Origin of the sequence: Micromonospora sp. NPDC047465, assembly GCF_040643125.1 — a bacterium.
Taxonomy (GTDB): domain Bacteria; phylum Actinomycetota; class Actinomycetes; order Mycobacteriales; family Micromonosporaceae; genus Micromonospora.
In genome coordinates this window covers 135,589-239,776 of record NZ_JBEYTP010000002.1, presented here as the reverse complement: position 1 = coordinate 239,776, position 104,188 = coordinate 135,589, and the positions used below count along the sequence as shown (strand labels likewise).

Below are 104,188 nucleotides of genomic sequence, written 5' to 3'. Positions count from 1 at the left end.
ACCGGTCAGGGGTGACGCGCTATCGCCAGCAGGTTCGGTTGCCGGCCGCCCGGTGCCGCCGACAGCCCCGATGTCGCCGGCAGGCCCGATGTCGCCGGCAGGCCCGGTTACCAGCCGACCGGTGTCGCCCGCCGGTTCGTTCCGGGGTGACGCGGTTACGCCAGCAGGCCCGGCCGCCGGCCACCCGGTGTCACCCGCAGCTCCGGTCACCAGCCGGCCGGTGTCACCCGAAGGCCCGACCACCAGCCGGCCGGTGTCACCCGAAGGCCCGACCACCAGCCGACCGATCTCCCCGGCAGGCCCGCCCGCCAGCCGACCGATCTCCCCGGCAGGCCCGCCCGCCAGCCGGCCGGTGTCGCCGGGGGGTCCGATCGGCGAGCCACCGGCTGCTGGTTCTCGGCCCCCGCTGCCCGCCGTCGAGGAGCAGTTCCAGGCGACCGGCCATGTGCCGCGACCTGCTCCCGAGGACGACGTCACGCCGGTCCCGACGCCGCCCGCCGCCCGACTGCGGCTGGAGTTCCTGCCGGCCCCGGGGGAGGCCACGTCCAGCACCGGGTCCTCCGGGCCGGCCCCGGCGCGCCCCGAGTCGGTCCCGCCGACCCACCCGTACGCGCCCACACCGCAGCAGGGCCTCGGTACCGAACTTCGCGGCGCCGAACCCGTGCTCGGACCCCCGGCCACCACGCCGCCGGCCGACCGTCCGGCGAGTGCCCACCCGGCCGGTCCGCGCCCCGCTCCCGAGGACAGGGGTGCGCCGACCACGCCAGCGGTTCCGTCGGCGACGCCAGCGGCCGCGATGCCGCTCGCAGCGGGCATGCCCAGGGCGTACGTTCCGCCGCCACCGAGCGATCCGCCGCCACCGAGCGATCCGCCGGCACCGGCGGCCCCGCCCCGACCCCAGCCGGCCGCGCCGAGCGGCGCGGACGCCTGGTTCCGGCCCTCCAAGCCCGTGATGCCTGCCGCAGAGACGGACGACGGCCGTCCCGCGGAGGCGGACCCCCGCCCCGCTGCCCCGGCCGACGCGTCCCCGAGCGCCATGTCGACACCTCCGGTCGACGCGGCGCTCCCGAAGCCCGTCCAGGACGACCTCCTATCGCCCGAGCCCACCCACGACCACCTCGACGGGGCGGCTGGGACCGATCCGGTGACACCCGCACCGGCCTCGCCGGGGACCTCGTCGACGGCCGCCCTGTCGGTCACCTCGCCCGTGTCCTCGCCGCCTGCCTCCGGTCCGCCTGCCGGACCGGTATCCGTGCCGCCCACGACACCCGCCCCGACGACCCCTGCGGCGGGCGACCCGGCTCCCCCGAGTCACCCGGCCGCCACACGATCGGAGCCGGCGAAGCCCCACCTCGCCTCCGCACCGGCACGCCCTGTCTCCGGACCACCTGTCCCCCGCCCTGTCTCCATGCCCCCTGCCCCGCACGTGTCGGCATCACCCGCCGGGCCGGAGTCGGCACCCCCGGTCCCGTCGGAGTCGGCACCGCCCGCCCGGTCGGAGGCGACGCCCGCAGCGCCGCCGGAGTCGACACCATCAACCCGGGCGGAGCTCGTGTCCCCGGCCTCGCCGGAGTCGGCACCGCCTGCCGCGTCGGATCCGGTGCCAAGGGAGCACGTCGCTCCTGCCCCAGTCGCGCTTGACGGTCTTCAGACCGGCCAGTCCAGGCCCGAGAACCTGGCACAGACCGTGTCGGCGCCTGCCCCAGGCGCTTCTGCCCCACCGCCCGCAACGGGCGTTGCGCCTTTGCGCACCCCCGACACCGACGCCGCGACCACGGCTGGGCCCACCGGTGGAACACCATGGCTGTCACCGAAGGGTTTTGACACCCATGGCGTTCCACTCGACGCGACCGATCCACGCTCAGCGTCCGCACCGCCGCCAGACACGGCAATGCGGGCAACCGCACCGCTGAGCGGGGCAACCGGAACGGTTCCTCCCGCGCGACCGGTCGACGGGTCCCCGAACGACTTCGGCCCTGGAACGGCGGCTGTGAGCAGCGCGCCTGACGCCGTTCCATCGGCGGCGGTGCCGGCCTCGGCCACGCTGATTCCCGGGCCACCCGCCCGGCCCGTGTCCGCGCCCCCGGCGGGGCCCGCCGCCTCGCCCACGGCGCGGCCCGTGTCCACGCCGCCCGCTGCGACCCCGGTACAGGCTGCTTCCGTGCCGCCCCTCGCGACCCCGACACAGGCCGCACCCGTGCCGCCCCTCGCGGCCCCGGCACAGGCCCCACCCGTGCCGCCCGTCACGGGTGCGGCGGCCAGGGGTGTCTTGCCGGCTCCGGCGACCTTCCCCGCCTTGCCGGTGGACGGGCCCTTGCCCGCGCCACCCGAAGGGCACACCCCGGTGCCCGAAGACCACCCGGAGGACAGTTCCGCGTCCGTTGCTGCGCCGGCCGACGCACCAGTCGCCGCGCCTTTGGCGCAGGCCCTGCCCACTCCGCCCGTCGCGCCCGTGTCGGCCCCGCCGACCCGACCCGCCGCCACAACCACCGGCAGCACGCCGCCGACGCCGGCTCAGCCGGTCACCGCGCCACCCTCCGAAGCACCGGCAGTGCCACCAGGCGTCCCCGATGTCGCGCCGCCGGGACAGGGGGTACCCGCGCCGCCAGCACCGCCTGCCGACGCGCCGCCGGCATCGCCCCTCCCCATGTCACCGGCGCAACCGGCATCCGCGCTGCCCGTCTCCGAGTCAGCCGCGCCGCCTGTCTCCGCGCCGCCGGCGCAACCGATGCCAGCGCCCACACCGCCGGCGCAACCGGTGCCAGCGTCACCCGCGCCGACCGTTGCCGAACCGCTGGCTCCTTCCGCCACCGAGCCGGTACCGCCCGTTTCGGTAGCGCCAGCACAAGCCGGACCGCTGACGCCGGCCCTCACCGAGCCCGAATCACCCGTCTCGGTGCCGCCAGCTGCACAAGCCGAACCGCTGGCACCGGCTGTCGCCTCCCCAGCGCCGCCCGTCCCGACACCGCCCATCTCGGCAGCGCCCGTCTCGGCAGCGCCCGGACAGCCGGTGTCAGCGCCGCCCATCTCGGCAGCGCCCGTCTCGGCAGCGCCCGGACAGCCGGTGTCGGCGGCGCCCGTCTCAGCGGCGCCCGGACAGCCGGTGTCAGCGCCGCCCGTCTCGGCGCCGTCGGCACAGCCGGCGTCCGCAGCGTCCGCGCCGGCCGCATCGACGCCGGTCGGGCAGGGTCCGTCGACTGCCGGTGAACGGCACGAACGCGCCCAGGAGCAGCGCGGCCCAGAGCAGCGCGGCCCAGAACAACGCGGCCCCGAACAACGTGGCCCCGAACAACGTGGCCCAGAACAACGCAGCCCCGAGCAACGTGGCCCCGAACAACGCAGCCCCGAGCAACGCGGCCCCGAACAACGCGGCCCCGAGCAACGTGGCCCAGGGCAGCGCGGCCCGGGATCGCGGGACGTCGACCGGACGAGTGCCGCGCAGGGCGACCCGGAGCAGGTGCTGGCGGCCTACCGCTGGCGGCTCGACCCGGAGACCCTGCGCGAGGTGGTGGAGGCGCCGGAGGAGTTCCGGACGATCCGCCGACGGCTCACCGAGAAGCTGGGCGCCGCCGTGGACAACCGGTCGCGCGCCCGGCTGCTGAGTTTGCGGGCGGTGGTCTCGCGGCTGCTCGGCGAGCTGGACGACGCGCTCGCCGACGGTCGGCTAGCACTCACGTACGCGGAGGCGACCGGGGAGTTGCGGCGTACGGCGGTCGCGCAGGCACGGCTGGCGCACGTGCTGCGCTGGCGGGGCGAGTTCGTGGAGGCCGACCGGCTCTTCGCCGAGGCCAACTCGACGGAGCTGCCCGACCGGCTGCGCGCGGCGCTGCACGAGCACGCGGGGCGGTCGTGCTACGACCAGGGCCGGTTGATGGAGGCGTGCCACCACTTCGAGCGGGCCCTCGACCTGCGCGGCGACGGGGACCCCGAACTCCAGGCACGGATCCGGCTCAGCCTGGACTCGGTGGCGGAGCGGGTGGCGGAGACGGGCTTCGGGCCGTACCCCCGGAGTCGGGACGAGGTGCTGGAGCGTGACCGGCCCCCGGTGCCGGCGCGCGACGGCGACCTGTGGGGTTTCGCCGACCCGGACGGCGACATGGCCATCGCGGCCGAGTACGCCGAGGCGCAGGCGTTCCGCGAGGGGCTGGCCTGGGTACGGCGGCCGGAGACGGAGCGGTGGTCGCTGGTCGACCTCGCCGGCGCCACCGTGCTCGGGCCGACCTACCCGGTGGTCCGGCCGTTCAGCGACGGGCTGGCCTGGGTGTCGGACGGCGCCTCCGGGTGGGTGGCGATCGACGCCGTCGGCGAGGTGGTCGTGCCGCACGGCTTCGCGGACGTACGCCCGTTCCACCACGGCGTGGCGGTGGTCCGCCGGGAGGGTTGGGGGGCGGTCGACCGCAACGGCCGCATCGTGGTGCCCACCCGGTACCACGAATTCGCCACGGTGCTGGCCGACGGCCGGTACGTCGACGGTTTCACCGACGAGGGGCTGGCCGTGGTGGACGTGGCCGGCCGGCGGGGCGTGGTGGACCGTACCGGGAAGGTGCTGGTCCCGCCCGCCCATCCGGCGCTGGTCATCCACCCCGTCGCGTTCCTGGTCGACGACGGCACCGGGCACTGGGGTGCGCTCGACCGGCGGGGCGAGCCGCTGATCGAGCCGGTGCACCGCGACCGCGACGAGGTCGTCGCCGAGATCGAGCGGCTGCTCGTCGACACCCACCCGGTGCTCTGAGCCGCGTCCCCGGCCGGTCATGATCGGCAGGAGTAGGGTCGTGAGCATGGAATTCCGTCACCTGGGCCGTTCCGGCCTGATGGTCAGCGAGATCTCGTACGGCAACTGGATCACCCACGGCTCGCAGGTCGAGGAGGACGCGGCGTTCGCCTGCGTCCGGGCCGCCCTGGACGCCGGCATCACCACCTTCGACACGGCCGACGTGTACGCGGGCACCCGCGCCGAGGACGTGCTGGGACGCGCGCTGGAGAACGAGCGGCGCGAGGGGCTGGAGATCTTCACCAAGGTGTTCTGGCCCACGGGGCCGGGCCGCAACGACCGGGGCCTGTCCCGCAAGCACATCATGGAGTCGATCGACGGCTCGCTGCGCCGGCTCCGCACCGACTACGTGGACCTCTACCAGGCCCACCGGTACGACTACAGCACCCCGCTGGAGGAGACGATGGAGGCGTTCGCCGACGTCGTGCACTCCGGCAAGGCGCTCTACATCGGCGTCTCCGAGTGGAAGGCGTCGCAGATCCGCGAGGCCCACCAGCTCGCCCGGGAGCTGCGCATCCCGCTGGTCTCCAACCAGCCGCAGTACTCGATGCTCTGGCGGGTCATCGAGTCCGAGGTCGTCCCCACCAGCGAGGAGCTGGGCGTCGGGCAGATCGTGTGGTCGCCGATCGCGCAGGGCGTGCTCTCCGGCAAGTACCTGCCGGGTCAGCCGCCGCCGGCCGGCTCCCGCGCCACCGACGAGAAGTCGGGCGCGGGCTTCATCGCCAAGTTCATGACCGACGACGTGCTGACGCGGGTGCAGCGGCTCAAGCCGCTGGCCGAGCAGGCGGGCCTGAGCATGGCGCAGCTCGCCATCGCCTGGGTGCTGCAGAACCCGAACGTCTCCTCGGCGATCGTCGGCGCGTCCCGCCCCGAGCAGGTGCACGACAACGTCAAGGCCGCCGGTGTGAAGCTCGACGCCGGCCTGCTCAAGGCGATCGACGAGATCATCGACCCGATCGTCGAGCGCGACCCGTCCCGGACCGAGTCCCCCGCCCAGCGTCCGTGACACCCCGCCCCGGCCGGCCCCCACGAAGGGGACCGGCCGGGGTCGGGCAGCGCCGGTCGACGGCGGGTCGGGCAGCGCTGGGCCGGGTGCGACGCGCCGGCCAACGCCGGGCGACGGCCGCCGGGTGCGACGCGCCGGTCAGCTCTGCCAGAAGCGGATCAGGTCCAGGCCGAGTGCGTAGAGCCACTGCGGCAGGCCGAGGACGTCCCCCACGGCGAAGACCGCCCCGAAGAACCAGCCGCTGATCCGCGGGTTCCACAGCAGCGCGAACAGCAGGATGAAGCCGAACGGGGCGAACAGGTCGTACATCTTGCGCCACTGCGCGTTCAGCCACGGCTGGATCATGTTGCCGCCGTCGAGGCCGGGCACCGGGAGCAGGTTGAGCACGCTCGCGGTGAGCTGGAGGAACGCCAGCAACGCCACGCCCGCCCAGAACTCGACCGGGCCGCCGCCGGCCGCGCCGAGGCGTACGGCGGCCACCAGGACCAGCGTGAACAGCACGTTGGTGGCCGGGCCCGCGAGGCTGACCAGCGTGTGCCGCAGCCGCCCCGGGATGGCGTGCCGGTCCACCCAGACCGCCCCGCCGGGCAGGCCGATGCCGCCGAGCAGCACCACCAGCACCGGCAGCCCGATCGACAGCAGCGGGTGGCTGTACTTCAGCGGGTTCAGCGTCAGGTAGCCCCGGTGGGCCACGCTGCGGTCGCCGGCCCGGAACGCGACGATCGCGTGGGCGTACTCGTGCAGGCAGAGCGACACCAACCAGCCGGACACGACGAAGAGGAACACGTCGAGCCGCACGTTGCCGAACCCGTGCCAGGTCAGCACGCCACTCGTGGCGAAGAGCGCGACCAGGGCCAGGAAGACCGGGCTGGGCCGGAACGCCGCCCGGGGCACGCCGAGCACCAGCGGCTCGCCCCCCGGGCGGTCGCCGGCCATCACTCCGCCGGGGGCAGCAGGCTCATCCGGTATTCCACCCGGTCGTCCTCGACGAGCGCGACCGAGGTGACGCCGGACGCCGCGAGCTCGCGCCAGGTCTGGCCGATCCAGGACTCGGCGTCCGCCTGACTGCCGAACGACTCCGCCGGCCCCTCGACCGACTCGCCGTTCGTGCCCTCGTACCGCCAGCTCCACGCCATGCCGCGTCTCCCCTCGCCGCTGATGTCCCGTGGGACGAACCCCCGCCAGCGTAGTCGGCCGCGCCCGTACGGGCGCGACGCTCGGCGGCCGGGGCTCCGACGGGCTGATCATCCGGCGGCGACGTGCCGGTACCGTGGCCCGGTGCTGACTCAAGGAGTGGTGCTCAGCGAGCGGTACCGGCTGGGCGAACGGGTGGCGACCGGCGGCATGGGCGCGGTCTGGCGGTGCACCGACATCATGCTGGAGCGCGAGGTCGCGGTGAAGGTGCTGCTGCCGGCGCTGACCGCCGATCCCGAGTTCACCGCCCGGTTCCGGGCCGAGGCCCGGATGCTGGCGGCGCTGCGTCACCCGGGCGTGGTCGCCGTGCACGACGTCGGCCGGTCCACCCTCGCCGACGGCAGCCAGGCCGACTACCTGGTGATGGAGTACGTCGACGGCCAGCCGCTGAGTTCCTGGCTACGGCGGGCGGGGCGGCTCGACCCGGCGTCCACCATGTCCGTGGTGGCGCAGGCCGCCGACGCGCTGCACACGGCCCATCTCGCCGGCATCGTGCACCGGGACGTGAAGCCGGGCAACCTGCTGGTGAAGTCCGACGGCCGGGTGGTGCTGGTGGACTTCGGCATCGCCCGCTCGGGCACCACGGCGGGCATCACCGCCGCCAACGTGATGCTCGGCACCGCCTCGTACATGTCCCCCGAGCAGGCCGCGAACCAGCCGGTCTCCCCGGCGACGGACATCTACGCGCTCGGCGCGGTGGCGTACGTCTGCCTGGCGGGGCAGCCGCCGTTCGACGGCGACAACCCGCTCCAGGTGGCGCTGCGGCACGTCCAGGAGGAGCCGCCGCCGCTGCCGCCCGGCACCCCGCCGCCGGTGGTCGCGCTGGTGGAGCGGGCGATGGCCAAGCGCCCCGGCGACCGGTACCCGGACGCGGCGGCGCTCGCCGACGCCGCGGCCGAGGCGCGGGACGCGACGCTGGCCGTCGTCCCGGCCTCCGCCCGCCCGCCGTGGGCCGTCGCCGGGCCGGCTCCCGCCGCGCTCGCGTCCCTGGCCGGCGGGGGCACCGACCCGGGCGGCAGCTCTCTCCCCAGCGCGGGAACCGACCCGGGCGGCGCGTCCCTCCCCGGCACGGGAACCGGCCCGGGCGGCAACTCCTGGCGTGACGCCGGGCCGGGCGCCCCCGCCGCGCCCGCGTCGCCCACCGCCGGGCCCCGCCCGGGCACCCCCGCCGTCGATCCGTTCGCGGCCCCGGGCACCGGTCTCGGCGCGCCGCCAGCCGCTCCCGCCGGGCATCGGCCGCTCGCGCCGCCTGCGGAGACCGGCTCCGGCACGCCGGTGGCGCCCGCCTTCGGGCCCCCGCCGGCGCCGCCCGTGCCGGTGTCCGGCACCCCCGGCGGTACGCCAACCGCGCCGTCCGGGTCGGCCGGCTACCCACCGTTCCCGCCCGCCGGCCCGCTGCCGTTCGGGGCCGGACCGTTCGGCCAGGCCAGTGCCCCGCCGGCCGGAGCCGCCCCGCTCGGGCACGCGAGCGCTCCGCCGGCCGGGGCGGCCCCGTTCGGGCACGCGAGCGGCCCGCCGGCCGGGGCGGCCCCGTTCGGGCGCCCGGGTCATCCGGCGGCCGGAGGCGACACGTGGGGCGGGCTGCCGCCGACCCGGGAGGACCCGGTCGAGGCGCGGCCGTCGCCGCGGCGCAGGGCCGCGCTGATCGGCGCGGCGGCCACCGTGTTCGTGGTGCTGGCCGGCGTGGTGGGGGCGACGGCCCTCTTCTCCGGCGGGGACCCGGCCGGCGGAAACACGCCAACGACGCTGACCGGCAAGTCCGTGGCGGCGGGGACTTCGGAGCCGGAGGGCGGCGACGGCACGGGGCAGTTCCAGGTCGAGCCGTCGCCGGGCGTCACCCGGTCGACGGCCCCGTCGCCCGGGGCGCCCTCGTCGACGCCCGGCCGCTCCTCGGCCCCCACCACCGGCGGCGAGCCGACCGTCACCTCGTCGGGGCGGCCCAGCTCCGCCCCGACGACCAGCCAGCCGGCGAAGCCGAACCCGTACACGCCGGTCGAGGCGTGCGGCAGCGGGTACAAGGTGATCGACTCGGCCTCGCTGACCGCCTCGGGCGTCCGCAAGGGCCGGGTCTACCTGCTCTACCACGCGGGCACCGGCACCAACTGCGTGGTGACGATGAAGGAGTCGGCGGTGGGCACGCCCACGTCCGCCTCGGCGTGGCTGGAGGTGCAGGGGCGGGCACGCAGCACCGACAGCGGGTCGTTCTCCTACTACGCCGGGCCGGTGCGGGCGAAGGCCGCCGGGGTCTGCGTGAAGTGGGGCGGGTCGACCGGCGGGGCCAGCTACGGCAGCGGCTTCGAGCACTGCGGCTGAGCGGGGCCCGCGGCGCCTCACCCGCCGTGGGCGGGCCCGCGTCGGCTGACCGCACCCGCCGGCCGCTGGCCGGCCGCCCGCCCGCCGGGGCCGCCGGCTCCTCGCACCTCCGGGGGCCACGCCCCGGGGGCTGGCTCTAAAGTACGGGCATGTCGGTTGACGGGTGGAACACGGTCCTGGTGCTCGGCGGCATCCGGTCCGGGAAGTCGGAGTTCGCCGAGTCCCTGGTCGCCGAGGCGCCGACGGTCCGCTACGTGGCCACCGCCGCCGACGCGCCCGCCGACGACGCGGAGTGGGCGGCCCGGCTGGCGGCGCACCGCGCCCGCCGACCGGAGACCTGGACCACCGAGGAGACCGCCGACGACCCGCGCCGCCTGGCGGACGTGATCGCCGCCGCCGGCCCGAACGAGACGCTGCTCGTCGACGACCTTGGCGGCTGGGTGACGGTGCTGCTCGACCCGGCCCACCAACCGGCCGACGACACCGCCACCGTCGCCGAACTGGCGGCGGCGGTGCGCGGCTGCGCGGCCCGGCTGGTGCTGGTCAGCCCCGAGGTCGGGCTCTCGCTGGTGCCGACCACCCCGCTCGGCCGGGCGTTCACCGACGCGCTCGGCGCGGCCAACCGGGCGGTCGCCGACGCCTGCGACGCGGTCGTGCTGGTGGTCGCCGGGCAGGCGGCCTGGCTGAAGCCCGGCGCCCCGCAGCCGGGCGTCGTGCCGGCCCAGCCCGGCCCGGCCCCGCTCACCGCGACGGGTGCGCCGGCCGCCGCCACGACCGCCACCGGCGCGGCCGGCGGCCCGTTGGGCGCCGCGGAGCCCGCCGCAGGCGTGCCCGCCCCCGCGTCGGCCAAGCCCGACGGCACCGCCTGGGCCGCACCGACCATGGCGCTGCCGGTGGTCGCCACCGGCCTGGTCATCCAGCCCGGGATGGAACTGCCCATGCCCGACGAGTACGCCGGCCCGCAGGCGATCGAGCGGCTCGCCACGCTGGACGTGCCCGGGGCGGGGCTGGGCGCCCTGGAGCGGGTGGTCGGGTTCGCCGCCGCCACCCAGGGCACCGCCACGCCGGCCCCGTGGGGCTCCGTACGGGTGCTGCTGCTGCACGGCGACCACCTCGGCGGCGCCGCCGCCGGCAGCGTGGACGGCGAGTCGGCGCGCCGGGCCCGGCAGGCCCGCGCCGGCAGGGGGGTGCTGGCCCGGCTGGCCGCCGAGAGCGGCGCCGACCTCCAGGTCGTGGAGACCCCCGCCTCGGCACCGATGGAGGACGAGCCGGCGCTGACCGGCGAGCAGGTCGAGGCGGCCCTGCGGGAGGGCTGGCGGCTCGCCGAGGAGGCCGCCGACGCGGGCGTACACCTGCTGGTGCTGGGGGCGTGCGGCGCCGGCACCGAGGCTGCCGCGGCGGCGGTGCTGGCCGCGACGGCCGGCGCCGAGACGCCCGCGGTGCTCGGCCGCGTGGTCACCGACTCGGGCGAGATCGACGACGCGGCCTGGATGCGGCGGTGCGCCGCCGTGCGGGACGCGCTGCACCGGACCCGGCGCTCGCCGCGCGGCGCCAAGGACGTGCTGGCCGAGCTGGGCGGCGGGGACGTCGCCGTGGCCACCGGCGTCCTGCTCGGCGCGACCGCCCGCCGGCTGCCGGTCATGCTCGACGGGCCGGTCGGCGTGGCCGCCGCCATGGTCAGCCGTGACCTGGCCGGGCAGGCCCGGCACTGGTGCCTGCTGGCCGACCACCGCGGGGATCCCGCCGTCCGGCTCGCCGCCGACGTGCTGGGCCTGACCCCGCTGCTCGACGTGCACCTCGACCTCGGCGAGGGCGCCAACGCCCTGGCCGCGCTGCCGCTGCTGCGATCGGTGCTGGCGCTGGCCGCCGCGCTGCCGGCCCGCCCGTCGCCCGGCGGCGACGGGGAGGACGGCGACGACGACGGGGACGGGGAGCCGGAGCCCGGTGTCGACACCGACGAGCCCGACTTCCGCGAGCCGGAGCCGGCCGGCCCCGGGCCGACCAGCACGGAGCCGGAGACGGAGACGGAGCCGGTGGACCCGTCCGGCCGGCGTGCCGGCTGAGTCGCGGCTCGCCGACGGGGCGCGGCTGGCGCTGACCACCTTCACCACCCTGCCGGTGCGCGCCGGGCGCATCGACCGGCCGGTGGCGGGGACGGCGATGGCGCTCGCCCCGGCGGTCGGCGCGCTGCTCGGCGCCGTCCTGGCCGCGATCCTGCTGCTCCCGGGCGCGCTCGCGCCGCCGCTGGTCGCGGCGGCCGTGACCGTCGGCGCCGGCGCGCTGCTCACCCGCGGGCTGCATCTGGACGGGCTGGCCGACACCGTGGACGCCCTGGGGTCGTACCGGCGGGGGGCGGCCGCGCTGGAGATCATGAAGAAGCCGGACGTGGGCCCGTTCGGGGTGGTCGCGCTGGTGGTCGTACTCCTGGTGCAGACGGCGGCCCTCGCGGAGCTGGCCGGCCGGTCGTGGCCGGCGGCGCTCGCGGCGGTGGTGGCGGCGACCGCGGCGGGCCGGCTCGGGGTGGCGGTGGCCTGCCGACGCGGGGTGCCGGCGGCCCGCCCGGAGGGGCTCGGCGCGCTGGTCGCCGGCACCGTCGGGCCCGTCGCGCTGGTAGGCGGGACGGTCGCCGTCGCGCTGCCGGCCCTCGCGGCCGTGCCGGGCCGCCCGTGGCAGGGGCCGCTCGCCGTCGCCGCCGCCCTCGCCGTCGCGGTGGGGCTGCTGCGGCACGTGGTACGCCGACTCGGCGGCGTCACGGGCGACGTGCTCGGCGCGACCGTGGAGGTGGTCACCACGCTGGTCTACCTAGGACTGGTGCTGTCCGGCTGAACGGGGCACGCTGCGGCGGGTAGCGTTCTCCCACGACAGCACCGGCGCGGCCATCCGGGGGACGACATGCTCATCACGGACGACTTCCTGCCCGTACCGGTCCCGGAGTCGCTGAGCGCGACCTATCTGGTGCCCATGACGGGGCTGCCGAAGGTGAGCACGAAGACGGCCGTGCAGCGGCTCAGCGGCCGGCTGGCCGAGCCGGTGCACGGGCTGGCCCGGCAGATGCTGGACAGCCCGCTGATGACCGTGGACACCCGCCCGATCGGCGAGTTCCCCGCGCTGCCGCCGGACCTGCTCACCGCGTTCGGCGCCACGGAGGCGCAGCTGGCCCGGCTGGCCGCCGCGAGCCACCTGGTGGTGGTGCAGGCCGAGTACCGCCCCGGCTGGCCGCCGGCCCACGAGTGGGCGGCGCGGGCGGTGGCCGCGGCCGTCGCCGAAACCGTTGACGGCGACGTGGTGGACGTCTTCGGCCTGCAGTTCCTCGACCCGGCGACGGCGCTGCGCTCGCTGCCCGACGAGCAGGGACGTATCCGGCTGGTCGACTGGGTGCTGGTGCCCTACTCCTCGGACGCCGAGGGCCTCTGGTTCACTACGAAGGGGCTGCGCCGCTTCGGGCTGCTGGAGCTGCAGACCCAGGGCGTGCCGGACCACCTGACCCGGGCGTGGGGCGCGGTGATGACCGGCGCGGCGCGGCGGCTGCTGCGGGACTGGACCGACGGGCTCTCCGGCGAGGAGGTGCCCGCGTTCGTGCAGCTGCCGGTGCTGGCCACGGTGACCGGGCACGACATCGCGGTGGCGTACGGCAATCCGGAGCAGCACGGGGCGACGGCGCCGGTGCTGCTGCGGCTGGAGCTGGACCCGGCCACCGACCCGGACGCCGACTCGTTCCTCAGCCTGCGCCCGCCGGCCGGGCACCCGGGGCCGGACGGCCGCTACTACGCCGCCGCCTGCGCGACCCTCTTCGCCGGCATCCAGCCGGACGTGCGCTACGCCCGCCCGGGCGACGCGATGAGCAGGGCGATCGCCACCGCGCGCGCCGGGCTGGGCGCCGTCCGGGCCCGGTTCCTCGCCGGCCAGCTCCCGCCAGAGACGCAGCTCGTGGTGAAGTACGGGCTGCCGGGCGACGACGGCCCGGAGTACGTCTGGGCCGGGGTGACGTCGTGGGACGCGGCGGAACGGATCGTCGGCGCGAGCGCCAGCGACGCCAACACCGACCCCACCGTGCGCATCGGCTCCCCCGTCGTGGTGGAGGCGGCGGACGTGGTCGACTGGGCGGTGCTCGACGGCACCGGCGTCATCGAGGGCGGCTGGACCCAGGCCGTCCTGGACGCCGGCGAACGCCCCCCGCCCCCGGTCTGACCACGCCAGCCACCCCGTTGATCATGAAGTTGCCGCCGGGACACGCCGATCCGGCGGTTGCGAACTTCATGATCAACGGGTCGCGGGTTACTTCACCGAAGGGGTGACGAACGGGGGGCGGGTGACGCGCATCTGGGCGCGGCGACCGCGGATGTCGACCTCGACCAGGTCGCCGTCGGCGAGGCTCGCGGCGGTGTCCAGCAGCGCCAGGGCGATGCCCTGCTTCTTCGTCGGGGAGAACGTGCCGCTGGTGATCGTGCCGACCTGCCCGTCGCCGACGAACACGGCCATGCCGGGGCGCGGGATCGCCCGGTCGACGGCCGCGAGGCCGCGCAGCGTACGCCTCGGGCCGGCGGCCTTCTCGGCCAGCAGCGCGTCGCGGCCCCAGAAGGCCGCCTTGTCCCAGCCGACCGCCCATCCGGAGCGGGCCTGCACCGGGGTGATCTCCAGCGACAGGTCCTGCCCGTGCAGCGGGTACCCCATCTCGGTGCGCAGGGTGTCCCGGGCGGCCAGCCCGCAGGCGCGCAGCTCGAAGGGCTCCCCGGCGGCGAAGAGCGCGTCCCAGACCGCGACGGCGTGCTCCGCCGGCACCACCAGCTCGAAGCCCAGCTCGCCGGTGTAGCCGGTGCGGCACACGGTCAGCTCGACCGGCCCGGACGCCACGTCCAGGGTCGCGGTGGAGAAGCTCATGTAGCCGTGGTCGGTCGGCAGGCCCAGCGCGCCGAGCAGCTCCGCCGAGCGCGGCCCCTGCACGGCGAGGACGGCGTACGCCTCGTGCTCGTCGGTGACCGTGACCGAGGCGGGCGCGGCGGCGCGGAGCCGGCGCACCACCTCGGCGGTGTTCGCCGCGTTCGGGATGAGGAAGACGTGGTCGTCGGCGTGCAGGTAGGCGATGATGTCGTCCACCACGCCGCCGGTGGCGTCGTCGCAGCACAGCGTGTACTGCGCCTGGCCCGGCCCGATACGGCGGAGGTCGTTGCTGAGGCAGGCGTTGACGAACTCCGCCGCGCCCGGCCCGGTCACCCGCGCCTTGCCCAGGTGGGAGACGTCGAAGACGCCGACCCCGGTCCGCACCGCGGTGTGCTCCTTGAGCACGCCGCCTCCGGCGTACTCCAGCGGCATCTCCCAGCCGCCGAACGGGGCGAACTTGGCGCCCGCAGCGGTGTGCCGCTCGTGCAGGGGGGAACGGCGCAGCCGGGTCGCGGCGGCGTCGGAGGTCACGTCGGTCATGGGTGGGAACTTACCGGGGTCTGAACGGCTGGTTAGCATCGGCGGGACCCGCCGGAGCCGTCGGCGGGACAGCCCCGACCTCCGACGGGTACGTTCCGCCGGAGACCTTCATCGCCGGTACGCCACGACGCGACCGGCCCGGCCCGCCCGGAGTAGCTTCAGTGACATCGCCCAGCACCACCCTGAGCCTGGTCGACACCGACCCCGCCGAACTCGCCGTCGACGCGATCGTGATCGGCGTGCACAGCCAGACCGGAGAGCAGGACGCCACCAGCGGCCCCGCCGGGACCCTGCTGCTGGCCAGCGGCGCGGAGAGCATCGCCGCCGCCTTCGACGGCAAGCTGACCGAGACGCTGGCCCTGTTGGGCGCGACCGGCGGCCCCGGCGAGGTGATCAAGCTGGCCACGCTGGGCACCGTGACGGCCCCGGTGGTCGCCGCGGTCGGGCTCGGCCCGGAGCCGACCGGCGCCGCCCCGGCCCCGGAGACCCTGCGTCGGGCGGCCGGCGCGGCCGTCCGGGCGCTCGCCGGCGCGCCGCGGGTGGCGCTGGCCCTGCCGCTGCCGGACGACGCCGACGCGCCGGCCGCGCTGCGGGCCGTTGCGGAGGGGGCGCTGCTCGGCGGGTACCGGTTCGCCGGCTACAAGACCCGGCCGCAGCCGGCCCGGCGGGAGCCGGTGGCCGATGTGCTGGTGGCCGTCCCGGACGCCGGTGACGCCGGCGCCCAGGCCGAGATCGCCCGGGCCCAGGCGGTCGGCGGCGCGGTCCGGCGCAGCCGGGACTGGGTCAACACCGCCCCCAACGAGCTGCGCCCGCCGTCCTTCGCCGACTCGGTGGCGGACGCCGCCCGCGAGGCCGGCCTCGAGGTCGAGGTCCTCGACGAGGCCGCGCTGGCGGCCGGCGGCTACGGCGGCATCATCGCCGTCGGGCAGGGCTCGGAGGCCCCGCCGCGCATGGTGAAGCTGAGCTACACGCCGGCCGGCGGCGGCAACGGCAAGCGGGTCGCGCTGGTGGGCAAGGGCATCACCTTCGACACCGGCGGCATCTCGATCAAGCCGGCGCAGGGCATGTGGGAGATGAAGTCCGACATGGCGGGCGCCGCCGCGGTGGGCGCCGCCATGCTGGCGATCGCCGCGCTCAAGCCGTCGGTGGCGGTGACCGCGTACCTGCCGATGGCGGAGAACATGCCGTCCGGGCGGTCGTACCGGCCGGGTGACGTGATCAGCATGTACAACGGCAAGAAGGTCGAGGTGCTCAACACCGACGCCGAGGGCCGGATGATCCTGGCCGACGCCATGGCCCGGGCCTGCGAGGACGGCTGCGACTACCTCTTCGAGACCTCCACCCTGACCGGCGGGCAGGTCATCGCGCTGGGCAAGAAGATCGCCGGCGTGATGGGCAGCCCGGAGCTGTGCGAGCGGGTCCGGGTCGCCGGCGACGCCGTCGGCGAGCCGGCCTGGCCGATGCCGCTGCCGGACGACGTGCGCAAGGGCATGGACTCCGACGTGGCCGACATCTCGCAGGTCAACGCCGGCATGGACCGGGCCGGTCACATGCTCCAGGGCGGGGTGTTCCTGCGCGAGTTCGTCACCGAGGACGTGGCCTGGGCGCACATCGACATCGCCGGGCCGGGCTACCACTCGGGCGAGCCGACCGGCTACTGGACCAAGGGCGGCACCGGCGTCCCGGTCCGCACGCTCGTCCAGCTCGTCGAGGACGTCGCCGCCAACGGCTGAGGTGTGCACGGAGAGGGGCCCCTCGTCACGAGGGGCCCCTCCGCCGTTCCACGTGGCGGCGCGGCCGCCGGGTCAGAACAATTCGGGGCGGCGCTTGCGACGCTCGTTGTAGTCCCGCATCCGCTGCGGGTAGCCCATCAGCCGGACGTCGTAGACGGGGATGCCCATCCGGTACGCGAAGCGGCGGGCGCCGTCCGGGCCGTCGACGCGGCGGCGGGTCCACTCGCCGTCGTCGGCGATCAGCATGACGGTGGTCTCGGTCACGGTCGTGCGGGGCTCGATGTACGCCTCGACCCCGCGCCGACTCCGGACGAAGTTCTCCAGATGGTCCAGATCGGCGCGGTCGGCGGCGCGGTCCAGGCTCACGGCGCGCGCCTTCTTGCGTCGTCGGAACAGTCCCACCGGCCGTCTCCCCCAGGCTCCGTCATCGAAGGCAGTGCCCAGCGTACGTGTCTCGGACGTGTCGTTGGGCACCTCGCTACGCGGCCTGTGTCCGGTGGTGACAAGATGACCGAGGTGGGGTGTGTCCGTGGCCCCCCGCCGTGACCCCCCGAAGCAGTGACGCGACCTGGGAGTTGGACGTGAGCGAGCCGAATGACGCAACCTTCGACATCGTCATCCTCGGAGGTGGCAGCGGCGGCTACGCGACCGCCCTGCGCGCCGTCCAGCTGGGCCTGACGGTCGCGCTGGTCGAGAAGGGCAAGCTCGGCGGGACCTGCCTGCACAACGGCTGCATCCCGACCAAGGCGCTGCTGCACGCCGCCGAGATCGCCGACCAGACCCGCGAGTCGGAGCAGTTCGGCGTGAAGGCCGAGCTGGTCGGGATCGACATGGCCGCGGTCAACTCGTACAAGGACGGCGTGGTCTCCCGCCTGTACAAGGGCCTGCAGGGCATGCTCAAGGGCAACAAGGCGATCACCATCGTCGAGGGCCACGGCAAGCTGGTCGGCAGCAACGTCGTCGAGGTCGACGGCAAGCGCTACACCGGCCGCAACGTCGTGCTGGCCTCCGGCTCGTACGCGAAGAGCCTGCCGGGCCTGGAGGTCGACGGCGAGCGGGTCATCACGAGCGACCACGCGCTGGTCCTGGACCGGGTGCCGTCCTCCGCGATCGTGCTCGGCGGCGGCGTGATCGGCGTCGAGTTCGCCAGCGTCTGGAAGTCCTTCGGGGTCGACGTCACGATCATCGAGGCGCTCCCCCGGCTGGTCGCCGCCGAGGACGAGGAGTCGTCGAAGGCGCTGGAGCGGGCCTTCCGCAAGCGGAAGATCAACTTCAAGGTCGGCAAGCCGTTCGAGAAGGTCGAGAAGACCGACAGCGGCGTCAAGGTGACCATCGCCGGCGGCGAGACCGTCGAGGCGGAGCTGCTGCTGGTCGCCGTCGGCCGCGGCCCGAACACGGCCGGCCTCGGCTACGAGGAGCAGGGCGTCAAGATGGACCGCGGCTACGTGCTGACCGACGAGCGGCTGCGCACCAGCGTGCCGAACGTCTACGCGGTCGGCGACATCGTGCCCGGCCTCCAGCTCGCCCACCGCGGCTTCCAGCAGGGCATCTTCGTCGCCGAGGAGATCGCCGGCCAGAACCCGGCCGTGATCGACGAGGCCGGCATCCCGCGGGTCACCTACTCCGACCCGGAGCTGGCGTCGGTCGGCCTGACCGAGGCGAAGGCCAAGGAGCAGTACGGCGCCGACAAGGTGAAGAGCTACAACTACAACCTGGGCGGCAACGGCAAGAGCCAGATCCTCAAGACGGCCGGCTTCGTCAAGCTCGTCCGGGTGGAGGACGGCCCCGTCGTCGGCGTGCACATGGTCGGCGCCCGGGTCGGCGAGATGGTCGGCGAGGCGCAGCTCATCTACAACTGGGAGGCGTACCCGGCCGAGGTGGCGCAGCTCGTGCACGCCCACCCGACGCAGAACGAGGCCCTGGGCGAGGCGCACCTGGCGCTCGCCGGCAAGCCGCTGCACGCACACGCCTGACCACGACAACCGCGGCGTCCGGCGACGGGCGATGATCCCACCAGGGGAATGAAGGAGTCTTAGAAGATGCCGGTATCGGTCACCATGCCCCGGCTCGGCGAGAGCGTCACCGAGGGCACCGTCACGCGCTGGCTCAAGCAGGAGGGCGACACCGTCGAGGTCGACGAGCCCCTGCTCGAGGTGTCGACCGACAAGGTCGACACCGAGATCCCGTCCCCGGCGGCGGGCGTGCTGAGCCGGATCGTGGTCGGCGAGGACGAGACCGCCGAGGTCGGCAGCGAGCTGGCCGTGATCGCCGGTGAGGGCGAGGCCGCCGGTGGCGAGGCCGCCCCGCAGCAGGAGGAGCCGGCCGAGGAGGCCGCCGAGGCCGCCGCGGAGCCGCAGGCCGAGGCGGAGCAGCCGGCCGTCGAGGAGCCGCGGGCGCAGGCCGCCCCGGCGCCGTCGGGCGAGGGCACCCCGGTCAAGATGCCGGCCCTCGGCGAGAGCGTCACCGAGGGTACGGTCACCCGCTGGCTCAAGCAGGTCGGCGAGACCGTCGAGGTGGACGAGCCGCTGCTGGAGGTCTCCACCGACAAGGTCGACACCGAGATCCCGTCGCCGGTCGCCGGCACCGTCCTGGAGATCAAGGTCGCCGAGGACGAGACCGCCGCGGTCGGCGCGGACCTGGCCGTGATCGGTGCCGCCGGCGCGGCCCCGGCGGAGGCCAAGCCCGAGCCGAAGCCGGAGCCCAAGGCCGAGGCCAAGCCGGAGCCCAAGCCGGAGCCCAAGGTCGAGGAGCCGACCCCGGGCCTGTCGTACAACGAGCCGGCGGCGGAGGCCGAGATCTCGGCGCGTCCGGCGCAGGCCGAGCAGAAGGCGGTGCCGGCGGCCCCGGCCCCGCAGCGCCCGTCCGCGCCCGTCCAGGGCGGCGAGGAGGCGGCCGGCTACGTGACCCCGCTGGTGCGCAAGCTCGCCAGCGAGCACGGCGTCGACCTGGCCTCGGTCAACGGCACCGGCGTCGGCGGTCGGATCCGCAAGCAGGACGTGCTGGACGCGGCGGAGAAGGCCAAGGCGGCCAAGGCCGCGCCGGCCCCGGCCCCGGCCCCGCAGCCCGCCGCCGCGGCGGCCCCGGCCAAGCCGGCCGCCAGGCCGCAGCCGAGCGCGAAGCGCGGCACCACCGAGAAGCTGCCCCGGATCCGCGCCACCATCGCCAAGCGGATGCAGCAGTCGCTGCACGAGATGGCGCAGCTCACCACCGTGGTCGAGGTGGACGTCACCAGGATCGCCAAGCTGCGGGCCCGCGCCAAGGACGCGTTCCAGCAGCGGCACGGCGTGAAGCTGTCGTTCCTGCCGTTCTTCGCCCTGGCGGCCGTGGAGGCGTTGCAGACCTACCCGATCGTCAACGCCAGCATGGACCTGGAGGCGGGCACGATCACCTACCCCGACGCCGAGCACCTCGGCATCGCGGTGGACACGGAGCGCGGCCTGATGGTCCCGGTCATCCACGGCGCCGGCGACCTGAACCTGGGCGGCATCGCCAAGCGGATCGCCGACCTGGCCGAGCGCACCCGCACCAACAAGATCAGCCCGGACGAGATCGCGGGCGCGACCTTCACGCTGACCAACACCGGCAGCCGGGGCGCGCTGTTCGACACCCCGATCGTGCCGTCGCCGCAGTCGGCGATGCTCGGCACGGGTGCCGTGGTCAAGCGCCCGGTCGTGGTCAACGACCCGGAGCTGGGCGAGGTGGTCGCCGTCCGGTCGATGGTCTACCTGGCCCTGTCGTACGACCACCGGCTGATCGACGGCGCGGACGCCGCCCGCTTCCTGGTCGCGGTCAAGGAGCGGCTGGAGGCCGGCAGCTTCGAGGCCGAGCTGGGTCTGTAGTCCCGCACGACGCACAGAGGGCGCCCCGGTCACGGACCGGGGCGCCCTCGTCGTTGTCGACCTGGCTCGGACCTGCACGCCGCCGCCCCGCCAGCCCCACCCGCGCCCGACGCGCCGCCCGCCCGCCGATCCGAGAGCCGCCCTGCCGACGCGCCGCCCGCCCTGCCGATCCCAGGGCCGGCCGTGGCCCGATTCCGGCGCGGCACGGTCGGGGCGCTGCGAGAGTGGGTTGGTGGGCGGCTTCCGGTGGCACGAGCGGTTGGGGCCTGCCGTCTCGATCGCGCCCGGCGCCCGGGTCGACCGGTTCGAGGTCTTCTTCGACCTGGTCTTCGTCTTCTCGTTCTTCATCATCACCCGGACGACCGCCGCCAACATCTCCGGCCGCCAGCTGCTGCACGCCCTGCTGGTGCTCGCCGTGCTCTGGTGGTGCTGGGTGGTGCACTGCGTGGTGGCGACCCGGGTCCGGCTGGGCGAGGGCTTCGTGCCGGTGCTGATGGTCGTCGGCATGGCCGCGCTGTTCTGCTTCGCGCTGTCCCTGCCGCAGGCGTTCGGCGACCCGGAGGACGTGGCCGCCGGGCCGATGGTGGTCGCGTTGAGCTACGTGGTGATCCGCGGCGTACACCTGTTGCTGTACTGGCACATCGCGCGGGAGAGGCCCGGCGAGCGCCGGCTGCTGCTGAAGTACTCCCCCGAGCTGACGGTCAGCACCCTGCTGCTCACGGCCGCCGCGCTGATCCCGCCGCAGATCGACGACCCGGGCCGGGCCGCACTGGTGCGGGACGGGCTCTGGATCAGCGTCGTCCTGCTCCAGTACGGCATGGGCCTGGTGGCCGGCGCCTGGGGCTGGACGGTGACCTCCGCCGAGCACTGGACCGAGCGGTACGACCTCATCCTGATCATCGCGCTAGGCGAGTCGGTCATCTCGGTCGGCGTCGGCAGCAACCTGGTCGGTCAGCCCCCCACCTGGCCCGCGGTGGCGGCGGCGGTGCTCGGCATATTCTTCACCGCCGCCCTCTGGTGGACGCACTACGATGTGGTCGGCCCGGCCGCCCGGATCGCCCTGCACACGGCCGAGGGCCGGGCCCGGGTGGCGATGGCCCGGGACGCGTACGCCTACCTCCACCTGCCGATGATCGCCGGGATCATCCTGTTCGCCCTCGGCGCGGAGGAGGTCGTAGGCGACATCACCGACCCCGAGGTGCCATTCACCGAGCCGACGCACGGCCCGGGCGTCCCGCTGCTGTTCGGCGGGGTGATCTGCTATCTCGCCTCGAACATGCTGTTCCAGGCGCGCACCCTGCGTACCGTCTACTGGACCAGGGTCGCCGCGGTGCTGCTGCTCGCCGCCGCCATCCCGGTGGGCCTGGTGCTGCCGGGGCTGGCCACCCTCGCCCTGCTCACCGCCATCTGCGTCGGGCTGGTGGGGGTGGAGGTGGTGGTCAAGGCGAACGAACGCCGCGCGCTGCGCGAGCGGGTCTTCGAGGAGAAGACCAGCCACGAGGCGTACGAGGCCGCCTGGCGCGCCCGCTGGCGCGAGCGCGCCCCCGAGGAGCCGTCGACCTGACACCGCAAGGAATCCTGCCGGTCGTAGCACTTCGTAGCACACCGACCTAGAATTGCTCCGTGGCAGAGCACGCTCATCGGGAGATCACGCAACGAGAGCTGCGCAACGAATCGGGCGCGATCATGCGTAACGTCGAGCGTGGCGAATCCTTCGTCATCACACGAAACGGCACGCCGATCGGAAAGCTCATCCCGCTGCGCCGGCGCACCTTCGTGCCGCGGGCCGAGGTGCTCGCCGCCTTCGCCACGGCCCCGGTGCTCGACGCCGAGGCCTTCCGCGCAGACATCGACTCGTCGGTGGAGCAGGACCCGTTCAGCCGTGAGTGGTGAGCCGCCGGTTCGTGGCCTGATCGACACGAACATCGTGATCCACCTCAGCGCCCTGGGTCCCGGGGAACTGCCGGACGAGATGGTCATCAGTGCAGTGACACTCGCGGAACTGTCCGCAGGCCCGCACCACACCGACGACCGCGCCGAGCGGGCCCGACGGACCAGCGTTCTGCAACACGCCGAGGCCATGTTCGAGCCGTTACCCTTCGACGCCGAGGCGGCGCGGGCCTTCGGCATGATCACCAGTGCGGTGCTGGCGACCGGGCGCACCACCCGCCGTCGGCTGGCGGACCTGATGATCGCTTCCATCGCGTACGCGAACGGCCTGTCGCTCTACACCACCAACCCGAGCGACTTCGTGGGGCTGGAGGAGTTGGTCAGAATCATGCCCGTCCGGCGTCCCTGAACGGTTTCGTCGCACCCGCCCTCACTGTCGTAGGCTGGCCGCAGCGTTGCGGTGCACCCGGCAAGGAGACCGCCGAGGGCATGGAGGCGCGGGACAGCATGGGACACACGTGCATCCATCCACGCCGGACGAGCGCCTGCGGGCCTTCGGCAACCAACTGATCGAGATCCACCTCTGGCTCCGCGAGGAGCTCACCCGCATCCGCGACGGGCTGGGCGAGCCCGGCGTACGACCCCGGGACCTGCGGACCCACTGCCTGGCCTTCTGCGCGGCGCTGACCCGGCACCACACCGGCGAGGACGCCGGGGCGTTCCGGGTGCTGGCCGACCGCGTCCCCGAGCTGGCCCCGGTGCTGCGCGAGCTGGAGGCCGACCACCACGTGGTGGCCGGGATCCTGCGCCGGGTCGAGGAGCTGGCCGACGCCGCCGCGCCGCCGGCCGAGGTGCGGGCCGAGCTGGACACGCTCGCCGCGCTGCTCGAATCGCACTTCGTCTACGAGGAGAAGAAGCTGGTCGACGCGCTCAACGCGCTGACCGACGGCACCACCGAGGGGCTCCTCGGGGTACCCGTCCCGCCGCCCGACCCCGAGCAGGTCTGCCGGTAGCAGAATTGTCGGCGTCGGGTTGGCCTGCCGGCCCCGGGGCCGGCAGGGTGGGCGTATGGCGATCTTCTCCCTCCAGGCGACCCCGTCCGACGGCCCGGGCTGGCTGGACCTGGCCCGGCGGGCCGAGGCGGCCGGTTTCGAGACCCTGTCCACCGCCGACCACCCCGGTAAGACGACGTCGCCGTTCGTCGCCCTGGCCGCCGCGGCGGCGGTGACGTCGACGATCAAGCTGGGCTCGTACGTCTCCAACGCCGGGATCCGGGAGCCCATGCTGCTCGCCTCGGACGTGGCCACCCTCGACCTGCTCTCCGGCGGTCGGGCCCGGCTCGGCCTCGGCGCCGGCCACACCCCGGCCGAGTGGCACGCGGTCGGGCGGGAGCGCCCCGACGTCGCCGGTCGGGTGCGCCGCTGCCTGGCCGTCGCCGAGGCCGTCCGCGCCCTGCTCGACGGCGAGGAGGTCACCGTCGACTCCCCCGACCTGGTCGTGCGGGCCGCGCGGCTGGAGACGCCGCGACCGGTGCAGCGGCGTGTCCCGCTCACCCTCGGCACGGCGAACTCCACGATGCTGCGCTGGGCCGGCGCGCACGCCGACGTGGTCGGGCTGGCCGGCCTGGGGCGCACCCTGCCCGACGGCTACATGCACGAGGTTCGCTGGCGCGAGGCGGACATCGAGGCACAGCTGGCCTGCGTCGCGGCCGGGGCGGCCGGACGGGCCGAGCCGCCGGCACTGGAGGCGCTCGTGCAGCTGGTCGCCGTCACCGACGACGCCGAGGCCGCCACCGCCCAGTTCGCCGAGCAGACCGGCCTGACCGCCGCCGAGCTGCTGGCCACGCCGTTCGTGCTGGCGGGCACCGAGGACGAGATCGTCGCGGCGGTCGCCGCGCACCGGCGCCGCTGGGGCGTCACCCGGTTCGTCGTCCGCGCCGACGCCCTCGACCCGCTCACGCCGGTACTGGCCCGCCTGGCCGCCGCCAGCTGAGCCACCGACTCTCGTGTACGGGTGAGGCGAGGTCAGGTCGTCGGCGGCTCGGCGACGAACACGCCTACGCCCTGCACACCTTCGACGAGCCCCTCGGTCCGGAGAGCGAAGATGGCTTGCCGGACAACGATGGTGGAGACTCTGTGCTCCTGACAGAGCTGGGCGGTGGATGGGAGTTTGTCTCCCGGAACGAGTTCGCCGGACGCGATCTGCTGACGGATATGGTCGGCAAGCTGCGCCCACTTGGGCTTGGCGGGCATCTGGTCTCCCTGGTCTGCACCGCCATTTGATCACGCATCAACTTGTGATCGCAACCAATGCCCACTCATGCCTTGCTTTATATAAGCGCTTATGCCAGGCTGACGACGGCTGGCTCCCTGGTCTGCAAACCGGAGCTGGTCGTCCCGTGAAACGCGCCCGGCCGGCCCAATCCCCCGAGGTCGGCCGGGTGCCACGCCCTGCCCGCCGCGCGGTGGCGGGCCCGCCCGCAGGCCCGGGGCGGGTGCCGGGCTCCAGCCGACCGCGCAACGGCTGCCCCCGCCCGCCTCGGCACCGCGACCCACCCTGAAGGAGACGACATGCCCGTGACCGGCCAGCCGGTAGACGCGGTGGAGAGTGCGCTCGGCGAGCTGCCGGTGCCCTGGTACGTGACTGCCGAAGACCTCAAACTCGCCATCCGGGCGGTGCTGGTGCACGCCCCCGAGTCATGGCCCGCGGGGCCGGTGTGCCGCAGCGACCGCACCCCGTACCCCTGTCGACTGCACCGCTGGGGACGACGGATTCTGCGCTCCCGAGGGCTCACCGACCAGGCCGTCGACGAGTTGGTGGCGCGAGGCGACTGGCTGGTCCGCGTACCCGATCGGGAGCGCTGACATGACGGCGAGCCGGCGGCGCGCCGCGAAGCCCGTCCCGCTCGCACCGCGCCACCGGCGCATCTGGCGAGGCTGGCGGCGCTGGTGCTCGTGCGGCCTGCGCTGGCGCGCGTGCCCCGACCGGCACCTGCCCGTGCCGACCGAGCCGCCCACCCCGCCGCGCAACACGCGGTGGTGGGACGAGGCGACCCGGGCGAACCCTCAGGTCGGGCGGGTGGGCCGGTTGACGCCCGCGCAGACCTGGCGAGCCAACGGCGGTCGCTGGTGACGACCGCCGGACCGCACCTGCCGCTGCGCCCGCTCTGGCTCTGCCGGGGATGCGGCGCGCCGTGGCCCTGCGGCCCCGCGCGACTCACCCTGCTGCGGGAGTACGCCCACGACCGGATCGCGCTACTGATCCACCTCGGCGGCCTGCTGCACGACGCGGCCGGTCACCTGCACACGCTCCACCCGCACGACGGCCCCGATCCGATCCAACTCTTCAACCGCTTCCTCGGCTGGGCCCTGCCCGGCGGTCGTCCGACCACCCGTCCCGGAGCGCCGCCGCGCCCGGCCACGTTGTGACGTAGGTGGCTGACCCCCGCATGGCTAAGCTCTTTCCATGCTGACGCGGCTGGAGGTGCAGGGGTTCAAGAACCTCCTCGACGTGAGTGTCGACTTCGGACCTTTCACCTGCATTGCTGGCACGAACGGAATGGGAAAGTCGAACGTCTTCGACGCGATCGAGTTCCTCTCCTACCTGGCGACCCACTCACTGACCGGAGCCGCGCAACGGGTACGCGGGACAGCCGGCGCGAGGGGCGGTGACCCCCGTGACCTCTTCTGGGACGGCTACCGTCGAACGGGACATCGACTCACGCTCGCGGCGGAGATGATCGTGCCGGCCGAGGTCGAGGATGAACTCGGCGAACGAGCCCGGCCTGCGGCCACGTACCTGCGTTACGAGGTGACCCTCGGCTACGGACCGACGCGCGGTGAGCACGGCAGTGGGCGGCTTCACCTGCTCCGCGAAGACCTGCGACAGATCGAGGACCCGTCGGGTCGGATCGCGTTCCCCGCGAGCCCGGCCTTTCTCGGTTCGGTCATCCGGGATCACGGTGGAGACCGGGTCTTCCTGTCCACCGATCGCAACGGTGTGCAGGACGCTCTGATCAACGTCCACGCCGACGACAACCGGGTGGAGAAGTCCCGGCCGGCCGGGCGGGCCGCGCGAACGGTGTTGAGCACGACCGTCACAGCCGACAACCCGACGGTCCTCGCCGCGCGGAACGAGATGCGGCGTTGGCGCCGTTTGGCGCTGGAACCGTCCGCGCTTCGTACGCCGGACGACGAGACCGGCCCCGAGTCACTCGACCCGGACGGCCGGCACCTGCCCAGCACGCTCTACCGGGTGGCGCACGCGCCGGACTGGTCCGGCGATCCTGAGCGGGTCTACGCCACGGTGGCGGGCCGGCTCTCTGACCTTGGCGGCGTCGCCGTCGAGGCGTTGGACGTCGAGTTCGACGAGGCGCGTCAGACCTTCACCCTGTTCCTCCAGGAGCGCGGCGGCCTCCGACTTCCGGCCCGGGCGTTGTCCGAGGGAACGCTGCGGTTCCTGGCGCTGTGCGTGCTGCTCGAAGACGCGGAGTTCGGTGGCCTCGTGTGCATGGAGGAGCCGGAGAACGGGATCCATCCCGCGAACCTGCCCGGCGTGGTCCAGCTCGTACGGGACCTCGCTGTCGATCCCACCGAGCCGCCCGGCGACAACAACCCCTTCCGACAGGTCATCATCAACACCCACTCCCCTGGGGTGGTGCAGCTCTGCGACCCCGCCGATCTGCTGTTGGCCAGCGTGAAGCCACGACCGGCTCCCGGTGGGGGGACGACGCGGGCACTGTCCCTTCTGCCCTACCGGAAGTCGTGGCGAGCCGCCTTCGGGAGTCCCACCTTCTCCGAGGCGGACATCGTCGCCTATCTCGCCGAGCCGCCGGAAGCCCGCCTCCGCCTTCCCTCGGACCTGATGCCATGACAGACCACTCCTACTCCGGTTTGTTCGTGGCCGAGGGCACCTCGGACGAGCCACTGGCGGAGCACATCGAGTTGCTGTTCCTGTGCCACGGGGTGTCGGTGAGCCTGAGCAGGCCGGACTTCTCCCGGCTCCCCAGGGTCGCCAAGGACGTGGGATCGCGGGTGCGAGCGGGGCTGGCCCTCGCCGGCGGTCCGGTCGACCTGATCGTGGTGCACCGCGACGCGGACAACGCGGGACGGCACGCTCGACAGCAGGAGATCGAGTCCGCAGCGCAGCCGCTGGCCGGTCCCGCAGAGCTCGTGCCCGTCATCCCGGTACGGATGACCGAGGCCTGGCTTCTTCTCGACGAGGCCGCGATTCGCCAGGTCGCAGGCAATCCACGTGGACGCGTGCGGCTGGGCCTGCCGAAGCCGCACCAGGTGGAGTCGATCGCCGACCCCAAGGAAGTCCTCCGCGACTGCCTCCTCGCGGCTGCGGAGGTGACCGGCCGGCGTCGGGACGTGGTGGCGAAGCGGTTCAACCAGCATCGCCGCCAGTTGTTCGAACGTCTGGACCCGGCCGGCGCGATCACCCACCTGGACAGCTGGCGTCGCCTGGTGGCCGACGTCGACGCCGTGGTCAAGCGGTGGCGCTCGGTCGGCAGCTGACCGACGGCCGTACGCTCGCCCGGGGCGCGCTCGGCTGGCTGCTGGCCCGCAGCCCCGGACGGTGACCGGCTCTACACGTCCGGCTCGGCGTCCGTACCCGAAGATATGGGCATGCGGATCCTCATGGCCGGCGCGTCCGGCTTCCTCGGCACCCGGCTGGTCGACCGGCTCACGGCGGACGGGCACCAGGTCACCCGACTGGTCCGTCGGCCGCCGCGCGCCCCCGACGAACGGCAGTGGGACCCGTCCGCCGCGCAGCTCGACCCGGCGACGGTGGCGGAGGCGGACGCGGTGGTCAACCTGGCCGGCGCGGGCGTCGGCGACCGGCGGTGGAACGACGGGTACCGGCAGGTGATCCGGTCGAGCCGGGTCGACACGACCACCGCCCTGGCGATCACCATCGCCGGGCTGCCCGACGGCGACCGGCCGAGGGTGCTGCTCAACTCCTCGGCGGTCGGCTGGTACGGCAACACCGGCGACCGGACGGTCGAGGAGGACGCCCCGGCCGGCGAGGGCTTCCTGGCCGACGTCTGCCGGGTCTGGGAGGCCGCGACGCGCCCGGCCGAGGACGCGGGCGTACGCGTGGTGCGGCTGCGCACCGGGCTGCCGCTGCACCGCGACGGCGGGCTGCTGAAGCCGCAGCTGTTGCCGTTCAAGCTGGGGATCGCCGGGCGGCTCGGCAGCGGCCGACAGTGGCTGCCGTGGATCTCGCTGGTCGACTGGCTGGACGCCGCGGTGTTCCTGCTGGCCCGCGACGACGTCGCCGGGCCGGTCAACGTGGTCGGGCCGGCCCCGGTGACCAACGCCGACTTCACCCGCGAGTTGGCCCGGCAACTGCGCCGGCCGGCGATCATCCCGATCCCGGCGCTGGCGCTGAAGGTGGCGCTCGGCGGCTTCGCCCACGAGGCGCTGACCAGCACCCGGGTCCTGCCCGGCGTGCTCACCGAGGCCGGATTCGCGTTCCGCCACCCCGATCTGGCCGGCGCGCTGCGCGCCGCGCTGCGCGACTAGGTTCCAGGCCGCGACGCGGGCCGGACGCCCGGCGGGCGTCCGGCCACGGTCGGCGCGGCGGGTCAGCAGCCGACGACCCAGTGGTTGGGGCCGGTCTGCTTGAGGGTGCTGGTGTAGAAGGTGTTGTAGAGGCCCATCCGCTGGTTCGAGCCGTTGGCGTAGGCGTAGCCGCCGGACTGGTAGGCGCGGCCGGCGCCGACGTGCGCGTAGTTGCTGGCGGTCACGCAGGTCGGCGCGGTGGTCGGGCTCGCCGTCGGGGAGGCCGTGGGGCTCGCCGTCGCCGTCGGGCTGGGCTGGGTCCCGCCGTCCAGGCCGAAGAAGACCGCGTCGTGGTACGCGGAGCAGATGGTGTCCAGGATGTACGGGGCAGTGGTGCCGCACTGGTCGGCGGCCGAGCCGGGGTCGACCGGGGTGCCGTGGCCCATGCCGGAGATCCGGTAGACCCGCACGTCGTTGTTGCCGTACACCTCGAGGCTGGTGTTGGCGGGCAGCGACGCGGTGCTGGTCGGGGTCTGCGAGACGCCCCGGACGTTGGTCCACTGGTCGCGCAGCTCGGTGGCGTTGGCCGGCACGACGGTGAAGTCCGAGGTGCCGTGCCAGATGGCGACCCGGGGGCGCGGGCCGGTGTGCCCGGGGTGGGCGGCCCGGACCAGGTTGCCCCACTCCTGCGGGGTCTTGTTCACGCCCTGGAACTGGCAGGCGTTGGTGGTGGCGGGCGGCGAGCAGCGGTACGGCAGGCCCGCGATGACGGAGCCGGCGGAGAAGACGTCCGGGTAGGTGGCGAGCATGACCGCGCTCATCCCCCCGCCGGCGGAGAGCCCGCTGACGAAGACCCGGCCCGGGTCGGTGCCGTAGTTGTTCCTGGCGTAGTCGACCATCTGCTTGATCGACAGCGCCTCGCCGGAGCCCCGCGTGATGTCCTGCTCCACGAACCAGTTGAAGCAGCTCAGCTGCTGGTTGGCGCTGGACTGCTGCGGCACGATCAGGGCGAACCTCCACTGGTCGGCGTACTTGCGCCAGCCGGAGTTGGCGAAGTAGCCGGAGGCGTCCTGGGTGCAGCCGTGCAGCAGCACGACCGCCGGCGCTCCGGCCGGCAGGTTGTCCGGCCGGTACGCGTACATGGCGAGGTTGCCGGGGTTGGAGCCGAAGCCGGTGACCTGGGTGAGGGTGGCGGCATGGGCGGGGGCGGCGAGGGTCACGACCGCGGTGGCGGCGAGGACCAGCCCGGCGACCGCACCGGTCAGCCGGGTGAGCAGGGACGAGGAGCGGCGCACGGGGGCCTCCTGGGGACGGGTTGTGAACTGGGTCACCCGCGAATTGCCGCGAGGTTACGTCGATGTGTCGACGGTGTGACATGGGCCACGGTCACACATTCGCTGTCGGGAGGATGTGCGTCCTGACCGGCCTGTCCAGGTCCGGTTGGTAACGTCCGCTGCGTGCCGACCTCCCCGTCCCTGGCGCCCTCGCCGGCCTCGCCGCCCCGTGTCGTCCGCGACCGTCGGGCCGACCTGATCGTGGCGCTGGTCGCGCTGGCGCTCGCCGTCTGGGTGACCAGCGGGCTGTGGCGGGACCCGAACGTCCGCGCCATCACGGTCAACTCCAGCGACCAGGCGCTCTTCGAGTGGTTGCTGGCCTTCGGCGGCCACGCGGTGACCCACGGCGACGACCCGCTCTTCACCCACCTGGTCAACGTCCCGGACGGGGTGAACCTCGCGGTCAACACCTCGATCACCGTGTACGCGGTGGTCTTCGCCCCCCTGACGTACCTGATCGGGCCGCCGGCCACGTTCCTGGTGATCCTCACCCTCAACCTGGCCGCCACCGCGCTCGCCTGGTACTGGCTGTTCTCCCGGCACCTGGCCCGCAGCCCCCTCGCCGCCGCGGTCGGCGGGTTGTTCATCGGCTTCTCCCCCGGCATGGTGTCGCACGCCAACGCCCACCTGAACTGGACCGCCGGCTGGTTGGTGCCGCTGCTGGTGTGGCGGACGTTCGCCCTGCGCCGCTCCCGGCGCCCGCTGCGCGACGGCGCGATCCTCGGCGCGCTCGTCGCCGTCGCCTTCTCCATCGCCGCCGAGGGGCTCTTCTTCACCGCGCTGGCGCTCGGCGTCTTCGTGGCCGTCTGGGCGCTGCACCCGGCCCACCGCGCCGAGGCCCGGGCGGTGCTGCCGACCTTCCTGCGTGGGCTCGGGGTGACCGCCGTGGTCGCCGGGGTGCTGCTGGCGTACCCGCTCTGGCTGCACTTCGCCGGCCCGCAGCGCTTCCACGGCACCGGCTTCGACGCGGTCATCCACTCCGAGGACGTCGTCGCGTTCGGGGCGTACCCGCGCCGCTCGCTGGCCGGCGAGGTGGGGCTGGGCACCCGGCTGGCGCCGAACCCGACCGAGGAGAACTCGTTCTTCGGGATCCCGCTGCTGCTGCTCGTCGTCGCCTGCTTCGTGGCGCTGTGGCGCCGGGCCGACGCGGGCCGGCGGGCGACGCTCTGGGCGCTGGGCGTGACCGCCGTGGTCTTCACGGTGCTCTCCTTCGGCCCCGAGGCCAAGGTCGACGGGCACCGCGCCGACCTGCCGATGCCGTTCGACCTGCTCGGGCACCTGCCGGTGATGAACGCCGCCCTGCCCGCCCGGCTGGCGCTGGTGGTGGCGCCGGTGATCGGGGTGCTGCTCGCGTACACCGTCGACCGGCTGCGGGCCGAGCCGCCCCGGCGCCGCCCGGCGCGGCTGGCCTGGTGGGCCGGGTTCGCGGTGGCGCTGGTGCCGCTGCTGCCGACCCCGCTGCTGACCATCGAACGCGAGCCGATCCCGCGCTTCATCACCGCCGGCACCTGGCGCGAGTACGTCTCCCCCGGCGGGGTGCTGACCCCCGTGCCGCTGACCCTCGACGTCTATCCCGACGGGCAGCGCTGGCAGGCGTACGCGCTGTCGCACCGGCAGGGCGAGTTCGCCATCCCCTCCGGCTTCTTCCTCGGTCCGGGCGGCCCGGACGGCCGCGGCCGGATCGGCCCGCCGCCGCGCCCGTTCAGCGCAATGGTCGACGAGGCCGGTCGGAGCGGGCTGGTGCCGATCATCACGGAGGGCAGCATCCGGGAGGCCCGCGCCGACCTGCGGCACTGGCGGATCGAGACGGTGGTGCTGGCCGACGAGGTGCACGGGGCGAAGTGGCCGGTCGACGAGGAGGCGGTCCGCCGCACCGTGACCGCGTTGCTCGGCCCGCCCGAGCGGGTGGACGACGTCTGGCTGTGGCGGGTCCCGCAGGGATGAGCGCCGTGGTGCCGTGGTGCCGGTGGTGCCGTGGTGAGCCGCGTCACCGCAGGTGACCGGCCGGTACGGGTCTAGGCTTGGCGCGTGAGCACGACGACTTCCGGCCTCACGGCCGTCCGCGCCGGTCTCCTCGACTACCAGGCCGCCTGGGACGAGCAGCGCCGGCTGCACGAATCGGTGGTGGCCGGCGAGCGGGGCGACACGGTGCTGCTGCTGGAGCACCCGAGCGTCTACACCGCCGGCAAGCGCACCGAGCCGTGGGACCGGCCCATGGACGGCACGCCGGTGGTCGACGTCGACCGGGGCGGCAAGATCACCTGGCACGGCCCGGGGCAGCTCGTGGGCTACCCGATCGTGCGGCTGCCCGACCCGGTGGACGTGGTCGCCTACGTGCGCCGCACCGAGCAGCTGCTGATCGACGTCTGCGCCGAGTTCGGGCTGGCCGCCGGCCGGGTCGACGGGCGCAGCGGGGTCTGGGTGCCGGAGGACGACCGGGGCCCGGCCCGCAAGGTGGCCGCCATCGGCATCCGGGTCGCCCGCGGGGTCACCCTGCACGGCTTCTCGATCAACTGCGACTGCGACCTGGGCCACTTCGACCGGATCGTGCCCTGCGGCATCCGCGACGCCGGCGTCACCTCGCTCACCGCCGAGCTGGGCCGCCCGGTCACCGTGGCCGACGTGCTGCCGGTGGTCGAGCGCCGCCTGCCGGCCCTCGTCGCGGTCTGACCCCGCCCGTGCGGATCGATCTCGTCACCGTCGTCGTCGCCGAGTACGACCCGGCCATCGACTTCTTCACCGAGGTGCTCGGCTTCGACCTGGTCGAGGACTCGCCGTCGCTGACCAACGACGGCCGCCCGAAGCGCTGGGTCGTCGTCCGACCGCCCGGCGCGCAGACCGGGCTGCTGCTGGCCCGCGCCGACGGCGAGCGGCAGGCGCAGGCCGTCGGCGACCAGGTCGCCGGCCGGGTCGGTTTCTTCCTCCAGGTCGACGACTTCGACGCCACCTACCGCCGGATGGTCGAGGCGCGCGTCGAGTTCGTGCGACCGCCGCGCACCGAGCCGTACGGCCGGGTGGCGGTCTTCCGCGACATCGCCGGCAACCTCTGGGACCTCCTCGGCCCGGCCTGACCGCGCAGGACGCTGCCGACAGCGCCGACGAGCAGCGCGAACAGGCTGCTGACCCCCGGCCACGGCCGTCGCGGTCGGCACGTCGGAGACCGCGTGCGGCACCGACGCCGCGGCACCGAACCCGAAGACGAGAGGTGCACGTGGTTGCGCCCGTAGAGCGAGGTGAACGCGCGGAACGCGGCGTACAGGGACCAGTCCGGGTGGCCGGCCGCCAGCACCGCGAGCAGCGGCACGAGGACGCTGACGCCGGCCCGCAACGCGACCCGGTGGGCGCCGTGTGCCTCGCCGAGGTGTAGCAGGTCGCGCAGCGTCGTCCGGAACCGCTCGCCCACCACCCTCCTCCCACACCCCGCTGCCCGGCTACGGCTCACGCCGTCCGGGTCTCGTCCGAGGCCCCGCTCCTTCACACCCCGGGACCCGGCCGCGGTTCGGCGAGCCCGACTCCAAGCACTTGAGCGGTCGCTCAAGTGGAGGTATCGTCCCCTTGAGCGACCGCTCAAAAATGGGGAGGCTCCGGTGCGGGCTGTCTATGTCGAGGCGCTGATCGCCGCACCGGTCGAACGGGTGTGGTCTGCGACGCAGGACCCCACGGTGCACCGCCGGTGGGATGTCCGCTTCAGCCGGATCGACCCGGTGCCGGGCACCACGCCCGCCCGGTTCCGCTACTCCACCACGGTGTTGCCCGGGGTGCGGATCGGCGGCCACGGCGTACACGCCGGTGAGCGGACACGACCGGACGGCACGTGCACCTCGGCCCTGCGCTTCGGCTCCGACGACCCGCGTTCGCTGATCGCGTCGGGCTCCGGCTACTGGCGATACGTGCCAGTCCCTGGCGGGGTGCGCTTCCTGACCGGCTACACGTACGCCACCCGCTGGGGACCGCTGGGCCGGCTTGCCGATCTCGTGTTCCGCCCGCTGTTCGGCTGGGCGACCGCGTGGTCGTTCGACCGGCTGCGGCTGTGGCTGGAGCACGGCGTGCCCCCGGAGCGCGCACAGCGCGACGCCGGGCGGGAGCTGGCCCTGCGGGTGCTCGCGGTGACCGGCGTCGGCGCGCTGGTCGCGTCGGTCACCGACGGGTCCGCGACCGCGGCCGGTGCGGTGCTCGCCGCGTCGGTGGTCGTGCTGGCGCTGCCTCCCCGTCCCCATACCCCGGCTGCCCGCCGCTGTCGGCGCCGGCCGCCGGACCGTCTCGCCGCCCGTCCACCGTCCGTCCTGGAGAAGCTGTGACCTCCGTCTTCCAGCGCGCCCTGGGCGCCAACTTCGGCCGACTGCACCCGCAGTTGCAGCGCCGCTTCGGCGTCGACGGCGACACCGACCTGGGCTGCGTGGGCACCGGCATCATGGACCGCGTCTGGCGGGGGCCCGCCTTCATCGCGCCGTTCCTGCGGCTGGGCACCCTGCGGCACATCCTGTTCCCGGAGACCGGCGTCGGCATTCCGTTCACCATCGAGAACTACGCCTACGCCGACTCGTACCGCCGACCCACGCTGACGTTCGTGCGGACCTTCCAGGTGTCGACGCACTGTCGCCGCCGCTTCGACGCCACCATGGTCTACAGCCCGCAGCGCCAGGTCCTGGTCGACTACCTCGGCACGCACCAGCACCTCGCGGTCGACCTGCACCTGGGCGTCGACGCGACCGGCGCGCTGACCATCCGCAGCGGCGCCCAGCGCTTCCGCGGCGGAGTGCCCTGCCCGGCGGCCCTGACCGGGCAGGCGCACCTACGGGAGTGGTACGACGACCGCCACGGGCGCTTCGGCATCGAGGTGCGGGTGAGCAACCCTCTCGTCGGGCCGCTGTTCGGATACTCGGGCAGCTTCACCGTCCAGTACGTCCGTTCCGACCGGGCACCGGTGCCGGCGGCGGTGCGGCCGCTGCGGGAGAATCCCCGCGACTGACGAAAGGACAGCCATGGCCGCCACCCGCCAAAAGTTGATCGACGGCACGCTCGCGGCGATCCGCACCCACGGCATCGCCGGCGCTTCGGCTCGCACCGTCGCCGCGGCGGCCGGAGTGAACCAGGCCCTGGTCTTCTATCACTTCGGCAGCGTCGACGCCCTGCTCGCCGAGGCCTGCCGCAGCGCGACGGCGGCCCGCGTCGCGGCATACCGGGAACGCTTCGCGGAGGTACGGTCGCTGCGCGAACTGCTCGACCTGGGTCGCGCCCTGCACGAGCAGGAGCGTGCCGAGGGCAACGTGGCGGTCCTGGCCCAGCTGCTCGCCGGCGCCCAGACCGACCAGCGGCTCGCCGAGTCGACGGCCGGCGCGCTCCGGATGTGGACGGCCGAGATCGAGACGGTGCTGCGCCGGGTGCTGCGCGACTCGCCGGTCGCCCCGGTCGCCGACCCGGCAGGGCTGGCGAGCGCGGTCTCGGCCGCGTTCGTCGGCTTGGAACTCTTCGAGGGAGTCGACCCGACCGGCGCGCGGGACGCCTTCGACGCGCTGGAACGCCTCGCGGTGCTGATGGAGGTCGTCGAGGATCTGGGCCCGATGGCCCGCCGGGCGCTGCGCGGCCGGCTGCGCGCCCGCGGCTGACGTCCGGTCCGGGGCTGAGGACGCCGCGGCCGGCCTCCGACACGGCCGAGGACGGCAACCGGGCCGGGTCGCTGTGGAGCAGGGTCGTGACCGACACCGGCTCCACAGCGACCGAGAACGGCCTACGGGGTGAGCCGGTGCAGGTCGCGCGGGAAGGCGGTCACCTCCCGGACGTTGGCCGCGCCGGTCAGCCGGGCCACGAAGCGCTCCAGCCCGATGGCGAAACCGCCGTGCGGCGGCATCCCGTGCCGGAAGGCGTCGACATAGCCGGCGTACGGCTCGACGGGCTCGCCGCGGGCCGCGAGCGCCGCCAGGTAGTCGGCGTGCCGGTGCAGCCGCTGCCCGCCCGTCACCAGCTCCAGCCCCCGGAACAGCAGGTCGAACCCGTTGGAGTACGTGGGCCGTGCCGGGTCGGGATGGGTGTAGAAGGGCCGCTTCGCCATCGGGTAGCCGGTGACGAAGAGGAACTCGGAGCCGTGCTCCCGCCGCGCCCACTCCCCCAGCGCCCGCTCGTGCGCGGGGGCGAGGTCCGGCTCGTCGGCCGGCGCGCCGGCGATCTCCAGGGCCTCGGTGAAGTGCACGGCGGGGATCTCCGCCGGCACCTCGGGGGCCTCGACGCCGAGCGTGGCGAGCGCGGCGCCGGCCCGCCCGCGTACCGCGTCGAGCATGCCGGCCACGGTGTGCCGCAGCACGGCCATCACGTCCCGGTGGTCGGTGACGAAGCCGAGTTCGGCGTCGAGCGAGGTGTACTGCGCCAGGTGCCGCACCGTGTCGTGCGGCTCCGCCCGGAACACCGGCCCGACCTCGTAGACCCGCTCGAAGACGCCGACCATGAGCTGCTTGTAGAACTGCGGCGACTGGGCCAGGTACGCGGGCCGGCCGAACCAGTCCAGCGCGAACACGTTCGCCCCGCTCTCGGTGGACGAGCCGACCACCTTCGGCGTGTGGATCTCCACGAAGTCGCGGGCGTCGAGCGCGGCGCGGAATCCGGCCACCGCCGCCGCCGAGACGCGCAGCGCCGCCGAACGGGTCGGGTGGCGCAGCGCCACGGGCGCGTGGTCGAGCTGGGTGGGCAGGCTCGCGGTCAGCGCCGGCCGGTAGAGGTCGAACGGCGGCGGCACGGCGGGCGGGCCGAGCGGTCGTACGGTCGGCTCGGCGACCTCGACCCCGGCGGGAGCGGTCGGGTTCGCGACCACCGTGCCGGTGACCTCGACGACGGTCTCCTCGGTCAGTTTTTCCAGGTCCGCGCGGACGGCCGGGTCGGCGACCACCACCTGGGCGAGGCCGGCCGCGTCCCGGACGATCAGGAACGCCACCGACTTGAGCAGCCGGCGGCGGTGCACCCAGCCGGCGATCCGGACGGTTGCGCCGACATGGGCGGAGAGCTGGTGGGAAAGGATGCGTTGCACGGCGGTTACCTCCTCGATCAATCGCAACGCGATCCCCGGGAGGTGTGGGCGAGCGGGAACCTCGCGGTGCCACCACACCTTCGCCCCCGCTGACGGGGGCCTCGTTCGTCGCCTTTTCACCGGGGCCAGCCGGGCGGGCTCTACTTGGCGCGCACACGCCGTTCTTCCCGCAGCTCGGGAGGGTCTTCGCGGTCCGGCGCCAGACCGCCTCACAGCAACCGGCGGCTCTCTCGGCTGGCGGATCGGGCCGCTACTCGGCTCCGTCACAGCTCTGCCGGGAACCGTAGCACCCCGCCGACGCCTGCTGTGACGCGATTTTCCCGCCTCCGGTGTCCGGCGTCACAAGGCTTCCGGCGTGACGCCGGTCGCCCGCGGTACATCGACGGCGGCCGTCGGGCGTAGGCTCGGTTTTGTGACGATCGAGCACTCCGCGCCGACGACCGGCCAGGTAGCGCGCCCCGCGACGCCCGCCCCCGAGGGGCGGCGTCTGCTCCGCATCGAGGCGCGCAACGCCGAGACGCCGATCGAGCGCAAACCGCCGTGGATCAAGGTCAAGGCCAAGATGGGGCCGGAGTACACCCAGCTGCGCGGGCTCGTCTCGCGCGAGGGGTTGCACACCGTCTGCCAGGAGGCCGGCTGCCCCAACATCTACGAGTGCTGGGAGGACCGGGAGGCCACCTTTCTCATCGGTGGCGACCAGTGCACCCGGCGCTGCGACTTCTGCCAGATCGACACCGGCAAGCCGGCCGAGTTCGACGCCGACGAGCCGCGCCGGGTGGCCGAGTCGGTGGTCTCGATGGGCCTGCGCTACGCGACCATCACCGGCGTGGCCCGGGACGACCTGCCCGACGGCGGCGCCTGGCTCTACGCCGAGACCGTCCGGCAGATCCACGCCCTCCAGCCCGGCTGCGGCGTGGAGCTGCTGATCCCCGACTTCAACGCGGTCCCCGAGCAGCTCGCCGAGGTCTTCGGCGCCCGGCCGGAGGTGCTCGCGCACAACGTGGAGACCGTGCCGCGGATCTTCAAGCGGATCCGGCCGGCGTTCCGCTACGAGCGCTCGCTGGACGTGATCCGGCAGGCCCGCGCCGACGGGCTGGTCACCAAGTCCAACCTGATCCTGGGCATGGGCGAGGAACGCGCCGAGGTCTCCCAGGCGCTGCGTGACCTGCACGACGCCGGCTGCGAGCTGATCACCATCACGCAGTACCTGCGCCCCACCCCGCGGCACCACCCGGTCACCCGCTGGGTGAAGCCGGAGGAGTTCGTCGAGCTGCGCGAGGAGGCCGAGGAGATCGGCTTCGCGGGCGTGATGAGCGGGCCGCTGGTGCGCTCGTCGTACCGGGCCGGCCGGCTCTACCGGCAGGCGCTGGAGGCCCGCGAGGGCACCCAGGTCACCGCGGGCTGACCCACCCCGGCCGGCGCGCCGGCACCGCCGCACGTCGCGACGAGCCTCCGCCCCTCGGGCGACCCTCGATCGAGGGTCAGCGGGGGGCGGTGGGCTCGCCGAGCAGGCCGAGGCGGTGGGCCAGCGCGGCGGCCTCCACGCGGTTGCTCACGTCGAGCTTGGCGATGATCCGGGAGACGTGCACGCTGGCCGTCTTCGGCGAGATGAAGAGCTGCTCGGCGATCCGGCTGTTGCTGTGCCCCTCCGCGACCAGGCGCAGCACCTCCCGCTCGCGCAGGGTGAGCAGGTCCGCGCCGGGGCGGCCCCGGGTGGCCCCGCGCAGGCCGACCCGGCGGGCCAGCGTGGCGGCCTGCTCCGCGAGCGGCGCCGCGCCGAGCCGGTCGGCGATCGCGGCGGCCTCGCCGACCGCCGCCGCCACCTCGTCCCGCTCCCCCGCCGCGGCCGCCGCTTCGGCGAGCGCCAGCAGCGCGCGTCCGAGCGGGTACGGCTGCCCGTCCGACCGCCACGCCGCGACCGCCGCCCGCCACGCCGCAAGCGCCTGGTCGCCGGCAGCCAGGAGGGCGCCCACCTGGGCGGCGTGCGCCCGCTCGGCCGGGCAGCGGGCCGGCAGGCCGGCGGCGAACGCGGACACCGCGGCGGCCAGCTCGGGGTCGCCGGCCCGGGCGGCCGTGCGGGCGACGGCGCTGAGCACCGGCCAGCCCTCGCGGGGCAGCTGCGGCAGGCGCTCGTCGGCCAGCGCCGCGTGGGCCGCGCGTACGGCCTCGGCGCGGTCGTCGGCCGCCAGCGCCGCCTCGATCCGCAGCTCCCGCAGCGGCAGCCGGTGGTTCGGCCACAGGTAGGGCCGGGCGAGGAAGCCGAGGGCGCGGCCCACCAGCTCGTCCGCGGCGGGGTGGCCCCGGGCCAGCCGCAGACCGGCGCGGAGCTGGAGCCAGTGCAGCCCCGAGACGCCCGGCAGGTCGATCCGGGCGGCGTCCGCGCAGGCAGCGTCGGCCTCGTCCCAGCGGCCCAGGGCGATCAGCGCCTCGGCCTGGTTCGACAGCAGGTAGGCGCCGGTGGAGCGGCTGATGCCGACCCGCCGCGCCTCGGTCACCCCGGCGGCGGCCGCGGCGGCCGACTCGGCGTACCGGCCCAGCTCGAAGAGCACGTCGGAGAGGTGGACCAGGGCGCTCACCAGCGCCGGCGCGTTCCCGGCCGCGCGGGCCCGTTCCTCCACCCGGCGCAGCTCGGCCAGGCCGAGGTCGACCGAGGCCGAGGTGCGGCAGAGCAGCACGATCCGGGCCGGCAGCAGTTCCAGGTCCTCGCCGAGCGCCTCGGCCGCCACCGTCGCCTCGGCCGCGAGCACGCCGGCCTGCTCGGGGTCGATCCTGATCAGGTGCGCCGCGATGTCGGCGAGGAGCCGGACCCGCTCCGGCCCGTCCGGCACCCCCGAGGCCAGCCGGTACGCCTCCCGCAGCTCCGTCGTGCCGTCGCTCTTGCCGAGCATGGCCAGCATCCGGCCGCGCCGGTCCAGCAGCCGCGCGGCGCGCAGCGGCTCGGCGTCGGTGTCCACCTCGGCCAGGGCGGCCCGGGTGAGGGTGAGCGCGCGCTGGTAGTCGCCGGCGGTGGTGGCCGCCGCGATGGTCTCCTCCAGCACCGCGAGGTGGTCCATGTCGAGCCGGTCGGCCGCGTCGGGCACCAGCTCCCAGAGCTCCAGCACCCGCTCCAGCAGCCGGCTCTGCTCCGCGTACGCGTACCGGTCGGCGGCGGCGCGGGCGGCGGTGCGGGCGGTCACCAGGGCGCGGGGGTGGTCGTGGGCGGCGTACCAGTGGTGGGCGATCTCGGCCGGGGCGCGACCGGCGACGACCAGGTGCGGCTGCGCCTCGATGGCCGCCGCGAAGCGGGCGTGCAGCCGGGCGTGCTCACCGGGCAGCAGCTCGTCGTGCACCGCCTCGCGGACCAGGGCGTGCCGGAACTCGTAGTCGCCCTCCGGGTCGGCCACGACGAGCTGGGCGGCGACGGCGGCGCGCAGCGCGTCCTCCAACTCGTGCTCGGGCAGCCCGGCCACCTCGGCGATGAGCTGGTGGGCGAAGCGGGTGCCGCCGGCCGCCGCGATGCGCAGCACCCGCTGGGCCGGGTCGGGCAGCCGGTCCACCCGGGCCAGCAGCAGGTCGCGCAGCGTCTCGGGCAGCGCGGCGCAGCCGACCGGGCCGCCGGCTGCGGCCAGCTCCTCGATGAAGAACGGGTTGCCCTGGGTGCGGTCGTGGATGTGGTCGACCGCCCGGGCGAGCGGCTCGGCGCCGAGCAGGTCGGCCAGGATCGCGCCGGTGCCGTCCCGGTCGAGGCGGCCCAGCTCGATCCGTTCGACGCCGCGGGCCCGGTCCAGCTCGGCGAGGAAGGGCCGCAGCGGGTGCCCGCGGTGCAGCTCGTCGGTGCGGTAGGTGCAGACCAGCAGCAGCCGGGCGGTGCGGGCGGCCCGCACCAGGAAGGCGATGAGGTCGCGGGTGGACCGGTCGGCCCAGTGCAGGTCCTCGATCACCAGCACCAGGGGCTGCCCGGCGGCGAGCCGCTCGAACAGCTCGGCGACCAGGTCGAACAGGTAGCCGCGCGGGGCGTCCGAGACCGGCGCCGGGGCGGGCGCGGCGACACCGACCGGCCCCCGGGCCAGCTCCGGCAGGAGGCGGGCGAACTCCGCCTCGTACCCGTCGAAGACGCCGGGGCCGTCGCGGCGCAGCACCGCGCGCAGCGCCGCCGCGAACGGCGCGAAGGGCAGCCCGGCCTCGCCGAGTTCGAGGCACTGGCCGACCAGCAGGCGGGCTCCGGCGTCGGTGGCCGACCGGCCGAACTCCTCCGCCAGCCGAGTCTTGCCCACTCCCGCCTCGCCGCCGACCAGCACGGTGGTCGGCTCGCCGGCGCGCGCCCGGGCGAGGGCGTCGCGCAGGGCCGCGAGTTCTGACTGTCGGCCCACGAGGACGGTGCTGGCGGCGCGTGCGGTCACGGCACCGAGCATGCCACGCCCCTCGCCGCCCTCGATTCCGCTGACCGGCCGGCCGGCGACCGACGGCCCGTCCGTCGCCGGGGCGGGCTGCCCGGAGGGCGGCGGAGCGGGCCCGCCGGACGGCGCGGGCCGCGGCGCGACGCCGGCCGCCGCCGGGACGGTGGCGGTCCCCTGCGGGACGGCGGCGACCCTCGACGGGGCGGTGGCAGCCCCCGGCGGCACGGTGGCGGCCGCCGGGGGCGCGGGGGCGCTCACCGGCGGACGTCGCCGGCGCGGCCCGGATGTTGCCGCCGGCCGAGCCAGCCGCGCGTGGAGCGGCGTGGCAGGGCGCGGGCGAGCCGGTCGGCTGCGGCCTCGGCGCGCAGCTCGGCGGCGTGCGTACGGTGGATGGAGAGGATGAAGTCCGCGTCGGTGCCGAACATCTCGGGCTCCCTGAGGTCGTCGTCGCTGTCGACTCTGACTCTCCGCGCGAAGGTGCCCCCGGGGCATGGGTGCGCCGCCTGATCTTCGCCCGCTCCCCCGCCTTACTCCCGACCGCTGAGGGCGGTACGGCGGCGTAAGGTACTCAGCCCGGCCGCGGGTGATCGCGGCGTGCGGCGACCACTAGACTCAGCGGCATGGCAAAGCCCCAGGAGAAGGTCTCGTTCGGCCAGCGGCTGAAGCAGATCGGGATGGTGTTCAAGTTCACCGCCAAGCAGGACAGGTGGTTCGCCCCGCTGGCCGCCGGCGCGGTGCTGATCCCGCTCGCGCTCACCGTGGTCGCGGTCCTGCTCTGGGGCTGGATCTGGCTGCCGCTGGGCATCCTGCTCGCCCTGCTCTGCCTGCTGATCGTGCTCAACCTGCGGTCCAACCGGGCGATGATGAACGCCGCCGAGGGGCAGCCGGGCGCGGCGGCCCAGATCATGGAGAGCATGCGCGGCGACTGGCGGGTCACCCCGGCCGTCAGCTCCACCACCCAGATGGACATGGTCCACCTGGTCATCGGCCGGCCCGGCGTGATCCTGCTGGGGGAGGGCAACCCGCAGCGGGTGCGCGGCCTGCTCGGCCAGGAGAAGCGGCGGCTTGCCAAGGTCATCGGCAACGCGCCGCTGCACGACTACGTGATCGGGCAGGAGGAGGGCCAGCTGCCGGTCCGCAAGTTGCGGATGACCCTGATGCGGCTGCCGCGCACGCTCAGCGGCAAGGACGTCAACTCCCTCGACAAGCGGCTCAAGGCGCTCACCGCCCGCCCGCAGATGCCCAAGGGCGCGATCCCGAAGAACATGCGGCCCCCGCGCGGCGCGTTCCGCCAGTCGCGCGGCCGCTGACCCACCGGGACGTACGCGACGAGAGCCGGGCCCTGTCGGGCCCGGCTCTCGCGTCTCTCCCCCTCCCTCCCCGTTTCCCGCTCCTCGGTGATCTTGCGGTTTCGGGCCCTACCTCTGCCGTTGATGCCCGTTCGTCCGGGCAGTAGGTGCACGATCGCGGGAGGGAGGAGGGACGGGCGGGAAGGGGCGGGGGGGGTCAGGGGCGGGGGGCGTCGGTGACGACCGAGCCCGCGAGGCGGTCGTGCAGGCCGCGGCGGTGGCTGTCCATCAGCAGGGCCGGCACGACGAGGGCGAGCAGCACGCCGCGCAGCAGCGCCCGGACGAGGCCGATGCGCCCGCCGTCGGCCCACGCGACGCAGCGGATCTTCGTGATGAACATGCCCGGCGTCTGGGCGAACAGCCCGAGGAAGAAGCCGTACTCCAGGATCAGCACCAGCACGGGCGCCCACCCGTCGCGGACCGGGTCGGCGAAGCCCCGGGCGGCGAGGAGGCAGAGCACCCAGTCGATCACCAGCGCGCCGAACCGGCGGCCCAGGCTGGGCGGGGTGAAGGCGGGATCGGACGCGGGCGGCACGGGGCGGTCAGGCGGGTTGCTCACAACGGTCAAGGGTATCCAGGGCGTACGGGCGGCTCGGGGACGGTCGCCGGCACCCCGGGCGCAAAAAGGGACCAAAGCGGGCAAGTGTCAATACACTGGCACAGCCGGCGGTGTTCCGTCGCCCGTTCGCCCCGCCGGAGCAGCGCGGATGACGCTCCGCGAGGGACGTAACACGGCAGAAACACTCAAGACATGGCCGGGCAACCACCCGGCCATAGCGTCGCCAAGAGCCTAGCCACCCGTGGACGTGCCAGGAGGACGTGTGTTCGCCAATCCCGAGGAACTCCTGCGATACCTCAAGAACGAGGACGTGAAGTTCGTCGACGTACGTTTCTGTGACCTGCCCGGCGTGATGCAGCACTTCAACCTGCCGGTCGAGTCGGTCGACGACGACTTCTTCACCGAGGGCCTGGCCTTCGACGGTTCGTCGATCCGCGGTTTCCAGGCGATCCACGAGTCGGACATGCTCCTGCTCCCGGACGTCGCCACCGCCTTCATCGACCCCTTCCGGGCGCAGAAGACCCTCGCCCTCAACTTCTTCATCCACGACCCGTTCACCCGCGAGGCCTACAGCCGGGACCCGCGCAACGTGGCGAAGAAGGCCGAGGCGTACCTGGCGGCCAGCGGCATCGCCGACACCGCCTACTTCGGCGCGGAGGCGGAGTTCTACATCTTCGACTCCATCCGCCACGAGACCTCGGCGCACCAGTCGTTCTACTACATCGACTCGATCGAGGGCGCCTGGAACTCCGGCCGCGAGGAGCCGGGCGGCAACCGCGGCTACAAGACCCCGTACAAGGGCGGCTACTTCCCGGTGCCGCCGGTGGACCACTACGCCGACCTGCGCGACAGCATCGTGCGCCGGCTGGTCGACAGCGGGTTCACCGTGGAGCGCTCGCACCACGAGGTGGGCACCGCCGGCCAGTCCGAGATCAACTACCGGTTCTCGACCCTGCTGCACGCGGCCGACCAGCTCCAGCTCTTCAAGTACATCGTGAAGAACGAGGCGTGGGTCAACGGCAAGACCGCCACCTTCATGCCGAAGCCGCTCTTCGGCGACAACGGCTCCGGCATGCACACCCACCAGAGCCTGTGGCTGAACGGCGAGCCGCTGTTCTACGACGAGACCGGCTACGCCGGCCTGTCGGACATGGCCCGCTGGTACATCGGCGGCCTGCTGCACCACGCCCCGTCGCTGCTGGCCTTCACCAACCCGACGGTCAACTCGTACCGCCGGCTGGTGCCGGGCTTCGAGGCGCCGGTCAACCTGGTCTACTCGCAGCGCAACCGCTCCGCCTGCACCCGCATCCCGGTGACCGGCAGCAACCGGAAGGCCAAGCGCGTCGAGTTCCGCGTGCCGGACCCGTCGGCCAACGTCTACCTGGCCTTCTCGGCGATGATGATGGCCGGCCTGGACGGCATCAAGAGCAAGATCGAGCCGCCGGCGCCCATCGACAAGGACCTGTACGACCTGCCGCCGGAGGAGTGGGGCGACGTCAAGCAGGTGCCGGGCTCGCTGCCCGAGGTGCTCGACGCGCTGGAGGCCGACCACGACTACCTGCTCGACGGCGGCGTCTTCACGCCCGACCTGATCTCCACCTGGGTCGAGTGGAAGCGGACCAACGAGGTCGACCCGGTGCGCCTGCGCCCGACCCCGCACGAGTTCGCCATGTACTTCGACTGCTGACCCACGCGCTCCATCAGCACCGGCCGGGCCGGCTCCGCGACTCGCGGGGCCGGCCCGGCCGCGTAACGGACACCGCTATACCTTCGCGTCCGTTATATTGTGAGGCGTGGACACTCCGCTGCGCGAACCCACCTTCCTGATCCTCACCGCGCTGGCCGGCGAGCCGATGCACGGCTACGGCCTGATCGGCGAGGTCGCCGCCCTCTCCGACGGGCGCGTGGCGCTGCGGCCGGGCACCCTCTACGGCGCGCTCGACCGACTGGTCGACGCCGGCCTGGTGGAGGTCGACCGGGAGCAGGTGGTGGACGGCCGGCTGCGCCGCTACTACCGCCTCTCCCCCACCGGCGACGCCACCCTCGCCGCCGAGACCGAGCGCCTGCGGCGCAACGTGGAGGCCGCCACCGCCCGGCTGCGCGCCCGCGCGGCGAAGAGCCGGCCGACGGCGCCGCGCGTCGCGGGAGGGCTGGCATGACGGACCTGGAGCGCCGCTACCTGCGCCTGCTGCTCGCCTATCCCGCCGACTACCGGCGGACGCGCGGCGCCGAGATCGTCGGCACGTACCTCGACCCGGCCGGGCCGGGCCGGCGCTGGCCATCCCCGGCCGACGCCGCCGACCTGCTGCGCGGCGGCCTCCGTCAGCGGCTGCGGGCCGCCGGGGCCGCCGGCCTGATCCCGGGCGTACGCCTCGCCGCCGTCCTCGCCTTCCTCACCGCGACCGCCTTGGCGGCTGTCTGGTCGGTGCTGGAGCTGGACCCGCCGATGGCGGAGTGGGGCGTGCCAAGCGCAGGGCCGTTCGTCTCGCTCGGGATCGGGGTGTGGGCAGCCTGGCTGCTCGCCGCGGCGGTGCACGTGCTGGCACCGGGCCGGTGGACCCGCCGCGCCGTGACCCTCGCCCTGCTGCTCACCGTCGCGGTCGTGCCGGTCGCGGCCCTCGCCGGCCTGCCCCGCCCACCGCTGTTCGTGCTGCTGCCGCAGGTCGGGTTGGGGCTGGTGGCGCTCGGCCTGCCCGAGCGGCTGCCAGCGCTGCTCCGGGCGGCGCCCCTGCTCGCCGTCGCCGCCGCCGGCCTCGCGGGTGTCAACCTGCTAGCCAGCTACGACTTCTACATCAGCTACTACGGCTGGACGGCGAGCCAGATCCTGCCCGGCGCCGCCGTGGTGCTGCTCGTGGTGGTGGTGCTGCTCGGCACGGGGCTCGCCCTGCGGGCCGACCACCGGGGCGGCTGGGCGCTGTTGGTGCTGCTGACCCCGGTGGGCCTGCTCTCCGTGCATCCGCTGGCCGGAGCGGTGGACGGCAGCCTGCGCGGCGCGCCTACCCCCGGATGGGCTGCTCTCGCCGCGACGGCCGTCGTGGTCGGCCTGGCCGGCCCCGCGCTGCTGCCGCTGGCGATCGCCCTGCGCAAGCGTGTGCGGGCACCCGGGCCGGTCGGAATTGGCGCCCGCTGCCCGACATGCGGGCGGACCGCCGAGCGGATCCCGTAGAACCAGCCGCAGCGGCACCCGCGCGGTCGGTGGAACGCCATGGCTGTCACCGGAGGTTCTTGGCAGCCATGGCGTTCCACTCGCCGCGGCCGATCCGCGACGGCAAGTGGCGTCGCGTCAGCCGTGGCGCGCGGCACGGGTCCGGCGCAGCCGGAACAGGCCCCACACCGCCAGCCCGACGACCAACGCGGTCATCGCCAGCGCGCCCGGGGCCTTGCTGAACCGGGCCAGGCTGGCGCCGTCGGGCAGGGTGAGGAAGGCCGCCGCCGCGCAGGGCAGCACGAACCAGGTGGTCCGGGTCGCGGCGACCGCGAGCAGGGCCAGCGGCCAGGTGGCGTACCAGGGGTGGAAGACCGGGGCGAGGAGGACCGTGGCGGCCAACGCCAGCCCCGCGCCGAGCAGGGTCACCCGGGGGCGGGCGGCGTCCAGGCGGGCCACCCGCTGCCGGACGTCGTTCAGCCCACGCAGCTGCGACCAGGCCCGCCACCACAGCGCCGCCACGAGCACGGCGAGCAGCAGCAGCGCCACCGTGCGGGTCACCGGCACCGCGGCCGGGTCCCGGCCGACGAGCCCACCCGCGTAGTCGACGACGAAGCCCACCGCCGTCGGCGGGGACGTCCACTGCTCGGAGTCCCCGCTGCGGCTCAGCCCGCCCACCCAGCCGAGCCCGAGCCCGGACAGCAGCGAGGCGACCGCCACCGCGCCGAGCACCCCGCCGGCCAGCCACCCGGCGTCGCGCAGCAGCGCCCGTACGGTGTAGCGGCCCAGCACCGCGGCCAGCGCCGCGAAGGGGAGCACCACCACGGCGGTGGCCTTCACCGTCACCGCCAGCCCGAGCAGCGCCCCGGCCACCAGCAGCGGCTTCGGCTTGCCGGGCCGGCGGACCAGCACCAGCAGACCCAGCAGCAGCAGGCCGAGCATCACCGCGTCGTTGTGCGCGCCGGCCACCAGGTGCATCCCGACCAGCGGGCAGGCCAGCACCAGCCAGGCCGCCCGGCGGGTGGGCACGCCGGCCGCGCGGGCCAGCCCCGGCAGGCAGAGGGCGGCCAGCAGCAGCCCGGCGACGGAGACCAGCCGGAGCGCCACGACCGTACCCACCAGGCCGCCGCCGAGGGTCACGGCGAGCGCGGCGAGCAGCACGAAGAACGGCCCGTACGGCGCAGGCGTGTCCCGCCAGATCGGCGCGACCGACTCCACCCAGGGGCAGCCGGCCTCGGCCACCCCGGTCGCGTACGGGTCGACGCCGTGCGCGTACGCCCAGCCCTGGCAGGCGTAGGAGTAGACGTCCCGGCTGCCCAGCGGCGGGGTGACCAGCAGCGGCAGCGCCCACAGTCCGGCGGTCAGGTACGCCCACCGCGTCGACGGCGCGCCCCGGCGCAGCGCCCACCAGGCGCCGACCAGCAGGGCCGTGCCGACCAGCCAGGCGCCCAGCACCAGCGGCCCGGTGTCCGACCGCCAGCGGTCCGCCAGGGTGACGTCCAGCGAGATCGACGGCAGCGCCCCGCCCAGCCAGCCGGCTACGGCCAGCAGCACCGCCCCGGCCAGGCCGGCGTACCGAGCCAGGTGGGCGGCGCCGGGCGTCGGCGGGGTGTCGGGCGAGGTGGGCCGCGAGGTGACGGGCGGGGTCGGCGGCGGGGAGCCGGGAGTGGTCACCGGCGTCCTCTCCTCAGTCCACGGCGGCCGGCCGGCGGGCCGCCCGAGCCGACCGTACCAAGCGGACGGCCACCACGATCACCAACAGCGTCATCAGCGGGGCGCCGACCGTCTTGCTGTACCGGGCCAGTCCGGTGCCGTCCGCGAGGACCAGGAACGCCGAGACCACCGCGACGACCGCGAACCAGCCGGTGCGCCGCGACGTGGCCGCGAGCACGGCCAGCGGCCAGGTCCAGTACCAGGGGTGGAACAGCGGGGCGAGCGCGACGGTGGCGGCCAGCGCCAGGCCGGCGTGCCACAGCGGCTCCCGGGTGCGGGCCCGCCACCACAGCCAGATCAGCACCAGCGCGAGCACGGCCATCCCGATCCCCCGGGTGGCCGGCAGCGGGTCGCCGTGCCAGCCGAACGGCGCGGCGAGATAGGCGACGGTCTGCCCCACCGCCGTCGGCGGCGAGGTCCAGGCGATCACTAGGCCGCCCTGCTCCAGCCCGGTGACCCAGCCGAAGCCCAGGCCGGTGGCGAGGGTCGCGCCGACGACCGCCGCGAGCGCCCCGCCGACCACCCACCCGCCGTCGCGGAGCAGCGCCCTGATCGAGTACGCCCCGACGATCGCGGCGAGCGCCGCGAACGGCACCACCACCAGCGCGGTGATCTTGACGGCGGCGGCGAGGCCGAGCAGCGCTCCCCCGGCCAGCAGCGGACCGGGGCGGCCCGGCCGGGCCGCCACCACCACCAGCCCGGCCACGAGCAGCCCCACCATCAGGGCGTCGTTGTGCGCCCCCGAGACGAGGTGCACCCCGATCAGCGGCGAGCCCAGCGCCAGCCAGACCGCCCGGCCGGCCGGCACGCCGCAGCGCCGGGCCAGCACCGGCAGGCAGGCCGCGGTCAGCCCCACCCCGGCCACCGCGAGCAGCCGGAACAGCACGATGCTGCCGTACAGCGACCCGGTCGCCTCCACCACCGCCCCGGCGAGCAGCACGAACAGCGGCCCGTACGGGGCCGACGTGTCCCGCCAGATGTAGGAGATGGTGTCCAGCCACGGGCAGGGCAGCGCCGAGACGCCCTGCTCGTACGGGTTGATGCCGGCGGAGTAGCTGGCGCCCTGGCAGGCGTACGCGTAGACGTCCCGGCTGCCCAGCGGCGGCGCGACCAGCAGCGGCAGCAGCCAGAGCCCGACGGTGACCAGGGCCCAGCGGGTCGACGGCACCCGGCCGCGCAGCGCCCACCAGGCGTACGCCATCAGCCCGGTGCCGACCGCCCAGGCGGCGATGATCAGCGGGCCGTGCGGCCCCTGCCAGATGCTGACCGGGGTAGGGCGCAGATCGCCGTCGGGCAGCGCTCCGCCGAGGAACGCGGCCACGGCGAGCAGCGTCGAGCCGGCCAGGCCGATCCAGCGCGCGAGGTGGTGAGGCACGCCGGACATGCTGCCAGTACGGTGGTCGCGGTACGGAGGTGGGCATGCGGCGCAGTCGGGTGGTGGCGGTGGCCGCCGCGTCCGCCGTGCTCCTCGGGGTGACGTGTCTCGCCCTCCCGCCGACCGGTTCCGACCTCGCCGCGCAGGTCGCCCGGGCCGACTTCTTCGCCGCCCACGGCCTCGCCCCGGTCGACCTGCGCTGGTACGGCGGGGTCCAGCAGTTCGGCTACAGCCTGGTCTCCCAGCCGGTGATGGCGCTGCTCGGGGTGCGGGTCACCGGCGCGCTGGCGCTGGTGGCGGCGGCGACCGCGTTCGCGGCGCTGCTGGTGCGCACCGGGGTGCCGCGGCCACTGCTCGGCAGCCTGGTCGGGGTCGTCACCATCGCCGGCAACCTGGTCTCGGGCCGGGTGACGTACGGCCTCGGGGTGGCCTTCGGCCTCGGCGCGCTGCTCGCCCTCACCCTCCCCCGCGGCCCGGCCGCACCGGCCGGCTCCGGCCCGGGCCGGCGGGCGCGGCGACGGCGGCTCGCGCGGCTCGGGCTGGCGGTCGCCGGGGCGCTGCTGGCCTCGGCGACGAGCCCGGTGGCGGGCCTCTTCGTCGGCCTGGCCGGCGCGGCGCTGCTGCTCACCCGCCGGTACGCCGACGGCCTGGCGCTCGGCGTCGCGGCCGCGCTGCCGCTCGGGGCGACCGCGCTGCTCTTCGGCGACGGCGGCTGGATGAACATCAGCCGCACCGACACGCTGCGCGCCGTGCTGACCAGCCTGCTGGTCGCCGCGCTGGTGGCGTACCGGCCGGTGCGGGTGGGTGCGCTGCTCTCGGCGGCCGGGGTGCTGGCGGCGGCGCTGGCGCACACCCCGGTCGGGCTGAACGCCACGCGGCTGGCCGTCATGTTCGCCCTTCCGCTGCTGGCCGCCGCCGCCCGCCCTCCGGCCCGGCTGGTGCGGTGGTGGGCCCGACGCGGCCGGGGCGGGGCGCAGGGGCGGGGCAGGGTCCGGGGCCTGGTCGCGCTGGCCGCGCTGCTGGCGGCCGTGTGCTGGTGGCAGCCGCCGGTGCCCCCCGCCGACCTGCGCAGCGTCGACGACCCGACCGGCCGGGCCGCGTACTTCGCGCCGCTGCGGGAGTTCCTCGACGGGCAGCGGCTCACCGGCCGGGTCGAGGTGCCGCCGACCCGCAACTACTGGGAGGCGGCGAGGCTGGGCGAGGTGCCGCTGGCCCGGGGCTGGCTGCGGCAGGCCGACATCGACCGGCACCCCCTCTTCTTCACCACCGTCCCGGGCGCGGCCGGCACCGGGGTGCCGCTGACCGCCGCGAGCTACCGGGACTGGCTGGCCGAGAACGCGGTGCAGTTCGTCGCGGTGCCGGACGCCCCGCTGTCGTGGGTGGGGCGGGCCGAGGCCGAGCTGGTCACGGGCGGCCTGCCGTATCTCACGCCCGTCTGGTCCGGCCCGCACTGGCGGGTCTGGGCGGTCGCCGAGCCGACCCCGATCGTCGGCGCACCGGCCGACCTCGTCGCGCGGGACGGCGCCTCGGTGACCTTCCGGGCGCCGGCCGCGGGCACGGTGCCGGTCCGGGTGCGGCACAGCCGCTGGCTGACCGCCTCCGGCGGCGCCACGGTCGCCGCCGATGGTGACTGGACGGCGGTGACCGTGCCGCGCGCCGGGACGTACCGGCTGGGCAGCTGAGCCGGGCGGCGCCCGCCTGTTGCCGCTTCGGCAACGTTTCTTGCTCCTCCCGCCGCCGGCGCGCACGATCGACGCGACAGGTCAGCCGAGGGCGGCACACCAGGAGGGACGAGACGTGCAGCACGACGGAATAGCCGGGGAGCACCGGCATGCCCACCGGCACGACAGGACGGCGGCGCCGGTGGACGACCAGCGGCGGCACCCGGACGTGGACGAGGAGACCGCCCGGTACTGGGAGGAGCTCTACGGGCGGCGCGACCGGTACTGGAGCGGGCGGGCGAACCCGATCCTGGTCGACGTCGCCGGGCCGCTGCCCGCCGGCACCGTGCTGGACCTCGGCTGCGGCGAGGGCGGCGACGCGATCTGGCTGGCGGGGCGGGGCTGGCGGGTGACGGCGGTGGACGTCGCCGAGACCGCCCTCGACCGGGCGTCCGCAGCGGCTACCGAGGCCGGGGTGGCGTCCCGCATCGAGTTCCGCCGGCACGACCTCACCCGGACCTTCCCGCCGGGCGAGTTCGACCTGGTCTCCGCGCAGTTCCTCCAGTCGCCGCTGGAGTTCCCCCGGGGAGAGGTGCTGCGCTCGGCGGCCCGGGCCGTGGCCCCCGGCGGCCGGCTACTCGTCGTCGAGCACGGCGAGGTCCCGCCGTGGGGGCGGCATGCGCACCCCGACGTGCGTTTCCCCACCCCGCAGGAGACCCTCGCCGAGCTGGACCTCGACCCGGACCGGTGGCTCACCGAGCGGCTCGACGCCCCGCGCCGGCAGGCCACCGGCCCGGACGGCCACACCGGGACCCTCGTCGACCACGTGGTGCTGGTCCGCCGCCGCCCGTAGCGCCAGGTGGCGGCCGGACGGTTCCGGGCGGGCGGACCGGCCTCGGCCGGCGGGGCGGCCCGAGCAGGCGTCCCGGCGGGCCGGCTCAGGCGTCGAGGACCCGTTCCATCGCCGCGCGGGAGCGGCGGCCGGTGCGCAGGTACTCGTCGAGGAACTCGCCGGGATCGTCCCGGCCCAGCAGCCGCACCACCCCGGCCAGCTCGACGCCGTGCCGGGGCAGCTGGTCACCGGCCCGGCCGCGCACCAGCATCAGCGCGTTGCGGACCTGCGCGGCCAGGGTCCAGCCGGCCGCCATCTCGGTGGCGTCCGTCGGGTCGACCAGGCCCGCGTCCCGGGCCGCCGCGAGGGCGTCGAGCGTACGCGTGCCGCGCAGCTCCGGGACCGTCCCGGCGTGCCGGAGCTGGAGCAGCTGCACCGCCCACTCGACGTCGGCGAGGCCGCCCCGCCCGAGCTTGGTGTGGGTGGCCGGGTCGGCGCCCCGGGGCAGCCGCTCGTGCTCCACCCGCGCCTTGATCCGCCGGATCTCCACCACCTGCTCGCGGGTCAGCCCGTCGGCCGGGTAGCGGACCGGGTCGACCATCGCCTCGAACTCCGCGCCGAGGTCGGCGTCGCCGCAGACGAACCGGGCGCGCAGCAGCGCCTGCGCCTCCCACACCTTCGACCAGCGGGCGTAGTACTGCGCGTACGCGGCGAGGCTGCGCACCAGCGGGCCCTGCCGGCCCTCGGGGCGCAGGTCGGCGTCCACCCCCAGCGGCGGGTCGGGCGCGGGCATGCCGAGCAGCCGGCGCAGTTCCTCGGCGATCGCGTGGGCGGCGGCGCTCGCCGCGCCGGCCGCGTTCTCGCCGGCGTCGGCCGGGGGGTCGTAGACGAAGAGCACGTCGGCGTCGGAGAGGTAGTTCGACTCGTACCCGCCCAGGCGGCCCATGCCGATCACGGCGAAGCGCAGCCCCGGCAGGGGCGGCTGGGCCGCCCGGGCGGCGCGCAGCGCCGCGGCCAGCGTGGCGTCGGTGACATCCGCCAGGGCAGCGCCGACGGCGGTGACGTCGGCGAGGCCGAGCGCGGCCCGCCCGCCGGCGGGCCGGGGCGGCGACGGGGCCAGCGAACCGGCCCGGCTCAGCAGGTCGGCGCAGGCGACGCGGACCAGCTCCCGGCGGCGCAGGGCGCGGATCGCCCGGGTGGCCTCGACGGGGTCGGTGTGCCGGGCCGCCGCGGCGGCGAAGCCCTCGCAGAGCACCCCCCTCGGCCGGGGCGTCAGCTCGCTCTCCTCGGCCAGCATCCGCAGCGCCTCCGGCTCACGGGCCAGCAGGTCGGCGGCGTAGCGGGAGGAGGAGAGCACCCGGGCCAGCCGGCGGGCCACCGGCCCGGAGTCGCGCAACAGGCGCAGGTACCAGGGCGTGCTGCCGAGCTTGTCGGAGACCTGCCGGTAGTTGAGCAGGCCGCGGTCCGGCTCGGGGGCGTCGGCGAACTCGCTGAGCAGCACCGGCAGCAGGGTGCGCTGGATGGCCGCCGTGCGGCTCACCCCGCCGGTGAGGGCCTGGAGGTGCCGCAGCGCCCCGGCCGGGTCGGCGAAGCCGAGGATCTCCAGCCGGTGCCGGGCCGCCTCCGGGGTCAGCCGCAGCCCGTCGGCCGGCACCCGGGCGACCGACTCCAGCAGCGGCCGGTAGAGCAGTTTGGCGTGCAGCCGGCGTACCTCGGTGGCGTGGGTGACCCACTCGGCGCGGAACTCCTCGACGGCGCTGCGGCCCGGCGTGGCCGCATAGCCCAGCGCGGCGGCCAACCAGCGCAGCGCGGCCGGCTCCGTCGGCACGGTGTGGGTGCGGCGCAGCCCCTGGAGCTGGAGGCGGTGCTCGACGCCGCGCAGGAAGCGGTAGCCGCGCAGCAGCGCCTCCCCGTCGGCCCGGCCGACGTAGCCGCCGGCGACGAGCGCGCGCAGCGCCGGGACGGTGCCGGGCACCCGCAGCGACTCGTCGCCCCGGCCGTGCACCAGTTGCAGCAGCTGGACGGCGAACTCGATGTCGCGCAGCCCGCCCGGGCCACGCTTGATCTCGCGCTCCAGCTCCTTCGAGGGGATGTTGTCGATGATCTTCCGCCGCATGGCGCGGACGTCCTCGACCGCCTCGGGTCGCTCGGCGGCCCGCCACACCAGCGGGGCGAGCTGGTCGATCCACTCCCGGCCCAGCGTCAGGTCGCCGGCCGCCGGCCGGGCCTTGAGCAGCGCCTGGAACTCCCACGTCCGTGCCCAGCGCCGGTAGTAGGCGAGGTGGCTGGCCAGGGTCCGCACCAGCGGGCCGCGGTTGCCCTCGGGCCGCAGGGCGGCGTCGACCGGCCAGGCCACCAGCCCGCAGACGTGGATCAGCCGGGTGGCGACCGTGGTGGCCGCGGCGAGGTCGTCGTCCTCGGCGGCCACGAAGATCACGTCGACGTCGGATACGTAGTTCAGCTCGTCGCCGCCGCACTTGCCCATCGCCACGACGGCGAGCCGGGGTCGGGGGGTGCCCTCCGGCAGCTCGCCGACGGCGATCTCGTACGCCGCCGCGAGGGTCGCGTCGGCCAGCGCGGAGAGCGCCGCCATGGTCTGCTCCAGGCCCCGGCCGCCGGTCAGGTCGGCCGCCGCGATCCGCAGCAGCGCCAGCCGGTACGCCCTGCGCAGCACCGCCACCGGCTGCCCGTCGCCGGACAGGTCGAGCCGGCCCTCCGCGGTCGGCGCGAGCCCGTCCGGGGCGGTCCGCAGGGCCGGCCACTGGTCGGGGTTGGCGACCAGGTGGTCGCCCAGCGCCGAGGAGGCGCCGAGGACGGCGAGCAGCCGGTGGCGCAGCCCCGGATCGTCCGCGAGCGCCTCCAGCAGCGCCGAACCGGCGGCGGCCGGACCGGCGGCCCGGCGCTCGGCCTCGACGATGCGGTGCAGCTGGCGCAGCGCCAGGTCCGGATCGGCGGCGCGGGAGAGCGCGGCGAGCAGCTCCGCCGCGCGGTCGTCGGTCGGCTCCTGCACGTCCGGCCGCCACAGGCCCAGCCCGTCGGGGCCGAGCAGGTCGGCGGCGCGGGTGGCGCCGTCGCCGCCGACGATGCCGAACCCGTAGCGGGCGAGCCGTCCCGCGGCGCTGGTCGGCCGGCTCATCACTGCCCGAGCAGCGGCAGGCTACGGCGGGACGGGTCGTCGCCCAGCTCGCCGAGGGCCAGCGCGGCGAACCGGGCGGCGAACGGCTGCCAGACCTCCTCGACGTCGACCATCACCGCGTGGCAGGCCGCCACCACCAGGTCCGGGTCGTAGCCCAGCTCGGCCAGCAGCGTCGAGTCGGTGGCCCAGTCGGCGATCATCGCGGTGTCGCACTCGATGTGGAACTGCAGACCCCAGGCCCGGTCACCGAGGCGGAACGCCTGGTGCGGGTAGCGGGTGGAGGCGGCCAGCAGGGTGGCGCCCCGGGGCAGCTCGGTGATCTCGTCGGAGTGCCACTGGAGCACGTCGGGAATCAGCGGGACGTAGCGGAACAGCGGGTCGGCGTCGGCGGCGTCCCGCTTGCCGACCACGCCGGGCCCGACCTCCGGCCCGGACGCGCTGCGCTCGACCTCGCCGGCGTGGGCGGTGGCCAGCAGCTGTGCGCCCAGGCAGATGCCGAGGGTGGGCACCCGGTGCCGGACGGCCTTGCGGAGCAGCCCCTCGACGGCGGGGAACCAGGGCGCACCGGGTGAGCCGTCGGGCAGCGGATACGCCTGCTGCTCGCCGCCCAGCACCACCAGCGCGGAGTATCCGTCCAGGTCGGCGGGGAGCTGGTCGCCGGCGTGCGCGCGCACCACCCACAGGTCGAGACCCGCCTCGGTCAGCCACTCGCCGAGCCGGCGGACGTCGTCGGTCGGGTCGTTCTCGATCACCAACGCGGTAGCCACGACGTCGAGGCTAGCCGGTGACTCCGGCGGGCCCCGAACGCCTCCACCGGGCGGCGGCGGCCTCGACGGCCGACCGGACCGGGCGTCCCACGCTCGGCGGGGTTGGCCGACCGGTACGTGGACCACGCCCCGCCGCGACTAGGCTCTGCCGCTGTGTCCGACCACGCCAGCACGACTCCCGCCGCCGCGGTACGACCGCCGGTGCTGCGCCCCGGCGACACGGTGATGCTGGTGTCGCCGTCAGGGCCGACCCGGCCCGAGCGGGTGGCCCGGGGCGTCGAGCTGCTCACCGGCTGGGGGCTGCGGCCGGTGCTGGCGCCGAACGCGTACGCCCGGCAGGGTTACCTGGCCGGCGCGGACGCGCTGCGCGCCGCCGACCTGAATGCGGCGTTCGCCGACCCCGAGGTGCGCGGGGTGATCTGCACGCGGGGCGGGTACGGCGCGCAGCGGATCGTCGACGCGATCGACATGGCCGCCGTACGCCGGGACCCGAAGGTGGTCGCCGGGTTCTCGGACATCACCGCGCTGCAGTTGGCGCTGTGGCGGGGCGCGCGGCTGGCCGGCGTGCACGGCCCCGGGGCGGCCTGGCTGGACGAGCGCACCCCGCTGCGTTCGGCCGAGTCGCTGCACGCCGCCCTGATGACCACCGAGCCGGTGACGGTGACGGCCGTCGCCGAGGAGGAGACGTTCCCGGTGCGGGTGCCCGGGAGGGCCACGGGCCCGCTGCTGGGCGGCAACCTCTGCCTGATCGTGGCGTCGCTGGGCACCCCGGACATGCCGGACCTGACCGGGGCGGTCCTGTTGGTCGAGGACGTGCAGGAGCCGCCGTACAAGGTGGACCGGATGCTCACCCAGCTCCGCCGGGCCGGCGCGTTGGACGGGCTGGCCGGGGTGGCGGTCGGTCAGTTCACCGGCTGCGCGGACGGCTGGTCGACCAGCGTCGCCGACGTGCTCTCCGAGCGCCTCGGCGACCTCGGCGTCCCGGTCCTCGGCGGCCTGCCCGTCGGCCACGGCGTCGGCCAGCTCACCGTCCCGGTCGGCACCGACGCCACCCTCGACACGACGACGGCCACCCTCACGATCGCCCCCGCCGTCCGCTGACCCGGCTCCGGCGGGTCCGGGCGTCAGGTGGGCCAGCGCGCCGCTTTCCCGGTCAGGGCGTCAGGTGGGCCAGCGCGCCGCTTTCCCGGTCAGGGCGTCAGGTGGGCCAGCGCGCCGGCTTCCTGGTCAGGGCGTCAGGTGGGCCAGCGCGCCGGCTTCCTGGTCAGGGCGTCAGGTGGGCCAGGGCGCCGGTTTCCAGGGCGGCCCAGACCGTGCCGTCGGGGGCGACCGTGATGCCGTGCGGCTCGGCGGCCGGGGTCGGAAGGTCGTGGGTGACGATCGTGCCGTCCGGGGCGACGTGGCCGATCCGGTTGCCGCCCCACTCGGTGAACCAGCAGCCGCCGGCCGGGTCGGCGACGATCGCGTGCGGCCGGGCGGCCCGGTCCGGCAGCGGGTACTCGTCGATCCGCCCGTCCGGGGTGATCCGGCCGAGCTGGCCGGCGCCGATCTCGACGAACCAGAGCGCGCCGTCCGCTCCGGCCGTGATGCCCACCGGGGCGGCGCCCTCGGTCGGCAGTTGGTGCAGCGCCACCGCGCCGTCCGTGCCCATCCGGCCGACCGCGTTCGCCCGGTTGAGCGTGAACCAGACGGCCTCGTCCGGGCCGGCGGCCACCATCGAGGCGAAGCCGCCGCTCACCCGCAGCGGAAACTGGGTCACCTCCCCGTCGGTGGTGACGCGGCCGATCGCGTCGGCGGTCATCGCCGCGTACCAGAGGGCGCCGTCGGGACCGGCGGCGATGCCGCAGGGGCCGCTCCCGGGCGGGAGCGCGACGGCGCTCTGCTCGCCGTCGGTGGTGATCCGCCCGATCCGGTCGTCGCCGGAGCGGGTGAACCAGAGGGCGCCGTCGGGGCCCGGCGTGACGATCAGCGGCCGGCTGTCGGCCGCCACCGGCCAGGTGCGCAGGTCGCCGTCCGCGCCCACCCGGGCGACCGCGCCGGCGTGGACCAGCGTCAGCCAGAGCGCGCCGTCGGGGCCGACGGTGATGCCGTACGGGCCGGCGTCCGCCCCGGTGAGCGGCACTTCCCGGATCTTCGTCAACGCCACGAGGGTCACCTTCCGTCGTTGCTCCGCCCCGGTGGGCCTGCCGACCGCCAACCCTGACCGCCGGCGCGCGCCGCGGCAACCCGTTTGTCCGGCTCGGCGGGCGGATTGCCAGCTCGCTGACAGGTTCACCACGGCTTTCCTCCAGCCGGGTTGGTCACCGTCGGTGAGGTCATCGCACCACCCACCGACCCGATGGAGGACAGCATGTCCGGCACCATGAGGAAGAAGCACCTGCTGGCCGGCCTGGCCGCGGCCGGGGTACTCGGCGTGGGGATCGCGGCGCCGACGGTCGCGTTCGCCGCGGACGGCGGCACCTCGACGCCGAGCGTCAGCGCCAGCGGCAGCGCCAGCGAGAGCGGCAGCGGCAAGGACGAGCGGAAGCAGCAGCGGGCCGAGCGGCAGGCGGAGTTCGCCGAGGCCCTGGCCGAGGAACTGGGCGTCCCCACCGACAAGGTGACGGCCGCGCTGGAGAAGGTGCGCGAGGCGCGGAAGCCGGCCGACCGGCCCGAGCGGGGTGACTCCGCCGACCGGCAGGCCGCACTGAAGGAGCGCCTGGCGCAGGCGGTCGAGGACGGCAAGCTCACCCAGGAGCAGGCGGACGCCATCACCGCGGCCGCCGAGGCCGGCGTCTTCCCCGGCCCGGGCGGTCGCGGCGGGCACGGCGGCCCGGCCGGCAAGTGACCGTACGCCGTCCGCCCCGGAGACCTCGCCGGGGCGGACGGCGGCGGCTCCGGCCTCCGGCCGCCCGGCTCGGGCCGCCGGCCGCACGACTCACGCCGGCGCGGGCGACTCACGCCGACGCCGCACGGCTCACGCCGGCGCGGGCGGCTCAGGCGCCCGGTGGCGGGGCGAAGACGCCGACGTGGTTGCCGGCCGGGTCCGCCAGGTGGGCGAAGGTGAGCCCGTTGCCGGTGGACTTCAGCGGCACCAGCACCTTGCCGCCGGCCGCCTCGGCCCGCCGACAGGCGTCGGCCACGTCGGCCACCTGCACGTAGAAGATGGCGTAGTCGGGGCCCGCCCCGCCGGTGCCCCGGATCGCTCCGCTGATCCCCGCACCGGCGCCACCCTCGGTCGTCCGGTACGGCGCTTCAGCCGTGCCCTCCTCGGTGAAGCTCCAGCCGAACAGGTCGCCGTAGAACCGCTGGGCCTCGTCCGGCCGCTCGGCGCCGATCTCGAACCAGGTGACGGCGTTGCTGATGGTCATGTGTGGCCTCCCGTTCCCCGCGCCGGCCGGTCGACCGGCGCCGTCAGGAGAGAGCCTCGGCCCCGCCCGCGACACCGTCCTGTCGGTGTTTCTCCGGCGGTTCGGCCGGATTCCACACCAGCGGGCCGCAGCCGTGGCACGAGATCCGGCCGTCGCTTGCCGTACCGGCGGTCGAAGTCGGCGAACTGTCCGGCCGAGACCGACAGCGTCGCCACGCGCCGTTTCAGACCAGGCTGAGCCGGTGCACCCGGTCGTGCGGGATGTCGAGGTCGTCGACGGCCAGCTCACGCTCCGGCACCCGCTCGCCGAGGGTGGTCACCGAGGTGATCCGGTCGGTGCGGAACGCCCGGATGCCGCCGCGCAGCCGGCACCAGGCCAGCAGGTACCAGTGCCGGGGGTTACCGAGGAAGCCGAGCGGCTCCACGTCGCGCAGCGAGCCGGCGCCCGCCCGGTCGGCGTAGCGGATGCGCAGCACGCGCCGTGCGCGTACGGCGTCGGCGACCCCGGCCGGGACGGGCGTGACCGGCCCCTCGCCGATCAGGTGCACCCGCGCGGCCAGCCGATGGGCCTCGGCGGCGTCGGCGGCCGGCATCACGGCGACCAGCTTGCGCAGCGCGGTGCCGGCCGCGGCGCCGAACGGCGTGCCGCGCATGCGGTGCAGCGCCACCGCCAGGGCGACGGCCTCTGCGGGGGTGAGGTTGACCGGCGGCAGGGTGCGCGCCCGGTCGAGCGCGTAGCCGCCGGTGCGGCCCGGCTCGGCCCAGATCGGCACGCCCGATTCCTGGAGGGCGCCGATGTCGCGCTCGATGGTGCGGGTGCTCACCTCGAAGCGCTCGGCGAGCCAGCGGGCGCTGCGCGGCCGGGGCGACACGGCGCGCAGCTCCTCCACCAGGGCGTAGAGACGGTCCGTCCGGTTCACCCCCGCAACCTACGACGGGGGTGCGACGCGACCGCTCCGCCCGCGGGCCCTGTCGGCGCAGCCCGCAGACCGCGGTCACGGAGCGGAGCGGGACCGCTCCGCTCCGACGGAGCGCGGGGCGGACCGGCTCAGGCGATGCAGGCGCAGACGATCAGGGCGGCGCCGAAGTGGGTGGCGGCGCTGACCCGGGCCGCCGGATGCGGCTCGTCGGAGCAGATGATCTCGCCGAGCCTGCCGGGGGTGAGCAGGTCCAGCACGAAGAACGCCAGCGCCATGATGGCCAGCCCGATCAGGCCGAAGAGGACCGTCGAGGCCAGCCCCTTGGCGAAGTCGCTGTAGCTGGTCAGGATCGCGGTGAACACGATCCCGGCGATGCCGAGCTGGTTCGCGGCGAGCAGCAGCGCGGCGTTGCCGTTGCGCCGCACCCAGATCAGCTCCCGCAGCTTGCCGGGAGTGAGCACGTCGACCAGCCCGAACCCGGCCGCCATCAGGGCCACCCCGACGACCCCGAACACGACGCTCTGCCAGGCTCCGCTGAGCAGATCCTCCAGCACCGACTGCCTCCCCGACCTCTGCGCCCGGCGGGGGTGCCGGCGCGGTGATCGAGACGATAGCGGCAGTACGCCAGCGGCGGCAGCCCCCGCCCTACAGCGACAGGTAGCGCTGCCGCTCGTAGGGGGTGACCTCGCGGCGGTACTGCTCCCACTCGGCCCGCTTGTTGCGCAGGAAGAAGTCGAAGACGTGCTCACCGAGCACCTCGGCGACCAGCTCGGAGCCGGCCATCACGTCGATCGCCTCGGCCAGGTTCTCCGGCAGCGGCTCGTAGCCCATCGCCCGCCGCTCGGCGCTGGTCAGCGACCAGACGTCGTCCTCGGCGCCCGGCGGCAGCTCGTAGCCCTCCTCGATGCCCTTCATGCCGGCGCCGAGCAGCACCGCGAAGGCCAGGTAGGGGTTGGCCGCCGAGTCCGGCGAGCGGACCTCCACCCGGGCCGAGTTCGGCTTGCCGTAGGCGGGGACCCGGACCAGCGCCGACCGGTTGAGGTGACCCCAGCAGACGTACGCGGGGCTCTCGGTGACCCGGTCCGGCAGCGCCTGCGGGAAGAGCCGCTTGTAGGAGTTGACCCACTGGTTCGTGACCGCCGTGTACTCCCGGGCGTGCACCAGCAGCCCGGCGATGAACGCGCGGGCCACCTTGGACAGCTTCATCGGGTCGCCGGCGTCGTGGAACGCGTTGCGCTCCCCCTCGAACAGCGACAGGTGGGTGTGCATGCCGCTGCCGGGCTGGTCGGTGAAGGGCTTCGGCATGAAGGTGGCCTGCACTCCGGTGGAGAGGGCGACCTCCTTCACCACGTGCCGGAAGGTCATGATGTTGTCGGCGGTGGTCAGCGCGTCGGCGTAGCGCAGGTCGATCTCCTGCTGGCCGGGGGCGACCTCGTGGTGGCTGAACTCCACCGAGATGCCGATCCGCTCCAGCGCCAGCACCGCCTGCCGGCGGAAGTCGCGGGCCACCGCGTGGGTGGTGTGCTCGAAGTAGCCGCCGGTGTCCACCGGGATCGGCACCGAGCCGTCCATCGGGCCGTTCTCCAGCAGGAAGAACTCGATCTCGGGGTGGGTGTAGAAGGTGAAGCCCTTCTCGGCCGCCTTGGACAGCGCCCGGCGCAGCACGTGCCGGGGGTCGGCCCAGGAGGGGCCGCCGTCGGGCAGCAGGATGTCGCAGAACATCCGGGCGCTCTCGCCGCTGACCCCGCCCTCGAACGGGAAGACCTGGAACGTCGTCGGGTCCGGCATGGCCACCATGTCGGACTCGAACACCCGGGCGAAACCCTCGATCGCCGAGCCGTCGAACCCGATGCCCTCCTCGAAGGCCGCCTCCAGCTCGGCGGGGGCCACCGACACGCTCTTGAGCGTGCCCAGCACGTCCGTGAACCACAGCCGGACGAACCGGATGTCCCGCTCTTCCAGCGTACGGAGGACGAACTCCTGCTGACGGTCCACTTCCACCCCTCGCGACACTGTTGTCCGCCTTCGACCGGGGGCGACCCGGCCTGACCGACCAGTCTCCACCCGCCTCGTTACGCCGACGTTACGCGACCGGCCGGCGCGAGTCCCGCCCTGTCCGCGGCTCCCGCCCGACCGGCCGACCCCCGCCGAACGGGACGGGCCGCAGCCGTCGTCGCGTCGCCGCCGGGCCCGCCGCCGCCGTCCGGCAGCGCCCTGCGGCGGTGGCCGCCGTCTCGCCCCGCCCAGCGTGTCGGGCCCGGACGGCTGGGGCAAGATGAGGGCATGCCCACCCTGCGTCTCGCCCTGTGCCAGGTCAACCCGACCGTCGGCGACCTCGCCGGCAACGCCGGCCTGGTCCGTGACTGGACCCGCCGCGCCGCCGACGCCGGCGCCCAGCTCGTCGCGTTCCCGGAGATGGCGCTGACTGGCTATCCGGTCGAGGACCTGGTCTTCCGGCGGTCCTTCGTCGCCGCGTCGAAGGCCGCGCTGGAGCGGCTCGCCGCCGACCTCGCCACGGACGGGCTGGGCGAGGTGCCGGTGCTGGTCGGCTACCTGGACGCCGACGGCCCGCCGCAGGTCAGCGGCGACGCCGAGCCGGGTCACGGCGCCCGCAACGCGGCCGCCCTGCTGCACCGGGGCGGCGTCGTGGCCACCTACTTCAAGCACCACCTGCCCAACTACGGGGTCTTCGACGAGGACCGCTACTTCGTCCCCGGCGACGCGCTGACCGTCGTCCGGATCGGCGGGGTGGACGTGGCGCTGACCATCTGCGAGGACCTGTGGCAGGCCGGCGGCCCGTTCGCCGCCGCGCGCCAGGCCGGCGTCGGCCTGGTCCTGAACATCAACGGCTCGCCGTACGAGCTGAACAAGGACGACATCCGGCTGCCGCTGGTGCGCCGCCGCGCCGCCGAGGCCGGGGCGACCATCGCGTACGTCAACATGGTCGGCGGCCAGGACGAGCTGGTCTTCGAGGGCGACTCGATGATCGTGACGGCCGACGGCACGCTGCTCACCCGGGCCCCGCAGTTCGTCGAGCACCTGCTGGTGCACGACGTCGAGCTGCCGCCGGCCGGGGAGCCGACCGACCCCGACCAGGCGCTGGCCGACGACATGCGGGTGGTGCGCGCCGCGGTCGACGCCGTCCCGCCGCCGGCCGGTGGTCCCGTCGCCACCGGCGGCACCATCGCCCCCGTGGCCGACGAGGCCGAGGTGTGGCAGGCGCTCGTGCTCGGCCTGCGCGACTACGTCAACAAGAACAGGTTCCCGTCGGTGGTGCTCGGCCTCTCCGGCGGCATCGACTCGGCGGTGGTGGCCGCGCTGGCCGTCGACGCGCTCGGGTCCGACCGGGTGGTCGGCGTGTCGCTGCCCAGCCAGCACTCCTCGGAGCACAGCCGGGAGGACGCGGCGGAGCTGGCGAAGCGCACCGGGCTGGACTACCGGGTCGAGCCGATCCAGCCGATGGTGGACACCTTCCTGGCGAACATGTCGCTCTCCGGTGTGTCCGTGGAGAACCTCCAGGCGCGGGTCCGCGGGGTGATCCTCATGGCGCTGTCGAACCAGGAGGGCCACCTGGTGCTGACCACCGGCAACAAGAGCGAGCTGGCGGTCGGCTACTCCACCCTCTACGGCGACTCGGTCGGCGGCTTCAACCCCGTCAAGGACGTCTGGAAGACGCTGATCTGGCGGCTCGCGAAGTGGCGCAACGCCGACGCCGCCCGCCGGGGCGAGACCCCGCCGATCCCGGAGAGCTCGATCGGCAAGCCGCCGAGCGCGGAGCTGAGCCCGGGCCAGTTGGACAGCGACACGCTGCCGGACTACGACGTGCTCGACCCGATCCTGATCGGCTACGTCGACGGCGACCTCGGGCGCGACGGGCTGGTCGCGTCCGGCCACGACCCGGCCGTCGTCGACCGGGTGCTGCGGATGGTGGATACCGCCGAGTACAAGCGGCGGCAGTCCGCGCCGGGCACGAAGATCTCGATGAAGGCGTTCGGGCGGGACCGGCGGCTGCCGATCACGAACCGGTGGCGCGAGGACGGCTGAGCCGTGCCGCTCCCGGGCCGGCCTCGACGTCGGTCCGGGAGTGACATCCTCCACTGAGCTCTGCCGCCGGCCGGTCGGGTGGTGCGACGATCGCGGCGGAACCCGGGGACCGCGCACGCGGCCTCGAGGAAGGAGAGAGTCATGGTGGAGTCCACCCCGTCCGAGGTGACCGCCCTCTACGGCGGCCCGGCCACCCGGCGGGTCCGCACCCGCGACCTGATCGCCGCCAAGGAGCGCGGCGAGCGGTGGCCGATGCTCACCTCGTACGACCAGTACACCGCCTCGATCTTCGACCAGGGCGGCGTCCCGGTGCTGCTGGTCGGCGACTCGGCGGCGAACAACGTCTTCGGCTACGAGACGACGGTGCCGGTGACCGTCGAGGAGCTGCTGCCGCTGGTCCGCGCGGTGGTCCGGGCGACCCGGCACGCGCTGGTCGTCGGCGACCTGCCGTTCGGCTCGTACGAGGAGGGCCCGACGCAGGCCCTGCGCACGGCGGTGCGGTTTATGAAGGAGGGCGGCTGCCACGCGGTGAAGCTGGAGGGCGGCCGGCGCTGCGCGGCGCAGATCGCGGCGATCACCGGTGCCGGTATCCCGGTGATGGCGCACATCGGTTTCACCCCGCAGAGCGAGCACGCCATCGGCGGCTACCGGGTCCAGGGGCGCGGCGACGCGGCCGACGACGTGATCGCCGACGCCCGTGCCGTGGCCGAGGCGGGCGCGTTCGCCGTGGTGCTGGAGATGGTGCCCGGCGAGGTGGCCAAGCGGATCACGGCGGAGCTGCCCATCCCGACCGTCGGCATCGGCGCCGGCCCGGACACCGACGCCCAGGTGCTGGTCTGGCAGGACATGGCCGGCCTGCGCGTCGGCAAGGCACCCCGTTTCGTGAAGCGCTACGCCGACCTGGCCGGGACCCTCGCCGACGCGACCCGGCGCTTCGCCGACGAGGTCCGCGGCGGCGAGTTCCCCGCCGCCGAGCACACCTTCTGACGCCGGTCGGCCGGTCCGGCGGCCGTGCGGGCCGCCGGACCGTGCCCGGCGCAGACCACTGCTGGACGTCGTGGGGGTGCCGCGCAGAGCCCGGCCGTCATCGAGGGCACAGTGGAGGATCGCTGCCCGGGCAGACCCGACAGCGCTTCGCGGTCCCGGCGGGGCCGGCCCGCCCCGCCCGGCGTCAGAGGTCGGTGACCCGGATGCCCGCGTGCGCCTTGTAGCGCTTGTTGATGGCGATCAGGTTGGCGGTGAACGCCTCGATCTGGTGGGCGTTGCGCAGCCGGCCGGCGTAGACGCCGCGCATGCCGGGGATCCGGGCGGCGAGCGCGGCGACCACGCCGACCAGCTCCCGGTCCTCGGTGCAGATCAACACGTCGAGTTCGATCCGCTCGATCTCCGGATCGGCCAGCAGCGGCGCGCTGACGTGGTTGAAGGCGGCGCAGACCCGGGAGTCGGGCAGCATCCCGGCGGCCTGCTGAACGGCGCTGCCCTCCGGCACCGCGAGCGCGTACGGGCCCTGCTTGTCGAAGCCGAGCGGGTTGACGCAGTCGATGACGATCTTGCCGGCGAGGGGCTCGGCGAGCGCGGCGACGGTGGCGGCGTGCCCGTCCCACGGCACCGCGATGACGACCACGTCGCTGAGCCGGGCCACCTCCTCGTTGCCGGCACCGGCGACCTCGGCCCCGGCCGGGACGCCCGGCAGCGCCGCGATCTCCTCGGCGGACTGCGCGGCCCGCTCGGCGGACCGGGAGCCGATCAGCACCGTCTGGCCGGCCCGGGCGAACCGGTAGGCGAGGCCCCGCCCCTGGTCGCCGGTGCCGCCGATGATGCCGACGGTCATCCCGGACACGTCGGGCAGGGTGCTCGCGTCGTAAGCCATGCCGCCATCCTCGCAAACCCCGGCCCGCCGGCAGCAGCGGCCGGCACTGTGACAAACCCCGCTGCCCCCACGCCGACGGCCGCGCAAGGCGGGCGGCGGCGATTGCCGGCCGGCGCGCACACGACGCACGACCGGCCAGGCGGAGGCCGGCGCACGAACGCAGGCAGGGTCGGCGCGCGAACGGGCAGGCGGCAGGCAGGGTCGGTGGGCAGGCGGCGTCAGGCCCGCTCGAAGGCGACCGATCGGGCGACCGGGTCGGCGGTGACCAGCCGGACCCGGATCCGCTCCCCCAGCGGCAGCTCGCCCAGGCAGCGGGCCCGCACCGGCGGGTCGTCCAGCGCCACCGTGCCGCCGGGCCGGCGACCCGGGCGGGCCCGGCCGTCCGGGGCCGCGTCGACGTCCAGCACCGCCGCGTCGAAGGTCTCCCCCACCCGGTGCTGGAGCAGCACCGCCTCGGCCAGCTCGATCGCGCCCCGGGTGGCCGCCGAGGCCGTCCGGTCGGTGGCGGCCATCACCTCGGGCAGCCGGGGCAGCGCCGTGCGGGCCCAGTCGGGCACCGGCCGGCCCTCGTGCAGGGCCAGGCAGACCTCCGTGGCGTACCGGTCGGCCAGGCGCCGCAACGGCGCGGTGACATGGGCGTACGCTGCCGCGACCCCGCCGTGCTCCCGCTGCTCCGGCGGCGCGCCGTCGAAGGCGGTGTACGCGGCGCCGCGCATCAGCTCGGCCGCCTGGTCGACGAAGGCCGCCGCCCGGGACTGCGCCGGGTCCAGCCCGGCGATCACCTCGCCGGGGCCGGCCCCGTCGGGCCAGTGCACGCCCAGCGGGGCGGCGGCGGCCCGTAGCCGCGCCACCGCCTCGGGCTTCGGCGCCGGCATCGTACGCAGCAGGCCGATCCGCCCGGCCAGCATGATGTCGGCGGCGGCCATTCCGGTCAACAGGGAGATCTGGGCGTTGTGCTCCTCCATCGGCACCGGCCCGCGCAGCACCAGCCGCCAGCCGTCGCCGTCGGCCTCCACGTCCTGCTCGGGCAGGGGCAGGTTGATCGCGCCCCGGCGCAGGCCGCGGGCGGTGAGCAGGGCCCCGATCTCGGGCAGCAGGGCGATCGGGTCGGGCAGCCGGCCGGCGTCGGCGGCCGCCTGGACGCCGACGTAGTCCAGCTGGGCCCGGCTGCGGACCAGCGCCCGCTCCACCGCGACCCCGACGGTGCCGCCGTCGGAGTCGAGGTCGACGGTCCACACCACGGCGGCGCGGTCGACGGCCGGCAGGAGGCTCGCCGCGCCCTCGCTGAGGGTCTCGGGGTGCAGCGGCACGGTCCCGTCGGGCAGGTAGACGGTCTGCCCGCGCCGCCAGGTCTCCTCCTCCAGCGCGCCGCCGGGGCGCACGTGCGCGGCCACGTCGGCGATCGCGTACGTCACCCGGTAGCCGCCGCCGGCGCGGCGGGCGAGGTGCATCGCCTGGTCGAGGTCGCGCGAGCCGGCGGGGTCGACGGTGACGAACGGGATGTCGGTGCGGTCGACGGCCGGCCGGGGCGGCACCGCCGCCGCGTCGTCGGCCTCGCGCTGCGCCGCGGCCGGGAAACCCTCGGGCAGTCCCAGCTCGCGGCGCAGCGCGCCGAAGTCGATGCGGGGCGCGAGTACGCGTCGGATCACCACGGGGTCAATCCTGACAGTGTGGCGGATGATCCGCTTCCCGGCACGCGCCGGGAGCCGCGACGCCGGGATCAGCCGGTCGCCTTGCGCGCGCCCGCCCTCCCGGCGCGGGGCGCGGTGGCCCGGGCGGCGGTGACGCGGGCGGCGGTGGCCCGGGCCGGCGCCTTGCGCGCGGTGACCGTCTTGGCCGGCGCCTTGCGCGCGGTGACCGTGACCGTCTTGGCCGGCGCCTTGGCGGCGGTGGTCCTCTTCGCCGGGACCTTCTTCACGGCCGCCTTGCGGGTGGTGGCCGACGACGTCGCGGTCGCCTTCTTCGCCGGGGCCTTCTTCGCCGCCGCCTTGCGGGCGCCGCCGGTGGGCCGGGTCGCGGCCGTCTTGCGGGCCGCCGTCGTCTTCGTGGTGGGGGCCTTCCTGGCCGGGGCCTTCGCCGCCGTGGCGGTCTTCTTCGCCGCCGTCGTGGCGGTCTTCTTCGCCACCGAGGTGACCTTGCGGGCGGCGGCGCCCGTCCTGGCGGGGGCCTTCTTCGCCGGCGCGGTGGTCTTCTTCGCCGTGGTGGTGGCCTTCGTCACCGCCTTCTTCGCGGGGGCCTTCTTCGCCGCGGCCGTCGTCCGCTTCGCTGCCGCCGTCGTCGTCCGCTTCGCCGCGGTGGGCGCCTTCTTCGCCGCGACAGCCGTGGTCTTCTTCGCGACAGCCGTGGTCTTCTTCGCGGCGGCCGTGGTCTTCTTCGCCGTGGTGGCGGCCTTGGTCGCCGCCTTTTTCGCGGGGGCCTTCCTCGCCGCGGTGGGCGTCGTCTTCTTCGCTGCGGTGGTCTTCTTCGCAGGGGCCCGCCCGGCGCCGCCGGCGGCCTTGCTGGCCGGCGCCTTCTTCGCCGCGGTGGTCGGCCGCGCGGTCCGGGTCGCGCCCGCGGAACGCTCCGCCGCGGCGGTCTTCCTGGCGGGCGTACGTCTGGCGGCCGGGCGGGTGGTGGCCTGCTGTGCTTCGGCCATCTCGGTTCCCTCCTTGGGGACGTGCTCTCGCCCTCGCGGAGCACGGGGTACCTCGACGCGGGCCGTCCCGCGCCGCCTATCTGTCCTCCCCGGCCCAGCGGGCGTCCTCGGCGTCCCACGCTTCGTTGCGCTCCCGCACCAACTGCAGGGCGTTCTCCGCGTCGGCGGCTGAGGCGTACGGCCCGAGAACGTGCTTGGCGGGGCACACGTCGGCATCGGTCTCGACCCGGTGGTGTCGGGTGCACCAGTAGTAGTGCGCACCGCTTCCGCTGTCGCTCATGGGATCACTGTGCACCGCGAACCACCCGCCCGCCACCGGAACACCACAAGTCGCCGGCCTTCTCCACAGTAGACGTGGTTCCGGCCGCGGGGGGCGGGAACTGCGAAAACAGGGCGTCCGGGCCCTCCGGGGCCAGCCGACGGGGCCCGACGGGGCAGCCGCGGGGCGCGCCGCTGTCGCACAATCCCCCCGTGCGACGCGGGGGAGGAACATCGGTGTGGCTGCGGCGCGGGCTGGCCGTCGCGGTGCTGGCGGCCGTGCTGGCGACGATCGGTGTGGTCGCCGGGCTGCCGCTGCTGCGGGACCGGTCGCAGCAGCGGCTGGAGCAGCGGGCGGAGCGGGAGGTGACCGCGACCGCGCAGCTCGCCCGCGCGCGGCTGCTCGCCGACCCCGGGGCAGGGGAGTCGACGCTGCGGCAGGCGGCCGGCTCGGTGGCCGGGGTCGAGGTGCTGACGGTGCGCAGCGACGGACCGGCGTCCGCCCCGGCGGTCCGGCTGGTGTTCCGGGTCCGGGTGACCAAGACGGCGGCGTCCGTCTTCGGCTGGCAGCAGGCCGACGCGTCGGCCTGCTTCGCGCAGGTCGTGCACGCCGAGGCCGGCCCGGCCGCCCTCGAACGGCTGTCCTGCCCGGACTGACCCGCCCGCACGCCGCGGGCGCGGTCAACGCCGCCGCCCGGCGGCACCGGGGCGGGCATCGGCTGAACAGCCGGTTCCGGTGGACGGCGACCGTCGGCAGGATCGGGCGTCGTGACCGACACGACGTCCGGCACGCGGACGTGCCCCGGATGCGGTGCCGCCACGGTGTCGCTGGCCGGGGCCGCCCCCTGGTGCGCCGGCTGCGAGTGGAACCTCGACGCGTACGACGGCCGGCGGCGGGACCGCGAGTTCGGCTGGGCGTGGCTGGACCGGTGGACCTACCGGCTCGCGTTCCGGATGACCCGCAGCCAGTACGCCCGCCTGGTCGGGCGCCCGCTCGGCGCGAACGGGCGGGGTGGCGCCGCGCTGCTGACCGCGGCGGCGTCGCTGGTGCTGATCGGCGCGGTGGTCGCGCTCGCGGTCACCGGGGTCCGGCTGGTCGTGGCGCTTCCCTTCCCGAGCCTGTCCGTACTGCTCGGCGGGGCGCTGCTCGGCCTGGCCGTCGCGCTGCGGCCCCGGTTCGGCCGGCTCGACCCGGACCTGGAGGTGCTCACCCGGGAGCGGGCGCCGGAGCTGCACGCCCTCGTCGACGAGGTGGCGGCGGCGGTGGGCGCGCCCGTCCCGGACGTCGTCGGGGTGGACGGCGACCTGAACGCGTACGCGGGTCTGGTCGGGGTGCGCAGGCGGCGGGTGCTCTGCCTGGGGCTGCCGTACCTCGGCGTGCTCGGCCCCCAGGAGCGGGTGGCGCTGCTCGGCCACGAGCTGGGTCACTTCGTCAACGGCGACCCCCGCCGGATGTTGCTCACCCAGCCCGCCTTCACCATGCTCGGCTCGGCGGCGGACCTGGTCCGCCCGGTGGACACCGTATCCTCCGGCGGTCTGGTGGAGATGGTCGGCGAGACGCTGGGCAAGGCGTTCGGCTGGGTGCTGTCCCGGCTGCTGTTCGGCGCGCACCTGGTCCTGGTCGGCATCGCCCTGCGGGACAGCCAGCGCGCCGAGTACCTGGCCGACGAGATGTCGGCCCAGGCCGCCGGAACGGCGGGCGCGGTCGGCCTGCTGGACGTGATGCTCGCGACGGAGTCGACGGCGCTCGCCGTACGCCGGGAATCGCGGGCCGGGCACGGCGCGGACCGGTGGCGGACGGCGGCGGCCGAGGCCCGCGCGGCGGCAGAGGACCGGCTGCCGCTGCTGCGCCAGCTCTCCGTCCGCGACGAGGTGTCGCTCTTCTCCTCGCACCCGCCCGCCGGGCTGCGGCGGCGGATGCTGGAGAGCCGGCCCGCGCACGAGGCGGCGGTGGTGCTCACCGAGGAGCGGATGGCGCGCATCGACGCCGAGCTGGCGAAGGAGTACGCCCGGGTCGCCCGGGAGATCAGCTGGGCGGGGTGACGCGGGGCGGGCCGCCGGCCGGAGTGCGGGTTAGGGTCGCCGGGTGGGCGCATCGGAGTACATCCTGAGGATCCGGGAGCACGTCGGCCACAGCCTGCTCTGGCTGCCGAGCGTGAGCGCGGTGGTCCGCAACGACGCCGGCGAGCTGCTGCTCGGCAAGCGCGCCGACGACGGGCGCTGGTCGGTGGTCAGCGGCGTCGTCGAGCCCGGCGAGCAGCCGGCCACGGCCGTGGTCCGCGAGGTGCGGGAGGAGACCGGCCTGCACGTGGAGCCGGTGCGGCTGAGCAGCGTCCTCACCCACCCGCACACCTATCCCAACGGCGACCGCTGCGAATACCTGAACCTCGGCTTCGAGTGCCGGCTGCTGACCGGCACCGCCCGGGTCAACGACGACGAGTTGGTGTCCGTGGAGTGGTTCCCGCCGCACCGGCTGCCCGAACTGGACCGGCACGCCCGGCTGGTCCTCGCGTACGCCCTCGGCGCCGAGCAGGCCGCCTGGTTCCTGCCCGCCGGCACGGTGTGGACCGAGTCCGATGACTGACCTCGACCCGGCCGTGCGCCGCTACCTCACCGACCTGGTCGCCGCCGCCCGCGACGTCCTCGGCGACGAACTCGTCGGGGCGTACGCGGCCGGCTCGGTGGGGCTGGGCGCGTACCAGCCGGGGCGCAGCGACGTCGACGTGGCGCTGGTCTGCGCGGACGCCCTCGACCTGGCGCGCAGGCACGAGCTGGTGGCGCGGCTGCGGCACGAGGCCCTGCCGTGCCCCGCGCGCGGGCTGGAACTGGTCGTCTACCGCCGGGCGGTCGCCGCCTCCGGCACGCCGGAGCCCGGGTTCGAGGTCGAGCTGAACACCGGCGCGCGGATGGCGTTCCGGGCCACCTGGGCCGCCGCCGACCGGCCGGCCGGGGACGGCCTGTTCTGGTACGGCCTGGACCGCAGCATCCTGCACCAGTGCGGGCACGCCCTGCTCGGGCCGCCGGCCGCCGAGACCTTCGCCGACCTCTCCCCCGCCGACCTGCGCCGCCTGCTGACCGACGCGCTGCGCTGGTGGCTGGCCCTGCCGACCCCGCCGGGCGACGGTCCCGCCCCCGGGGCCGAGGACGCGGTGCTCGGCGCCTGCCGGTCCCTGGTGAAGGTCCGCCACGGCGTCTGGCTGTCGAAGGCCGACGCCGGCCGCCGGCTGATCGCCGACGGCTGGCCGGCGGACCCGCCCGCCCGCGACGGCGGGCCCGCCGACCTGGTCGCGCGGTCGATCGCCGCGCGGGCGGGCGGGCCGCCGCCGAGCGGGCCGGAGGCACGGGCCTTCCAGCGCCGCGTCCTGGCCGAGATCAGCGGCTGACCGGCTCCACCGGGATCCACAGCTCGGCCTCCGCCTCGGTGCCGTCCGCCGAGAGCCGGGTACGGGAGATCTCCGGCCCCGGCCGGCTGCGGTACGGGTTGGACGGGAACCACTGGGTGAACACGTCCCGCCACAGGTACTGCACCGCCTGCGGGAACGCCCCGGAGGTCTCGAAGACCGCCCAGGTGCCCGCCGGCACCGTGACCGCGTCCAGGTCCTCCGGCGCGTCGGCGCCCGTCACCACGCCGTGCCAGTAGTCCAGCTCGGTGCCCTCCGCGCGGCCGTCGGCCACGTTGTCGCTGACGTTGACGATGCCCTGCGGCTCCTGGTCGGACAGTGCCTCGATCCGGCGTACCGTCTCCGGGTCGAGGCCCCTGATGAAGGCGACGATCGCCGGGTTCATCCCCTCGTGCACGAGCGGTACCCGCGCCTTGCGGCCCACCAGTCGGAACTCCTCCTTGCGTACGATCCGGTATCGCATGCTGCTGCTCCCTTCGACGACGAGTCGGAAGGACATCCGGGGCTGGGAGCGCAGCGCCGCCCCCGTACGCCGGGCCTCGCCGGGCCCCACGCCGTGCACGGCCTGGAACGCCCGGGCGAACGCCTCGGTGGAGCTGTAGCCGTGGCGGACGGCGATGTCGAGCAGCGTCCGCTCCCCCGACAGCACCTCCGCGCCCGCGACCGTAAGCCGCCGGCGGCGGATGTACTCGGACAGGCCGACGCCCGCCAGCGCGGAGAAGATCCGCCGGAAGTGGTACTCCGACGTCACCGCGATCCGCGCCAGCTCGGCCACCTCGATCGGCTGGTCGAGGTGCCGCTCGATGTGCTCCATGGCCTGGTTGAGCCGTTCCAGCACCCGGTTCTCCTTCCCTGTTCCCAGCAGCAACGCTAGGCGCGCGGGAGGGTGCCCGACCCGACATGCTGTGCCCGATGCGGTCGGGTGGGACGCCGTCGGGAGGCGGGCAGCCGCGAGGGCCGGCAGGCGGGCCTGCCGACCGCCATCCGCCCGGTCGTCGTGACAACAGGAAACTCCGGGCACCGGATGCGGTGCCCGGAGTTTCCTGCCGTACCGATCAGACCTGGACGCCCGCCCTACGGCGGATCCGGCTGGCTCCGATCAGGAGACCGCCGGCGGCCAGCAGGCCGCCACCCAGGGAGAGGGCCACGGCGGAGTTGTCGCCGGTGACCGGCAGCTCCTTGTCGTGCTTGCCGTCGTGCTTGTCGTGGTGCCGGTGGTCGTACTTGCCGCCCCGGATGCAGACGGTGACGGTGACCGGGTCGGAGACCACGGCCTTGCCGTTGAAGGTGCCGGTCGCCCGGGCCGTGTTGACCACCTTCCCGCGCTTGACGTCGGCCTTGGTCACCACGTGCGGATTGACGGCGTGGCAGTCGGTGCTCGTACCCGGTGCCAGCGTGGTGCTGTTGCAGACCACCTGGCCGGCGGTCGGGTCGTTGACGCCGACGTTGGTGATGGTGACGGTGCCGGTGTTGGCCACCCGGTAGGTGTAGAAGATCTTGTCACCCTTGGCGGCGTAGCCGTCCTTCTCACACTTCTTGCTGCAGTCCGACTCGACCCGGGCCTTCTTGTCGATCGACAGGCTGACCTGCTTCGGCGGCGCGGGCTTGGTGGTCACGGTGAACGTGGCCTCGTTGGACGGCACCGTCTGCTCGCCGAACTTCCCGAGCGCCTGCGCGGTGTTGACGATCTTGCCGTTCTTCACGTCGCTCTTCTTGACGGTGTACGTGCCGGTGCAGGTGGTGCTCTCCCCCGGCGCGAGCGAGGTGTCCTCGCAGGTGATGCCGGTGACCGTGTCGTCGTCGATGGTGATGTCGGTGATCGGGTTGGTCGTGCCCGTGCTCTGGTTCGTCACCGTGTAGGTGTAGGTGATCACGTCACCGGCCTTGACGTCCTTGGCCGGGGATCCGGTCTTGGTCAGGTGCAGCTTCGGGTTCACCCGCGGGTTCGACGCCGCGCAGGTCTGGCTGAGGACGAAGAAGTCCGCGTTTCCGGAGATCACCGCGGTGGCACCGATGAGCGTCCAGCCGGCCGGGGTCCGGATCCACGCCTTGCTGGTGCCCATGTTGTTGACGATGGCGCTGTTCGGGTCGGTGGGGATCGTCCTCGTGACGTCGCCGGTCGGCGTGCTGAACGTCGCGGTGACCGTCTGGAAGGTGCCGGTGGTGTTCGGGTTGCCGGGCAGGTTGAAGACCCAGACGTCCTCGTTCGCGAAGGGCCCGCCGCCGAGGTTGGGGTCGCAGTTCTGGGTGACCTGCGACGCCATCGTCGGCACGTTCCCCGGGTTGATGTTGATCGTCGACGCGGCGGCGGCCGGCGAGCCGCCCGCGAGCAACAGGGCACCGGCCAGCAGCGCGAACGCCGCCAGCCGTGCGTAGATGCCGCCCCGTCTGCGCGGCGTAGAGGCCTTGCTCATGTAATTCCCCCGTGGTGTGGATGGTTGACACCGGGGGCAACGAGGGGTACAAGGGTACGTCGCGCTCGAAAATCCAGAATCCCCCACAAGGTGGACATCTCGGGCATTTTCGCCGGCGCGGGGCCATCGGCGAACCGCCGACGGGAAATCCTACTACGCGGCCCGGCAACCACCCGGTGACCGCGACCGGTCTGGTGGGCGACGGACGAGTCGACCTGTACGCCGGATTCTGTGACCGGCACGCACCCGAAGGCACGCGCCGGCGGCGGCCATCCATCTCGGCCTACCGTCGCCGGCAGGCTCCAGCGGCCTACCCGCAGACATCGGGCGGGCAGCCCTCAAGCGTCTGCGCGGGTCGTCATCCTGCGATGACGGCCCTTTCTTGGCCTTGCTCCGGGTGGGGTTTACCGAGCCACCCCGGTCACCCGGGGTGCTGGTGGGCTCTTACCCCACCGTTTCACCCTTACCGTCCCCGATGGGGTCGGCGGTCTGTTTTCTGTGGCACTGTCCCGCGGGTCACCCCGGGTTGCCGTTAGCAACCACCCTGCCCTGTGGAGTCCGGACGTTCCTCGGCGGCGGGCCGGAAGCCCGCCGACGCGACCGCCCGGTCGACTCGTCCGTCGCGCACTCATCCTAACGACGCGCACCCCGCGTCTATTGCCGCCCCTTCCGGGAATAGGCGTCCACCACCCCGGGACACAGCGACCGGCGGCCGGGCAGGCGCCGTACTAGCCTCTGGGGACCATGGACCTCTCCGACGTCGCGCTGCTGCTCACCGCCGGTCTCGCCGCGGGCACGGTCAACGCGGTGGCCGGCGGGGGCTCGCTCATCACGTTCCCGGCGATGATCGCCGTGGGCCTGCCGCCGGTGCCGGCGAACGTGAGCAACTCGGTGGCCGTCTTCCCCGGGTACGTGGCGAGCGTGGCGGGCAGCCGGCAGGATCTGCCGCGCGGGCGGGCGCTGGCCACGCTGCTGCCCACCACGATCGTCGGCACGGTCGCCGGCGCGCTGCTGCTGCTGGCGACCCCGGCCAGGGCGTTCGAACTGGTCGTGCCCTTCCTGGTGCTCGGGGCGACGGCGGTGCTCGCCTTCCAGGACCCGCTGCGCCGGCTGGTCGGGCATCCGCGCGACCTGTCGCCGCGCCGCCGTACGGTCAGCGTGCAGGCCATGGTCGCGGTCGGCGCGGTGTACGGCGGCTACTTCGGCGCGGCGCTCGGGGTGATGCTGGTCGCCGGCCTGGCCCTGGTGCTGGACGCGACGCTGGCCCGGGTCAGCGCGATCAAGAACCTGCTCTCCGCCGCGGTCGGGTTGACCACGCTCGTGGTGTTCGCGCTGTTCGGCCCGGTGAACTGGGCGGCGGTCGCGTTGGTCGCCCCGGCGACGCTGGTCGGCGGGTACGCCGGCGCCCGGATCGTCCGCCGGCTGCCGCCGGTGGTGCTCAAGACCCTGATCGTGGTCTTCGGCTCGGTGATCGGCCTCTACCTGCTCTCGCGCGCCATGCGCTGACCCGGCGCGCCCCGGGAGCGACGAGACCCCCGGGGCGCCCCGGGCCAGCGCGGGGCAGGGACGCCGGTTCAGTACGCCTCGCCGACCGGCTCCTCCGGCGCGCGCTCGGCGTCGGCGGCGGCCCGGTTCCAGCGGGACCAGAGCACCCGCTCGCCGTGGCCGGCGGCCATCGCGTGTGCGCAGCCGAGATACACCAGCGCGCCGGCCGCGAGCACCGCGGAGCCGACCCAGAACGGCAGGGCGAGGGAGTGCTCGGCGAGCTTGCCGGAGAGGATCGGCGCGGGCGCGGCGGCGCCCCAGCGGACCAGGTTGAACGCGCCGGTGGCGAGCCGCCGGTCGCCGCCGCCCAGGCCGAGCGCCAGGTCGGTGAGGTTGGCGTTGGCCAGCCCCATGAACAGGCCGGAGACGACGAGCACCACCAGCGACTGCGTGGTGCTGCCCGAGGTGGCGAACAGGACCATGCAGACCAGCAGGCCGGCGATCGCGACGCCGACGGTCTGCACGGCGCCGATCCGGTGTGCGAGCCGGTGGCCGAGCAGCAGGATGCCGGCGGCCAGGCCGATGCCCCAGCCGGTGAAGGCGAGCCCGAGCGGGATGACGTCCAGGTGCAGGAACAGCGGTGTGTAGCCGAGGACGACGAAGAAGACGAAGTTGTAGGCGGCGGTGACGACGCAGAGCGCGACGAACGCCGGCCGCCGGTAGGTGGCGAAGATCTGGCCCACCCGTACGGGCGGCTGCCGGTCTGCCGGCTCGCGCAGCCGGCGGGCGGCGACGGCGAGGGCGAGGACCATGAAGACGCCGCAGACGAAGAACGGCAGCCGCCAGCTGATCCCGCCGAGCAGGCCGCCGAGCAGCGGGCCGACGGCGAAGCCGAGGCCGAGCGCGGTCTCGAAGAGCCCGACCACCCACTCCCGGTCGACGGCGAGGCTGACCAGCACCACCATGGCCGTGGCGAAGAACATCGCGTTGCCCAGCCCCCAGAAGCCGCGCAGCACGGAGAGCTGCACGATGTCGCCGCTGAACGAGGCGAGGATCGCGGCGACACCGACGATCGAGACCCCGGCGACGAGGACGGGCTTGAAGCCGAACCGGCCGCTGGCCAGCGTGGCGGGGATCATGCCGAGGGCCATCACCGCGATGTACGCGGTGAAGAGCAGCTCCACCTGCCAGTGGGTGACGCCGATGGCCTCGCCGATGGCGGGCAGGATCGGGTCGACGACGGCGATGCCGGAGATGGCGAGGAAGGCCACCAGCACGGTGGCGTAGATGGCACTGCGGTTCGGTTCGGAACGCCGATCCACTCCGCCTCCCAGATAGCTGTATCGTACAGATAGTTTTCCTGTACTATACAGCTATGACCGACGACCGGACGACGGAGAGCGAGGACGACGTCCTCGGCCGGATCGAGACCGAGGTGGCGCTGCTGATGCGGCTCGGCGAGGCCACCCGGCGGGGCACCGGCAACGCCGAGCACCGGCTGCTCGACCGCGCGGCGTACGTCATCCTGCGCCACCTGGACCGCGCCGGCCCGCAGAACGTCTCCGCGCTCGCCGCCCGGCTCGAACTCGACGGCTCCACCGTCACCCGGCAGGTCTCGGCGATGCAGCGCGACGGGCTGATCGTGCGCGAGCCCGACCCCACCGACGGGCGCGGCACGGTGGTCTCCCCCACCCCGACCGGCCTGCAACGCGTGGCGGCCGTCCGGGCCGCCCGAGCCCGGCTCTACGGCACCATCCTCGCCGACTGGCACCCCGACGACCGGCGGACCCTGGCCGAGATGCTGCACCGGCTCAACCAGTCCCTGGAGTCCCGCCCCCGCCGCTGAGCGGCGCCCGCCGCGTCAGCACCCCGGACACCCGCCGCGCGCCGGCACCCGAACGCGCGTCGCCCCCGGGCCGGTCACGACCCGGGGGCGAACGGGCTGCGCGAGCCGCTCAGGCGACCGGTTCCGGTGCGGCGTCGGCGTCCCGGCGCTGACCCGGCACGACCCGCGGGTCGCCCTCGTCGGCGAAGTAGTCGTCCGGCGTGGTGCCGTCGCCGCCGTCGCGCACCCTCGCCGCCCGCAGCACCACCGTCAGCAGCGCCGCCACCGCCAGGTTGACCAGCACGGCCACGATCCCGACGTAGATGGTCTTCTGGGTGTCGAAGCCGAAGTCGGCCAGCGGGAACGCCGAGCCGCCGAAGTGCTTGCGCCCGGTGGCCGCGTTGGGGATCTGGTAGAGCATCCACATGCCCAGCCCCATGCCGGCGACCCAGCCGGCGACGAGCGCGCCCCGGTGGAACCAGCGGGTGTAGAGGCCCAGCGCCACCGCCGGCAGCGTCTGGAGGATGATCACGCCGCCGATGAGCTGGAGGTCGATGGAGAACTGCGGGTCGAGGAAGACGATGCAGGCCACCGCCCCGACCTTGACGACCAGCGAGGTGATCTTCGATACGTTCGCCTCCTGGGCCGGGGAGGCGTCCCGCTTCAGGTACTCCTTGTAGATGTTGCGGGTGAACAGGTTCGCCGCCGCGATCGACATGATCGCCGCCGGCACCAGCGCGCCGATCCCGATGGCCGCGTACGCGACGCCCGCGAACCAGTCGGGGAACTGCTGGTCGAACAGGACCGGTACCACGGTGTTGCTGTCCACGCTCCCTTCCTTCGCCCCGGGCAGCGGCTTCACCCCGGCCGCGATGGCCATGAAGCCGAGCAGCGCGATCAGCCCGAGCAGCAGGCTGTACGCGGGCAGCGCCGACATGTTCCGCTTGATGACGTCCCGGTTCCGGCTGGCCAGCACGCCGGTGATGCTGTGCGGGTAGAGGAACAGCGCCAGCGCCGAGCCGAACGCCAGCGTGACGTACTGGAGCTGGTTGTTGGCGCCCAGCAGCACCCCGTCGTTCGGGTTCGGCGACGCGTCGAACTTCGCGTCGGCGGCGTCGAAGATCTCGCCCCAGCCGCCGAGCTTGTACGGCAGCCAGATGACCGCCACCAGGATCACGATGTAGATCAGCGTGTCCTTGACGAACGCGATCAGCGCGGGGGCACGCAGCCCGGACTGGTAGGTGTACGCGGCCAGGATCGCGAACGCGACGATGATCGGCAGGTGCCGGGCCAGGGCGCTCTCGCCGGTGACCCCCATCGTCTTGAGCACCGCCTCGATGCCGACCAGTTGCAGCGCGATGTAGGGCATCGTGGCCACGATGCCGGTGATCGCCACCAGCAGCGCCAGCACCGGGGAGTCGAACCGGCTGCGGACGAAGTCCGCCGGGGTGACGAAGCCGTGCCGGTGCGAGACGGACCAGAGCCGGCACAGCACCAGGAACACCATCGGATAGATCACGATGGTGTACGGAACGGCGAAGAACCCGGCCGCGCCGGCCCCGAACATCAGCGCCGGCACCGCCACGAAGGTGTACGCCGTGTACAGGTCACCGCCGACCAGGAACCAGGTGATCCAGCCGCCGAAGTTGCGCCCGCCCAGCCCCCACTCGTCGAGGTGGGCCATGTCCTTCGGGGCGCGCCACCGGGCGGCCACGAACCCCATCCCGCTGACCAGCAGGAACAGCAGCGAGAAGACGATGATCTCGGTGAGGTGGTCCTGCCACATCAGCGCCCACCCCGCTTCTTCGTCATCTGGTACACCAGCGTCGTGGTGGCCACGCCGAGCAGGATGTAGGCGAGCTGCAACCAGTAGAAGCGGGGGAAGCCGAGGAACCGGGGCGAGTCGCCGTTGAAGAACACCGGGATCAGCGGGACCACGATCGGGATGAAGAGCAACCAGTTCCAGGGGCTGTGGTCCTTCGCCCTGGTCGGCGCCGCCGTGGGCGCCTCCGGTTCGGGTGCGGCCATGTGACACACCTCCGGGTGGGTCGGAGATCGGCAGGATGACGGCCGGAGGCTACGACCCTGTGAGCCCGGTCACGTTCGACCGGATGACGCCGGTGCGCCGAACGGGCGGCGGCGTGCGCCGAACGGCTGCCGCCACCGCCGAAGGTCGGCCGGTCGGGGCGGCTGCGGTCGCGGCGGCGGCCCGGCGCCCTGTCGGTCCGCCGGGCTGTCGGCCGGGGCCCGCCAGGCGGGGCGGACTTGGCTCAGGCCGCGGTGAGGTGCGCGGTGTCGTTGACCGTGCGCACGGCGACGCCGCCGTCGGGCCACATGTCCAGCACCGAGATGCCGGCCGCGTCCAGGAAGAGCCGGTGCAGGAACCCGTCGCCGGCCGCGAGCGCGTCGCGCAGCACCAGCTTGATCGGCGAGACGTGCGAGACCACCACGACGGTCTCCCCGGGGTACGCGCGGCACAGCCCGTCGACCGCGCGACGGCAGCGCTCGGCGACGTCGCTGAACGACTCCCCGTCGGGCGGGGCCACCCGCGTGGAGGCGAGCCAGGCGTCCATCTCCCCCGGCCACTCCTCGCGGACCTCGGCGAAGGTACGCCCCTCCCAGGCCCCGAAGTCGCACTCGACGAGGTCGTCCTCGCGACGGACCGGCACCCCGCCGAGCGCCCCGGCGATCGCCTCCGCGGTCTGCGTACACCGGGACAGGGGCGAGCTGACCACGGCCGCGACGGACGGGGCCAGCTCGGCCACCCGGGCGGCCGTGGCCCGGGCCTGGGCCCGTCCCCGCTCGGACAGCGGCACGTCGCCTCGGCCGGAGTAGCGGCGCTGCTCGGTGTACGGGGTCTCGCCGTGCCGCACCAGGATCAGCCGGGTGGCGGTGAAGCTCGGCCGCGGCTCCCAGGAGGCGGGCGCGGTCGCCGGGTCGGTGCCGGCGGTCGCCGCCGAGGCGGCGCGGGCAGCCACCTCGCGGGCCCTCGCCCGGGCGGCCGAATCGGGGCCGGCGACCTCGCGCGGGGGTTCCACGACGCGCGGCGGCTCGACCCGGGCCGGGGCCGGGACGCGACCCGCGGCGGCGGCGTCCATGGCGGCGTTGGCGAGGCCGTCGGCGTGCCGGTTGCGCTCCCGGGGGATCCAGCTGAACCGGACCGCCGCGAAGCGGTCCACCAGGGCGGCGGCCTGCGCGGCGAGCGGGCGCAGCCCCGGGTGCTTGATCTGCCAGCGGCCGCACATCTGCTCGACCACCAGCTTCGAGTCCATCCTGGCGTCGACCTCACTGGCGCCCAGCTCGGCGGCCGCCTCCAGCCCGGCGATCAGCCCGCGGTACTCGGCGACGTTGTTGGTGGCGACGCCGATCGACTCGCTCCGCTCGGCCAGCACCTCACCGGTGCCCGGGTCGCGGACCACCGCGCCGTAGCCGGCCGGGCCGGGGTTGCCCCGGGACCCGCCGTCGGCCTCGACGACGACCACGCGCGGCGCCACCGGCTACAGGCCGGACTCGTTGGTGCGGACCATGATGCGCCGGCACTCCTCGCAGCGGACGACCTCGTCCGGCGCCGCCTTGCGGATCCGGGCCAGGTCGGCACCCGAGAGGTCCAGCCGGCAGCCGCCGCACCGGCCGGCGGTGAGCAGCGCCGCGCCGAGCCCCGAGTCCTCGCGGATCTTGTCGTACAGCTGGACCAGGTCGGCCGGGAGGTCGGCCGCGAGCGGCCGGCGGGCGCCGCGCTTGAACTCCTCCTCCTTGGCGATCTCGGCCAGGCTCTCGTCGCGGCGCCGCTCGGCGGCGTCCCGCTTCTCCCGGGCCTCGGCGAGCCGCTTCTCGACGCCGTCCAGCACGCCCTGGGCGGTCTCCCGCTGCTCCATCAGCTCCAGCTCGGCGTCCTCCAGGTCGCCCTGGCGGCGGTTGAGCGAGGCCAGCTCGTGCTGGAGGGCCTCCAGCTCCCGGGCCGGGCCGGTGCCGGCGGCCAGCCGGTCCTCGTTCTTGGACTTGCGGGCGCGCACCTGGTCGACGTCCTTCTCCAGCCGGGCGATGTCCCGGTCCAGGTCGTCGACCGCCACCTGGGCGCGGACCCGCTCGTCCTCCAGCGCGGACAGCTCCCGGGCCAGCGCCTCCAGCTCGGCCCGCTCCGGCAGCGTGCGGCGGCGGTGGGCGAGCTGGGCGAGGGTGGTGTCGATCGCCTGGAGGTCGAGCAGGCGGCGCTGGACCTGCGGGTCAGCCTTCACGGTCGGGGCTCCTTGTCGTCCACCGCGGGTGGGGCGGCGTGTACGGTCCACGGGTCGGTGTCCAGGTCGGACACCAGCGTCTCGACGCCCGTCGCCTCCCGCAGGATGGCGGCCAGGTCGTCCAGCCACGGTCGTTCGGTCGCCCAGTGGGCGGCGTCGAGCAGGGCCGGGCCGTCGGCGGCGAGGTGCTCGCCCGCCGGGTGGTGCCGCAGGTCGGCGGTGAGGAACGCGTCCACCCCGGCGGCGGTCGCGTCGGCGAGGAAAGCGTCCCCCGCGCCGCCGCTGACCGCGAGGGTTCGAACCATACGCCCGGGGTCCCCGGCGGCGCGAACTCCCCAGGCCGTGGCGGGCAGCACCGTGGCGGCGTGCCGGGTCAGCTCCGCCAGGGTCATCGGCTCCGGCAGCTCGCCGATCCGGCCGATCCCCCGGCCGGCGCCGTGGGCCGGCGAGCCGGGCGCGGGCCGGTGCAGCGGGCGCAGCCCGGTCAGCCCGAACCGGGCGGCGAGCGCGTCGGAGACCCCCGGGTCGGCCACGTCGGCGTTGGTGTGCGCGACGTAGAGCGCCACGTCGGCCTTGATCAGCCGGTGGACGATCCGACCCTTGTAGGTCGTCGGGGCCACCGAGGAGACGCCGCGCAGCAGCAGCGGGTGGTGGGCGACGATCATGTCGACGCCGGCGTCGAGCGCCTCGGCGACCGTCTCGGGCACCACGTCGACCACGCAGAGGACCCGGCGCACCGGGGCGCACGGCTCGCCGAGCACCAGCCCGACCCGGTCCCACTCCTCGGCCCACGCCGGCGGGTAGCGCCGCTCCAGCTCGGCGACCACGTCGGAGACGGTCGTCGGGTCCGTGTTGGTGCTCACGGCGGGCCAGCTTACCGGCGCGGGCCGTGGCCGGGGGCGTCGCCCACCGACGCGACGGCGTGTCCCCGCCGCCACCGGGCGCGCCCGGTGGTCCCTTGCTGACGTACGGCGTCAGCAAGGGACCACCTCCTTGCGCGTCAGGCGACGGGGCAGAGCCGGTCCCGGACGGCGGCCAGGCCCGTCGCCCACGGGAAGGCGTGCACGTGGCGCTCGCCGGTGCCGGGCGGGTGCAGCGGGACGACGTGGTCGCCGAAGAGCACCGTCACCCCCCACTCCGCGAGCCGGGCGATGCCGGCCCGGAAGGCCGGGTGGGTTGCCATCGCCGCGTTGGTGTACGGCACCGCCACCAGCGGCACCCCCAGTCCCTGCGCCTCGACCAGCAGCCCGAGGGCCAGCGTGTCGGTGATCCCGGCCGCCCACTTGTTGACCGTGTTGACCGTCGCCGGGCAGACGATCATCGCGTCCGCCGGCGGCAGCACGTCGAGGTCACCCGGGTTCTTGTAGTGGGTGCGGACCGGGTGCCCCGTCTGCCGGGCCAGCGCGGCCCGGTCGACGAACTTCGCGCCGTCCGGCGTCGTGACCACGCAGACGTCCCAGCCGTCCTGCTGGGCCAGCTCCACGAGCCGGCCGACGTGGCGGGCCAGCGGCGAACCGCAGGCGATGACGTAGAGCACCTCGCGGCGCTCGCTGCTCGGGTGCGGGCCGGTCATCAGGCCGGCTCCGCGCTCATACCCCTACTCCCATGTGCTCAGCCAACTCCGCAATCGGAGAAGGCGGCGCACCACGTGTGCGACGCAGGATGTCCGACATCACCTCGTGGGCGATCGGCCGGCAGCGGATCTCCGACGGGGCGAGGCGGTCGCCGCGCAGCAGCATCTCGCCGGCGTTGGACACGTCGCCGACCTGGGCGAAGCCCCGGGCGATGTCGAGCAGGTGGTGGGCCCGGCGCTCGGGCAGCAGCGCGTTGAACGTCGGCTCCTGGATCCGCTGCTGGTGGACCTCCACCGCGCGGCCGCCGTCGCCCAGCTCGACCGCGGCGGCCGCCCGGTGCAGCTCCAGGTTGGTCGGCCCGAACGAGGTCCAGTAGTGGTTGTGGTCGCCGCCCAGCAGGGTCGCCGCCTCCTGCGCGCCGTTGATCAGGTCGCCGACCGTGGCGGAGTCGCCGATCCGGGCGGCGGCCATCGCGCCCTGGAGCAGCAGCATCCCGTAGACCGAGAGGCGGGCCGGGGACGCCTCGTTGCTGCCGCCGGGGGCGAGCCGGTTGGCGATGGTGACGTTGAGTTCGAGGGCGGGGCGGGGCCGGCCCATCGCCACCAGCGCGTTGCAGACCCGGGTGGTGGCGATGCCGGCCAGCAGCGGGTCGTCGGCGCGCTGGGCGACCGCCATCGAGCGGTCGGCGGCCAGCCAGGCCAGGTCGCACTCGCCCAGCTTCCGCAGCACCGACGAGGCGATCTGGTAGACCTGACCGAGCAGGTGGGCCGCCTCCCGGCCCTCGTCGCCGCCGTAGCCGGCGTCGGCGGCCTGCGCGTCGCGCAGCAGCTTCGGCAGCGCCCGGGTGAGCATCCCGTAGCGGCCGTACTGGTAGGTCAGCCAGGCGTGGTTGACGGCCTTGCGCATGTCGTCCAGCGGGGGCGGGTACGGCGCGGCGTCGAAGTACGCGCTCATCGAGTCGTACCGCTCCAGGGCCGCCCGGATCTCCTGCACCTCGACCTGGTCGATGCAGTTCAACGCGTCCGTACGCCGCTCCGGGTCCTTGCCGAGCAGCAGTTGCACGTCGACCTGGAGGATGTCGGCGATCTCGTAGAGGACGGAGAACTTGTCCAGCCGGCGCACCCCGCGCTCGACCTTGTCCACCCAGCTCTTCGACTTGCCCAGCCGGTCCGCGAAGACCTGCTGGGACATCTTGCGCCGCCCCCGCCAGTAGGCCACCCGCCGCCCAATGGGTAACTCGTCCATCTGCCCATCCCTCCCCTGGCTGAGACCCCGGCCTGCGGCCGGTCGACCCATCGCGGTTGCGGGCGCGGTACGCCTCAGGGTTCCGCTGGTCGCACAGCGTGTACGTCAGCCGTACAGCCAGTTCTCGTATTTTTCGTGCAAGTTGCATGAGCCGTTCGTCAGCTCAACGATCGCGGGTTACGGCAGTGACGGTGCTCGACATGCGACCTGGACGCCGACCGGGTCCGGCGAAGGGAGATGGCACATGTGGGGGAACGTCGGGCCGCGCGTCGTGCAACTGTCGCCCTTGGAGCGCGTACGGCTGCGTCGCGTGGCCGTGCGCTACGCGACGCACGGCTGGGACGTCACCCCCGGCGCCTGCCTCGCCCGCAGCCGCTTCGTCTGCGGGCGCGCCGGTTGTCCCACGGTCGGCTGCCACCCGGCGCTCGAGAACTGGGAGCACGCGGCGAGCGCCGACCCGGCCCGGGTGGCGACCTGGTGGCGCACCCGGCCGCACGGCGTGCTGCTGCCCACCGGGCGGGCGTTCGACGTGCTGGAGGTCCCCACGCACCTCGGTCGGCACGTCCTGGACGCGGTGCAGACCCACCCGGCCGGCGTCGGCGTACGCGGGCCCGTGCTGGTGACCCCGACCGGCCGCTGGATGTTCCTGGTCCGCCCCGGTGATCCGCTCCGCCCCGAGTTGGACCACTGCTTCCACGTGGTCCGGCACGGTCCCGGCTCGTGGATCCCGGCCCCGCCGACCCGGCTGCCCGAGGGCACCGTCCGCTGGGCAGTCGCGCCCGAGCAGGCCCGCTGGCAGTTGCCGGACTGCTACCTGGTGCAGAACGCCCTGATCGACGCCCTGCGGGCCACCGGCGTCACGCTCACCTCCGACCTCCTCCCCGGGCACCTGCCGCTTCCCCGCCGGGGCATGTGACCGCCTCCGGTCAACGGCCGCACGAAACGCCGGTTCCCGCCGAGCGCGTCGGACGCGACGCCGAAGGGCCGGTGCTCGTTGAGCCCGGCGACGGCGCGTCCGCGCCGGGAGCGGGGGGTTACATGTCCACCGACGACACCGCGCGTCAGCCGGGCGGGGCCGAGCCGCCGCCCCGCCACCACCGGCCGCGCCGCCGCTGGGCGGCCACCCGCCCCGCCGGCTCCCGCCCGGGCCGCCCGCGCCCGGTCGGCTCCCGTCCGGCCACCACCCACCGCCCCTTCCGCTGACCCTGCCCCACCGCGCCCACCCCGCCCTCCGGCACGCTGGCGAGCAGGCCGACCACGAGCAGGGCGGCCAGCAGCCGCCAGCAGCCGGGTCCGCGGCGCGGCGGCACCGCCGGGCGTACGTCGGCAGCCGGCCGCCGCCGCGCCGGGACGGCGTCGTGGCGGCGCGGCGGCCGGCGGCGTAGGTGCGCGGGGTACGTCACGCGTAGCTTCATCGGGGCGTACCTCTGGCGCGGGAAGTTCTTGTCCACCTACGCGTTGGTGAGCCCGAACCGCCCCTGCGCGACGGCACCGTAGACGTTCGTTCCCAGAAGTCGACCATCACCTCGAAAGGCCCCAGGGCCATCAGGCACGCGCGGAGAGCGCTCACGAGGGCACTCAAGACGGCCCTCAGCGCGGCGCGGCGGGCGCGGTTTCCGCCCGCCGCGACACGGACCTCCCGAGCAGGGCGTACGCGGCCCGCCACGGGTCGGACGTGACGATTTCCGGCCAGCCGACGCTTGCCGCCGCATTCAGTGACACGGGTAAATTTAGGTGCGGGTAAGCCGCCCTGAAGCGCCCGTTCCCCGGGCCCGGCACCCCGCCGCCCGGGCGGGCGGCAAAGTAGCACCAGGACGGGAGCGTGAGCCGCCGCCGCAGCGGGTATGCCGCCGAACCGCTGAACGCGTGAGGGGAAGGCACATGCTCAGCAAAGAGGATCAGCGCAGGTTCGAGCAGATCACCCGTCACCTCCGGGAAAGTGACCCGGCGTTCTTCGCCCGGCTCGACCACCGGGCCCGGGCCCGCCGGAGCCGGTGGCTGATGCTTCTGACCATCGTGCTGTGGGCCTCGCTCCCGGCGATGACCGTGCTGGCCGGCCGGCTGGCGGGGGCCATCTGCGCGGTGGTGCTGGTGGCCAACGCCGCACTCATGTGGCGGTTCCGCCGCCGCTGGCTGTGACCAGGGGACGACGGTCCCGACGGGCCGGCGATCCGCCGGCCGGCGCGGCCGTGCCGCGCCGCCGGCACCGCGCCGGGTGACACCGGCCGGCGATCCGGCGGAGGGGAAGGACGTCCTTACCGGCCGAGCAGCCGGTACGCCCGCCGCAGCCGTTCGACCAGGCCGGGCCCGCCGATGGCGGGGGCCGGCGCGCCGAGCTGCCGCAGCAGCAGGTCGGGCCCGGTCGCCAGACTGGGCGGCCGGTCGGGCAGCGGGACGGGCGGCAGCCAGAACCGGTCGACCGACTCGGCCAGCGGCGCCGGCGGCAGGCCGGCGAGCGCCCGCGCGGCCCCGACCGGCGGGGAGTCCACGGCGTCCCGCCGGCCGTCGGAGCCGCCCCGTTCCACGATGGACGGGCCGCCGCCGGCGTCGTGACGCTGCACGGCGGACGGCCCGCCGCCGACGTCTAGGGATTCCGGTGTGGACGGCCCGACGCCGGCATCCCGCCGCTCCACGGTGGACGGACCGGTGGCGGCGTCGCCGCCCGGCGGCACGGTGGACGGGCCGGCCGGCGCGTCGGCGCCGGCGGCGGTCCCGGCCCGCAGGGCGCGCAGCCGGTCGAGCAGCTCGGCCCGGCCCCGGCCCCGCCAGTGCAGCAGCTGGAACGGGTCGGCGTCGAACGCCTCGGCCAGCAGGTAGAAGGTGGCCGCGAGGTGCTTGCACGGCACGGCGAAGTCGGGGCAGTTGCACCGCTGGCGCAGCTCCGCCACGCCGGCCGGGAAGAGCGGGGCGCCGGCCGCCGCGAACAGCTCCTCCAGCTCCGGGGGCAGGTCGCCGGCGAGCAGCCGGGCGCTGAAGAACGCCTGGGCGGCCAGGTCCGCCTCGACGCGGGACCACAGCTCCGGCGGAAACGGGGTCAGCGCGATGCTCACCTCGTACGGCTGCGCGCGGGAGCCCTGCACCACGGCGCTGACGGTGCCCGGGGCGACGTCCAGGCGGACGACCTGGCCGGCCCGCGCGTACGACCGGCCGCGGGTCAGCCGGGTGCCGAGGGCGAACGACTCCAGCACCTCCAGGAAGCGCCGCGACCACCAGGACCGGCCGATGGCGCCCCGGGTGCTGCGGGCCCGCAGCCCGCCGTCGACCCGACGCGGCCGGCCGTAGTCGGCGAACCGGTCGGTCGCCCCGCCGTCGCGCTCGCGCTGCCCGCTCACTCCACCACCGCCCCGGCCTCCAGGGTGAACAGCTCGCGCAGCTGCGCGGTGGACAGCTCGGTGATCCACTGCTCGCCGGTGCCGACGACGGAGGCGGCCAGGTTCCGCTTGTCGGCGATCAGCGCCGCCACCTTCTCCTCCACCGTGCCGGCGCAGACGAACTTGCGGACCTGCACCCGGCGCCGCTGGCCGATCCGGAAGGCCCGGTCGGTGGCCTGGTCCTCGACGGCCGGGTTCCACCACCGGTCGACGTGCACCACGTGGTTGGCCTCGGTGAGGGTGAGCCCGGTGCCGCCGGCCTTGAGCGACAGCACGAAGATCGCCGGCCCGTCCGGGGACTGGAACCGGGTGACCATCGCGTCCCGGTCGGCCTTGCCGACGCCGCCGTGCAGGAAGAGCACCTCCCGGCCGAACCGGGCCGACAGGTGGCCGCGCAGCATGCCGCCGAACTCGGCGTACTGGGTGAACAGCAGGGCGCGCTCCCCCGCCGCCAGGACCTCGTCCAGGATCTCCTCCAGCCGGGCCAGCTTGCCGGAGCGGCCGTCCAGCGCCGACCCGTCACGCAGCAGCTGGGCCGGGTGGTTGCAGACCTGCTTGAGCCGGGTCATGGTGGCCAGCACCAGCCCGCGCCGCTCGATGCCGTCGCTGGACTCGATCCGGGCCAGCATGTCGTCGACCACCGCCCGGTAGAGCGACGCCTGCTCGGCGGTGAGGTTGCAGAGCACCTCCATCTCCAGCTTCTCCGGCAGGTCGGAGATGATCGAGGAGTCGGTCTTGAGCCGGCGCAGCACGAACGGGCCGGTGATCCGGCGCAACCGCTCGGCCGCCTCGGCGTCGCCGTGCCGCTCGATCGGCTCCGCGTACGCCTTCTTGAAGCTCGCCGCCGGGCCCAGCAGGCCCGGGTTGGCGAACTGCATGATCGACCAGAGGTCGGCCAGCCGGTTCTCCACCGGCGTGCCGGTCACCGCGATCCGGTGCCGGGCAGGCAGCGCGCGGACCGCCTCGGCCTGCCGGGTGGCCGCGTTCTTGATCGCCTGGGCCTCGTCGACCACCACCCGGTGCCAGTCGATGCCGGCCAGGTCGACCGCGTCCCGGGCCGCCACCGAGTAGGTGGTGACGACCAGGTCCGCCTCGTGCACGGCCGTCGCGAACGCCGTCCCCCGCGCCCGTTCCGCGCCGTGGTGCACGTGTACGCGCAGCCCCGGCGTGAACCGGGACGCCTCCCGCTGCCAGTTGCCCACCAGCGACATCGGGCAGACCAGCAGCGTCGGGCCGGCCTCCGGCGGGTCCTGCGCGAGCAGGGCGAGCAGTTGCACCGTCTTGCCGAGCCCCATGTCGTCGGCGAGCACCCCGCCGAGCCCGAGCGACTGCAGGAACGCCAGCCAGGCCAGCCCCCGCCGCTGGTACGGCCGCAGCGTGCCGTGGAACCCGGGCGGCGGATCGAGCGGGGTGAGGCGCCGCTCCACGGCCCCGGCCAGCAGGTCGCCGAGCGCGCCGTCCGCGCTCACCTCCAGCACCGGCAGGGCGTCGGGCTGACCGCCGTCGGCCAGGCCCAGGCGGAGCAGGTCGGCGACGGTCAGCTCGCCGGAGGAACGGAGCAGCCGCAGGCCGGCCGCGAGGCGCTTCGGGTCCAGCTCCACCCACTGCCCGCGCAGCCGCACCAGCGGGGTCTTCAGCGCGGCCAGCGACGCCAACTCCTCGGCCGTCAGCGGCTGGTCGCCGAGGGCCACCTCCCAGCGGTAGTCGACGAGGGCGTCCAGCCCGACCCCGCCGTCCGCGGCGACGGTGCCGGGGGCGGTCCGGCTGCGGGCCTGCAACCGGGCGCCCAGCCGCGACGACGGGCGCCGCCACCAGGACGGCAGCAGCACGGCGAAGCCGGCGGCGTGCAGCACCGGCGCGCCCTCGCGGAGGAACCGGTGGGCGCCCTCGACGTCCAGCTCCAGCGCCTCCGGCGTCGCGGTGCGCAGGGCGGTGTCCAGCTCGGGCCAGAGCCGGCTGGCCCGGCCCAGCTCGGCGAGCAGGGTCTCCTGCGGGTCGTCCCGCCTGCCGGCCAGCCCGGCGACGGTCTCCGGCGCCCGCCAGACCTGCCCGGCGTCCACATGCAGGCTCGGCTCGTCGGCCGCCTGGAGCCCGAACTCGACCCGCCACGTCCCGCCCGTCGCGACCGGTGCCGCCGGGTCGGCCGGCACCACGACGACCGGCTCGGCGATCTCGTCGGCGGGCGGCTCGACCAGGCGGAAGCTCGCCCGCACCGCACCGCCGGCCGCGTCGCGCTGCCAGGCGGCCAGCTCGGCACGGAGGATGTCCAGCGCGGCCGGCTCGGCGGCGAAGTCCCGGACCGGTCCGGAGAGGGCGGCCAGCCAGGCCGGCACGGCGCCGTTCGGGCGTACGCCCCGGGCCAGCGCGGTCTCCGCGAGAGCCGCCCGTACCGCGGCGTCCGTGAGCGCGTCGAGCGCGTCGGCGACCAGCTCGCCCGGCCCGTCGTCGATGCCCCGCCCGTCGTCGATGCCCGGCCCGTCGTCGCCGGTGGCGCGCGGGCGGGCCGACACGTTGGCGGCGGCGCCCGGGCGGGCCGGCGCGTCGGCGGTGGCGCGCGCGGCCGGCGGCAGGGCCAGCGCCAGCGCCCGCGCCCAGGCGGCGTCCGTGCCGGTCAGCAGGGGCCGCCACACCGCCCGGGCGGCGACCCGCGCCCGCTGCCCGTCCGCGGTGGACCAGTCGCCGCCCTGCGACGCGCGACGGCGCGTGCCGTCGTGGCCGGCCTTCCCCGACCTGCCCGCGCCCTCGGACCGCCCGGTCGGTGCGGGGGCGCCGTCGGTGGAGCCCGCCGGCGCCGGGGCGGCGAGGCCGGGCAGGACCCGGCCCCGGGCCGCCAGCTCGACCGCGAAGTCGGCCAGCTCGGCGAGGTGACGCAGGGTCGCGCCGGGCACGACGGCCAGCCCGTCGAGCCCGCGCAGCAGGGCCAGGGCGGCGTCCGGGGCGTACCGGAGGACGGGAACGCGCCACCCGGCGAGGGTGACCGGCCCACGGACCGGCTCCGCGACGGCGGTGCGGACCAGCTCCGGCGAGTCCAGCGGCGAGCCGGCCCGGGTGGGGAGGGTGAGCAGCGCCGTGCCGAGGTCGGCCGGATCGGCCGCCTCGGCCAGCGCGGCGGCCAGCGCCGGGTGGCCGGCCGCGAACGGGTGCGGCCGCTCCCGGGGCGCCCGGCCGGGGCGGCGCGGCGCGCGGGCCGGCAGCGTGCTGTCCTCGGCCCAGACGGCGAGCCCGACGCCCCACCGCCACACCCCGTGGACGACCAGCACGCGTCCCCCTCCTCGTGACGACTCGGCGAGGATATCGGGCCGGCCGCGACCCCGGCGCGCACACCGTGCCCGGTGTGCCCGCCTCGCAACTCGTCGGGGTCAACTACACCAGCGCCAGCTGGTTCACCTTCGCCCCGTACGCGGTCCTGCGCGACCACAAGCTACTGGTCGGCACCGGCCTGACCGTGGGCAGCCGCTTCGGCCTCGCCGGCTACAACGGCGCGGCCAGCGGCTGGGAGACCGAGGGCCCGGCGGTCCGCCGGACGACGCGCCGCGGCAGCGCACCGCCCCGCGCCCGACCAGCTCGAACCCCAGCCGCTGGAGTGACCCCTGGAGCGGGTCGGCCGGCAGCGCCCTGCCGACCCGCTCCGACTAGGGTCGGCCGAATGTTCGACCTCCTCGTGATCGGCGGCCTCGGCGTGGACGTGCGGGTGCGGGTGCCCGCGATCCCGCTGCCCGCCGCGGACTCCGTCACCGTCGACCCCATCGAGCTGCGAATCGGCAACACCGGTTCCGGGCTGGCGCTCGCCGCGCACGCGCTCGGGCTCCGGGTGGCGGTGGTCGACGTGCTCGGCGCGGACCCGGCCGGGGACGTGGTCCGGGCGGCACTGGCCCGCACCGGTGTGCACGCCGTGCTCGGCGACGCCCCGGCCGGCACGCGGCGGTCGGTGAACATGGTGGACCCGGCGGGGCGGCGGATGTCGCTCTACGACCCGCGTCCGTGGCGGGGCCCGGCCCCGTTCGCGGCGGCCGAACTGGCGGCGCTGGCCCGCGACTCGGCGCACGTGCATCTGTCGATCATGGACTGGGTCCCTCCCCTGCTGCCCGCCCTGCGCGCCGGGCTCGCCGACGGGGCCGCCCTCTCCACCGACCTGCACGACTGGGACGGCGAGAACCCGTACCACCGCCCCTTCGCCGAGGCGGCCGACGTGGTCTTCGTCAGCGGGGTCCGGCTGGGCGCGGGCTCCGCCGCGCTGGCCGCCGCGCTGGCGCCCCGCACGGTGCTGGTGACCCACGGGGCGGCCGGCGCCGACCTGCACACCGGCGACGGCGGGCCGACCCGGGTGCCCGCCGCCGAGGCGCCCGCCCCGGTCGTCGACACCAACGGTGCCGGGGACGCGTTCGCGGCAGGCGTGATCGCCGCCCGGCTGCGCGGCGTGCCGCCGGCCGCCGCGGCGGCGTACGGGGCCCGGGTCGCGGCGGCGGCCTGCACCCACGACGGCATGGAGTACCCGGCCGGCCTGCTGCCACGCCCCTGACGTCAGGGTGCGGGCGGCACCGCCTCCCCGGGTGGCCGTCAGACGGCGCCGGTGGCGCCGTCGGTCAGCTCGCGGAGGATGTCGGCGTGCCCGGCGTGCCGGGCGGTCTCCTCGACCATGTGCACCAGGATCCAGCGCAGCGAGACCTCGCCGAGCTGCGGGTGCGGGACGACGTGGTCGAGGTCGAACCGCCCGGCGACCTCCCGGGACCGGGCGCACGCCCGCTCGTACGCCCCGGCGAGCCGCTCGACGGTGTCCTCCGCCGTCAGCGCGAAGCTCGCCGACGCGTCCTCCTCCGAGGTGAGGTAGACGTCGCCCGGACCGGGGGCGAGCAGGCACGGGAACCAGTTCCGCTCCACCAGGGTCAGGTGCTTGACGAGGCCGGCGACGGTGGTGGCCGAGGGCAGCAGCCGGCGGGCCGCGTCGGCGTCGGAGAGCCCGCGCAGCTTGCGCAGCAGCACACCCCGGTGAAAGTCGAGGAACGCTTCGAGCACGGCCCGCTCGTCGCCCGTATGGGCCAGCACCGGGCCGAGCGTGGGGTCGATCCGAATCTCCGCCATCCGCGGACCCTAGTCGTCCGGCGGGCCCGCGCGCTGCCCCTCGCCGTGCCGTCCGGCGGGCCTCCGCGCTGCCGCGCTATCCGCTGCGGGGTCGGGCCGGGCGGGGCAGGATGGGCGCATGGCATCAACGGCAGAAATCCCGCTGGTGGGTGGCACGGCCGACGGCGAGACGGTCACCGTCGAGCTGGACACGAACGGCCGCCCGCCGTTGACCCACCACCACCTCGGCCCCGAAGGGCTGGCCGAGGCGGAGATCTACGAGCTGGAGTCCGGGGATGCCGGGGCCGACCGGTGGCGCTACTGCTGGCGCGGGCCGGCGGTCTGAGCCGGCCCGCGGCCCGGGTTCGGCGGCGCGGCGGGGCCGGTGGACGCCGCCGCCTCAGGCCACCCCGCTCAGGGTGCGGGCGCGGAGGCTCTCCAGCACCGCGCGGGTGACCTGCGAGGTCCCCCGGGCCTCGTCGCACACGCCGGCCACCCGCCGGGCGGTGGCCTCGGCCCGCTTCTCCCGCTCGTCCCAGAGCCGGTCGACCTCGGCCAGCAGCGGGCCCTCCACCTCCCGCTCCACGCCCCGCAGCGCCGGCACACCGAGCCGCTGGGCCAGGTCGAAGACCTTGCCGGCGTACGGCAGCGGCAGGAACGGCGTGCCGACCATCGCGGCGAAGATCAGGAAGTGCAGCCGCATGCCGACGGCCAGGTCGAAGTGACGCATCAGCCCGAGCACCTGCTCGGGCTGGTAGCTGCCGTGCAGGATCCGGCCCCGCTCGGCGGTGGTCATGTGCGACAACACGCCGTGCGAGTGCCGGATGTCGTCGCGCTCCATCGGGACGAAGAGCACGTACGCGTCGATCCGGTGCACGAGGAAGTCGCCGATCTGGGCCAGCAGGCGGTGGTAGCCGTCGACGTCGAGCCGCTCGGCGGCCCGGCCCGGCTCCCGTACGCTCATCCCGACCAGCCGCTTCCCGGCCGGCACGCCCTCCTCGCGGAGCAGTTCCGCCGGGAAGTCCTCGGGTTCGAGCAGGAACGCCGGGTCCGCGGTGACGGTGATCGGGTTGAGCAGCCCCGCCTCCTCCAGCACCATCCGGGACTCCTGGTCCCGCACGGTCACCTGGGCGGCGCTGGCCAGGGTCTCCCGCACCATCCCGGTGTCGATGCTCTCGCTGAGCGGCCCGACCCCCACCGCGTACGTCAGCAACGGCAGCCCGCGCTCCTGGGCGACCCGGACCACCCGCAGGTAGCGGCGGGCCTCCCGGTCGTAGAGGATGCCGCCGCCGCCGAGGATCAGCACGTCGAGCTGGCCCAGGACCAGCGCGGAGTCGGTGCGGCTGATCCCCTCCCACGGCACCGCCTCGACGTCGGGGTGGGCGACCCGGGTGTGCTCGGGGTTACGGGAGAAGACGATGATCCGCCCGTCCGGCTCCTGCTCCCGCAGGTCGGCCAGGAGCCCGGTCAGGATCGCCTCGTCGCCGAGGTTGCGGCCCCCGTACGAGCCGAGCACGCCGATCGTCAGTCCGCCGCCACGCGTCATCGGTCGCTCCTCCCCAGGTGCGTCCGGGGACGGTTTCCCGCTGCGCCGGGGAACACTCCTGGGCGACCGACCCGGGCGGGGCGACGCGCCCCGTCGCGTCCGGTCCCCGGTGTCCGGGCGTGGTCACGTTCCGTGGGTCACCGGTCGGTCGCGCCGCCCACCAGCCGGGACACGAACGCCACGACCACCTCGTCGGGGTCGAAACCGGCGTCGATGGACGTGCTGAGCAGATCGAGCAGCAGCCCGTCCATGGCGTAGTGCAGCAGGGCGACCTCGAACGCGCCGCCCGGCAACCCGGACGCGACGTGGAACGCGACGTCGTCGCGGTAGCCCCGGCGCAGCGTGTCGCCGAGGACCCGGGCCAGGTCGGGGCGGCGGACCGCCTCCAGCCGCAGCTCGATCAGGGCCCGGGTGAGGTCGGGCTGCCGGGTGGTCCGCTCGACGATGTACCGCAGGTAGTCGACGAACAGCTCCAGCGACGGCTCGCGGGCGCCCAGCTCGGCCAGGACCCCCTCGTCCGGGGCGAACCGCTCCATGATCCGCTCGCCGAGCGCGCCGAGCAGGGCGTCGCGCGAGCGGAAGTAGTTGGAGGCGGTGCCCGTCGGCACGCCCGCCTCGGCGTCGACGGCCCGGTGGGTGAGCCCCCGCGCCCCGGTCGCCGCCAGCACCCGCAGCCCCGCGTCCGCCAGGGCCGCCCGTCGCTCCACGTTCCGCGCCATGGAAAAGACCCTAGCAGGATCCACGACTGCTGTAGTACATTCGTCCACGACACCCGTAGTGATTGGGGAACGGTTTGCGCAAGCTCGTGTACTACGTCGGCAGCACCATCGACGGTTTCATCGCCGGCCCCGACGGGTCCTGGGACTTCTTCCCCATCGAGGCCGACCTCGGCGCGTACGTGAACGGCCTCCTGCCGGAGGTGGTGCCCACCGCGTACCGGTCGGCCCTCGGGATCGACGCGCCCAACGCCCGGTTCGACGCCGTGGTGATGGGTCGGAGCACCTACGACCCGGCGCTCGCGGAGGGCATCACCAGCCCGTACGCCCACCTGACGCAGTACGTCTTCTCCCGCACCCTGCCCCCGGCCGCGGAGCCGGAGGTGGAGATCGTCTCCGCCGACCCCGTGGAGTTCGTCCGCGAGCTGAAGCGCCGCTCCGGCCGCGACATCTGGCTCTGCGGCGGCGGCCAACTCGCCGGCCAGCTCCTGCCCGAGGTCGACGAGCTGATGATCAAGCTGTACCCGGTCACGATCGGCAGCGGCATCCCGCTGGCCACCCGGGACTTCGACCCGCGCCGGTTCGACCTCGTCGAGGCCCGGCCGTTCCCCAGCGGGCCGGTGCTGCTGCACTACACCCGCCCGGGCACGGAGTCCGCGGACCGTTGACGCCGTCCGCACCGACCCGCCACCCGCACGCCGATCCCGGACGGAGCCCCATGCGCAAGCTCGTGTACTACGTCGCCAGCACCCTCGACGGCTTCATCGCCGCCCCCGACGGATCGCCCGACTTCCTGCGTCTGGACCCCGACGTGGCCGCCCACCTCGCGGCGCACTGGTCGCAGACGCTCCCCACGTTCGCCCACCCACAGTTCGGCATCGACGAGCCGGAGGGCCGCTTCGACGCCCTGGTGATGGGCCGGGCCACCTACGACCCGGCCCTCAGGATCGGCGTCACCAGCCCGTACGCCCACCTCAAGCAGTACGTCTTCTCCCGCACCCTGCCCCCGGCCGCCGAGCCGGAGGTGGAGATCGTCTCCGCCGACCCCGTGGAGTTCGTCCGCGAGTTGAAGCGCCAGCCCGGCCGCGACATCTGGCTCTGCGGCGGCGGCCAGCTCGCCGGCCAACTCCTGCCCGAGGTCGACGAGCTGGTCGTCAAGCTCAACCCGTACGTGATCGGCAGCGGCGTTCCGCTCACCGACAGCGGATTCGACCCGCGCCGGTTCGAGCTGGTCGGCACCCGGTCGTTCGACAGTGGAGTCGTCATCGTCCACTACGCCCGCCCCGCCGAAGCGTGACCGGGGCACCGTCGCGGGAATCGGACCCCGCGTGGGCCCCGGAACGAGGCGTCCGATCGCCGCCAGACCGGGATCGGCCGCCCCGCCGACGATCATTGGCATGACGACACTGAACGGAAAGGTCGCCCTGGTCACCGGCGGCGCCCGGGGCATCGGCGCCGCCGTCGCCCTGCGCCTGGCGCAGGACGGGGCCGACGTGGCGATCACGTACGAGCACTCCACCGACCGCGCGGCGGTGGTGGTCAAGCAGGTCGAGGCGCTCGGCCGGCGGGCGCTGGCGGTCCGGGCCGACAGCGCCGACCCGGCCGCCGTCCGCGACGCGGTCGACCGCACGGCCGCGGAGCTGGGCCGGCTGGACATCCTGGTCAACAACGCCGGGGTCTTCCTGGTCGGCCCGGTTACGGAACTGGGCGACGACGAGGTGGAGCGGACGCTCGCGGTGAACGTCCGGGCCCCCTTCCTCGCCGCGCAGGCCGCCGCGCGCCACCTCACCGAGGGCGGCCGGATCATCAACATCGGCAGCAACGTCGGGGAGCGGGCCGTCTTCCCCGGCCTGTCGCTCTACTCGATGAGCAAGACCGCGCTGGTCGGCCTGACCCGGGGCCTCGCCCGGGAACTCGGCCCGCGCGGGATCACGGCCAACCTGGTGAATCCGGGGCCGACGGACACCGACGCCAACCCGGCGGACGGGCCGAACGCCGCCGCGATCGCGGGCTTCACCGCCCTCGGCCGCTACGCCGCGCCGGCCGACATCGCCGCGACCGTCGCGCACCTGGCCAGCCCGGAGGCCGGCTACGTCACCGGGGCGGTGGTCAACGTGGACGGCGGCTTCACCAGCTGACCCGGCACCGGGCGCGGCGGTGCTCCCGCCGCGCCCGGCACCGGTCCGCGTCCGGCCCGGCCCGACGGGTCCCGGCGTCAGCCGGGCGTCGCCACGGGATGGGTCAGGAACGGCAGGACCGCGGCCGGCAGCGCCGGCGAGGCCACGACGTCGTAGTGGGTGTGCCCGGGCAGCACGGCCAGCCGGGAGGCCGGCCGGTCGGCGCCGTCCCAGCCGGCGTCCCGGTGGCCACCGCCGAGCAACCCGAAGAACTCCACCATGTGCGCGGTGCTGACCGAGTCGGCGTCGGCGAAGACGAGCAGAGTGGGCGCGACGAGGGCGGCCACCTCGGCCGACCAGTCGTAGTCGCGCCGCAGCAGCTCGCCCGTCTTCGCCCAGAGCGTGGGCCAGTCCTCCGGCCGGGGCGCGATCCGGGTGTAGAGCTGGTGCGGCGGGGTGCCACGCATCCGCTCGCCCGCCTCCTCGTCGGGCTCGGGCATGCCCGCCAGCACCTCCGGATACCAGCCCTGCCGCCGGCACGGCGCGGAGACGACGACCAGCCGGCGCACCAGCGCCGGATGCTGGATCGCGGTACGCAGCGCCACGCCGCCGCCGAGCGAATAACCCAGCAGGTCGGCCTCGGCCAGGCCGAGCCGGGTGACAAGCGCCGCGACGTCGTCGGCCATCGACTCGAAACGCAGCGGACGGTCGACGTCGGCGGTGCGCCCGTGCCCCTGGAGGTCGACCGCGATCACCCGGCGACGCCCGGCCAGGGCCGGCAGGATCGCCGAGAACATCTCCACCGCCCCGAAGCCGCCGTGCAACAGCAGCAACGGCGGGCCCTCGCCGTGCTCCTCCCACCACAGGCGCAGCCCGTTGACCTCCGCGTAGCTCATGCCCCTCATCCAACCCCGTCGGTACGACATCCGCCGGCCGTCCGGCGGCGGGCAGTCGAAGAGCTGTGCGCCCGGGCGCTGCGGACGGCGTACGGGGCGAGGCGGTGGCACGATGACGCGATGTCGGTTCCCACGCAGGTCGCCCTACGTCCGCGGTACCCGGTCCGCACCGAGCGGCTGCTGCTGCGGCCGCTGACCGGCGGTGACGTCGACGCGCTGCTCGCCTACCGCAGCCGGCCGGACGTGTGCCGCTACGTGCCCTTCGAGCCGATGACCCGCCAGGTCGTCGTCGACCGGATCTCGTCGGTGTGGGCGCGCCGGGAACTCACCGACGAGGGGCAGTCGCTGACGCTCGGCGTCGAGGTCGCCGACACCGGCGAGCTGGTGGGCGACGTGGTGTTGTTCTGGCACAGCCGCCTGCACGCGAGCGGCGAACTCGGCTACGCGGTGAATCCCGCCTTCGGCGGCCACGGCTACGCCACCGAGGCGGCGCGGGCCCTGCTCCGCCTCGGCTTCGAGGACCTCGGCCTGCACCGCGTCGTCGCGCGGGTCGACGAACGCAACGACCCGTCGGCACGGCTGGCGCGCCGGCTGGGGATGCGGCAGGAGGCCCGCCTGGTCGAGAACGAGTTCTTCAAGGGCGGGTGGAGCACCGAACTCGTCTTCGCGATGCTCGCCGACGAGTGGGCCGCGCGTCGCGGGGACTGAACCGGCCGGGTCGAGGGGTCACGGCGACACGTACCGGAGACCGCCGGCACCGGCGTGCCGTCCTCCCCGGCTACAGCCGCTTGCGCATCCGGAGAGCCGTCACCTCGAAGCCCATCTGTTCGTACAACGTCCGGGCGGGAAGGTTGAAGCCGAAGACGCTCAGGCCGATGGAGACGACTCCCACTCCCGGCACAGCTTCTCGACCGCCTGGATCATGGCGCGGCCGTAGCCCTTCCGCCGCAGGTCCGCCCGCACCTCGAAGTCGTAGCCGAAGGCGTGCGGCCCGTCCGACTTCTGTTCGACGTGGAGCCACAGCATGCCGACCTCGTCGTCGCCGTCGTAGGCCGTCCACAGGTGGTGGCCCTCCGTCGCCAGGCCGTCGGGCAGCAGTTGCCCGTAGTCCTCTTGCGCCTTCGGCAGCGGCATCGCCCCGGAATCGCAGATGTTCTGCGCGTAGCTCTCCTCCGCCCGATCCCGGTAGCGGAGGTACTGCCTGTCGGTCATCGGCTCGAGCCTCAGGGTCACCACCCCGGCACCGTATGCCAATCCCCGCTTCCGGGCTGCCCCGCGCAGGCGCCGCCCGGTGCTGGCCGGGAGCCCGTGCCGCCGAGACCGGAGCCGGTCCCCGCGCTTCGGGCCTCAGGCTTCGGCAGCTGGCCGTCACCGCCGCACGGCGCGTCGGGCCGTACCGGCTATCCCGGCCGGACGCACGGGTCGGTGATCGTGTAGGTCGCGCTCCGCGCCGTGCGGCCGTCCGCTGTGGTCGCCCGCACGGACCAGGTCAGCGTCGGCGCACGCAGCCGCCCGACGGTCACCCGCGCGGCCGATCCGTCCGTCGTCATGGCCCGGACCGACGTCCTGCCCCCGGTGGGTGTCCAGTGAACCTCGGCATCACCGAGCGTGGCACTGCCGGTGGCCTGCACCACGAGGCTGTACGTGTCCGCGCCACAGCGCACCCGCGCGGTGGCGGAGACGGTGAACGGCGCTGCGACCTGCGGTGTGGCGGTCGGCCGGGGCGCGACCGGTGGCCTGGAGGTGGTCGGTGCGGCGCCACTCCGCACGGCGTCGGGCGCGGCGGGCGCATCCGTCCGGGCGGCCCCGCCCGCCGGCCCGGCAGCGGTCCCGGGTGTCGCACCGGTGGCGCCGGCCGGCCCCGGCGTGCCGGCTTGCGTGACCGTGCCGGACGGCAGCGGCGCGACGGCGGGCTCCGCCGGGCCACCGGCCGCTGATGCGAGCGCCTCGGACACCGGTCGGCCGGAGCCGTCCCGGCCGGCGGTCGGGCGACCGGTTGTCAGTGCCCAGGTGCCGAGGACGGCGAGAAGGATCAGTAGAGCCGCGGTCGCGGCCATCCGCCGACGGCGCCGGTCGCGGCCCGGCGGGGTCGTCCGCACCGCGTGGTCCGCACCGGCGGCGGGCCGAATGCTACGAGACCGGCCGGACCGTGGCGCCACCGCACGGTGCGTCGCACCGCGCGGAGCCGCCTCGCCGCCCGGGGCCACCGCCCCACCGTCCGGGGGCGCCGCCTCGCCGGCCGGGGCCACGGCCTCGCCCCCCGGGGTCACCGCCTCGCCGCCCGGGGCCACGGCACCACCGCCCGGGGTCACCGCCTCGCCGGCCACTGGCGCGGGCCCGTCGACCGGTCCGTCCACCGGCCCGGCACCCTCCGCCACGGAGGGCTGGTCCGCCGCACGCGCCGGGTCGGTCGCCGGGTCGGCCGTGACCGGACTCGCCGGAGCGTCCGCCGTCCCGGCCAGGACATCGGTCGCGCAGACCTCGGCCAGTCTCGGCCACACCGTGTCGGCAACGACCAGGAAGGCCGGCGCCGTGTACGCCGACAGCAGCGCGGACGGGCTGAGCTGTTCCCGTCGGACCAGTCCGCACACCGCGCAGCTCTCGATGTGCCGCGAGACCCGCTTGCGCAGGGTCGGCGTGAGCTGCCCCTGCCAGCCGTCGATCAGGCCGGCGAGGGTGGGGCAGTCCCGGGCCCCGGTACGGGCCACCAGCAGCGCCCCCAGCGCCCGTTCGAGCTGCGAACGGGCGCGCGACAGGCGGGCGTGCGCGTGGTTCGCGGGCACCCCGAGGGCCGCGCCGATGTCGGCGGACGACAGGTCGTGGCGGATGGCCAGGTGGACCACCTCGCGGTCGCCCGGGTTCAGCGCGGCGGCGGCACTGTGCACCAGGTCGCGTACCTGCTCGGCGTTGACGCCCGTGCCCGGGTCGACGGCGTCGGCCACCGGCTCGTCGGCCTCCTCCAGCGGCAGGGAGCGGGCCCGCTCCCGGAGCTGCCGGAGGCATTCGTTGCGCACGATCGCGTACAACCAGGAGCGCAGCCGGTCGGGCTCCCGCAGCTGGCCGATGCGCTGGCTTGCGGTGAGGAAGGCGTCGTGCACGGCGTCCGCGGCGGCCTCGGGCTCGCGCAGCATGGTCCGGGCGTACGTGTACAGCCGGTCGGCGTACCGCCGGTACATGCCCTCCAGCCCGGCCCGCTCGCCGCGGCGCACCGCCTCGACCAGTGCGGTGTCGTCCTGTGCCGCCGTGTCCATCCGTGTCCCTCGCTGCTCCTCGACGCGTCCAGTAAAGCCGCCAAATTTTTTCTTCGGGAGTTTCTGTTGGCATCCCGACCCCACCGCGCTCCTACCGGTGTCATCGCTACGAACAACCAGGAAGGAAAGACACCATGCGAGAGGGATCGAACCGCACCCGGTGGTCGCGTCGGACGGCAGCCGTGGGTGGGGCAGCGCTGAGCGCGCTCGTGCTCGGCCAGGTGGTCCTCACCGGGCCGGTGGCGGCGGTGCCCGGCCTGAGCATCAAGACGACGACTGGCTCCAGCACCACCTTCGCCAAGTCGCAGAACGCGGCCTGTCCGGCCGGCAGCAAGGTCATCGGCGGTGGCGGCGCGATCACCGGCTCGGGCCTCGGGCAGGTCGGCATGGACATCATGCGGCCGCTGGTCGACGGCGACACGTACTCGGTGACCGGCCGGGAGGACGAGAACGGGTTCGGCGGCGACTGGGCGATCACGGCGAGCGCGGTGTGTGCCCCCGCGCCCGCGGGCCTGGTGACCGTGACCGGCAGTTCGGCGCCCAGCAGCTTCGGTACATCGAACTGGTTCGAGAAGTCCTGCCCGGCCGGCAAGCACGCCATCGGGGTCGGTGGCGCGGTCGTCGGGGCGTCGAACAGCGAGGTCGTGCTGGAGGATCTGCGCATCCAGCAGAACAGCGTCGTGGTGGCGGGTGCCGAGGACGGCACCGGCTTCGCCGGCACGTGGTGGCTGGAGGCCACCGCGATCTGCGCCGACCCGCTGCCCGGTGAGCAGCGCGTCATCAACGACAGCCTCTACAGCTCCGCCGCCACCCGGTCGGTCGTGGCCACCTGCCCGCCCGGCACCCGCGTGCACGGTGTGGGCGGCGAGATCCTCGGCGGCGACGGCCAGGTGCGCCTGACCCAGATGCTGCCCACGACCTCGACCACCGTGACCGTCGGCGCCGCTGAGGACGAGGACGGCTTCAGCAGCAACTGGAAGGTGCGGGCGTACGCCGTCTGCGCGAGCTGACCGCCGGTCTGCCCAGCGGTACGACGACCTGAGACGCAGCGGGCCGCCGGTCATCCGGCGGCCCGCTGCGCGTGCTGGCCGGTGTGGGCGCGGTAGGTTCCGCACCGGTGGCCCCTCGCCGCTCGTCCTGAACTCCGCTCGCGTTGGCCGCCGTGGATTCATGTCGCCGAGTCGGACAACCGGCCGTTGTCACGCGTATCCGGTGAAAAGTTCTTAAACTCCGATGACAACCGCAACCGCTTGGCCTGCGAACAGCCCTCACGGTAAGGATGAGCGCTCATGGACTCGGATTCGGACGAGGTAGATCTCAGCCCCGCGGAGCAGGAGGCGCAGAACAAGCTGCTGCAAGCTCTCGAAAGGGTCCAGACCATCTCGATGGCACTCAACCATGTCGAGCATCTCCTGAATCCCGAGAACCCTTACACCCCAGCCATGAACACGCCGTCGGTCAAGGCTCTGCTGCGTCAGGTAGGTCCGGGTGAAACCGCCGAGGAACGGCGAGACGCCATGCTCGAACTTCAGGCAAGACTGACGGTAGCCAAGAAGGAGTACGAGAAGGCACTGGAAGAGGCGAAGAAGGTTTCGTCATGATGAGCGCCGAACACGGCCCGAGAAGGGTGCTCGAACCAGCCTCACCGCCGCCACCAGGCTCCAAGACGCCTCGGGATGCGAAGAATAGACGTGATAGAGCCGGCCGCCTTACCCACCGCCTGACAGGGGGACACCATGACCGATGCCTTCGCTACTGTGTGGCGCCCGGGCGACGGCACGCAGTGGGTGCACTGGGGCATGTCGGAAGACGACTTCAAAGCCAAGGACTCCACCTACTTCCCACAAGGACTCCGCATCACCACCCTCCTGATCAAGGACGGAAAGTTCGCCGCCGTATGGCGCCCCGGCGACGGCACACAATGGGTCCACTGGGGCATGTCGGAGAACGACTTCAAAGCCAAGGACTCCACCTACTTCCCACAAGGACTCCGCATCACCACCCTCCTGATCAAGGACGGAAAGTTCGCCGCCGTATGGCGCC

The 104,188-nt window shown here is 74.8% G+C and carries 95 protein-coding genes, 1 other RNA gene and 1 pseudogene; 54 read left to right on the top strand and 43 right to left on the bottom strand.

Annotation, left to right across the window (positions count from 1 at the left end; translation table 11 throughout):
* Positions 1-3,457: 3,457 nt before the first annotated feature.
* A complete protein-coding gene (locus ABZ793_RS03400; protein WP_357451184.1) occupies positions 3,458-4,732 on the top strand; it encodes a WG repeat-containing protein in 1,275 nt (424 codons plus the stop codon).
* 46 nt (positions 4,733-4,778) lie between these two features.
* A complete protein-coding gene (locus ABZ793_RS03395; protein ID WP_357451181.1) occupies positions 4,779-5,777 on the top strand; it encodes an aldo/keto reductase family protein in 999 nt (332 codons plus the stop codon).
* Between the two features lie 138 nt (positions 5,778-5,915).
* Here ABZ793_RS03395 and ABZ793_RS03390 read toward each other — a convergent pair whose 3' ends face one another.
* Together ABZ793_RS03390 and ABZ793_RS03385 are read right to left on the bottom strand one after the other, a co-directional pair.
* Positions 5,916-6,713 carry a site-2 protease family protein gene (locus ABZ793_RS03390; protein WP_357451178.1) on the bottom strand — a complete coding sequence of 266 codons (798 nt, stop codon included), beginning with the start codon at positions 6,711-6,713 and terminating at the stop codon, positions 5,916-5,918.
* Positions 6,713-6,913 (bottom strand): hypothetical protein, encoded by a 201-nt coding sequence (locus tag ABZ793_RS03385; protein ID WP_350707905.1) that lies wholly within the window; start codon positions 6,911-6,913, stop codon positions 6,713-6,715. Before ABZ793_RS03385 ends, ABZ793_RS03390 begins: the two co-directional genes overlap by 1 nt.
* A gap of 160 nt (positions 6,914-7,073) precedes the next feature.
* Here ABZ793_RS03385 and ABZ793_RS03380 point away from each other — a divergent pair.
* From ABZ793_RS03380 to ABZ793_RS03365, 4 genes and pseudogenes are all read left to right on the top strand, one after another.
* Positions 7,074-7,865: pseudogene (locus ABZ793_RS03380) on the top strand (serine/threonine-protein kinase); the annotation flags it as partial.
* Between the two features lie 1,568 nt (positions 7,866-9,433).
* Positions 9,434-11,347 carry a bifunctional adenosylcobinamide kinase/adenosylcobinamide-phosphate guanylyltransferase gene (locus ABZ793_RS03375; RefSeq protein WP_357451175.1) on the top strand — a complete coding sequence of 638 codons (1,914 nt, stop codon included), beginning with the start codon at positions 9,434-9,436 and terminating at the stop codon, positions 11,345-11,347.
* Entirely contained in the window at positions 11,337-12,110 is a 774-nt protein-coding gene (gene cobS, locus ABZ793_RS03370; RefSeq protein ID WP_357451171.1) for an adenosylcobinamide-GDP ribazoletransferase, read from the top strand. Before ABZ793_RS03375 ends, cobS begins: the two co-directional genes overlap by 11 nt.
* Before the next feature lie 66 nt (positions 12,111-12,176).
* The gene (locus ABZ793_RS03365; protein WP_357451168.1) at positions 12,177-13,472 is read left to right on the top strand and encodes a DUF2314 domain-containing protein; all 1,296 of its coding nucleotides are present in this window, start codon (positions 12,177-12,179) and stop codon (positions 13,470-13,472) included.
* Between the two features lie 87 nt (positions 13,473-13,559).
* On the opposite strand, the gene gcvT is transcribed toward ABZ793_RS03365, so the two are convergent.
* The gene (gene gcvT / locus ABZ793_RS03360) at positions 13,560-14,702 is read right to left on the bottom strand and encodes a glycine cleavage system aminomethyltransferase GcvT (protein ID WP_357451165.1); all 1,143 of its coding nucleotides are present in this window, start codon (positions 14,700-14,702) and stop codon (positions 13,560-13,562) included.
* Between the two features lie 161 nt (positions 14,703-14,863).
* Here gcvT and ABZ793_RS03355 point away from each other — a divergent pair, with 161 nt between their 5' ends.
* The gene (locus tag ABZ793_RS03355) at positions 14,864-16,435 is read left to right on the top strand and encodes a leucyl aminopeptidase (RefSeq protein WP_357451162.1); all 1,572 of its coding nucleotides are present in this window, start codon (positions 14,864-14,866) and stop codon (positions 16,433-16,435) included.
* Between the two features lie 72 nt (positions 16,436-16,507).
* Here the strand turns inward: ABZ793_RS03355 and ABZ793_RS03350 are convergent, their stop codons facing one another.
* Positions 16,508-16,837 carry a hypothetical protein gene (locus ABZ793_RS03350; RefSeq protein ID WP_357451159.1) on the bottom strand — a complete coding sequence of 110 codons (330 nt, stop codon included), beginning with the start codon at positions 16,835-16,837 and terminating at the stop codon, positions 16,508-16,510.
* Positions 16,838-16,977: 140 nt separating this feature from the next.
* On the opposite strand from ABZ793_RS03350, the gene lpdA reads away from it, so the two are divergent.
* The 7 genes from lpdA to ABZ793_RS03315 all read left to right on the top strand — a co-directional run bounded on the left by lpdA (position 16,978) and on the right by ABZ793_RS03315 (position 24,156).
* Positions 16,978-18,408 carry a dihydrolipoyl dehydrogenase gene (gene lpdA, locus ABZ793_RS03345; protein WP_350707894.1) on the top strand — a complete coding sequence of 477 codons (1,431 nt, stop codon included), beginning with the start codon at positions 16,978-16,980 and terminating at the stop codon, positions 18,406-18,408.
* Positions 18,409-18,474: 66 nt separating this feature from the next.
* A complete protein-coding gene (gene sucB / locus ABZ793_RS03340) occupies positions 18,475-20,274 on the top strand; it encodes a 2-oxoglutarate dehydrogenase, E2 component, dihydrolipoamide succinyltransferase (RefSeq protein WP_357451157.1) in 1,800 nt (599 codons plus the stop codon).
* Between the two features lie 232 nt (positions 20,275-20,506).
* Positions 20,507-21,838: a low temperature requirement protein A gene (locus ABZ793_RS03335; protein WP_357451155.1), complete on the top strand. Its 1,332-nt coding sequence runs from the start codon at positions 20,507-20,509 to the stop codon at positions 21,836-21,838.
* Between the two features lie 59 nt (positions 21,839-21,897).
* On the top strand, positions 21,898-22,167 hold the full coding sequence (locus ABZ793_RS03330) for a type II toxin-antitoxin system prevent-host-death family antitoxin (protein WP_357451152.1): 270 nt from the start codon (positions 21,898-21,900) through the stop codon (positions 22,165-22,167).
* A complete protein-coding gene (locus ABZ793_RS03325) occupies positions 22,157-22,573 on the top strand; it encodes a type II toxin-antitoxin system VapC family toxin (RefSeq protein ID WP_357451149.1) in 417 nt (138 codons plus the stop codon). Before ABZ793_RS03330 ends, ABZ793_RS03325 begins: the two co-directional genes overlap by 11 nt.
* 109 nt (positions 22,574-22,682) lie before the next feature.
* Positions 22,683-23,177: a hemerythrin domain-containing protein gene (locus ABZ793_RS03320; RefSeq protein ID WP_357451146.1), complete on the top strand. Its 495-nt coding sequence runs from the start codon at positions 22,683-22,685 to the stop codon at positions 23,175-23,177.
* Positions 23,178-23,232: 55 nt separating this feature from the next.
* On the top strand, positions 23,233-24,156 hold the full coding sequence (locus tag ABZ793_RS03315; RefSeq protein ID WP_357451143.1) for a TIGR03621 family F420-dependent LLM class oxidoreductase: 924 nt from the start codon (positions 23,233-23,235) through the stop codon (positions 24,154-24,156).
* Between the two features lie 32 nt (positions 24,157-24,188).
* On the opposite strand, the gene ABZ793_RS03310 is transcribed toward ABZ793_RS03315, so the two are convergent.
* Entirely contained in the window at positions 24,189-24,416 is a 228-nt protein-coding gene (locus ABZ793_RS03310) for a winged helix-turn-helix domain-containing protein (RefSeq protein WP_357451140.1), read from the bottom strand.
* Between the two features lie 318 nt (positions 24,417-24,734).
* Here ABZ793_RS03310 and ABZ793_RS03305 point away from each other — a divergent pair, with 318 nt between their 5' ends.
* From ABZ793_RS03305 to ABZ793_RS03280, 6 genes are all read left to right on the top strand, one after another.
* Complete coding sequence (locus tag ABZ793_RS03305) at positions 24,735-25,028, top strand: hypothetical protein (RefSeq protein WP_357451137.1); 294 nt, start codon at positions 24,735-24,737, stop codon at positions 25,026-25,028.
* Between the two features lies 1 nt (position 25,029).
* Positions 25,030-25,296 carry a hypothetical protein gene (locus tag ABZ793_RS03300; RefSeq protein ID WP_357451134.1) on the top strand — a complete coding sequence of 89 codons (267 nt, stop codon included), beginning with the start codon at positions 25,030-25,032 and terminating at the stop codon, positions 25,294-25,296.
* Entirely contained in the window at positions 25,293-25,592 is a 300-nt protein-coding gene (locus ABZ793_RS03295) for a hypothetical protein (RefSeq protein WP_357451132.1), read from the top strand. Before ABZ793_RS03300 ends, ABZ793_RS03295 begins: the two co-directional genes overlap by 4 nt.
* 37 nt (positions 25,593-25,629) lie before the next feature.
* Entirely contained in the window at positions 25,630-27,036 is a 1,407-nt protein-coding gene (locus tag ABZ793_RS03290) for an AAA family ATPase (protein WP_357451129.1), read from the top strand.
* Complete coding sequence (locus tag ABZ793_RS03285; RefSeq protein WP_357451126.1) at positions 27,033-27,683, top strand: hypothetical protein; 651 nt, start codon at positions 27,033-27,035, stop codon at positions 27,681-27,683. Before ABZ793_RS03290 ends, ABZ793_RS03285 begins: the two co-directional genes overlap by 4 nt.
* Positions 27,684-27,794: 111 nt before the next feature.
* Positions 27,795-28,694: a TIGR01777 family oxidoreductase gene (locus tag ABZ793_RS03280; protein WP_357451123.1), complete on the top strand. Its 900-nt coding sequence runs from the start codon at positions 27,795-27,797 to the stop codon at positions 28,692-28,694.
* A gap of 62 nt (positions 28,695-28,756) precedes the next feature.
* Here ABZ793_RS03280 and ABZ793_RS03275 read toward each other — a convergent pair whose 3' ends face one another.
* Positions 28,757-29,968 carry a PHB depolymerase family esterase gene (locus tag ABZ793_RS03275; protein WP_357451487.1) on the bottom strand — a complete coding sequence of 404 codons (1,212 nt, stop codon included), beginning with the start codon at positions 29,966-29,968 and terminating at the stop codon, positions 28,757-28,759.
* Positions 29,969-30,130: 162 nt separating this feature from the next.
* Between ABZ793_RS03275 and ABZ793_RS03270 the strand changes: the two genes are divergently transcribed.
* The 6 genes from ABZ793_RS03270 (at position 30,131) to ABZ793_RS03245 (ending at position 35,613) form a co-directional block, all read left to right on the top strand.
* Positions 30,131-31,951 carry a DUF2079 domain-containing protein gene (locus ABZ793_RS03270; RefSeq protein ID WP_357451120.1) on the top strand — a complete coding sequence of 607 codons (1,821 nt, stop codon included), beginning with the start codon at positions 30,131-30,133 and terminating at the stop codon, positions 31,949-31,951.
* Between the two features lie 84 nt (positions 31,952-32,035).
* Positions 32,036-32,677, top strand: coding sequence for a lipoyl(octanoyl) transferase LipB (gene lipB, locus ABZ793_RS03265; protein ID WP_357451117.1), 642 nt, complete (start codon positions 32,036-32,038; stop codon positions 32,675-32,677).
* A gap of 8 nt (positions 32,678-32,685) precedes the next feature.
* A complete protein-coding gene (locus tag ABZ793_RS03260) occupies positions 32,686-33,078 on the top strand; it encodes a VOC family protein (RefSeq protein WP_357451114.1) in 393 nt (130 codons plus the stop codon).
* Positions 33,079-33,594: 516 nt separating this feature from the next.
* Positions 33,595-34,305 (top strand): SRPBCC family protein, encoded by a 711-nt coding sequence (locus tag ABZ793_RS03255; protein ID WP_357451111.1) that lies wholly within the window; start codon positions 33,595-33,597, stop codon positions 34,303-34,305.
* Positions 34,302-34,976, top strand: a complete 675-nt coding sequence (locus tag ABZ793_RS03250; protein ID WP_357451108.1) for a DUF4166 domain-containing protein — start codon at positions 34,302-34,304, stop codon at positions 34,974-34,976. Before ABZ793_RS03255 ends, ABZ793_RS03250 begins: the two co-directional genes overlap by 4 nt.
* 13 nt (positions 34,977-34,989) lie before the next feature.
* On the top strand, positions 34,990-35,613 hold the full coding sequence (locus ABZ793_RS03245) for a TetR family transcriptional regulator (RefSeq protein WP_357451105.1): 624 nt from the start codon (positions 34,990-34,992) through the stop codon (positions 35,611-35,613).
* 122 nt (positions 35,614-35,735) lie between these two features.
* Here the strand turns inward: ABZ793_RS03245 and aspS are convergent, their stop codons facing one another.
* Positions 35,736-37,022, bottom strand: coding sequence for an aspartate--tRNA(Asn) ligase (gene aspS / locus ABZ793_RS03240; RefSeq protein WP_357451102.1), 1,287 nt, complete (start codon positions 37,020-37,022; stop codon positions 35,736-35,738).
* Between the two features lie 355 nt (positions 37,023-37,377).
* Here aspS and lipA point away from each other — a divergent pair, with 355 nt between their 5' ends.
* Positions 37,378-38,427: a lipoyl synthase gene (lipA, locus tag ABZ793_RS03235; protein WP_357451099.1), complete on the top strand. Its 1,050-nt coding sequence runs from the start codon at positions 37,378-37,380 to the stop codon at positions 38,425-38,427.
* Positions 38,428-38,503: 76 nt separating this feature from the next.
* On the opposite strand, the gene ABZ793_RS03230 is transcribed toward lipA, so the two are convergent.
* Both ABZ793_RS03230 and ABZ793_RS03225 read right to left on the bottom strand, forming a co-directional pair.
* Entirely contained in the window at positions 38,504-41,656 is a 3,153-nt protein-coding gene (locus ABZ793_RS03230; RefSeq protein WP_357451096.1) for an AAA family ATPase, read from the bottom strand.
* Entirely contained in the window at positions 41,653-41,823 is a 171-nt protein-coding gene (locus ABZ793_RS03225) for a hypothetical protein (protein WP_357451093.1), read from the bottom strand. Before ABZ793_RS03225 ends, ABZ793_RS03230 begins: the two co-directional genes overlap by 4 nt.
* 195 nt (positions 41,824-42,018) lie before the next feature.
* Between ABZ793_RS03225 and ABZ793_RS03220 the strand changes: the two genes are divergently transcribed.
* The gene (locus tag ABZ793_RS03220) at positions 42,019-42,708 is read left to right on the top strand and encodes a DUF4191 domain-containing protein (protein WP_357451090.1); all 690 of its coding nucleotides are present in this window, start codon (positions 42,019-42,021) and stop codon (positions 42,706-42,708) included.
* A 196-nt stretch (positions 42,709-42,904) separates the two neighbouring features.
* On the opposite strand, the gene ABZ793_RS03215 is transcribed toward ABZ793_RS03220, so the two are convergent.
* Positions 42,905-43,282, bottom strand: coding sequence for an RDD family protein (locus tag ABZ793_RS03215; protein ID WP_357451484.1), 378 nt, complete (start codon positions 43,280-43,282; stop codon positions 42,905-42,907).
* 286 nt (positions 43,283-43,568) lie between these two features.
* On the opposite strand from ABZ793_RS03215, the gene glnA (ABZ793_RS03210) reads away from it, so the two are divergent.
* The 3 genes from glnA (ABZ793_RS03210) to ABZ793_RS03200 all read left to right on the top strand — a co-directional run bounded on the left by glnA (ABZ793_RS03210) (position 43,569) and on the right by ABZ793_RS03200 (position 46,472).
* Positions 43,569-44,993 carry a type I glutamate--ammonia ligase gene (gene glnA / locus ABZ793_RS03210; protein WP_357451087.1) on the top strand — a complete coding sequence of 475 codons (1,425 nt, stop codon included), beginning with the start codon at positions 43,569-43,571 and terminating at the stop codon, positions 44,991-44,993.
* A 106-nt stretch (positions 44,994-45,099) separates the two neighbouring features.
* Positions 45,100-45,465 (top strand): helix-turn-helix transcriptional regulator, encoded by a 366-nt coding sequence (locus tag ABZ793_RS03205; protein ID WP_357451084.1) that lies wholly within the window; start codon positions 45,100-45,102, stop codon positions 45,463-45,465.
* Positions 45,462-46,472, top strand: coding sequence for a hypothetical protein (locus ABZ793_RS03200; protein WP_357451081.1), 1,011 nt, complete (start codon positions 45,462-45,464; stop codon positions 46,470-46,472). Before ABZ793_RS03205 ends, ABZ793_RS03200 begins: the two co-directional genes overlap by 4 nt.
* Before the next feature lie 117 nt (positions 46,473-46,589).
* Here the strand turns inward: ABZ793_RS03200 and mptB (ABZ793_RS03195) are convergent, their stop codons facing one another.
* Together mptB (ABZ793_RS03195) and mptB (ABZ793_RS03190) are read right to left on the bottom strand one after the other, a co-directional pair.
* On the bottom strand, positions 46,590-48,035 hold the full coding sequence (gene mptB / locus ABZ793_RS03195) for a polyprenol phosphomannose-dependent alpha 1,6 mannosyltransferase MptB (protein WP_357451481.1): 1,446 nt from the start codon (positions 48,033-48,035) through the stop codon (positions 46,590-46,592).
* Between the two features lie 103 nt (positions 48,036-48,138).
* On the bottom strand, positions 48,139-49,539 hold the full coding sequence (mptB, locus tag ABZ793_RS03190; protein ID WP_357451078.1) for a polyprenol phosphomannose-dependent alpha 1,6 mannosyltransferase MptB: 1,401 nt from the start codon (positions 49,537-49,539) through the stop codon (positions 48,139-48,141).
* Positions 49,540-49,583: 44 nt separating this feature from the next.
* On the opposite strand from mptB (ABZ793_RS03190), the gene ABZ793_RS03185 reads away from it, so the two are divergent.
* Together ABZ793_RS03185 and ABZ793_RS03180 are read left to right on the top strand one after the other, a co-directional pair.
* The gene (locus ABZ793_RS03185; protein WP_357451075.1) at positions 49,584-51,221 is read left to right on the top strand and encodes a hypothetical protein; all 1,638 of its coding nucleotides are present in this window, start codon (positions 49,584-49,586) and stop codon (positions 51,219-51,221) included.
* Positions 51,222-51,336: 115 nt separating this feature from the next.
* Positions 51,337-52,053 (top strand): methyltransferase domain-containing protein, encoded by a 717-nt coding sequence (locus ABZ793_RS03180; RefSeq protein WP_357451072.1) that lies wholly within the window; start codon positions 51,337-51,339, stop codon positions 52,051-52,053.
* An 85-nt stretch (positions 52,054-52,138) separates the two neighbouring features.
* Here ABZ793_RS03180 and ABZ793_RS03175 read toward each other — a convergent pair whose 3' ends face one another.
* Together ABZ793_RS03175 and ABZ793_RS03170 are read right to left on the bottom strand one after the other, a co-directional pair.
* A complete protein-coding gene (locus tag ABZ793_RS03175; protein WP_357451069.1) occupies positions 52,139-55,168 on the bottom strand; it encodes a bifunctional [glutamine synthetase] adenylyltransferase/[glutamine synthetase]-adenylyl-L-tyrosine phosphorylase in 3,030 nt (1,009 codons plus the stop codon).
* Complete coding sequence (locus tag ABZ793_RS03170; protein WP_357451066.1) at positions 55,168-55,935, bottom strand: type 1 glutamine amidotransferase; 768 nt, start codon at positions 55,933-55,935, stop codon at positions 55,168-55,170. The genes ABZ793_RS03175 and ABZ793_RS03170 overlap by 1 nt, the downstream gene beginning before the upstream one ends.
* A 225-nt stretch (positions 55,936-56,160) precedes the next feature.
* Between ABZ793_RS03170 and ABZ793_RS03165 the strand changes: the two genes are divergently transcribed.
* Positions 56,161-57,036: an LD-carboxypeptidase gene (locus tag ABZ793_RS03165; RefSeq protein WP_357451478.1), complete on the top strand. Its 876-nt coding sequence runs from the start codon at positions 56,161-56,163 to the stop codon at positions 57,034-57,036.
* Between the two features lie 163 nt (positions 57,037-57,199).
* Here the strand turns inward: ABZ793_RS03165 and ABZ793_RS03160 are convergent, their stop codons facing one another.
* Positions 57,200-58,081, bottom strand: a complete 882-nt coding sequence (locus ABZ793_RS03160) for a virginiamycin B lyase (protein ID WP_357451063.1) — start codon at positions 58,079-58,081, stop codon at positions 57,200-57,202.
* Between the two features lie 204 nt (positions 58,082-58,285).
* Between ABZ793_RS03160 and ABZ793_RS03155 the strand changes: the two genes are divergently transcribed.
* Entirely contained in the window at positions 58,286-58,762 is a 477-nt protein-coding gene (locus ABZ793_RS03155; RefSeq protein ID WP_357451060.1) for a hypothetical protein, read from the top strand.
* Between the two features lie 148 nt (positions 58,763-58,910).
* Here ABZ793_RS03155 and ABZ793_RS03150 read toward each other — a convergent pair whose 3' ends face one another.
* From ABZ793_RS03150 to glnA (ABZ793_RS03135), 4 genes are all read right to left on the bottom strand, one after another.
* A complete protein-coding gene (locus tag ABZ793_RS03150; RefSeq protein WP_350707841.1) occupies positions 58,911-59,285 on the bottom strand; it encodes a VOC family protein in 375 nt (124 codons plus the stop codon).
* Between the two features lie 223 nt (positions 59,286-59,508).
* Positions 59,509-60,204, bottom strand: coding sequence for a WYL domain-containing protein (locus ABZ793_RS03145; RefSeq protein ID WP_357451057.1), 696 nt, complete (start codon positions 60,202-60,204; stop codon positions 59,509-59,511).
* 128 nt (positions 60,205-60,332) lie between these two features.
* Positions 60,333-60,758 (bottom strand): DUF350 domain-containing protein, encoded by a 426-nt coding sequence (locus tag ABZ793_RS03140; protein WP_357451054.1) that lies wholly within the window; start codon positions 60,756-60,758, stop codon positions 60,333-60,335.
* A gap of 91 nt (positions 60,759-60,849) precedes the next feature.
* Positions 60,850-62,199, bottom strand: a complete 1,350-nt coding sequence (gene glnA / locus ABZ793_RS03135) for a type I glutamate--ammonia ligase (protein ID WP_350707837.1) — start codon at positions 62,197-62,199, stop codon at positions 60,850-60,852.
* Between the two features lie 288 nt (positions 62,200-62,487).
* Here glnA (ABZ793_RS03135) and ABZ793_RS03130 point away from each other — a divergent pair, with 288 nt between their 5' ends.
* Positions 62,488-64,248 (top strand): NAD+ synthase, encoded by a 1,761-nt coding sequence (locus ABZ793_RS03130; protein WP_357451051.1) that lies wholly within the window; start codon positions 62,488-62,490, stop codon positions 64,246-64,248.
* A gap of 141 nt (positions 64,249-64,389) precedes the next feature.
* Entirely contained in the window at positions 64,390-65,235 is an 846-nt protein-coding gene (panB, locus tag ABZ793_RS03125; protein WP_357451048.1) for a 3-methyl-2-oxobutanoate hydroxymethyltransferase, read from the top strand.
* Positions 65,236-65,419: 184 nt separating this feature from the next.
* Here the strand turns inward: panB and npdG are convergent, their stop codons facing one another.
* The 4 genes from npdG to ABZ793_RS03105 form a co-directional block, all read right to left on the bottom strand.
* Positions 65,420-66,118 (bottom strand): NADPH-dependent F420 reductase, encoded by a 699-nt coding sequence (npdG, locus tag ABZ793_RS03120; protein ID WP_357451045.1) that lies wholly within the window; start codon positions 66,116-66,118, stop codon positions 65,420-65,422.
* A gap of 218 nt (positions 66,119-66,336) precedes the next feature.
* On the bottom strand, positions 66,337-67,770 hold the full coding sequence (locus ABZ793_RS03115) for an RNB domain-containing ribonuclease (RefSeq protein WP_357451042.1): 1,434 nt from the start codon (positions 67,768-67,770) through the stop codon (positions 66,337-66,339).
* Between the two features lie 68 nt (positions 67,771-67,838).
* Positions 67,839-68,753 (bottom strand): histone, encoded by a 915-nt coding sequence (locus ABZ793_RS03110; RefSeq protein ID WP_357451039.1) that lies wholly within the window; start codon positions 68,751-68,753, stop codon positions 67,839-67,841.
* 76 nt (positions 68,754-68,829) lie between these two features.
* On the bottom strand, positions 68,830-69,033 hold the full coding sequence (locus ABZ793_RS03105) for a hypothetical protein (RefSeq protein ID WP_350707829.1): 204 nt from the start codon (positions 69,031-69,033) through the stop codon (positions 68,830-68,832).
* 191 nt (positions 69,034-69,224) lie between these two features.
* Between ABZ793_RS03105 and ABZ793_RS03100 the strand changes: the two genes are divergently transcribed.
* From ABZ793_RS03100 to ABZ793_RS03085, 4 genes are all read left to right on the top strand, one after another.
* Positions 69,225-69,668, top strand: a complete 444-nt coding sequence (locus ABZ793_RS03100) for a hypothetical protein (protein WP_357451036.1) — start codon at positions 69,225-69,227, stop codon at positions 69,666-69,668.
* Between the two features lie 111 nt (positions 69,669-69,779).
* Positions 69,780-71,054 carry a M48 family metallopeptidase gene (locus tag ABZ793_RS03095; protein WP_357451033.1) on the top strand — a complete coding sequence of 425 codons (1,275 nt, stop codon included), beginning with the start codon at positions 69,780-69,782 and terminating at the stop codon, positions 71,052-71,054.
* A 43-nt stretch (positions 71,055-71,097) separates the two neighbouring features.
* Positions 71,098-71,595 (top strand): NUDIX domain-containing protein, encoded by a 498-nt coding sequence (locus ABZ793_RS03090; RefSeq protein ID WP_357451030.1) that lies wholly within the window; start codon positions 71,098-71,100, stop codon positions 71,593-71,595.
* Positions 71,588-72,394: a nucleotidyltransferase domain-containing protein gene (locus ABZ793_RS03085; protein WP_357451028.1), complete on the top strand. Its 807-nt coding sequence runs from the start codon at positions 71,588-71,590 to the stop codon at positions 72,392-72,394. The genes ABZ793_RS03090 and ABZ793_RS03085 overlap by 8 nt, the downstream gene beginning before the upstream one ends.
* Here the strand turns inward: ABZ793_RS03085 and ABZ793_RS03080 are convergent.
* The 3 genes from ABZ793_RS03080 to rnpB all read right to left on the bottom strand — a co-directional run bounded on the left by ABZ793_RS03080 (position 72,384) and on the right by rnpB (position 75,442).
* Positions 72,384-73,250 carry an AraC family transcriptional regulator gene (locus ABZ793_RS03080; RefSeq protein WP_357451025.1) on the bottom strand — a complete coding sequence of 289 codons (867 nt, stop codon included), beginning with the start codon at positions 73,248-73,250 and terminating at the stop codon, positions 72,384-72,386. The two genes, ABZ793_RS03085 and ABZ793_RS03080, sit on opposite strands and share 11 nt — an antisense overlap.
* Before the next feature lie 217 nt (positions 73,251-73,467).
* Positions 73,468-74,826, bottom strand: coding sequence for an LPXTG cell wall anchor domain-containing protein (locus tag ABZ793_RS03075; RefSeq protein WP_357451022.1), 1,359 nt, complete (start codon positions 74,824-74,826; stop codon positions 73,468-73,470).
* Positions 74,827-75,028: 202 nt separating this feature from the next.
* Positions 75,029-75,442: RNase P RNA component class A (rnpB, locus tag ABZ793_RS03070), an RNA gene on the bottom strand.
* Between the two features lie 128 nt (positions 75,443-75,570).
* Between rnpB and ABZ793_RS03065 the strand changes: the two genes are divergently transcribed.
* On the top strand, positions 75,571-76,332 hold the full coding sequence (locus ABZ793_RS03065; RefSeq protein ID WP_357451019.1) for a sulfite exporter TauE/SafE family protein: 762 nt from the start codon (positions 75,571-75,573) through the stop codon (positions 76,330-76,332).
* Positions 76,333-76,400: 68 nt separating this feature from the next.
* On the opposite strand, the gene ABZ793_RS03060 is transcribed toward ABZ793_RS03065, so the two are convergent.
* Positions 76,401-77,633, bottom strand: a complete 1,233-nt coding sequence (locus ABZ793_RS03060) for an MFS transporter (protein ID WP_357451016.1) — start codon at positions 77,631-77,633, stop codon at positions 76,401-76,403.
* Positions 77,634-77,686: 53 nt separating this feature from the next.
* Between ABZ793_RS03060 and ABZ793_RS03055 the strand changes: the two genes are divergently transcribed.
* A complete protein-coding gene (locus ABZ793_RS03055) occupies positions 77,687-78,157 on the top strand; it encodes a MarR family winged helix-turn-helix transcriptional regulator (RefSeq protein WP_357451013.1) in 471 nt (156 codons plus the stop codon).
* A gap of 109 nt (positions 78,158-78,266) precedes the next feature.
* Here ABZ793_RS03055 and mctP read toward each other — a convergent pair whose 3' ends face one another.
* The 7 genes from mctP to ABZ793_RS03020 all read right to left on the bottom strand — a co-directional run bounded on the left by mctP (position 78,267) and on the right by ABZ793_RS03020 (position 85,190).
* Positions 78,267-79,922, bottom strand: coding sequence for a monocarboxylate uptake permease MctP (mctP, locus tag ABZ793_RS03050; RefSeq protein ID WP_357451010.1), 1,656 nt, complete (start codon positions 79,920-79,922; stop codon positions 78,267-78,269).
* Positions 79,922-80,164 (bottom strand): DUF3311 domain-containing protein, encoded by a 243-nt coding sequence (locus tag ABZ793_RS03045; RefSeq protein ID WP_357451007.1) that lies wholly within the window; start codon positions 80,162-80,164, stop codon positions 79,922-79,924. The genes mctP and ABZ793_RS03045 overlap by 1 nt, the downstream gene beginning before the upstream one ends.
* A gap of 242 nt (positions 80,165-80,406) precedes the next feature.
* Complete coding sequence (locus ABZ793_RS03040) at positions 80,407-81,630, bottom strand: bifunctional RNase H/acid phosphatase (protein WP_357451004.1); 1,224 nt, start codon at positions 81,628-81,630, stop codon at positions 80,407-80,409.
* Between the two features lie 3 nt (positions 81,631-81,633).
* Positions 81,634-82,371, bottom strand: coding sequence for a C4-type zinc ribbon domain-containing protein (locus tag ABZ793_RS03035; RefSeq protein WP_357451001.1), 738 nt, complete (start codon positions 82,369-82,371; stop codon positions 81,634-81,636).
* Positions 82,368-83,198 carry a Nif3-like dinuclear metal center hexameric protein gene (locus tag ABZ793_RS03030; protein ID WP_350708021.1) on the bottom strand — a complete coding sequence of 277 codons (831 nt, stop codon included), beginning with the start codon at positions 83,196-83,198 and terminating at the stop codon, positions 82,368-82,370. Before ABZ793_RS03030 ends, ABZ793_RS03035 begins: the two co-directional genes overlap by 4 nt.
* Before the next feature lie 173 nt (positions 83,199-83,371).
* Complete coding sequence (locus ABZ793_RS03025) at positions 83,372-83,944, bottom strand: flavoprotein (protein ID WP_357450998.1); 573 nt, start codon at positions 83,942-83,944, stop codon at positions 83,372-83,374.
* A gap of 16 nt (positions 83,945-83,960) precedes the next feature.
* On the bottom strand, positions 83,961-85,190 hold the full coding sequence (locus ABZ793_RS03020) for a helix-turn-helix domain-containing protein (RefSeq protein ID WP_357450995.1): 1,230 nt from the start codon (positions 85,188-85,190) through the stop codon (positions 83,961-83,963).
* Positions 85,191-85,434: 244 nt separating this feature from the next.
* On the opposite strand from ABZ793_RS03020, the gene ABZ793_RS03015 reads away from it, so the two are divergent.
* Positions 85,435-86,106, top strand: a complete 672-nt coding sequence (locus tag ABZ793_RS03015) for a bifunctional DNA primase/polymerase (RefSeq protein ID WP_357450992.1) — start codon at positions 85,435-85,437, stop codon at positions 86,104-86,106.
* Positions 86,107-86,251: 145 nt separating this feature from the next.
* Here the strand turns inward: ABZ793_RS03015 and ABZ793_RS03010 are convergent, their stop codons facing one another.
* Positions 86,252-86,605 (bottom strand): hypothetical protein, encoded by a 354-nt coding sequence (locus ABZ793_RS03010; RefSeq protein ID WP_357450989.1) that lies wholly within the window; start codon positions 86,603-86,605, stop codon positions 86,252-86,254.
* Between the two features lie 466 nt (positions 86,606-87,071).
* On the opposite strand from ABZ793_RS03010, the gene ABZ793_RS03005 reads away from it, so the two are divergent.
* Positions 87,072-87,329: a DUF3040 domain-containing protein gene (locus ABZ793_RS03005; RefSeq protein WP_111132775.1), complete on the top strand. Its 258-nt coding sequence runs from the start codon at positions 87,072-87,074 to the stop codon at positions 87,327-87,329.
* Positions 87,330-87,445: 116 nt separating this feature from the next.
* On the opposite strand, the gene ABZ793_RS03000 is transcribed toward ABZ793_RS03005, so the two are convergent.
* On the bottom strand, positions 87,446-88,522 hold the full coding sequence (locus ABZ793_RS03000) for an SWIM zinc finger family protein (RefSeq protein WP_357450985.1): 1,077 nt from the start codon (positions 88,520-88,522) through the stop codon (positions 87,446-87,448).
* Positions 88,519-91,821, bottom strand: coding sequence for a DEAD/DEAH box helicase (locus tag ABZ793_RS02995; RefSeq protein ID WP_357450982.1), 3,303 nt, complete (start codon positions 91,819-91,821; stop codon positions 88,519-88,521). Before ABZ793_RS02995 ends, ABZ793_RS03000 begins: the two co-directional genes overlap by 4 nt.
* Before the next feature lie 74 nt (positions 91,822-91,895).
* On the opposite strand from ABZ793_RS02995, the gene ABZ793_RS02990 reads away from it, so the two are divergent.
* Complete coding sequence (locus ABZ793_RS02990; RefSeq protein ID WP_357450979.1) at positions 91,896-93,080, top strand: carbohydrate kinase family protein; 1,185 nt, start codon at positions 91,896-91,898, stop codon at positions 93,078-93,080.
* Positions 93,081-93,118: 38 nt separating this feature from the next.
* On the opposite strand, the gene ABZ793_RS02985 is transcribed toward ABZ793_RS02990, so the two are convergent.
* Positions 93,119-93,640: a DinB family protein gene (locus ABZ793_RS02985; RefSeq protein WP_357450976.1), complete on the bottom strand. Its 522-nt coding sequence runs from the start codon at positions 93,638-93,640 to the stop codon at positions 93,119-93,121.
* Between the two features lie 118 nt (positions 93,641-93,758).
* Here ABZ793_RS02985 and ABZ793_RS02980 point away from each other — a divergent pair, with 118 nt between their 5' ends.
* Positions 93,759-93,965 carry a hypothetical protein gene (locus ABZ793_RS02980; protein ID WP_357450973.1) on the top strand — a complete coding sequence of 69 codons (207 nt, stop codon included), beginning with the start codon at positions 93,759-93,761 and terminating at the stop codon, positions 93,963-93,965.
* A 54-nt stretch (positions 93,966-94,019) separates the two neighbouring features.
* On the opposite strand, the gene ABZ793_RS02975 is transcribed toward ABZ793_RS02980, so the two are convergent.
* Positions 94,020-95,165 carry a polysaccharide pyruvyl transferase family protein gene (locus ABZ793_RS02975; protein ID WP_357450970.1) on the bottom strand — a complete coding sequence of 382 codons (1,146 nt, stop codon included), beginning with the start codon at positions 95,163-95,165 and terminating at the stop codon, positions 94,020-94,022.
* Between the two features lie 137 nt (positions 95,166-95,302).
* A complete protein-coding gene (locus tag ABZ793_RS02970; protein WP_357450967.1) occupies positions 95,303-95,884 on the bottom strand; it encodes a TetR family transcriptional regulator in 582 nt (193 codons plus the stop codon).
* Positions 95,885-95,958: 74 nt separating this feature from the next.
* Here ABZ793_RS02970 and ABZ793_RS02965 point away from each other — a divergent pair, with 74 nt between their 5' ends.
* From ABZ793_RS02965 to ABZ793_RS02955, 3 genes are all read left to right on the top strand, one after another.
* Positions 95,959-96,549, top strand: a complete 591-nt coding sequence (locus ABZ793_RS02965; RefSeq protein WP_357450964.1) for a dihydrofolate reductase family protein — start codon at positions 95,959-95,961, stop codon at positions 96,547-96,549.
* Positions 96,550-96,599: 50 nt separating this feature from the next.
* Positions 96,600-97,178, top strand: a complete 579-nt coding sequence (locus tag ABZ793_RS02960) for a dihydrofolate reductase family protein (RefSeq protein WP_357450961.1) — start codon at positions 96,600-96,602, stop codon at positions 97,176-97,178.
* Positions 97,179-97,278: 100 nt separating this feature from the next.
* Complete coding sequence (locus ABZ793_RS02955) at positions 97,279-98,019, top strand: 3-oxoacyl-ACP reductase family protein (RefSeq protein WP_357450958.1); 741 nt, start codon at positions 97,279-97,281, stop codon at positions 98,017-98,019.
* A 77-nt stretch (positions 98,020-98,096) separates the two neighbouring features.
* Here ABZ793_RS02955 and ABZ793_RS02950 read toward each other — a convergent pair whose 3' ends face one another.
* Positions 98,097-98,894, bottom strand: coding sequence for an alpha/beta fold hydrolase (locus ABZ793_RS02950; protein WP_357450955.1), 798 nt, complete (start codon positions 98,892-98,894; stop codon positions 98,097-98,099).
* 120 nt (positions 98,895-99,014) lie between these two features.
* On the opposite strand from ABZ793_RS02950, the gene ABZ793_RS02945 reads away from it, so the two are divergent.
* Positions 99,015-99,602, top strand: a complete 588-nt coding sequence (locus ABZ793_RS02945) for a GNAT family protein (RefSeq protein ID WP_357450952.1) — start codon at positions 99,015-99,017, stop codon at positions 99,600-99,602.
* Between the two features lie 159 nt (positions 99,603-99,761).
* Here the strand turns inward: ABZ793_RS02945 and ABZ793_RS02940 are convergent, their stop codons facing one another.
* Both ABZ793_RS02940 and ABZ793_RS02935 read right to left on the bottom strand, forming a co-directional pair.
* Complete coding sequence (locus tag ABZ793_RS02940; protein WP_357450949.1) at positions 99,762-100,106, bottom strand: GNAT family N-acetyltransferase; 345 nt, start codon at positions 100,104-100,106, stop codon at positions 99,762-99,764.
* Positions 100,107-100,294: 188 nt separating this feature from the next.
* Positions 100,295-102,145 carry a sigma-70 family RNA polymerase sigma factor gene (locus ABZ793_RS02935; RefSeq protein WP_357450946.1) on the bottom strand — a complete coding sequence of 617 codons (1,851 nt, stop codon included), beginning with the start codon at positions 102,143-102,145 and terminating at the stop codon, positions 100,295-100,297.
* A 134-nt stretch (positions 102,146-102,279) separates the two neighbouring features.
* Between ABZ793_RS02935 and ABZ793_RS02930 the strand changes: the two genes are divergently transcribed.
* The 3 genes from ABZ793_RS02930 to ABZ793_RS02920 form a co-directional block, all read left to right on the top strand.
* Positions 102,280-103,155 carry a hypothetical protein gene (locus tag ABZ793_RS02930; RefSeq protein WP_357450943.1) on the top strand — a complete coding sequence of 292 codons (876 nt, stop codon included), beginning with the start codon at positions 102,280-102,282 and terminating at the stop codon, positions 103,153-103,155.
* A gap of 279 nt (positions 103,156-103,434) precedes the next feature.
* Entirely contained in the window at positions 103,435-103,746 is a 312-nt protein-coding gene (locus ABZ793_RS02925; protein WP_357450940.1) for a hypothetical protein, read from the top strand.
* A 135-nt stretch (positions 103,747-103,881) separates the two neighbouring features.
* Positions 103,882-104,188 (top strand): hypothetical protein (locus tag ABZ793_RS02920; protein WP_357450937.1); only part of this gene is annotated, 307 nt, incomplete at its 3' end.

Coding starts and splice junctions, on each gene's coding strand:
- ABZ793_RS03395 (WP_357451181.1), top strand. CDS start 4,779: ATGGAATTCCGTCACCTGGGCCGTTCCGGCCTGATGGTCAGCGAGATC.
- ABZ793_RS03390 (WP_357451178.1), bottom strand. CDS start 6,713: ATGGCCGGCGACCGCCCGGGGGGCGAGCCGCTGGTGCTCGGCGTGCCC.
- ABZ793_RS03385 (WP_350707905.1), bottom strand. CDS start 6,913: ATGGCGTGGAGCTGGCGGTACGAGGGCACGAACGGCGAGTCGGTCGAG.
- ABZ793_RS03375 (WP_357451175.1), top strand. CDS start 9,434: ATGTCGGTTGACGGGTGGAACACGGTCCTGGTGCTCGGCGGCATCCGG.
- ABZ793_RS03365 (WP_357451168.1), top strand. CDS start 12,177: ATGCTCATCACGGACGACTTCCTGCCCGTACCGGTCCCGGAGTCGCTG.
- gcvT (WP_357451165.1), bottom strand. CDS start 14,702: ATGACCGACGTGACCTCCGACGCCGCCGCGACCCGGCTGCGCCGTTCC.
- sucB (WP_357451157.1), top strand. CDS start 18,475: ATGCCGGTATCGGTCACCATGCCCCGGCTCGGCGAGAGCGTCACCGAG.
- ABZ793_RS03315 (WP_357451143.1), top strand. CDS start 23,233: ATGGCGATCTTCTCCCTCCAGGCGACCCCGTCCGACGGCCCGGGCTGG.
- ABZ793_RS03310 (WP_357451140.1), bottom strand. CDS start 24,416: ATGCCCGCCAAGCCCAAGTGGGCGCAGCTTGCCGACCATATCCGTCAG.
- ABZ793_RS03305 (WP_357451137.1), top strand. CDS start 24,735: ATGCCCGTGACCGGCCAGCCGGTAGACGCGGTGGAGAGTGCGCTCGGC.
- ABZ793_RS03300 (WP_357451134.1), top strand. CDS start 25,030: ATGACGGCGAGCCGGCGGCGCGCCGCGAAGCCCGTCCCGCTCGCACCG.
- ABZ793_RS03290 (WP_357451129.1), top strand. CDS start 25,630: ATGCTGACGCGGCTGGAGGTGCAGGGGTTCAAGAACCTCCTCGACGTG.
- ABZ793_RS03285 (WP_357451126.1), top strand. CDS start 27,033: ATGACAGACCACTCCTACTCCGGTTTGTTCGTGGCCGAGGGCACCTCG.
- ABZ793_RS03280 (WP_357451123.1), top strand. CDS start 27,795: ATGCGGATCCTCATGGCCGGCGCGTCCGGCTTCCTCGGCACCCGGCTG.
- ABZ793_RS03245 (WP_357451105.1), top strand. CDS start 34,990: ATGGCCGCCACCCGCCAAAAGTTGATCGACGGCACGCTCGCGGCGATC.
- ABZ793_RS03225 (WP_357451093.1), bottom strand. CDS start 41,823: ATGTTCGGCACCGACGCGGACTTCATCCTCTCCATCCACCGTACGCAC.
- ABZ793_RS03220 (WP_357451090.1), top strand. CDS start 42,019: ATGGCAAAGCCCCAGGAGAAGGTCTCGTTCGGCCAGCGGCTGAAGCAG.
- ABZ793_RS03200 (WP_357451081.1), top strand. CDS start 45,462: ATGACGGACCTGGAGCGCCGCTACCTGCGCCTGCTGCTCGCCTATCCC.
- ABZ793_RS03185 (WP_357451075.1), top strand. CDS start 49,584: ATGCGGCGCAGTCGGGTGGTGGCGGTGGCCGCCGCGTCCGCCGTGCTC.
- ABZ793_RS03175 (WP_357451069.1), bottom strand. CDS start 55,168: ATGAGCCGGCCGACCAGCGCCGCGGGACGGCTCGCCCGCTACGGGTTC.
- ABZ793_RS03165 (WP_357451478.1), top strand. CDS start 56,161: ATGCTGGTGTCGCCGTCAGGGCCGACCCGGCCCGAGCGGGTGGCCCGG.
- ABZ793_RS03155 (WP_357451060.1), top strand. CDS start 58,286: ATGTCCGGCACCATGAGGAAGAAGCACCTGCTGGCCGGCCTGGCCGCG.
- ABZ793_RS03150 (WP_350707841.1), bottom strand. CDS start 59,285: ATGACCATCAGCAACGCCGTCACCTGGTTCGAGATCGGCGCCGAGCGG.
- ABZ793_RS03130 (WP_357451051.1), top strand. CDS start 62,488: ATGCCCACCCTGCGTCTCGCCCTGTGCCAGGTCAACCCGACCGTCGGC.
- panB (WP_357451048.1), top strand. CDS start 64,390: ATGGTGGAGTCCACCCCGTCCGAGGTGACCGCCCTCTACGGCGGCCCG.
- npdG (WP_357451045.1), bottom strand. CDS start 66,118: ATGGCTTACGACGCGAGCACCCTGCCCGACGTGTCCGGGATGACCGTC.
- ABZ793_RS03110 (WP_357451039.1), bottom strand. CDS start 68,753: ATGGCCGAAGCACAGCAGGCCACCACCCGCCCGGCCGCCAGACGTACG.
- ABZ793_RS03105 (WP_350707829.1), bottom strand. CDS start 69,033: ATGAGCGACAGCGGAAGCGGTGCGCACTACTACTGGTGCACCCGACAC.
- ABZ793_RS03085 (WP_357451028.1), top strand. CDS start 71,588: ATGACTGACCTCGACCCGGCCGTGCGCCGCTACCTCACCGACCTGGTC.
- ABZ793_RS03075 (WP_357451022.1), bottom strand. CDS start 74,826: ATGAGCAAGGCCTCTACGCCGCGCAGACGGGGCGGCATCTACGCACGG.
- ABZ793_RS03065 (WP_357451019.1), top strand. CDS start 75,571: ATGGACCTCTCCGACGTCGCGCTGCTGCTCACCGCCGGTCTCGCCGCG.
- ABZ793_RS03055 (WP_357451013.1), top strand. CDS start 77,687: ATGACCGACGACCGGACGACGGAGAGCGAGGACGACGTCCTCGGCCGG.
- mctP (WP_357451010.1), bottom strand. CDS start 79,922: ATGTGGCAGGACCACCTCACCGAGATCATCGTCTTCTCGCTGCTGTTC.
- ABZ793_RS03045 (WP_357451007.1), bottom strand. CDS start 80,164: ATGGCCGCACCCGAACCGGAGGCGCCCACGGCGGCGCCGACCAGGGCG.
- ABZ793_RS03025 (WP_357450998.1), bottom strand. CDS start 83,944: ATGACCGGCCCGCACCCGAGCAGCGAGCGCCGCGAGGTGCTCTACGTC.
- ABZ793_RS03020 (WP_357450995.1), bottom strand. CDS start 85,190: ATGGACGAGTTACCCATTGGGCGGCGGGTGGCCTACTGGCGGGGGCGG.
- ABZ793_RS03015 (WP_357450992.1), top strand. CDS start 85,435: ATGTGGGGGAACGTCGGGCCGCGCGTCGTGCAACTGTCGCCCTTGGAG.
- ABZ793_RS03010 (WP_357450989.1), bottom strand. CDS start 86,605: ATGAAGCTACGCGTGACGTACCCCGCGCACCTACGCCGCCGGCCGCCG.
- ABZ793_RS03005 (WP_111132775.1), top strand. CDS start 87,072: ATGCTCAGCAAAGAGGATCAGCGCAGGTTCGAGCAGATCACCCGTCAC.
- ABZ793_RS02985 (WP_357450976.1), bottom strand. CDS start 93,640: ATGGCGGAGATTCGGATCGACCCCACGCTCGGCCCGGTGCTGGCCCAT.
- ABZ793_RS02980 (WP_357450973.1), top strand. CDS start 93,759: ATGGCATCAACGGCAGAAATCCCGCTGGTGGGTGGCACGGCCGACGGC.
- ABZ793_RS02975 (WP_357450970.1), bottom strand. CDS start 95,165: ATGACGCGTGGCGGCGGACTGACGATCGGCGTGCTCGGCTCGTACGGG.
- ABZ793_RS02970 (WP_357450967.1), bottom strand. CDS start 95,884: ATGGCGCGGAACGTGGAGCGACGGGCGGCCCTGGCGGACGCGGGGCTG.
- ABZ793_RS02960 (WP_357450961.1), top strand. CDS start 96,600: ATGCGCAAGCTCGTGTACTACGTCGCCAGCACCCTCGACGGCTTCATC.
- ABZ793_RS02955 (WP_357450958.1), top strand. CDS start 97,279: ATGACGACACTGAACGGAAAGGTCGCCCTGGTCACCGGCGGCGCCCGG.
- ABZ793_RS02950 (WP_357450955.1), bottom strand. CDS start 98,894: ATGAGCTACGCGGAGGTCAACGGGCTGCGCCTGTGGTGGGAGGAGCAC.
- ABZ793_RS02945 (WP_357450952.1), top strand. CDS start 99,015: ATGTCGGTTCCCACGCAGGTCGCCCTACGTCCGCGGTACCCGGTCCGC.
- ABZ793_RS02940 (WP_357450949.1), bottom strand. CDS start 100,106: ATGACCGACAGGCAGTACCTCCGCTACCGGGATCGGGCGGAGGAGAGC.
- ABZ793_RS02935 (WP_357450946.1), bottom strand. CDS start 102,145: ATGGACACGGCGGCACAGGACGACACCGCACTGGTCGAGGCGGTGCGC.
- ABZ793_RS02930 (WP_357450943.1), top strand. CDS start 102,280: ATGCGAGAGGGATCGAACCGCACCCGGTGGTCGCGTCGGACGGCAGCC.
- ABZ793_RS02925 (WP_357450940.1), top strand. CDS start 103,435: ATGGACTCGGATTCGGACGAGGTAGATCTCAGCCCCGCGGAGCAGGAG.